Raw genomic sequence first — 112,805 nt, 5'->3', positions numbered from 1 at the left:
AGACCTGCGATGCATCATGTAAGCCGTAGCGTGCCGAAATGGTGGAGATGGACTCGCTCTTCATCAATGGGTTAGCCAGGTCCTCTCGGATGTGTTCGAGGCGCTGGGTGCGGATAAACACACCAACCGTCGTCTTTTGTGCAGCGAAGCGCGCGTGCAGCTGGCGCACGCTGACAAAAAGAGCATCCGCGATAGTTTGCGGGCCCAATTCTGGATCGGAAAGATTTTGCTCGATGTACTGTTGCGCCTGCTCAAACAACAAGTTCTCTGAGTTCATGCCCGGCTGCGAATCCAGCTCTGAAGCAAAGACCGTCACCAGCATGTTCAAAGCCGACTGCAACAGCGCCACCGCGTGCGGGCCTTCAAGCACCTCAATGTTTTCAGCCAACTGCTCAAACAACGGCACCATCACCCGGCCCAGACCGTCGGTGCGTGACACGGTGCGCGCGGTAATGCTCTCCAATTGGAACGGCGTCAGGTGCAAGTAGCTTTGCGGAAAGAGCACCACCAGCGAATGCTGTTCCTGCGAATACTCCAGCTCATAAGGACGCTGCGTGACATACAACGCCAAGTCCCCCGGATTTAGCTGGCACTCGCGACCATCCTGGCGCATCACCGATGAGCCTTGAATTTGCAGGCTCAACTTGCAGTACGGCACGTCCCCCGCCGGAATGTCCTCAGCGCGCCGGGCAACGGAATGCGGACCGGTGCGCATATCAAATAAAGACACATCCCCTGCCGTCGCGGTTTTAAGCTCTACCTGGAAAGACTCCGGGTCTGATGCCTCAATATCGAGCTTCCCGAACGCCGAATTAGACGCAATTTTCCACTCGTTGAGGTCCAAGTGGGAGGCAGGTAATTGCGGCATGTTTCAACTATATCGCCAGAAAGCTGGGCGGGGTTCACATTAAGAAACAACTACTGTGCGCGCAAACACAACAATAAATGCAAGTGATATATATCCTAGAGATAAGCGTATTCTTCACGGTTACCTACACATAAGGAGCACTTCGTGTCCCAGTTCGATACCTATGATTCCCTACTCGCTTCCATCGTTGCTGAATCCGGCGATGAAGTGAAAAACCCAGCCACCGGCGAAGTTGTGGGCGTTGCCCCGGCCGGCACCCCAGAAGATATGGAAGCAGCGATCACCCGCGCACGCGATGCGCAGAAGGAATGGGCAAAGCTCGGCGAGGCAAAGCGCAATGAACTGCTGCTTGCTGCTGCCGATGCCATTGAAGCCGCTGCTGAACCACTCGCCGAACTGCTCTCCCGCGAGCAGGGTAAGCCACTGAACGGACCAAATGCCCGCTTTGAGGTCGGCGCATGTTCGGCATGGCTGCGTGCCACCGCTTCCTTTGAATCCCCTGACCACACCGTTGTTGAAGACGGTGAGACCACCGCGAAGGTCTTCTACCGCCCACTCGGCGTGGTTGGCGCGATTGGCCCATGGAACTGGCCAATGATGATTTCCGTTTGGCAGTTAGCCCCGGCATTGCGCATGGGCAACACCGTTGTCATGAAGCCCTCCGAATACACGCCGCTGTCTGTTCTTGCGTTGGTCAAGGTCATCAACAGTGTCCTACCGGAAGGTGTGCTCAACATCGTCACTGGCGATGGCAAGGTGGGCGCGGCCCTGTCGACGAGCCAGGGCATCGACAAGCTGATGTTCACCGGCTCCACTGAGACCGGCCGCAAGATTGTGGAATCCACCGCAGCTTCCCTGGCTCGCGTGACTCTTGAGCTCGGCGGCAACGACGCTGGCATTGTGCTTGACGATGTCAACGCTAAGGAAATCGCCGAGGGCCTTTTCTGGGGCGCATTCATTAACACTGGTCAGACCTGTGCCGCGATGAAGCGTCTGTACGTTCCAGAGTCCATCTATGACGAGGTCGTGGACGCACTCGTTGAGGTGGCCAAGAATATGCCGATGGGCGTCGGCCTGGAAGAAGAAAACGTGCTGGGGCCGCTGCAGAATAAGCAGCAGTTCGATATCGTCGACAAGCTGGTCAAGGCTGCAAAGGACGGCGGCGCACGTGTGCTTGTTGGCGGTGAGCCTGACTACGACCAGCCGGGATACTTCTTCCCTACTACCCTGGTTGCTGATATCGACAACGACAACCCACTGGTTGCTGAAGAGCAATTTGGCCCAGCCCTGCCGATTATCAAGTACTCGACTATTGATGAAGCCATCGAGATGGCTAACTCCCTCGATGTTGGCCTGGGGTCTTCCGTCTGGTCTTCTGACCGCGAGCGTGCCCTCGAGGTTGCATCGCAGCTCGAAGCCGGTACTACCTGGATCAATGCCCACGGCAACGTGGATCCACGCATCCCATTTGGTGGCACCAAGAACTCCGGCTACGGCGTTGAGTTCGGCGTAGAAGGCCTCAAGGGCCTTGCCTACCCACACGTGGTGAACGGCTAATTTACCCGCTCTAAACGGCGTGCAAGCTGTTCGTGGTGATGCCCAGGTAAACAATGGGCATTCACCACTTTTTCTAGGTTTTCTTTGGCGCCCATCTTTACGGCGAAAGCTTCAGCCATGGTGACTCCGTGGCTAGGAGCTTCTTCAAGAATTATCTCGTCATTCGGGGTGATAGTGCCTGGGGAAATAACTCGAAAATAAGCACCGCAGTCGCCGCGTGCGGTGAACTTTTTCACCCAGCCTTTTTCCTCCAGCCATGCAGCAAAAGTCGCGCACGGGGTGCGGGGGACTGAGACCTCTAAAACCGCGGTTCCAATTCGAACGCGCTGATTGATGACAAGACCACCCAGGTCGATGCCGTGGGTGGTGAGGTTTTCTCCAAAGGAGCCATCGACAAGCTTTCTGCCTAGCTCATCCTGCCAAAAGTCCAGCTCTTCGCGCGAGAACGCATACACGGCTTTGTGTGCGCCGCCGTGGTGCTGGTCATCGCCAATAAAATCTCCGGTCACGCCGGAGCCGTCGCCGTAGTTGGGCCCGGGCGCGAACACAGAGATGGATTCGGCCGGCTGCTTATCGATCCCGGTGCGGCTGTAAGTACCAGCCGCATTGTCGCGGGGGACGGCAATATTGGTGGAGGCAACGCGTGCATTCATGCAGTCCATTAAACCACCAGCCAAAAACTGGTGATTGCGAACTACTTGAACTGACGGATCAAACGGTCAATCGCGGAGGTGTCAATGGAGACAACGCCCACGGATTGGGCGAGTGCTACCAGCGCGCCAATGACAGCAGCCATGATGCCCGCGCCCGCAAGGCCAGAGAAAGCGTTGCTGGAACCAGAAGCAACAGGCTTCTTGTCGTCATCGTCGTTGCCACCGGTGTTGCTGCCGTTGGTCCACCAGGTGTTTTTCGCTAGCTTTGCGATGTCAGTGTTGTCGATGTAGTCACCGCGCACCGGGTCGGTGCCCTTGACCTGGCTCATGATGTCTTCAGAGCCAGCGCCCTTGAAGAAGAAAGGAACTACCTGGTTGGTGTGGTTACCGGAGTACCACTCGTGAGTTGGCAGGGTAGACGAGTCACCGGCCATGACGTTCCACTTGCCGTCTTCTGGCTCATTCATGCCGGAGAGGTAGCCGGTTTCGTGGTCAGCGGTAACAATCAACAGGGTTTCTTCCCAATTGGAGTTGGTCTTGACCCACTCGATAGCAGCGTCAACGGAAGCGTTGAAGTCCTGCATTTCTTCAATCTCACGCGCGGACTGGTTAGCGTGACCAGTCCAGTCAATGGCGCCGCCCTCAATCATGACGGAGAAACCATCGTCGTCCTGGCCCAGGACATTCAGTGCGCCGGGGTGGACGTTCGAGCGACCTGAATGTGATGGACTCGACATCATGATGTGGCTAAGCGCAGGGGAGAAGTATCCAACTTACGCTGCTGGTGGGTTGACCTACTAGACTGTGATGCTATGACGAACCCTAGTGAAACCACTACGCACCGCTATACCCCGGAACTGGCGACTGAGATTGAACAGCGCTGGCAGAAGTACTGGATTGATAACGGCACTTTTGATGCTGCCAACCCAGTAGGGAAGTTAGCCACCGATAAGCCATTGCCGAAGGACAAGCTCTTTGTCCAGGACATGTTCCCTTATCCTTCCGGTGCGGGTCTTCACGTTGGTCACCCACTGGGTTATATCGCAACTGACGTCTTTGCGCGCTATAACCGCATGCTGGGCAAGAACGTTTTGCACACTTTGGGTTATGACGCTTTCGGTCTGCCAGCGGAGCAGTACGCTATTCAAACTGGTACGCACCCACGCACGACCACGATGGCGAATATTGAAAACATGCGTCGTCAGCTGGGCATGCTGGGCTTGGGTCATGACCAGCGCCGTTCGGTAGCTACTACGGATCCGGAATTCTATAAGTGGACGCAGTGGATCTTCCTGCAGATTTACAACGCATGGTTCGATGAGGATCAGAACAAGGCACGCCCGGTTTCTGAACTGATCGCTGAATTAGAAGCAGGCACCCGCACCACCAAGGATGGTGCTGTTTACAACGACTTGTCTAAGGCTGAGCAGGCTAAGGCTGTCGATGAGTTCCGCCTGGTTTACTTGTCTAACTCCACCGTGAACTGGTGCCCGGGTCTGGGTACGGTTTTGGCGAATGAGGAAGTTACTGCTGATGGCCGTTCTGACCGCGGCAATTTCCCAGTCTTCCGCAAGAACTTGAGCCAGTGGATGATGCGCATTACCGCGTACTCCGATCGCCTGTTGGATGATCTGGAGCTGCTGGATTGGTCGGACAAGGTCAAGTCCATGCAGCGCAACTGGATTGGCCGTTCCCGCGGTGCAGAAGTTACTTTCGATGCCCAGGGCCACGACATCCGCGTATTTACCACGCGTCCTGACACCCTGTTTGGTGCTGAGTACATGGTGCTGGCTCCTGAGCACGAGCTGGTGAAGGAACTGGCAAGCACCGAAGATTACGGTGCGGATATCAACACCAAGTGGACCTATGGCAAGAGCAACCCGCAGGATGCTATCGCGGCTTACCTGAAGGACATCGCGTCTAAGACTGAGCTGGAGCGTCAGGAAAACAAGGAAAAGACCGGTGTATTCATCGGCGCTTATGCCACCAACCCGGTCAATGGCAAGCAGATCCCAATCTTCATCGGTGACTACGTGCTGATGGGCTACGGTACCGGCGCGATTATGGCTGTGCCAGCGCACGATACCCGTGACTACGAGTTCGCTACTGAGTTTGAACTGCCGATCACCGAGGTTGTTTCCGGTGGCGACATCACCGAAGAGGCATACACCGGTGAAGGCACCGTGGTGAACTCCGCGAACGATGAGGGCCTGGACATCAATGGTCTGAGCAAGTCCGATGCCATCGCCAAGACCATTGAATGGTTGGAGTCCAAGGACTTAGGCGTTGAGAAGATCCAGTACAAGCTGCGCGACTGGCTCTTTGCGCGTCAGCGTTACTGGGGCGAGCCTTTCCCAATCGTCTACGACGAGGATGGCCAGGCGCACGCGCTGCCTGAGTCGATGCTGCCGATTGAACTGCCAGAGGTCGAGGACTACCAGCCAGTGTCTTTCGATCCTGATGCCGCTGATTCCGAGCCACAGCCACCATTGGCGAAGGCCAAGGAGTGGATTGCGGTTGAACTCGACCTGGGTGAGGGCACTAAGACCTACTACCGTGACGCGAATGTCATGCCGCAGTGGGCAGGTTCTTCCTTCTACCAGCTGCGCTACATTGATCCGGTCAATGATGAGGCAGTAGTAGATATTGAAAATGAGCGTTACTGGACTGGCCCACAGCCAGATGTTCATGGCCCGAATGATCCAGGCGGCGTTGACCTGTACGTCGGCGGTGTGGAGCACGCCGTGCTGCACTTGCTGTACTCCCGTTTCTGGCACAAGGTGCTCTATGACTTGGGCCATGTCACCTCCAAGGAGCCATACCGTCGCCTGTACAACCAGGGCTATATCCAGGCTTATGCCTACACCGATTCCCGCGGCATCTACGTACCAGCAGCCGAGGTAGGGGAGAAGGACGGCAAGTTCTTCTACAACGGCGAAGAGGTCAACCAGGAATACGGCAAGATGGGTAAGTCGCTGAAGAACGCGATTGGCCCGGATGATTTCTGCGAGGAATTCGGCGCGGACACCCTGCGTGTCTACGAGATGTCCATGGGTCCTTTGGACACTTCTCGTCCATGGGCAACCAAGGATGTTGTCGGTGCGCAGCGCTTCTTGCAGCGCCTGTGGCGCTTGGTCGTCGATGAGACCACCGGTGAAATCACGGTTTCGGACGCAGAGCTTAACGATGAAGACAATAAGCAGCTTCACCGCACCATCGCCGGTATCCGTGATGACTACGACCACCTACGCGCGAACACTGCTGTGGCGAAGTTGATTGAGTACACCAACTACCTCACCAAGAACTACGGCAAGAGTGTTCCACGTGCCGCGATTGAACCAGCCATCATCATGACGGCACCGGTTGCACCGCACCTCGCCGAAGAGCTGTGGAACAAGCTCGGCCACGAGGACACCATCACCTTCGTTGACTTCCCAACCTTTGATGAGAAGTGGCTCAAGGACGATGAGATTGAAATCCCAATCCAGGTCATGGGCAAGGTCAAGTCGCGTGTCTCTGTCCCCGCCGACGCCGACCAGGACACCGTTCTTGCAGCCGCGCTTGCCGATGAAAAGATCGTCGCGCTGACCGATGGCAAGAACGTGGTCAAGAAGATCTACGTTCCTGGACGCATGGTTAACCTGGTCGTGAAGTAGGGAAGCAGCTAGGCAGCTTACCTACAAAACAAAAGCCCGAGCATCCTGCAGTTTAGATGCGGTGATGCCCGGGCTTTTGTGTTTAATCCTCGTGAAGGTTGTACTTCAGTGCGTTAGGGTGCTTGGCCAGTGGCGTGATTTTCACGTCCATGTACTTGAACATGGGGAAGCCGCTGAGGAACTAGTGCACCGCGCGCGAAGCCTTAACAGTTACGATGAAAATGTTTCCACCGAGCTTGCAAAAACTGCCGATAGCCTGGGCAGCGCGGGGCGTTGGAAGGAGGCCGCGCAGTTTTATCAATTAGCTTCTGAATTGGCTGCCACTGAAGCCCACCAACGCCAATATGAGCTCAACCAGATGGAAGCCTTAGTTTCTTCGTCCAATATCCGTGCGGTAGCGCATCATGCCCGCACTTTGGATACCCGAGCGCCGAATATGTGGCGCGATTCTTTATTGGGGTACTTGGTTATCCACCAAGGACGGCGTAACGAAGCCATGGCACGGTTTAGCAACGCAGATTTAGAAAAAAGCGCTCCCGATGCCGTACGCGCGCAGCTAGCTGGGTATAAAGCTTTGGCGGAAATTGCTAACTGGAATCTGCAGGGCGTTCTTGAAGCCGCAGAAGAAGCGGTGAAATGGGGCGGACCTGAATCAGAGCCCGCCTTGTCCGCAAGCTATATCGCCAACGTCGCGAAAGTAGCTCTGACCGGAGCAAATGTTGACATGCCGGTGATGCCAGGGGAGTCCAAAGTGCTAGCCCAACGCCGTCATATGGTGGTGGGCTGGGTCAAACTGGCCAACGATGATCCGGTTTCTGCCCGACAAGAACTTCAGCAGCTTCCACGCGAAGAAGGCGCAACCCGTATCGATTTGTGGCAGATTGCGTGGCTTGCGCGCGCGGAGTTTTTACTCGGTGAATGGGATGATGCGCTCGCCACGGTGAAAAAGGGACTGTTCCAATCCGATTACTTCGGGATTGACCTCCTTGATCCGTTATTGCTGTGGACTGGTGCAATCATTTCGCAACTGCGGGGTGATTATTCCATCGCTGCGGATTACCGAAACCGTTTGATCATCAGCAACGATGCCTTTGTCATTCAGAAAGTTCCTGCTGCGATTACACGCGTGGTCACGGGCTTGCGGGAAAACCAGATGGTTGATGCTGTCCGTGCGACAGACCAACTCATTGAGTTAGATAAGAAGCAAACTATTAGCCAGCCCGGATTTTGGCCATGGCGCGACTTAGCAGTTCACGTGCTACTAAAAACCAAGCGCCTGGAAGAAGCAGATGAGCTTCTTGGCATTGCAGAAGAAGATGCTAACCGCGTAAATAATCTGGGTCTCAAAGCGCGCCTGGTCGCTGAGCGTGCCCATCAAGCGTTGGTGTTGGGTGAGGCTGACCGGGGCGTCAAGTTATATGAAGAATGCATCGAAATGATGGCTAATACCCACATGCGCCCCTATCAGGGCAGAACGCTTTTTGCCTTTGGCCAGGCGCTACGCAGGCTGGGTCGACGCCGGGATGCGGATGGCTACCTAGCTCGCGCAGCCGAGGTCTATCAATCCATGGGCGCGCATGCGTATGTAGAAAAGATCAACCGCGAGCGGCGTGCCGGAGGGTTGGGTCCGCGGCAAAATTCGGTGTCTTCGTTAACGACGCAGGAATTAGAAGTCGCCCATCACGCCGCCAGCGGGTTGACCAACAAGGAAATCGCCGCGCAGCTCTTCCTTTCACCCAAGACCGTGGAGTTTCACCTCACGCGTATCTACCGCAAGTTACGCATCCGCACCCGCACCGAACTCCCCGCAGCGCTCGCCCAAGCTCTACGCGAGTAAACCAGAAAAAAGCCTGCAGGCGCGTTTATCCTGCAGACTTTCTCTCACTCATGATGAGGCTCCAGCGCGTAAAGTGCGCGCGCAGGGCATCGGTGACTTCCTGCGGTGCCTCGATGGTGGGCACGTGCGCGCCGGGCTTGATTTCCACGTAAGTGGATTCGCCGCTGACTGCTTCGCCGATACCTTTGAGCACTTCAGGTGGGGTAGAAGGGTCATCGGCGCCAGCCAGAACCAGCACGGAAACAGAAATCTTCGGGAGTTCACCCGCAAAGTCCCAGTCAGCCAAAGCTTCAGAGCAAGACGCGTAGCCTTCGGCCGGGGTGGTGGCGATCATGTTGCGGTAGAACGCGGTCGATGCTGGATTTTCGGCAATCCAGCCTTCGGAGAACCAGCGCCCCACGACGGCATCGGCAAGCGCGGCGGTGGAATCTGCACGCACGGTCCGCGCGCGCTCATGCCAGGATTCAGGAGTGCCAAATTTCGGTGCCGTGCACAAAAAGGCTGCCGAGGTGACCTTCGGATCATTAGCCGCGAGGTACTGCGCAACCGCGCCGCCGAGGGAAAGGCCGACAACACCGTAGGTGTCAACGCCGTGCTTTTCGATGGTTTCTTGCACGTCACTTGCCAGATCCGCAATGGAGGCAGGGCCCTCAATAACAGGGGAGTGGCCGTGGCCGCGGTGGTCGACGGCGATGACGCGGAAGACATCGGAAAGCGCATCGAGCTGCGGCAACCACATATCAACCGTGGAGGCAATCGACCCGATGAACACCAAGGTGCCCTGTGGAGTCTCCGCCTTGCGTGGTCCGTATTCAACAAAGTGCAACTGTGCCATGTGTTTTTAGCCTTCCTTTTCTACAACTGCTGCCATGCCCTGACCGCCACCGATGCACATGGTGGCAAGACCCAACTGGCCACCCTCGCGCTTGAGGCGGTGCGCCAAAGTCACCAGCATGCGGGCGCCGGTCGCGCCAACTGGGTGACCCAGGGAGATACCCGAACCCCAAGTGTTCAGGCGGGAATCATCCCACGCTAAGTCCCATTCCTGCAGCACAGCGAGTGCCTGCGCCGCGAAAGCTTCGTTGAGCTCAATTGCATCCAGGTCATCCAAGCTGACGCCGGTGCGCTCCAGTGCCTTCTTGGTTGCTGGAACTGGGCCAACGCCCATGGTCTCTGGCGCGACACCTGCAACAGCCCAGCCCTTGAGGCTTAACAGCGGGGTAAGTCCTAGCTCAGCGGCCTTGGCGCGGGTAGTAACAATCATCGCTGCGGCGCCATCGTTTTGCGAGGATGCGTTACCCGCGGTCACGGTTGCTTCTTCATCCTGCTTGCCGCGGATAGAGCGCAGCGAAGCAAGCTTTTCTGGGGTGGAACCCTCGCGTGGGCCCTCATCGGCGGTCACGACGGTTGGCTCCTGGCCACGCTTCTTGGCAGGAATGGTGACTGGCACGATTTCTTCCTCGAACCAGTTCTCTGCTTGTGCCTTCAGCGCGCGCTCGTGCGATGCTGCTGCCATCTGGTCCTGTGCTTCGCGCGTGAGCTTGTACTCGCGGCGAACGTTCTCAGCGGTTTCAATCATGCCGCCAGGAATTGGGTGGTTCTTGCCGCCAGCGGTCTCACGTGCCTCAGCCAGGCGGTCACGCAGCTGCATGTCGCCGCCCTTGACACCCCAGCGGATGGAGCCATCAACGGTGTACTCGGTGCGCGACATAGACTCCGCGCCACCAGCGATAATGAGATCAGCCGCGCCCATAGCCACGTGTGCGGCCGCGGTCATGAGTGCCTGCAGGCCCGAACCACAACGGCGATCCAGCTGCATGCCCGGTACTTCCTTGCCCAAGGCCGAGTTCAGCGCAACGATGCGACCAAGTGCTGGTGCTGCACCATTCGGGCTCGCCTGGCCCAAGATAATGTCATCTACGTCCTTGGCGGTGGTCCCGGTGCGCTCCACGATGGCATCGACCACGGTGGTAGCCAGATCTTCTACCGGAACATCCTTGAATACTCCGCCGTAGCGTCCCACTGGAGTGCGCAGTGGGGAGCAAAAGACAATGTCATTATCGTTCTGGTTGGTCATTGAAGACTCCTTCATTTATTAGAGGTATTTAAAGCTAGGGATTAATTGCTGGCCATGACCAGGTCGCGGGAAATCTCGCTTGCGGTAGATAGCAACACCGGAAGGTAATTGCCGGTCAGCTCATTAACGGAACTCACTGCAGATTGCGTGGAGATGTTAATGGCTGCTACCACTTTTCCTTCAGCGTCTGTAATCGGCGCCGCCAGTGAACGCAGGCCAAGTTCCAACTCTTGGTCTACTAGTGCCCAGCCCTTGCTGCGCACGGCAATGATTTCTTCGAATAGTTGCTCCTTGTCCGTCAATGAACGCGGCGTGAGTCCGTGTGACAGCGGCACCGAGTCCAAGAAACTGCGGATTTCTGCATCTGGCATCCCGGCCAGGAGCACGCGGCCCATCGAGGTGGAGTGGGCTGGAAAGCGCGTGCCGATGGTGATGTTGACCGTCATGATCTTGCGCACCGCCACGCGCGAGACATAGTGGATATCCGTGCCATCAAGCACCGACATCGAACAGGATTCGCCCACCTGCGCGGATAGGCTCTCCAGCCGCGGCTGCGCCAGCGCAGGCAAGGTCAGCGCGGATAGGTAGCTGTAGCCCAATTCCAGCACGCGCGGGGTCAAGGTGAACTGGCCGTCATTATTTACGGCGTAGCCTTCTTCCACCAAGGTGTGAAGAAAGCGTCTAGCTGCCGCGCGGGATAGGCCGGTGGCAGCAGCCACTTGAGACAGGGTTTGTGAAGATGCGGTGGCGTCAAAAGACCGGATCACCATCAGTCCACGCGCAAAAGACTGAACAAAGTCACTTGAGGGACTAGTCATAACTCTCCTTCCAGGGTTGCTGAACACACCATAAATGTGCGCATTGCGAACCGTTGTACTAATGATGAACTTGAGTGTAGCATGTGGCACATGGTTGATAAAAGGACTAATTCCGCCACAGAGGCGGTGCAAGACATTTCTTCGGGATCCTCGATCGCCGTCGGTGGCTTTGGGCTGGTAGGCATTCCTACCGTGCTCATCGAAGCCCTACGCGCTTCGGGTCCAAATGACCTCACCATCGTGTCCAATAACTTGGGTGCTGATGGCTTCGGCTTGAGCTTGCTGCTGGAAGATGGCCGCATTACGCACTCCATCGGTTCCTACATTGGGTTCAACAAGGAGTACGCACGCCAGTACCTGGCGGGTGAGCTCACCGTTGAGTTCACTCCGCAGGGCACCTTGGCTGAGCGTATGCGTGCTGGTGGCGCAGGTATTCCAGCGTTTTACACCATCGCCGGTGTGGGCACACAGGTTGCAGAGGGCGGCTTGCCCATGCGCTATAACTCTGACGGTTCCGTTGCCGAGTACTCCCAGCCCAAAGAAACTCGCGAGTTCGATGGCGAAACCTATGTGCTGGAAACCGGCATTCGCACCGACTTCGCGCTGGTCCACGCGCACAAGGGTGACCGCTACGGCAACCTGTCTTTCCGCAAGACCGCGCAGAACTTCAACCCAGATGCAGCAATGAGCGGCAAGGTCACCATCGCCCAGGTGGAGCACTTCGTGGATGTTTTGGATCCAGAAGAAGTTGACCTGTCAGGCATCTTCGTGGACCGCGTTGTTGTGGTCGGCGAGCAGGAAACAGGAATTGAGTACAGGACGGTGCAGAGCTAATGACTTGGACACATGATCAAATGGCGGCGCGCGTTGCTGCTGAACTAGAAGATGGCCAGTACGTCAACCTTGGTATTGGTATCCCAACCAAGGTGCCCGGATTCGTTCCTGCGGATAAGGAAGTTATCCTGCACTCCGAAAACGGCATTCTCGGCGTGGGTGCATACCCCACCGAAGAGCAGATGGATCCGGAACTGATCAACGCCGGCAAGGAGACAATTACTGCCGCGCCGGGCGCGAGCTACTTCAGCTCATCCACTAGCTTTGCGATGATCCGCTCCCGCTCCGTCGACGTTGCCGTCCTCGGCGCGATGGAAATCTCGCAGTACGGCGACTTGGCTAACTGGATGATTCCAGGCAAGATGGTCCGCGGCATGGGCGGCGCAATGGACCTGGTCCACGGTGCTGAAACCATCATCGTGATGACTGACCACGTGACTAAGAAGGGCACCCCGAAGATTCTTAGCGAGTGCGCCCTGCCTTTGACCGGCGCTAAGTGCGTGGGCAAGATTGTCTCCACCCACGCCGTCTTTGACGTCGATGCCGAAGAAGGCCTCACCCTGGTTGAGCTCGCACCTGAGGTCACCCTGGAAGAGCTCAAGGAAATCACCGGCGCACCATTCAAGGTTGCCGAAGGCGTAGCCTAAAAAATCCCTGTTGCAGGCCTAGCCTTCACCACTAAAATCCCGGCGAGACGAACTCGGCCGGGACTTTCAGGATTTATTATTACGAGATTACACGCAGCCGCAAAAATTCCTTAGTAGTTGAATGCCTAAATTCTATTCTTTTGGTTGCCAGTCTGAACTTTCCCAAGGAGTTTGGGTTGGTTCGACTATCTCCGAAGGATGGAACCAGAGGATATCGGCAATCAGAATAATTGAGGTGATAACCGAAGCCCAAAAGGGTATTTTCCAATTATCCCGCTCGTTTGGTTTCTTTCTCCCCACAGAGTACGAGTAGAAAGCGGCTAGGATAGTTACAGGGAACAAATAGGGAAAGCCAAATGCCGCTGCTATGATGCATACGAAAAGTACTGCTACTACACTTTGAATCTTTGACACGGTGCTCCGATGTATTAGCAAGTGCTAGTTGCTCTGTATTCACCCGAAGGGACAATTGTTGCAGTTACGCATTCAGTGCGTCGATTGAGCCTCGTTTGGCTAAAAGATTCTGAGGACCTCGAAGTCCATTGTCCCCCAGTTGTTGCGTAGGCCGTTGGAGTGTTTGCGTTTCCGTCGTATGACCAGGTGGGAGTCTTTGTCTCACCACCTGCTTCTAGAATCCTTACGTCGTCAATTTGAACACCAGGATTTCCGCAAATCTCGACTCTTTGCCACCAAGTGTAGAGAGTATTTCCGAGAATGGCTTTCTGGCCGAATGTCACACCATCTATTCGACAATACTTGTTGGCCATGGTTGCGGCCTGAAGGGTCTCAGTTTCAATAGTCTCAACGTCACTTGGCGTGTTGTATAGTTCAAACGTCTCTCGTTCGGCTTGAGAGAGGCCATTGATTGCAGTTTCTGGGTTAGGGGCACTCATAACTTCATTGCTAATCCGCTCTCCTGCTTTAATGGGGTCTTCTTTGGCAAAGGCAACTGGTGTGTGCGTGCCAATTGTGCCAACGAGCAAAAAGCGAGCACGGTACGTAAAGCTTTTTGCATCGGTGATATTTCCTTTCGGCGAGGGGAGCACTTTGCTCCGCAAGGCAACCTTCGCACAGATAAAATACGCTGGCAATAGATGCTAGGAATGTTATCAAATAGTGACCTAAGTGTTCGATTGGACCGTTTCGTTTAGTGGTCGCGTGCGTGTAGATCAATCAAATGGCGAAAGGGCGTTGAACGATCTCCGCTTTTGCAGTATGTGACGGTTTATGAGATTTTAATGCCGCAATACGTGGAGTAATAGGAGTACTAATTTTGGGATAGCCAGCCCCGCCGTTCCATCCCGGGCCCGGCCCTCTATGTAGATATGCCTAAGGACGAAAAGTACACCATTTAAGGGTCCAACTTTTGGGAAATTCGATAACTGCAATTTAATAAATGCCTGCTTGCCCTAAGTAATTGACTGGCTGGAATTCCCCGGCCCCGGGGGAGCTATTACAGGCTAGGGTAATTCACGCGGCAGGGGATCGTCCCTGTTCAAAGCACTACTTTTGTCACTCGTTGGCGAGTTTCGGTTAGTGTGCAGCCGAAAAACTTCCAGTCAATGCATGGTGAATGTATCGCAGGATGGTGATTGAGAAATCCGAGGTGAGCTTGATAATTATCGAAGGTAGTGTGTTCTTGAGTGAGTTGGCTCCGCTGATTTGTATTGTTGTGCGACCAACATGTGGCGCAAATTAGTCGGGCTTGGTTGTCATCTCCACGAGCTCTGGCCGGGTATTGCGTAATTTCTGCTTTGGGAGGCTCTAGTTATCCCGTCAGAAACCGATTTGGAAAATGGTCGCCAAAGTAATCGGCTGATCCGACTGTTGGTACGTCCGACTAGCGTACGGCCGACCCGCGGTGGAATGTAGGAATTGCCCTAAAGACGAATGCTCTGGCTCGCTGTTTGATTGGTTTATGTGAAAGAACACATTGGCGTTTTTCACTTTCCCTGTGGCCACACTTTTAAAGGAGCAGCGATGACCACATCCTCTACAAAGCCTCAAGCGTCTTCCCAAATATGGGAGTCGCCTGCGCATAAACGAACAGTATATGGCGTGCTCGCCATTGTAGCTATCACCATCCTATTTGACGGCTATGACCTTGTTATTTACGGCGCGGTCTTGCCAAACCTGTTGGCGGATCCTTCGCAGATTGGTCAGCTCAGCCCTGGCGTCGCCGGAACCTTGGGTTCCTGGGCGATGATCGGTGTGACCATCGGTGCACTGTCCGCCGGCGCGATCGGTGACCGACTAGGCCGCCGTCGAGTATTTCTCACCGCCATCGCGTGGTTCTCCATCGGAATGGGTCTGACTGCGCTGACCACCTCCGTCTTTGCCTTCGGTGCACTGCGTTTCTTCACCGGCTTGGGCGTTGGAATCATCGTCGCGACCGGCGGCGCGATCGTCGCTGAGTTCGCACCAGCTGGTCGCCGCAATTTCTTCAACGCCATTGCATACTCCGGTGTCCCCGCCGGTGGCGTGATGGCTTCGCTGTTGGCGCTCGCTTTGGAAGATGCCATCGGCTGGCGTGGGCTATTCCTTATCGGCGCAACCCCGATTCTCTTCCTGCTGCCTGCAGCATGGTTCTTGCTCCCAGAGTCTCCGAAGTGGCTTGTTGCCACCGGTCAGTCCATGCGTGCACAGGAACTATGCACTAAATTTGGCCTGCCAGAATCCCAGTTCCTGACCAAGCCTGTCAGCCGCGACGCTATTGAAAGCGGAACTCCGGCAGTTTCTGCGGAGAACCCAACCGGTAAGTCAGGCTTCGCCGCAATCTTCTCCCGTGTGTACCTCCCCGGCACGCTGCTCATTGGCACGATGAGCTTCGTCGGACTGCTGTCCACCTATGGCCTAAACACCTGGCTGCCCGTGATCATGGAGAACAACGGGGCATCGTCTGCGCACTCGATGTACACCCTGCTGTTCCTCAACGGTGGCGCGGTTGTCGGTGGCCTGCTCGCCTCCAAGGTCGCTGACCGCGTCGGCGCAAAGGCAGTTATCACCGTGACTTTTACCCTCGCGGCTATCTCACTGATGATACTGCCGTTTACCAACAACGTGTTCTTGACGTACATCCCAATCGTCATCGCCGGCGTTGGCGTGCTGGGAACTCAGGTTCTGACTTACGGTCTGACGTCCAACTACTTTGATACCTCGGCACGCGCTGCTGGCGTTGCGTGGTGTGCCGGCTTCGGCCGTCTCGGCGGAATCGTCGGCCCGGTTGCAACCGGTCTCATGATTGGCGCCGGTTTCGGCCCAACCTGGGCATTCGGTATGTTCGCTGGTGTCGCGATCATCGGCGTTATCTGCACCGTGGCTATCCCGAAGTCCCCAGCAGTTGAAAAGACCGTCACCACCGAACCAGCCGCATCCGCCGACTCCCGCGCGCGAGTCACCGAAGGTGTTTCCTAAGCAACATCTCCAACACCAGCGCTGTAAGGTGCACGCAAAAATGAGGCTACGGGTTGAACCCATAGCCTCATTTTTATGTCTGCTTAAGCCTGATGATCGTTGCGTTCTTTGACCTTAGAGAAAACGAACAAGGCAGCTAAGACAGTTAAGAAGATTATTGCCACTGGAACGGCAATAACCCCTAAGAGAAGTGCGAATTCAGCGAGCCCCATAACTTTATTCCCCCAACGGTAGGTGGTTAGTTAATTGCAGCCTACCGCTAGAGATGCCCTGAATAAAGAGAGTTGGAGAAATTGCTCCGGGTTGTGCTTGGTGCACGCTACTTCTTGTCGCGGCTGGCCCAGAAGCCGGCGCCGAAGGAAAGGAAGACGGTGCCGTCGAATACGTTGCCGGTCTTGATGGTGGCGTCGCCGGGAAGCAGTACTGGTAGTTCGCCCGCGGGGTAGTCGATGCTCGCGATGAGGAAGGTCTGCTTAGTCAGCTGGTTGGTGCGCTTTTTAATAGAAGCGATTTCGCCAACGAGCTTGGCATAAGGACTCAAGTCGCGGGGGCTGAGGTTCTTGTGGAACTTCTCTGCGGACGGGCTAAACAACATGTTCGGGGTGGTCTGCCTAGTGCCATCGGCAGCTTTGGATTCAAAGGCTTTGTCGGAGGCGGCCCAGGCGGTGGTGTCATCGAAAAGCTCGTAGTCTGTCGCCCAGGCGCTCAACGCACCTTGGGAAGTGAGAACGCTTTGGCCGCCAGCAGGATTGCCGGCAGGCAGCGCGAAGAACTCATCGCTTGCGGCAATAACGTTGGTGAAAACCTCACCGTTATTCGCGCGGTGAAGTGCGACGTGGGTGATGAAATCACCGGCACGGTAGGCGGTCGCATCAATCGGGGCGTCGGTCAAGAAACCTGGAGTGGTACGCCAGCCTTCCTCATCTTTAAACGCGGCCATGCGCGGGCCGGTCGGGTCCTGATAGACCACAACACCCTCAAAACCAGGAACCACGAGGGCCTTTCCACAGGTCTCCTCCATGAGATCGTACATCAAATCATCAAAGGAGTCGTAGGAAAAACCAAGCGCAGCGTATTCATTGTCCATCATGACTAATAGTCTAAAGCCTTGCTACCCATCCGGCTGAGATGTATTAGCCCTCCATTAACCCCAATATCAGTCTGCAAAATTGGACAGATTTTCAAACTTGTGTGGCCCACACATTGCTCTCGTCTGAATCTTTCGAACCGATTAGACTTGGTATCTACGGGCGAACAAGGTATAACACTTGGACTAAGACGCGTAGCTATGTAACAGCCTGGTGTAACACGAAAAGGATTCACACGGCCTTGACCGATGGTGACGGAGGAGGCCAATGGAGGGAGTGTCGTCATTGGTTAAGAACATAATATCGCTGCTACCCGAATATGGAATGGAGTGGGGTTTGTGGTGCGACAACCCGCCTATTCCAACATACCGAGGCTGGCCACCCACTCCACGCAACTTTATGTTCAGCAAAGGTCTTGAAGAACGCCTTTATGATTGGCTCGAATCATGGCGGAACAACTATGCGGATGGTCCTGAAGAACAGGCAGAAACATGGAAACAAGGATTTGATAAATATGCATGGGCACAGGAAGGTGATGCTCTTTCTAGAGAAATAGAAGCTGAGTGCCATGGTTATAAGGTTCGGAGAGACTATGAGATCTATCTAAAGAGCCCGGACAGGAAGTAGTGAGGTAGTCGTAATCATGTCACAGTAGAACTCGGTTGGTGCTGAGTTTCCTTCAATCCCAGATGTCGCTTTGTTGCGGATGGGCTTTAACAAATGAAGGTATATATAGCCCAAAATGCATTAGTGTTTATTGAGGCTATCAACGGTTAGGGGATGCTATGACAAAAAGGGAGCAGCGTCTATCTCGCCAAGGAAAGTTCGCTTGGCCGATTCCGGAAGTCTTGCTCATACTTATCGGTATAGTTCTTTTGGTTTTCTTTCCTGAGGACCAGTATTTTGACATCAATACTTTTGGCGGCATGATTCTGGCGTCTGCGGTGATTTCCCTTCCTATCGGAATTCCTCTGCTTTTAGCTAAGGTGGGCTTTTCTGGTTCGACTTCGCCTATGTTGTCGCAGGCGTATTGGCGTACAGATACATTCTTGGGCTGCCGGATGGGGCATACATTGGTGAAGGCTTAATTCTGCTGGTGGGCATAGCTTGTGTCATCAGCGGATGCTCACACACGCTGCGGAGGATTTTAGCGTCGCGCTTCGCTAAGAAACCGCGCTCTAAATAGTGCTTCTGTTTCCGCGTCCAGTCATTGAAACGAATACGGGCTAATTGTCGTTGGTCAATCATCAATCAGGTTAGAAATTGGACTTATGCACTGAGTGTCACTTATAAGACTCAGTTGAACAGTTTGAGGTGAAATAATGGGACCGGCTGAAAAGCGACTATATCAACTGAAACGTTTTGCCCTGCCCATTCCCGAGGCGTTAATCGCAGTCATCGGATTGATATCGGTCTTTGTATTTCCAGAGGATCAGTTCTTTGATCTCAATGGTTTGGCTGTGCTGGCGTTCGCGAGTGGGGTAATTGCGATTCCAATTGGTATTCCACTGGTATTTATCAAAGTGCACTTTTTCTGGTTTGATATTGCCTATATTGTGGCGGGATTACTAATGGTTCGATTCGTAGAGACCCTGCCCGATGGTCCCAATATTGGGGCGGGTGCATTAGTGTTTCTCGGCTTCAGCTTTATGATCAGTGGCGGTTCTTCCTCACTGCGTCGGCTTCGAGCAGTGTCCTTTCTAAAAAGGAGAGGTTAATTAACCATTCGTGTTGGAGAACTTCGCGAACTTAAGTGGGGTGTCCGAATAGGTGGAATTCTTGGAAAACTAAGCTAATTTGAGTAGGCCTTGGGGGACACTTCAATGCCCGGTAAGACCTGCCTCCGAGGAAGACGCTAGTTCACCTCATCGAGGATGAATTGTGCGGCGCGCTCAGCAATCATGATGGTTGGTGCGTTGGTGTTGCCGGAGGGAACCAGCGGCATGATGGAGGCATCGGCAACGCGGAGGCCGCTTAGGCCATAAACGCGCAGGTTACGTGGGGAGACCACGGAGAGGGCATCGATGCCCATCTTGCAGGTGCCGACCTGGTGGTGATAGGTAATCACGGTGCGGCGCACGTAGTCTTCCAGGTCATCGTCGGAAATCTCCGCGCCGGGGTAGATTTCTACTGGCCCCATTCGGCCAGGGCTTCTTGGCGGCCGACTTCGCGGGATTCCTTGACGGACGCTACCAGCGCATCCATATCGGATTGCACGCTGAGCACACCCAGGTCGAGTGCAATCGGGTCATCATCTTCTGGTCCAGTTAGGGTTAGCTCGCCGCGGGAAGCCGGACACAGCCCGCCCATGAGTGTAAAGGCGTTGGCGGGGCCTTCCATGTCCTCGTTGTACATCGGGATGGAGAAATACAGCGGTTGGGTATCCGGCACGGACTTGCCTGGGGTGGACTTGGTAAATACGTGCACTTCGGCAGGTAGCACAGCAGAAGCTGGGATTTCATTTTCGGTTGCTTCAAAAATGACCGGGGATAGCACGTGGTCGTGCAGGTTCTTGCCCACGCCAGGCAGATTATGGGTAACGGTCACACCCAGTGCTTCGAGTTCCTCAGCAGGGCCAATGCCGGAGCGCAGGACTATTTCGGGGGAGTTCAGCGTGCCGGCGCACAGGATGGTTTCATGTGCATATAGCTTCTCGATGCCACCCTCACCCCTTATCTCCACGCCCGTGACCGCGTCACCGTCAATGATCACGCGCTGAACCTTGGCGTCGGTGATGATGGTGAGGTTGTCATGATCTGCAACTGGCTTCAGATATGCATGCCAGGTGTTGAAGCGATTGCCATCGCGGACATTGGCTTGAATCCGGCCGATTCCTTCGGGGTTGCCGGAGTTGTAGTCCTCGTTGAGCGGAATGCCGGCTTGCTGGCCGGCCTCCAGCATGGCGTCTTGTAGTGGGTTGGTTTCATAGTCGCTGCGGACATCCAGCAGACCGTCACGGCCGCGGGTTTCCGGATCGCCATCGGGGTAGTTCTCAATGGACTTAAACACCGGAAGAACGTCATCCCAAGACCAGCCATCGCTGCCGAGATATGCCCAGGTGTCGTAGTCTTCTTTCGCACCGCGCACCCAGATAGTGGCGTTGAGCGCATGCGAACCGCCCATGACCTTGCCGCGCGGAATGTGTAGCTCACGGTTGTTGGCGTGTGATTGTGGCAAGGTGCGGTAGTTCCAGTCCTGCTCGCTGTGCCATAGCCTGCCCAGGTCATAAACCTTGGTGATATCCGGGTTGGTGTCATAAGGTCCGGCTTCGATGATGGCGACCTTGCGGCCGGCATCGATAAGCCTGCGCGCAATGACATTTCCTGATGAACCCGCACCGACGATGATGAAATCGTAATTCTGCTCAGCCATGAGCTTCCTCCAAAGATGTGTTGTGTAACAGTCTTGAAGTTCAATGTAAGCCACTTCACGAATTCTGTCCGGTGCTTTAGTGCAATTCAGTTGTCTTTGCGTGCTGTGCTGCTACTTCTGCGCGTAGATGGTGACCGCGGCTATATCTCCAGGGGACAAGATTTTTGGTCGGAGTGGCCAACGTCGTGGCCTTCGTGGACTGCCTCCTTCATCTATGTTTTCGTGATGGGTTGGTGGACGCGTTGATTCTCAGGATTGCCCGATTGATTCCTGCCGTTCGGAACTTGATTGATGAAATGACGGCCAAAAGGTACTAAAGTACCCACCCGTTTTAGGTCATTCTTTACTTGCCTGTTTTCGGCGTGGAAACGGTAGACGCATATGAGATTCGAAGAAATATGGTCCAGAGTTTAAAAAGGATGTGGCGCCAAAGATCTTCCTTTAGCTCAACTACCTTTGCTAATAGAACTAGACCGAGGTTGAGGAGGCGAAGCGAGGGAACAAGTTCCGGCAAAGGCTATACCATTAGCGTCGCTCCATGTCCGTCGAAATCTAGGGTCTCGAGATTCCAATTTTTGAAAGTTTATCCATTCCCGGGAATTTACTCAGTAGCATGATTTTTGGCTGCTTAAAAGCTGTCACACTCCTGAACTACTAGTTTCATAGAAGGGCTCTATGTTGTCGCAAAAGTTTCACGAGTATGTTGCATTATCTACTATCGCAGCTCTCACGCTTTCAGGTTTGAATGCACCTGTGGCGATGGGACAGTCTTCCAATTTCGGCATGTCTTCTTTCCAGGCTCCTAGTGGCGCAAATGCGCACAAGCCACAGGATGCAGAAGAAATTGACGGAAAGCTAGAGACCAGTAACGACGAGCTACGAGGCACCCTTGTCCCCGGTGCTCAAGGCGATAGCGTGGATTTCAATGTCGACGAGGATGATCTTGATGCGACCGTAACCACCCACCTAAGCGAAGATGGTCATCTTACGGTTGAAGTAAGCGGCGTGTCCGAAGGTGAGCATTTCTCTGAGATTTTTGATGTTCAAGAATTCGCTGTAACTGGTCAATCGCCGGATGATTTTGTAGCAACGCTTACGGGACAATCAACTGCGCAATCAGTTCTTATCGATGGTCAATCTGCTACAACTCAAGCTGTGCCGGCTCTTGTCATATTGGGGCTTTTAGCACGGGCTGGTCTTCGCGCAGCCCTTAATTGGTACGGAAAAGCCCAAGTCAAAAAGGCTGCAAAATCTTACTTGCTGAGCCGAAACGCTAATAAGTGGAACCATATTATGAAGCCGAAACATTGCTGGAACCGAGTCGGCGGGCATTCTCGTGAACAGATCGCTGAGTTGATGAGCCGTGCCATGTCAGAAGGGGTCCACAGCAAGCGCAAAGGTGATAAGCAGGCGGTATGGAAGTATAAGAACCAGACGATTGTTGTCACATATGCAAATAACGGTCATATTAGTAATGGTTGGGTGAGTTGTTAATGGAAATTTCTGATTTTGAAGCTGCTATTGAAGCTGCACAAAACAATGATGAAGCCAAGCTAGTGTCTTTGTTTAACCAGTTTTCTGCAGAGGAATGGGCTGACGTTTCGTACGATTGGAAATACGAAAATAGGCAAAAGGTAAGCGATTTTATTCAAGAAGCCGTTAAAATTCTTCCGGCAAGTGTGGAGTTCGAGAGAATTCAATACTTGGTGAGCGAATATGTTTTAGCTCTTGTCTATCTTCCAGGATCAATTGATCTAGCTGCTACAGCTCTAGTGACGTTTTGGAATAGGCACCAAAATGGTAACCCTAATGATTTGATCGAGGATTTAAAGGATTTCGAGGAACATCCTGATGGCGATCGGGTGGCTGAAATCGCCGCTACAGCTAAAGGGATCGACTTTCAGAAGTGAAGTTTCCCTTCGTCTCTACGCTCGACGTAGTTGAGCGTTGGACAGTTGTTCTGGCTGTGGTGATTTCGTTATTTGGTGCGTTTATTGCACCTTACTTCTTGTCGGGATCGTCAAGCACTGCCTCAACTGCATCGTCAGTGCCAAAAGTTGTGTTTATTGATGATGGTCTCTCTCGTCCGGACAATATAGAAATCATCGTGCTGAATCCGGACGGGGAGCCAGGACAACATTTCGACGGCTTATTTCAATCATTTGTTGAAGCTTATTCACAGCAAACCAACATCCTCGTTATTGATGTGGTCGGGAGTTTTGGGCAAGCTAGCCCTGACAGCATCGCTGATGCGGTGAATATTGCGATTGATGAAGGCGCGGACATTATCAACATTAGCTTGGCTTCAGAAAAGGCAAGCATGAAACTCGAAAGTGCGATTCAAGCCGCAGATGAGCGCAACATTGCTGTTATCGCGTCAACTCAAAGTGGACTAGAAAAAGTGGTGTCGTATCCTGCTGCCTTTGAGTCTGTCATTGGCGTTTATCCACTCTCATCGGATGGAACCAGGTACTGGTTCAGCAATTCAGTAGGAGCCGATATCGGTGTTGTTGTACCCGTTGACGGTGGATCTTCACTTGGAGCGGTGCTGACAACAGCACAGTTGCTTAATTGCACGTCGCGATATGATCAGCCAAAGGAGAAACTGGTAGCGATTCTTCTTCAATGCCAGTCCCCGATATTTTCCTTTCATCGAGCTAGTCCATAAACAGCAGTACTGCATAAAATGCAGTACTGCTGTTAAAGGGTTTCGCGGTTACTTCTGCGCGTAGATAGTGTCCACCTTTTCCACCAAGGTCAGCACGTCGTAGGAGGCGACGAGGACGTCGTCTTGGTTGTAGAGGGCGGCGTCCCAGCAGACTTCGCCGTAGTCATCGGTGACGCGTGGGGTGATGCGCTTGGCGGTCAGTTCAATGCGAACGGAATCGTCATAGGTAACTGGCTCGATGAAACGTAGGTTTTCTAGTCCGTAGTTTGCAAGGACCGGACCTGGTGCAGGTTCGACGAAGAGGCCGGCGGCCCAGGACACCAGCAGGTAGCCGTGTGCGACGCGGCGGGGGAAGAAGGGGTTGGCCATGGCGGCTTCTTCATCGGTGTGCGCGTAGAAAGTATCGCCGGTGTCTTTCGCAAAAGCCAGGATTTCTTCGAGGGTGACCTTGCGCAGATCCGAGGCGAACTGATCACCAATCTTCAGCGTGGCCAGGTCCTTACGGAATGGGTGAACACCGGTGCTGTTGATGACATCCTCGCGGGTTACGCGGTTAACGGCCGCGCCGCGGTGCCACTGACCAGTCACAGCAGTCAGGTGGTCCGGGCTGCCCTGAATCGCGGTGCGCTGCATGTAGTGCAAGATACCGCGGATACCGCCGAGCTCTTCGCCGCCACCGGCACGACCCGGGCCACCATGGACCAGGTGTGGCAGTGGGGAACCGTGGCCGGTGGAAGTCTTTGCATCCACGCGGTCCAAGAAATGCACGCGGCCGTGGTAAGCAGCAATCCCGCGACCATACAGTGCAGCCAGTTCATCATCATGAGTAATAACAGAAGCAACCAGCGAACCAGAACCCTTCGCAGCGAGTTGCACTGCATCGGTTGGCTCGTCGTAGCCAATGACGGAAATAACCGGGCCGAAGGCTTCGGTTGAGTGCACGGCTTCCGCCTTGGCGTCGTCGAAACGCAAGATGGTAGGCGCGAAGAATGCGCCCTCGAGCTTGTCGGCGCCGCCGTAGACAACTTCGCCGCCGGCATCGATAAGCTTGTGCACCGCCGATGCCACGTCATCGCGCTGCTCGAGTGAAACCAATGGACCCATCGTGGCATTCTCATCGCGCGGATCTCCTGGCACAACCTTGGCCTCCAGGCGCTGCGACAAGGCTGCGATGAATGGCTCAACCAGGCCCTTTGGCACAATCGCGCGGCGAATCGCCGTACACTTCTGCCCCGCCTTCGAGGTCATCTCATTGAACACGGCCTTGGTATAAGCCTCAAACTCCGGTGCATCCTCGGTGACATCGGTGCCCAAAATCGCAGCGTTGAGCGAGTCCGCCTCAGCGGAGAACTGAATGCCACCCTCCAGCACATTAGTGTGCGAGCGCAGCGCATTCGCCGTCTGTGCGGAGCCGGTAAAGGCCACGTGGTCGCGGAAATCTAAGTGATCCAACAGGTCGCGTGCGGAACCAGAAATCAGCTGCAGCGAACCTTCTGGCAAAATCCCCGACTCCAACATCAGGCGTACGCACGCCTGGGTGACAAAACCGGTTGGGGTTGCCGGCTTCACAATGCTTGGCACACCAGCAATAAAGGACGGCGCGAACTTCTCCAACATGCCCCAGATGGGGAAGTTGAACGCATTAATCTGCACCGCGATGCCCGGAATGGTGGTGTAAATATGGCGGCCAATAAATGAGCCGTCCTTGGAAAAGACCTCCGGCTCACCATCAGTAACCACGTGCGAGTTCGGCATCTCGCGGCGGCCCTTGGAAGAAATGGTGAACATGGTAGAAATGCCGCCGTCAACGTCGACGAAATTGTCCCGCTTATTCGCGCCCGTTTTGTGTGCAAGCTGGTTAAGCTCATCACGGTGGTCCTGCAAAAACATGGCCAGTTCCTTGATCTTCAAAGAACGCTCATGAATGGTCAGCTCTTGCAGGTTCTTGCGGCCAACAGTGCGGGCATAATCAACAGCGGCGGCAATATCCAAACCTTCTGCGGATACTCGCGCCACAATCTCACCCGTGGATGGGTCAGCAACATCGGTGACCTTCGAAGGATTATCCGGCGTTAGCCAGCGGCCAGTGAGAAAGCTTGGAACAATTGCAGCAGAGTTAGTAGAAGTCATGGTTGCCTTTCTAAAAATATTACGAAGAAAAAGAAGAGAGAAGAAGAATGCAAAAGTATGAGCAGTGGACGATTGAGCTGGGAGAGCTTGACGAAAAGATGGGAGTGAAGGTCATTGAGCAATCAGCCACCAAGGTTGTTGCCACCATGCCTATTGAAGGCAACCGGCAATCCCTTGGCCTGCTTCACGGCGGGGCCATGGCAAGCCTGGCTGAAGCAGTGGGAAGCTGGGCCGCTGTTATCCACGCATCCACCATGGGCAAAGTTGCCGTGGGTGTTGATATCAACGCCACCCATCACGCTTCGGGGTATGCCGGGTTGGTCACTGCAACCGCCACCGCTATTCGCTTAGGCCGCACCATGACCAGTCATGAAGTTGTTATTGAAGATGAATCCGGCCGCCGCTTGTGCACGGCGCGTATCACCAACGCTGTTATTGAGAAAAGTTCTTAAGACTTTCTCAATAACAGCGGTTTCTAGTCGTCGGAGTAATCGTAAAAGCCCTTGCCGGACTTCCGGCCCAGTTCACCGCGGGAGACCATATCGCGCATGAGCTGCGGTGGGGCAAAACGCTCGCCCAGGGTGGACTTTAGGTATTCGGCGATACCCAGGCGGACATCGAGGCCGACGATATCGGTTAGCTCCAGCGGGCCGATGGGGAACTTGTAGCCCAGCACCATCGCATTATCGATATCGCGTGCTGATGCCACCCCGTCTTCCACCATCCGGATTGCCTCCAAAGCGATGGCAACGCCCAAACGTGAGGACGCGAAACCAGGCGCGTCATTGACCACCACTGCGGTTTTGCGCAGGTCCTCCACCCAACCCTTGGCGGTCTCCACCAGTGCGTTCGGGGTGGATTTTGCCACCACAACCTCAACCAGCTTGGATGCTGGAACCGGGTTGAAAAAGTGCAGGCCAATAACATCGTTAGCCACGGTGTCTGCCAGTTCAGAGACCGACAGCGAGGAGGTATTGGTGGCGATGACTGCCTCCGGCGCTGCTTGAGCGATATTGCTAAATGCTGTGGTCTTGAGGTCCATGGACTCTGGAACTGCCTCAACCACCAGGTCAAAGCCCGCGAACTCTGAAACATCGGTGGACAGTGTCAGGCGGCTCGCCCAGGACTCAAAAGTGCCTTCTGCGCCGCGGTCGATGGAGCCTTGAATAGCCTTTTCCACTCGCGCCTCTGCCGCAGCGACCGCGTCTTCATTGATGTCTACAACCTTGACATTCGCGCCGGCCGCGAGAAACGCGTGCGCGATACCCGCGCCCATGCGTCCGCCGCCGAGTACTCCAACTTTTTCAGGTACAGCCATAACTTCGCCCTTCTCCTTATATCTTCGCGACTATGTCGCGCTATTTCTTCTTGCGGTCTAAAAATGCCTGCATGCGGTCAAACTTGGCCTCGGACTCAAACAGGACCGCCTGCGCGATGTTGTCCACCGCCGGGTGGACGTCCGCTGGCATATCAAAAAGCTGCTTGGACAAACGCACCGCCAGCGGATCCAGTGCGGCAATCTTTTCAGCCCACGCGCGTGCCCCGGCGTCAAGCTCCTCTGGTGCGAAAAGCTCATTGACCAGGTGTGACTGCAGGGCTTCTTCGCCGTTGAGCACGCGTCCGGCCATCAAGATTTCTTTGGCCAGCGGGTTGCCCACGGCCTCTTTGAGCCGCCACAGTGCGCCGGCACCAGCGATGATGCCGAGGTTCGCCTCAGGTTGGCCGAACTTCGCGCCGGGCGTGGCAATCCGGAAGTCCGCAGCAAGTGCGAGCTCCAAGCCGCCGCCGAGAGCGAAACCATCAATCGCCGCAATGACGGGAGAGGGTAGCTTCGCTATCCGTTGAAACACGCCTGAGTTAATCCCGCGCAGCGCATCCTCGCGGCGGCGCTCACGTAGCTGCGCGATATCCGCACCGGAGGCGAAAATTCCGCGTGGCCCCTTGGAGGTCTCAGCCACGCAGCCAGTAATCACCAGAATCTTTGGTTCGCGTTCTAACAGGGCACACAGCGCGTGAAACTCATCAACCATGGTTTCATCAATCGCATTGCGTACTTCTGGGCGGTTCATGCGCGCGATGACAAAGCCGTCTTCTTCGGTGATCTTCAGCGCCGTGAAATCTGCCGTAACAGTCTGAATATCAGTCATTAGACCCTCTCAATCGCAATCGCGGTGCCCTGGCCAACGCCAATGCACATGGTGGCGATACCACGGGTACCGCCTTCAGTTTCTAAGCGGTTGAGCAGCGTCAACGTGATGCGCGAGCCCGAAGAACCCAGCGGGTGGCCCAGCGCAATCGCGCCACCCCACGCGTTGGTCTTTTCTTCATCCAGGCCGAGCTCGCGGATACACGCCAAAGACTGCGTGGCGAAGGCTTCATTGAGCTCCACCGCGTCAACCTCGCCTAAGTCCCAACCGGTGCGGGTGAGAATCTCACGCGTCGCGAGTACTGGTCCCATGCCCATGATTTCTGGCTGCAGGCCGCGTGCCGCATTCGCCACCACGCGGGCACGTGGCTTAAGGCCAAGCTTTTCAATACCGCGCTGCGAGGCCACAATCACCGCCGAGGCGCCATCGTTGAGCGTGGACGAGTTACCTGCAGTGGTGACCTCACCAAGGGAAGTGACCGGACGCAATTTACTTAAAACTTCTGGGGTGGAACCCGGGCGCGGTCCTTCATCGGTGTCCACAACGGTGACATTGCCCTTGCGGTCTTTGACTTCCACCGGAACAATTTCCGCATCGAACTTGCCTGCTTCAATGGCAGCTAAAGCGCGAGCATGCGAGCGTGCCGCAAAAGCATCGGCGTCTTCGCGGCTGATATTAAACACATTTGCTACTTCTTCGGCGGTCTCCGGCATGGAGTAAGTCATCTTGTCCATGCCCGCGAACTGCTTATTGACAAAACGCCAGCCGATGGAAGTATCAAAAACCTGCCCTGGCTTGGCAAAAGGCGTGGTGGGCTTTTCCATGACCCACGGTGCGCGCGACATGGATTCCACGCCACCGGCGAGAACAACATCGGCTTGACCTGATTCGACCATGGCTGTTGCCAGCGCAATCGCTGACATACCTGATGCGCACAGACGGTTGACGGTGATACCCGGAACCGTATCGGGGTAGCCGGCCAGCAACCATGCCATGCGCGCAATATTGCGGTTTTCTTCACCCGCGCCATTGGCATTGCCGATGATGACTTCATCCACTGCCGCTGGATCGAGTCCTGCTTCCTCGACGGTCTTTTTAATGGTCAGCGCCATCATGTCATCCGGGCGGACAGAAGAAAGCGCACCGCCATACTTGCCCACTGGGGTTCTAAACCCTGAGACCAGATATGCGTGCGAATCAGATTCAGTCATGTGTCATCCTTAAGAAGTTCAAGTTGCGGTGATGCGTTTCGGCCTTGTGTTGGGGGCGGCGCTTTCAGGTTTTAATTGCCTTTGAAGACCGGGGGACGCTTTTCGTTGAAGGCGGAAAAGCCTTCGAGGTAGTCATCGGAAGAGCACAGTGCGCCTTGGGCGATATTCTCATCATGAACCGAGTCCCATAGGCCGGTCTTGGAATCGCGGATATCAGCCACGAGCTTCTTTGAAGCCACAAAAGCTTGGGTTGCGCCGTGGGCTGCGCGTTGGACTTTGTCGCGGGTGAACTCCAGGAGATCATCGGCAGGCACTGCGCGTGAGAACAACCCTGTCGATACTGCCTCGGTGCCAGAGATCATGTCACCGGTGACAATCAAATCCATTGCGCGGTGTGCGCCGAGCCGCTCGACGAACAACGCGTGCCCGCCTGAGTCCAACGTGGCGCCCAGGTTGGCAAAGGGCGAGCCGAACTTGGCGTCCTCGGCGACATAAACAATGTCGGTGGCAATGGCCAGGCCCAGGCCTACGCCGAGGCACACGCCGTGCACCGCAGAGAACGTGGGTGCGGGGAATTCCGACATCTGCTTGAGCACCGGGGTGACCTTGTTGGCGAGGTAATCAGTGGCGTCATCATCGCGCGGATCGAGGCCCTTGATATTGCGGCCAGCACTGAAGCCGCGGCCCTCACCGCGCAGCAAAAGCGCGCGCACGCCGGCCTTCTCTGCCTCCGAGTACGCCTTGGACAACTCAGTGAGGTCTTCCGGCGCCAGAGAGTTCATGGCCTTCGGGTTGTTGAGGACAACCTCAGCGATGGTGTTGTCCTCGTTGAATTTAAGATCAATCATGCACAGCCGCCTTAAGCATCAAAATCTAGGGTGATGGTCGGAGTCTTTGGGCGAGACTGGCAGGTGAGGATGTAGCCCTTTTCAATCTCATCCTTTTCCAGCGCGAAGTTCTCTGCCATGTCGACTTCGCCTTCAACCAGCTTGGCGCGGCAGGTGCCGCACACACCACCGGCGCAGGCGAAAGGAACATCGGGGCGCGCACGCAAGGTGGCGTTGAGCAGGGTTTCATTCGCGGACTCTGGAGATTCCACCTTGCCGGATAAGCCATCGAGGTTGAAGGCGATTTCCACATTCTTGCCGTCCGGGTCAGCTACCACGTGGCGGCCGGTCTGCTGCTGGCTGCCGGTGGGTTTGCCGGTGGTAAACAGCTCATAGCGGATGGTCTGCTCATCGACCTTGCGGCCGTTGAGTTCATCGCGCACCAACTGGACTAGCTCAAAGGGGCCGCATAGGAACCATTCGTCGATGGCTTCGGTGCGAACCACGTTGTCGAGCAACAGCTGAAGCTTCTCAGAGTCAATGCGTCCGGAAAACAGTGGGTTGACGCGCTGTTCGCGGGAGAGCACGTGGTGCACGGCGAAACGGGTTGGGTACTTGTCTTTAAGATCGCCGATTTCTTCAGCGAACATGACTTCACTGCCGCCCTTGTTGGCAAAAATCAGCTCGAAGGTGGAGTCTTCACTTTCCGAAAGCACGGTCTGCGCAATCGCCATGATGGGTGTGATGCCAGAACCCGCGGCGATAGCCACTAGGTGTGGGTTATCAATCTTGGAAATTTCCTCGCGGATGACCTCTGGGTTGTTCAAGCCCGTCAGGTGGGTCTTGGATACGAACGCACCCTGCGGGTTCATCACGTCAATCTGCGTGCCCGCTTCCAAGGTGTCATTAGCCCAAGTGGAGAAGATACCGCCGCGGTCGCGCTTAATAGCAACGCGCAAACGCCCAGGACGTGGGACATCACAGATGGAATAGGAACGACGGTGCTCCTGGCCATCAATCATCGCGCGCAGCGCAACGTATTGGCCGGGAATGTAGTCATAGTCATCCTGAAGTTCTTCGGGGATATCGAAGGAGACTTCCACCGCATTATCGGTAAGCGGACGAACCTTGGAGACCGTCAACGTGTTGAACGTGGCCTTCTTTTTCTTGTTCTTCTGTGAATTCTCTTTCACAGGGTTCAGCGAAGCAGTCATTAGTGCACCTTGAAGTAATCGAAAGGTTCAAAGCAGTCGCGGCAGCTGTACAGCGCCTTGCAGGAAGTCGAACCAAATTGGGCGAGTTTAGAAGTATTTTTAGACCCACAGTGCGGGCACGGAATCGGTGCCGGCGCAGCAAGTGTTAAAGGAATAGGGCCACTTTTCGCAGCCTTGCCGGTAGGAGGTGCAATGCCATATCCGCGCAAGTTCTCCCGGCCCTCTTCGGTCATCCAGTCCGTGGTCCACGCGGGTTGCAGCACTAGGTCAACGGTGACTTGGTCAAAGCCGGCGGCCTTTAAGGCATCGGTGACATCGGCGGTGATGTGGTCCATCGCGGGGCATCCTGAGTAAGTTGGCGTGATGGTGACGATAGCTTCGTCACTGACCAGCTTTGCATCGCGCAGGATGCCTAAGTCAGCAATGGAGATAACTGGGATTTCTGGATCCGGAACCCGCGCTGCAATATCCCACACCGCAGCATCCGCTTCATTGGCGGGACGCAGTGGGTGATCAGAGGGATTTACAGTGGGCTTTTCAAAAGGGTGGGGGGATGTTGCGGCAGACATGGCAGTTACCTCCTTTTACCAGGTTGCGCCAGGATGCTGGCGTGCCAGCGATTGCATCTCGGCCAGAATGTAGCCGCGGTGCTCAGAAAAGCGACCAGTGCGCTGATTTGAACGAGCAGGAGAAACCTTCGGCACTTCTACGTTGGACTTCTCCAACACGTGGGTGATGCGCTCTAAGGTCTCTTCGCGCAGGCTGGATGGCAGAACTGCGATGTCTTGTGCGGCCAACTCTTTGTGTAGTTCCAGGTCCTCGAAAAGTTCTTCCAGGTAAGGCCACATGTAGTAGATGCCAGCGGAGATGCGGCGGTGTGATTCCTCAGTACCAAGACCTAGGCGCAGCATCCACTGGTTGGAGTGGTCAACGTGGTATTCCACTTCCTTGATAGCCTTCGCGGCAATCGCAGCAATGGTCTCATCAGCAGAGTATTGCAGCTTGCTGTACAGCGCGTACTGGTAGTGGGAGAAAAGCAGTTGCCGAGCGATGGTCTGTCCGAAGTCGCCATTTTCCTGCTCCACCAGACGTGCTGAGCGGAACTCTTCTTCCGTACGGAAATACGCCAGGTCATCTTCGGTCTTATCCCACGCGCTGGCCGCGTAGGTGTAGAAAAAGCGCGTGTGACCGATCAAATCGAGTGCGATATTGCCGAGTGCGATATCTTCTTCCATCTCTGGGGCGCGTGAGATCCACCAGCCGAGGCGCTGGGCGAGGATCAGGGCGTCATCGCCAAGCATGGCAGCATACTGCGCGACCTGGTTCTCGGCCTTGATGCCGGAGGTGCGAATATCTTCAGCAGAGATTGCATCACCCAAAGATTGGGTGGTGGCAGAATCTGCAGCAGCGAATCCACTCATAGGTGCGGCACTCCTTCACTCTTGTTGTAGTAAGTAGCGTGGCGGTAAGCCTTGCCCTTTGCGGATTCGAAGAAGCCGCCCTTGGAATCTGGGTCGGTGGAAGAAATCGCTTCGGATGGTACAACCCATACGGAGCTGCCCTCATTGCGGCGGGTGTACAAATCGCGGCCATTGCGCAGGGCCATCGTGGCATCAGGCGCGTGCAAAGAACCAGCGTGAACGTGTGACAGACCGCGGGAGGAACGAACAAAGACCTCCCACATTGGCCATTGGTTTTCAGTCATGGGGTGACTCCTTAAATATCAGGGGATTAGGCCGAGAGTGCGGATTCGGCGCCGTGGTACTTCTTGGCAAATTCTGCAGCAGCCTCACGAACCCAGGCGCCGTCTTCATGTGCCTGGCGGCGACGCTGCATACGCTGCACGCTGCATGGGCCTTCGCCCTTGATGACTTGCTTAAACTCATCCCAGTCCAGCTCGCCAAAGTCGTAGTGGCCGCGTTCTTCATTCCACTTCAGGTCTGGGTCTTCAAAGTGCAAGCCCAAAGCCTCTGCCTGCGGAACAATCATGTCGACGAAGCGCTGACGCAGATCGTCGTTGGAGAAGCGCTTGATATTCCATTCCATGGACTGCTGGGAGTTCGGGGAATCTGTATCTGGTGGGCCGAACATCTGCAGTGCCGGGCCGTAGAAACGGTTTATGGCTTCTTGTGCCATCTGCTTCTGTGCCTCGGTGCCGTGCGCCAATTCGTAGAGGATCTCCCAGCCTTGACGCTGGTGGAAGGACTCTTCCTTACAGATGCGTACCATCGCGCGGCCATAAGGAGCATAAGAAGCGCGGCACAGTGGAACCTGGTTAACAATGGCAGCACCATCAACCAGCCAGCCGATGGCGCCGATATCAGCCCAGGTGCGCGCCGGGTAGTTGAAGATGGAGGAGTACTTCGCAGTGCCATCGAGAAGCTGCTGCACCATCTCATCACGTGAGGTGCCCAGGGTTTCTGCCGCGGAATACAGGTAGAGGCCGTGGCCGGCTTCGTCTTGAACCTTCGCCATCAAAATGGACTTGCGCTTAAGCGATGGTGCGCGGGTAATCCAGTTGGCTTCCGGCTGCATACCGATGATCTCGGAGTGAGCGTGCTGGGAGACCTGGCGCACCAGGGTCTTGCGATATGCCGCGGGCATCCAGTCGGTTGGTTCGATCCGGGAGTCAGCAGCGATCAGTTCTTCAAAAAGCTTCTGGCCGGCGGCGTCATCTTCGCCGACGGAAGTTAGGGAGCGTTCTGCGGTTGTCATGGTGGGCAACCCTCCTTGAGTCATGGGGGATGTGGAGCTACAGAAATTCAAATACTTACTGAATGGTTGGTCAGTATATGGCCACATGTGACCCACGTCAATATTTGAGAAGAAATTGTTATTGGATGCCGAAGCTTCTTCGGGTCCTACTGGGACTCTCGGCTTCGGGCTTGCCAGGAAGTTGGCGGAAGGTGCCGCGGAATTCAGCGATGGTCTTGCCGTCTTTGGTTAGTTGCACGTCCACGATTCCGTTGCGGCCCCAGTGCTGCTTGATTTCAGCAGTGCCGTGGATTTCATCGCCGCTAAATGCCGGCGCCATGTAATGAATGGAGTTGTGTACGGCCACGGCTACTTCGCCAGGGGAGTTGCACGCGCCGGCAAACAGGGAATCAGCGAAGGTGTACAAGAAACCGCCTTGCGCGGTGAGGTGTCCGTTGCACATTTCTGGAGTGATGGTGAAGTGGCCATCGCAACGGCCTATGGACACGTGCGTGATGGTGATGCCCAGGTTCGCGGTGGCCAAGTCATCGGCGAACATGTTGCGAACGTGTGCGAATTGTTCTTCCTCGGCGACGCCGGGGGCCAAAATCTTATGCATGAGTTGCTCCTTGCAGGAAAACTCTGCACGGGCGCATGCGGGAAACGGGCGATTCAAGAGTGTGGTGATGGCGAGTTTACATACATTTTGTGCGCGGTGTGGCGGAATTAATGACTGGCCGTTCAGTAACTAAAACGCGCTGTACAGCACATATGCTTGCCGCAAGATTTACGGCGCTATTAATTTGTTGTTTTCTTTGCTTGAATGGTGCGTGTGAACCCTCCTGTACAAGTCCAATCCTCCACCCACCGCGGCCGCCCAGGCTATTCCCGCGATGATGTCATCGATGCTGCGGTGCGTGAGTTTAACCAGCGCGGCTATGAAGCCACCAGCATGGGCCATGTTGCCAGCGTGCTGGGCATTTCCAAGTCGGCGCTGTATCACCACATTTCTTCCAAGGAGGAGATTTTGGACTCGGCGGTCACCCGCGCGCAGGACTCACTGGATGCGGTGGTTGATGAAGCTATTGCTAGTGATGCCTCCGCTGGGGAGAGGATTCGCTCGCTGATTCACGGCGCCATCGCGGTGCTGTGCAATGACCAAGAGGCGGTGACCTTGCTGCTGCGCCTGCGTGGAAACTCCGAGCTGGAAAAGCGTGCCTTGCAGCGTCGACGCGAATTTACCCGCCGCGTTATTCCGCTCATTGATGCCGCTCAAGCCTCCGGTGAGGTGCGCTCTGATTTGGACACTGGCGTGCTTACGCGCCTGATGTTCGGCACCGTCAACTCCGTTATCGAATGGTATGAGCCAGGCGGACGCTTGTCCCCTGATGAAATTGCACGTCACGCCGTTGTGCTGCTTTTTGGGGGCGCAGCACGCGACTAGTGCGCGACTAGTGTGTGGGGGTCAGTGCAAGAGCCATGCCACTTGCACCGCACCGGCTTGGGATGCGGCTCCGCGCTGCTTAGCGGGCGGGTTATGTATTGGCGGGGCTATAGATCGGGGGATAAGTGTTGGGGACGTTTGCCCAGTGAGCGGCAAGGTTTTGTAAACAAAACTGCGATGTAGCTAAAAAAGATTATTTATTGTGTTGCAGATAACACGGGGACTTAGTACGCTACATCACATGATTTACCTGACCGATTGGTAAGTCAGTAATTGAATTACTTGAATTTCAACCACACACAAGGCGCTGCGCGCGCGGATATCTGGTCAGAGTCTGCGACATCTTCTAAGACCGCGTTGTGGTGAAAATTTCAGATGACATCCAGCTCTCTGCACAGCCAGTGGGAAAGCCTGGTTCAAGGGTGTGGACCCCCAGACATTCCCGGTAAGAAAGGCAATACCTTGACCGCCACTTTTGATATCTTCTCCGACAATCACGGCCCCCAGATGGGCATTGAGTACGCATCCCGCGATGAAATCGTCGCTCTGCAAACCCAGCGCGCCAAAAACGAACTGCGCCACGCGTACTACAACGTCCCGCACTACCGCCGTGCGTTCGATGAGATCGGCGTGCACCCGGATGACTTCAAAGAACTCGCCGATATGGCCAAGTTCCCATTTACTGACAAATCAACCCTGCGCGCCGAGTACCCATTCGGTATGTTTGCCGTGCGTCAGAACCAGATTGCGCGCATCCACGCATCATCGGGCACCACCGGCCGCCCCACCGTTGTGGGCTACACCCACAACGACATCAAAATCTGGTCTGAGCTGGTAGCCCGCTCTTTCCGCGCGGGTGGTCTGCGCCCATCGGATAAGGTTCAGGTCACCTTCGGCTACGGACTGTTCACTGGTGGTCTTGGCGCGCACTACGGTGTAGAAGCCCTAGGTGCAACCGCTATTCCTACTTCTGGCGGTCAAACTGAGCGTCAGATCCAGCTTATGCATGACTTCAAACCAGACGCAATCTTGGGCACCCCGTCTTACATGCTGACCCTGCTGGACCGCATGAAGAAGGAAGGAATGGATCCGCGTGAGACCTCCTTGCGTGTGGGAGTCTTCGGCGCCGAGCCATGGACCCAAGGCATGCGTCAGGAGCTGGAAGAGGGCTTCGGTATCGATGCCACCGACATCTACGGCTTGTCTGAGGTCATGGGCCCAGGTGTCGCACAAGAATGTATCGAAACCAAAGACGGTCTGACTGTGTGGGAGGACCACTTCTACCCAGAAATCGTGGACCCAGAGACCCTGGAACCACTCCCAGACGGTGAGTACGGCGAACTGGTGATCAGCACCCTGACCAAGGAAGCGCTGCCAATCATTCGCTACCGCACCCATGACCTCACCCGCATTCTGCCAGGCAGCGCGCGTTCCATGCGCCGCTTGGACCGCATTTCCGCGCGAAATGACGACATGATCATCCTGCGCGGTGTGAACTGCTTCCCTTCCCAGTTCGAGGAAATCATCACCGAGGACCACCGACTGCGCCCGCGCTACCAGTGCGTGCTTTCCAAGAAGGGCCGCATGGATCACCTCACCCTCCTAGTTGAGCGTGACCCTGAGACCACCGAGCACGACGTCGAATTGGTGCGTGACTGGTTGGGCAAGCAGATCAAGCAACGTATCGGCATCACCGTCGAGGTTGCTATCCAAGACCAGGTTGATTCCGGTGACGGCAAGGCCAAGCGCCTTGTTGACAACCGCAACAAATAGCTAGAACCCCCTTCGCTTTAACATCCCACTGTTCCCCAACGAGGTCCAATGAAGGCTTCGTTGCCGACTCCACGGAGGTTTGTAGGACATGACTGCTTCTACAACACAACGCTCACCACAGCCGCAGCCGATGACATCAGAGCACAAGCGTGTTCTGGCCGGCTCGATGGTTGGTACCACTATTGAGTGGTTCGACTTCTTCATCTACGCCCAGGCGGCAGGCCTGATCTTCGCTGCGCAGTTCTTCGACCCAGTCAGCAATGACAACCCCTCACTCGCGCAGATCATCTCGTGGGCCTCGTTGGGTATTTCCTTCCTCTTCCGCCCGCTCGGCGCAATCCTTGCTGGTCACCTCGGTGACCGCATGGGCCGCAAGCCGGTGCTGGTTATCACCCTGCTGGGCATGGGTATCGCAACCATGCTTATGGGCTTGTTGCCTACCTACCACGCCATCGGCATCGCAGCGCCAATCCTGCTGGTTCTCCTGCGTATCCTGCAGGGTATGTCCGCCGGCGGCGAGTGGGGTGGCGCAGCACTTCTGACCGTTGAGCACGCACCTTTGGGACGCCGTGGTTTCTTCGGCTCCTTCCCACAAATCGGTGTGCCTACCGGCATGGCGCTGGCAACCATCTTCATGCTGATTCTTTCCAGCGTGCTCACCACTGAACAGTTCCTCGCCTGGGGCTGGCGTATTCCGTTCCTGTCTTCGGTCATCCTGATTGTCATTGGCTACTTCATCCGCCGCGCGGTGGAAGAGTCCCCAGCTTTCGAGGAAATGCAGGAGCTGAAGAAGGATTCTTCCGCGCCGTTGACTGTGCTGTTTAAGAACCACTGGCGCACCGTTCTCAAGTGCGCGATGATCTTCGCGGCAAACAACGCTATCGGCTACTTCCTGATTGCGTACTTCATCTCCTACGGCACCAAATACATCGGCTATGAGCGCACCCCAGTGCTCGCGGTATCCCTCATCGGTGCTGGCGCGTGGCTGGTATCCACCATGTACTTCGGCAAGCTCTCCGACAAGTTCGGCCGCAAGCGCACCTTCATCATTGGCTACATCGCGCTTGCTGTGTGGTGTGTACCGATGTGGCTGCTCATCGACACTGGCAACATCGTCATGTTCGCGATTGCTGTTGTCGTCCTAGGCTTCTTGCTCGGCCCAACCTACGGCCCAATGTGTGCACTGTTCGCCGAGATGTTCCCAGTCAAGGTTCGCCTCTCCGGTGTGTCCATTGGCTACGCAATCGGATCCATCATCGGCGGCGCATTCGCACCGATGCTCGCAGAAATCCTTTACTCCACCTACGGAACCTCCATGGCGATTGCGGCATACTCCATTGCCATCACCCTGGTCTCCCTGGCTGGTGCGTTGATGATTCCAAACGGAATCCAAGACAAGAGTTTGCACGCTCACGCATAAGTTTTTCGGTGCCTGCCTGCAATTTCCGCAGCTGCCTTCTTAGCAAAGGGGCCAACCCCGGCTAAGGTTGCGGAGGCAGGCCCGGTCCAATTTCCATAGCCAACCAAGTGGAGCCCTTCCACTAGTGGTTGGCTATTTTTATTAAGCAGGTGCCGGAAAGGTTTCAGCGCGGGTCGAAACCCAGTTGCCCACACTAAATGCTGGGCATCTATCTCATCTAAGCTTTCAAACATTGGCCGGGCCCGCAAGCGTCCTTCATCGCGTGCTTTGAGAACCGGTGGAACCATGACGATATCGCCCTCGAATTGCCGCTGTGGTGCGCTTGTTCCAAGGATCTGGGCGCGGGAACGTTGGAAAAGCACCCGGCCATCAACGTCATCGGGAAGCCAGCGCGGCTCGCGGCGGGTATACCATTGCGTTTCAACCCCGGCGTTGAGTAAATCCGCCGCAATTTGCGCACCGGAATCATGCCCACCAACGACCGCGACTTTCGTTCCCTGGAATTGGCTCGGGCCAGGATACGTCCGTGCATGCCACTGAGTACCGGCAAATGAGCCCGGATAATAAGGGACAAAAGGAGCATTCCATGTCCCTGTGGCCGCGACTACCGCGGGACTTTTCCACATCCGAGTACCCGCATGCACGGTGAATAACTGTCCGTTATGGGTGACATGGTCCACGTGCACAGGGCGAAGAATGTCAAACCCATAGCGTTCCTCATAGTCCCGGAGATACTCCGCCACGTGTGAAGCCGGCGGGAAACCTGGATAGGACGGCATAAACTTCCCCGGCAAATTCGAAGCATCCGCTGGGCTAAATAGCGTCAAGGATGGCCAAGTATTGGGCCACATCCCACCTGCGCGCTCGTGTGCGTCTAACATCACAAACTCGATGCCGGCTTTGTGTAAATAATAGGCCGTGGCCAGGCCAGATTGGCCTGCGCCCACAATGATTGCGTCCATGATTGTCATCCTACGTACAGTCGATTTGGATGCCGTGGCCAACTCGTTAGAATCCTGCCAGTATCTTTTAAGATCCGACTGTTAGGTTGAGTGGACCATGATCTCAACAACCACACGCCCACCACAGGTGATCACGCCCGCGCGTTCTATTTCCGCCGCACTCGTGATCGCCCTTTCTGTCGTGGTTATCGCCGTTGTCACCCTGGGCAAGCCTTTTGTTGAGATTCCAGGGTTGGTCCACGGTGCAGCGCATGCAGTGCGCAGCATTGACATGCAGCTTTTCGATGGCTTCGATAGCCCCAACTACTGGTACGCCCCCTGGACCAATTCCATTGGCAACATCGCGTTGTTTATGTCGTTTGCTGCAGGAATCTACGCGCGCACCAAGAATTTCTTGGCTGCCGTTGTGGCCAGCTTTGCAGCCTCAGTCGGTATTGAAATTACACAGTATGTCTTCGCGCTCGGCTATTCCGATATTGATGACCTGTTCTTTAACACTGTCGGCGGCGTGCTCGGCGCCGGTGCGATGGCGCTCATCCCGCGCCGCGAGCACCCGGGCCTGATGCGCCTGACCGGCATTTTGCTCACGATGCTGCTGGCCGGCATGGCACTGCTGGGCCTGAAATATCATACTTAGATGAGCTTGCGCTCGCGCGCGGCGGTCACGGCAGCGGTGCGATTATCCACTCCGAGCTTTTGATAGATGTGAATCAGATGCGTCTTCACGGTGGCTTCGGAAATAAACGCCCGCTTCGCCAGTTCTTTATTCGAAGCACCGGTAGCTAGGGCCTGCAAGATTTCAATCTCACGTCCCGTCAACGCCTGTTGCGGTCGGCCGACTCGCTCCGCCAACAGTCCCGCGACCTCCGGCGAGAGCGTGCGCCGGCCTTCAACGGTGGCAACCACAGCATCATGAAGTACCTGCTCGGGAGAGTCCTTGAGCAAATAACCCAATGCACCCGCTTCCACAGCGGCGATGATGTCGGCCTCCGTGTCATAGGTGGTCAAAATCAACACCGGGGGACCACCGGCATCGCGCACGCGCCGGGTTGCTGAGATTCCATCCACACCAGGCATCTGAATATCGCAAACCACCACATCCACAGCTGGTGCGGAGGCATCAAAAAGCTGCTCTACCGCCGCGCCGCTCGCGCCCTCAGCGACGACCTCGATATCAGCGAAGGAATCCAATATCGCTCGCAGACCTGCGCGCACCACCGGGTGGTCATCAATGAGCATGACTTTGATAGCCATCTAGTTCTCCTTTTCGCTCGTCAACGGCAGCCGCGCCGCCAGGGCAGTGCCAGAACCTGGATGCGACTCAATGTCCATGGTGCCACCCACACCTTCAATCCGGCGGCGCAAACCCGCCAGCCCAAAGCTGCCCGTCTGCTGCGACTTAAGCTGAGCATCACTCATACCGACGCCGTTGTCCACCACATCAATGGTCACCGCATCCCCGAAGACACCGAGGGTGACCACGGCCATTTCAGCCTGGGCATGTTTGACCACATTCGATAGTCCCTCCTGCGCGCAGCGCAACACCGCAGCGGCAATGGGCTGCGGAATCCCCGGCAGCGCACTCCCCGGTGTGGACTCCTCGCTAGCACCGGCGAACTCTAGGCGAAACTCTGTGGACTCGCCCAATGCTTCACCACGCGCACGCATGCGGTTTACCGTTGCGCGCAATGCCTGGGGCAGGGAGGCCTGCACATCCGGGGAGGCCAAGTCGCGGACAAAGCGGCGAGCCTCAGCCAGGTTTTCTACCGCGACTTCCTCAATCGTGTCCAGCTGCTTGCCCGGCTCCTCGGAATTCTTGCCGGCGCGCGCGAGCAAAATAATTGAGCTCAAACCCTGCGCGACCGTGTCATGAATCTCGCGCGACAGGCGCTCGCGCTCTTCTAGCCGGCCAGCCTGATGCTCACTTGCAGCCAGCTCCTCTTGGGTTGCGCGCAGTTGCTGCGCCACCCGCCGGTGATGCTGCACTTCTGCGTGCAGCGCGCGGTAGGCAAAGAAGATCGCCACCGCGAAGACCGTGCCAATCAGCGGCCCGACCGCTGCTGCCACGCCCCAGGTTTCAGGGTGCAGCCACAGCGGCACAAACGCAGCCACCAGCCACAAACCCAGCGCCGTAATCAGTGCTGGTACCAACGCCGCGATATGCAACGTTAACAACACCAGCGGAAATTCCAGCCACAAAAAGTCCTGCGAATGCGTCAGCAGCAAAAGCCACAGCACAATAATGCCCGCCAGCCATGCATACTTCGCGGCCGCAGGAATCTCCCTGCCCTGTTTCGCACGGTGCCGCTCATTCACGGTGCCGGCCATGTAAAGACCCGCCATCAACACGGAAAACAGCGGGACGGCGGGGTTAAGCGAGGCATCGATAAGCGAGCGCAACACACCAAAGCCCAATAGGAAAGCAAACATGATGTGCAGGCCCACCCGCAAACCATCCAGAACCCGCAATAGGGGATTCAAATCCTCATAACTCACCCCACTAGGCTATGCGCGTGGAGGTTGAGAGGGAATCAACCAGTCGGTTGATTTAAGAACCAACTAGTACCCCGATTACATCCTGGCCTGCGCAAACCACAATGAACCTTATGTTCTTAAGTATTCGGGATATCGCATTCGCCCGCGGCCGGTTCGCGCTCATGACCGGCGTCGTCGGGATGATCACACTCCTCCTCGTCATGCTTTCTGGCCTCACCGGAGGCCTGGGCAAGCAAAACACCTCCGCGTTGGAAGCGCTCAATCCGGCTGGTGTCATCTTCACTTCTGAAGAGCCGTCTTTCACCGAATCGGCTATTACCAATGAAGACCTTCAACGCAACGAGGACACAACCGCGCTGGGCGTGGGGCAAACCCGCATGGAATCCGCCGATACCGCCGCCGGTGTTGGGCTGTTCGGCCTACCGGAGGGCACCACCATCCCCGGCACGGAAGAAACCATCACCGAAGGCCTGGCCGTCGCCGAATCCACGGCAGAAGACCTGGGGCTTGCCATCGGCGATACCGTGCAGCTTGCCGGCCAAGACCAGCAGGTAACAAGCATCGTGCCCGATCTGTACTATTCACACTCCCCAGTCATCTGGACCAGCACGCAGACCTGGGCTGATGTCACGCATGCGCCTGCCGATGTCCGCGGCACCGTCCTTCTCACCTCCGACGCCGATGCGCCGGATGCGGTGTCCTTGAAAGACTCCTTCAACGGACTTGCCTCCTACTCATCCGAACAAGGCTCGCTGCTGACCATGCAAGCCTTCCTCTACGTCATCTCCGCGCTGGTCACCGTCGCATTCTTGTCCGTATGGACCATCCAGCGCACCCGCGACCTGTCCATCTTGCGCGCCCTCGGCGCATCGGGGCGCTACCTGCTCAAAGACGCGCTCGGCCAAGCCGCTGTGGTGCTGACCATCGGAGCGGGCCTCGGCGGGCTCATCGGCTGGAGCCTCGGTGCGCTGGCTGCCGGCGTGCTGCCCTTTGAACTCAGCGTCGCCACCGTCGTGCTCCCAACCGTCGGCATCTGGGTGCTCGGCATGCTCGGAGCGTTGCTCGCCACCCGCCAAGTATCCAACACTGACCCCATGATTGCTCTCGGAGGAAACGCTTAACCATGACTACTGACAACCTTGCACTCAACATTGCAGACGCCACCGTCACCTATGCCGATGGCGAGTCCACCATCACCGCCCTTGACCGCGCGAACCTGCAGGCCCGCCCCGGTGAGCTGACCGCCATTATCGGCGAATCCGGCTCCGGCAAATCCACCCTGCTCTCCGTCGCAGCGGGACTTGTCAGCCCGGATTCGGGCCACGTCGAAGTCGCCGGCATTGACCTCACCGGCGCTGATGATAAGACCCGTTCCACCGCGCGCCGCGAAAACATTGGCATCATCTTCCAGCAAGCCAACCTGATTGCCTCACTCACCGTCCGTGAGCAGCTGCTGATTATGGATCATGTGCGCGGGGTGCGCATGCGCCCACAGCGCGCTGATGAACTGCTCGACCTTGTTGGTCTATCAGGTATGGGTACTCGCCGCATGGCACAGCTATCCGGTGGTCAGCGCCAGCGCGTCAACATCGCCCGTGCTCTCATGGCCGATCCAGCGCTCTTGCTTGCCGATGAACCCACCTCCGCCCTCGACTCCTCCCTCTCCCGGGAGATCATGTCCTTGATTTCACGGTTGACCAAGGAACTTAACACCGCAACGGTGATGGTCACCCACGACCGTTCCCTGCTGGAATACGTCGATAACGCAGTCGAAGTCCGTGATGGCCAGGTATCTGTGGCCCCTCAGGTGATGGCGGGCGGGGGAAATCGCTAAGCTAATGCTCTAGTATGACGCGTCCACCTTTGGCTAATGTGCGCCCGGTTTTAGAAGAACCGTGGCGCTCATTGTCGTGGGTGAACCCTTTAGAATCCCGCTATGAGCGCATGCGCCAATTCCGCCCGCTGCACTTTTCCATGCTGGTGGTCTCCATCATCACCACCGGCATTTTCATCATGGCGGCCAAGCACTATGAACGCCTGGGCACGTTGAAGAAAGCCCGCGTTGTCAGCGGCTGGGTGCTCGGTGTACTCGGTGCGCTGTGGGGGCTTGTTTCTTTGGATCCGAAACAACGCGATGTGCGCGAGACTTTGCCGCTGCACATGTGCGATGTTTTGCGCCCCATCATGTCTCTGGCGCTGATCACCGGCCATCCTTTCGCGCTGCAGCTATCTACCTACTGGGGCATCGTGTTTAACCCGCAGGCGATGCTATCGCCTGACCTGCCTTACTACTTTGAACCGAAATGGCTGCGGTTTTCTACCTACTGGTTCTTCCACATCGTGGCCCTGGCCATCCCCGTGGCGCTGCTGGCCACCGGCATGAAGCTGACCTGGAAAGGATTCGCCGGCACCGTCGCCATGACCCAGGTGTGGGTCGTGGCCACCACCGCGCTCAACCGGCTGTTTGGCAGCAACTACGGGTTTATCGCCGCGCACCCCAACGGCCATTCGCTGCTGAGCATCCTCGGGCCGTGGCCGCACTATCTGCTGCCCGCAGATATCGGCGTCACGTCCCTTTTCGCGCTGTTGACCGCCGGGTTTAAAGACTCCGCGCGTTAAGTTTCGCGATTGCCCGGCTAATAGCCTGCGCAATCTGGTTCGCGGTGGTGGGCGCATAGCCTTCGGGCTGTTTGGCCGCCAGCGCTGCGGCGTGGGCGTGAATAGCCACCGCCGAAAGCAACATTCGCTGCATAGTGCCTTTAGCGGGGCGCTCCTCCGGATGCTCCGGGAGCTCCGGAAGCGCTACGAGCGCACCGATGATTCCTGCTAATACATCCCCGGAGCCGGCTGTTGCGGCAAAAGAATTGCCCGTATTAACACTCACCGGTAGCGCATCGGGCGAGGTAATCGTGGTGATGCGTCCTTTGAGCAAGATGTGGCACCCCCAGGTATCGGAAAGTTCTTGCTGGTCTCCACCCAGGCGGGCGAACTCGCCGGCGTGCGGGGTGAGCACTGTTCCACGCAGCTTGGTGTGCAGGTGCGGGTTATTGGCCACCAGCGTGATGGCATCGGCGTCTAAAAGCACTGGCAGGCCAGTGTCCAAGATGGCCTCAAGCTCTGCGAGCGCGGCGTCATCAGTGCCGCGGCCCGGGCCCACCACCCACGCATCAACGCGCCGGGCGGAGGCGACATCGCGCGCTGGCACTACCTCCGGGAAAGCAGAGGAGTCGCCGATGGACACCACCATCGACGTTGTCGTGCGCAAAGCCCCGGCCGTACACAAGATGCCCGCGCCGGGAAACTTCGTGCTGCCCGCGGCGATACCGGTGACACCGTGGGTGTACTTGTTGTCTGCAATCCCGGGAATCAGATTCGGAATTGGGCCGGTATCAGCCAACCGGCGCAGACCTTCAGGTAATTCGCTTAGCTCGGTTGGCCATAAGGTGATGTCTTGGCTGGGCTCAAAGCTGGTCCAAGACTCCGGCTCGTGTTGCTCAAATTCCTCGCGCAAGCCGATATCGGCGATGAGGACCTCGCCGCATTCCGGGTATCGGGCGTGCGGGGTGCGCGCGTGGCCGAAGGTAATCGTGGCATTGGCAATGACGCTGTCCTCGGTGCCGCACCCGGTCGGTGAATCAATAGCCAGCACGCGATTGCCACGTGCCATGAGGTTGATAACTTCCTCGGAAGCGGCGCGGGTGGAACCTAATCCGGCAACGGCATCGATGACCAAGTCATATTCGCCATCCACCCTCAGTTGTCCACCGGCAGCCTCGAACGTGCGCAGTGCCGCTTCGTGGGCCTTGTCCGCGGTGAGCACCGCATGCACCGTATGTCCGGCCAGCGCCAAGTGGGTGCCGGCGAATAAACCGTCGCCGCCATTGCCACCGGGCCCAGCCACAATCAGCACGCGGGATGAGTCCGGAATCATCGCCGCAGCGACCTGCGCGCAGGCTGCCGCAGCCTTCTTCATCAACTCATCGGGTTCTTGTTCGCATTGCAACAGCACCTTCTCAGCAGCGCGCGCGGTAGCAAGCGAATACACGGGGCTTAAGCTTGACATGTTTTGCACCAATACAATTTGCGGCCTTCCAAAATGCGTGAAGACACCGGCGTGCCACAGACATAACAGTCAAGCCCTGCTCGGCGATAGACGTATACCTCACCGCCGTGGTCATCCTTGCGCGGGTCGCGGCCCATGGCTTCCGGCGTGTGTTCGTCGGCAACGGTATCAATCTTGCCCACTTCTACGCCGTAGTCCATCAACTGCACCAAATCCGACCAGATGCCAGCGAACTCCTCATCGGAAATCTCCGAACCTGCGCGGCCCGGTTCAATGCGCTGGCGGAACAACACCTCGGTGCGGTAAATACTACCCACACCCGCAAACAGCTTCTGATCCATCAATAATGAACCAATCGCCCGTTTGGAGCGCTGCACCTTCGCCCGCAATGGCGCAGGATCCGTACCTTCACGCAGCGGGTCCCAGCCCACCTTCGCCAACACCGCTTCATATTCAGCCTCTGAAATCAGGCGGCACCACTGCGGGCCCCGGAGATTTGCAGCCAGCTGCCCATTCGAAATATGAAGGCGAATCTGGCCACGGCGCGAATCTGGGTCCTCAAACAAAAACTGCCCAATCAGCCCTAAGTGGATGTAGATGATTGACTCGGGCGTGGGGGCATCGAATAGTAAGAAAAGATGCTTTCCCCAGGCCTCTGCTCGCTCCAACTGATGGCCGTCGAGCTGCGAAGCTTGTTCCGAAAAACGGCCCTGCGGCGACGACACCTCCAACTCCACACCGCGAAAATCTTGATTAAACGCGTGGGCTAAACGGTGAATTACATGTCCTTCAGGCATATTCAATAGTTTATAAGTTTTTCCGGTACATTCATTCATTGACCGCGAGCACGAGAAAGGCACACTATATGACGCATGCACAAGGATTCGACCGAGAGAAATACATCTTGTTGCAATCCGAACACATCAACAACAGGCGTGCAGAAATCGGAGGCCGGCTTTACCTAGAAATGGGAGGCAAGCTTTTCGACGACATGCACGCCTCTCGCGTTTTACCGGGCTTTACCCCAGACAATAAAATCGCGATGTTGCAGCGCATCAAAGACGACGTTGAGATTCTGGTGTGCATCAACGCCAAAGACGTCGCGCGACAAAAAGTCCGCGCGGACCTGGGCATCTTGTACGAAGATGATGTCCTGCGCCTGATTGATATCTTCCGCGAGCGCGGCTTCTTGGTCGATAACGTGGTGATCACGCAGTTCGAAGACAGCAACGAACAAGCCGTCGCGCTGGTCGAACGCCTGACTCGCCTGGGCTTGAAGGTGTCCAAGCACCGCACGATTCCGGGCTACCCAACTAATACAGACCTGATTGTCTCCGAAGAGGGCCTGGGCCGCAACGAGTACGCCGAGGTTAGCCGCGACCTGGTGGTTGTCACCGCGCCGGGCCCTGGCTCCGGCAAGTTGGCCACCGCTTTATCGCAGGTCTACCACGAGCTTAGCGATGGCAAGAAAGCTGGATACGCCAAGTTCGAAACCTTCCCCGTATGGAACCTGCCGCTTGAGCACCCTGTCAACCTGGCCTATGAAGCAGCGACGGTGGATCTCAATGACGCGAATGTTATTGACCACTTCCACCTCAAAGCCCACGGCGATTCTGCGGTGAACTACAACCGCGACGTCGAAGCCTTCCCGCTGCTGTCCGCCCTGCTGGAGAAGATGACCGGGCATGTGCCGTATCAGTCGCCGACGGATATGGGCGTGAACATGGTCGGCTATTGCATCACTGATGATGAAGTCTGCCGCAAGGCCAGCGAGCAGGAAATCATCCGCCGTTTCTTCAAGACTCTTGTTGATGAAGCCCGTGCTGGCCTCGACAACGTCTGGTCTGAGCGTGCCGCCGTGGTCATGGCCAAGGCCGGTATCAAAGAAACCGACCGCCGAGTGGTGGCACCAGCGCGGATGCGCGCCGAAGAAACCGGTGACGCCGCTTCCGCTATTGAGCTTGCCGATGGCACAATCATCCGCGGGCGCACCTCCGAGCTGTTGGGCTGCTCCGCCGCGATGCTGCTTAACGCACTGAAGTACCTCGCCGGTATCGATGATGAAACGCTGCTGCTCTCACCAGAATCCATCGAGCCAATCCAAACGCTCAAGACCAAGCACCTGGGCTCGCGTAACCCACGCCTGCACACCGATGAAGTGCTCATTGCATTGTCTGTCTCCGCCGCTAAGGACGAGAACGCGCGCCGGGCACTTGATGTGATTAAGCAACTGCGCGGCTGCGACGTGCACACCACCACCATCTTGGGCTCCGTCGACGAGGGCATTTTCCGCAACCTCGGCGTGCTCGTGACCTCCGACCCGGTCTTCGCCCGCAAAAAGGCGCTCTACCAGAAAAGGTAGGAGTCTGAACCTGCGATTCCACAAAGCGTGGACGCAGGTTTAGACTAATGCGCGTGAGCATCGGCAAAATTCTTCTCTACTACAGCTTTACCCCTCTCAAAGACCCAGAAGCCATCATGTTGTGGCAACGCGACCTCTGCGAATCCCTGGGCTTGAAGGGGCGAATCCTGATCTCCGAACACGGTATTAACGGCACCGTCGGCGGTGACATGGAGGCGTGCAAGAAATACGTGCGCAAAACCAAGGAATACCCTGGTTTTAGAAAGATGTCCTTCAAATGGTCCGACGGGGATGCGGAAGACTTCCCGCGTCTGTCGGTCAAAATCCGCGACGAAATCGTCGCCTTCGGCGCACCGGGTGAGCTCAAGGTCGATGACAATGGTGTCATCGGTGGCGGCGTGCACCTCAAGCCGGAGGAAGTCAACGAGCTCGTGGAAAAGCATGGCGATGACGTCGTGTTCTTTGATGGGCGTAATGCGATGGAAGCCGAAATCGGCAAGTTTAAAAATGCCGTGGTGCCCGATGTGAAAACTACGCACGACTTCATCAAAGAAATTGAATCCGGCGAGTACGACTGGATGAAAGACCGCCCGATCGTGTCTTACTGCACCGGCGGCATCCGCTGCGAGATTCTATCCGTGCTGATGAAAAACCGTGGCTTCAAAGACGTCTACCAAATCGACGGCGGCATTGTGCGCTACGGCGAGAAATTTGGCAATGACGGCCTGTGGGAAGGCTCCATGTACGTCTTTGACAAGCGCATGCACCACGAATTCGGCGCCGGCGTCAATGACCCGGGATTTATCCAGCTAGGTCACTGCGTGCAGTGCGGAACCGGCACTAATACGTTTGTTAACTGCGTCAATGAAGACACCTGCCGCCAGCAAGTGTTGCTCTGTGATGACTGCGCCGCACACACCAGCACCGCCAACTGCGGGCGCGAGGATTGCCAGCAGGTCGCAGCTGAGCTTGCAGCCGCCGAGCAGGCTTAGGCGCTGAGCACGTTGGAGAGCTCGAGCAGGGTTTGTAGCATCCAGAACATGCAGTGCGGAACCATGACCCAAAACGCGCCCATCCATGGGCGCCAGCGAAGGTAGCTGCGGAGTTTTCGCACGAGGATTATTCCTGCGCCGAGCATGCCCACTATCGGCGTGATCGAGGTGGCGATGATCCAGATAACGCGCTGGGTGGTGGAACAGAACCACACCGCTTCGCCGGCGGTGCACTCCGGGCCGCCAATCAGCCGGAAAATCAGCACCGAGCCGAGCGCGATGGCGAAAGAAATCAGGACAATCGTGATAGTAAACCGAATAGCCTGACGCGTGGATTCCTGGTTGAGCCGAGCGATTTCTGCCGGGTCTGGTTCATCGGCGAGTTCATCGAAAGAGTGCGCTTCGGGACGCGGAACATTGGTGAAATCTGCATCCGTGGACAGATCGTTTTCAGGGTGATCTGGACCAGTGAAATCAAACCGACGTGCGCTCATATCTTTGACCCTACTAGCTCGCTTTGCGCGAAGGCCACACGATGATCGGAACCGAGAGATGCGGCAGCAACTCGGTAGCACGTGAGCCGATAAAAACCCGCTCAATCGGGCCCATCGGGGCCGAACCCAAGCATATGAGATCGCCCTTCTTCCACTTCATGGAATCCACGGCAGCGCGCCAACCTTGACCGGAGCCAATCTCAGAGGTGATCTCAAGCTCGGGGAACTGCGCTACAACCTGCTCACGCGCGACATCAAGCAGACCCAAAGAATGCTCGCGCCACTGCGAGGTCAGCTCGAGGGCAACATCGAGATTGTCATTCATAGGTGCTGTGACCAGGCCGTTGGAAGAAAAGACCACGATGCGCAAGGGAACATTCCACCGGGATGCAAGGGAGGCGGCATCGAAAAGCGCTGGCACATCATCAATGCCTTGTTCTTCTGTCAGCGCAAAATTAAGACGCGTGACACCGTGCTTAGACAGCTTCGCTGCGCGCGGGCTTAGCCCCACCGGCGTGGGTGAGTAGTGCAGCAAGCTATCGGCGGTCGAGCCAGCCAGAAAGCGGCCTTTGGCCGCGCCCTGGTTGGAGCCGAGCAATACCAAATCGGCGTCGAAATCCTCGGCTGCCTGGGTGAGCAGGTGCGGCTTAGATGGGCCATCCATGAGCACGGAATAATTCTTATTCCAGTACTCGCGGGGAATGCCTGCAGCCTGCAGCGTGTTTTTTACCGCCTGCTTGCAGGCCTTGGCCTCTTGTTCAAACCACTCGTTATATTTGCCGCCGAGCTTTTGCAGCGACACTTCATGCCAGGGCTGCACGAACGCGGAGAGCACGCGCACTTCGATGTCCGTGGTGCGCGCTAGCCAAGCCGCATACTGGATCGGCTCAGTCCCTCCGGAGGCAGGCGTCCAGGAAATGAGGATGCGAAAAGCGCGGTTTTCTGATTTTTGTGGCATAAAGAAACAACGTCAGGATAAGAGGAAGTTTTTGTGCACCTTTATCCTAGTAAGGACAACGCTATTTCTGTGAATCCTGGGTCGGGCGGTAAATTTCCGCGAGCTTATTGATTAGGTCGGAAACCTCGCACGCAGTCTGGAGGCCATCAGCATCCAACCAGCGCAAAATCTCTGCGAGTGCCTGGGCGCGTTCCTGGCTAACCTCATCGAGCTCGGCAAGGCCCTTCTTGGTCAGCTGCACCATGACGCCGCGGCGATCCTTTTCATCGCGGGTGCGTTCAATAAAGCCACGCTGCTCCAGCTGGTACAGCGCATTGGATGCGGTGGGCATGCGAATAAGCTCAGCGGCAGCAACCTGGCTAACACGGGCTGCGCCGCGCGCCTTGAGCTGATTCATAATGGACACTTGCGAGGTGGTCAACGAGCCACCCTCGGTGGTGCGCTGGAAAATAACAACTAATTTATTAAGCGCTGGCTGAATCTGTGCAGCGACGTCGAGTGCGTCTTCCAGCGTGGACGGGGAGTTATTAGGTTCGGTCATAAAACTAGAATAACGGTAGCTTTTGCAATTTGGTAGTTAATGAAGCGAAAAGTTTGGTTTTGAACCATAAAATATTTTAAGCAAAATCTAACCCACGCATTTCGGGCATTCGCCTCGTGGGAACATGCCCGAAATACGTGGGTTTAGGGGGTAACCTGCGTGCTCTTAAAGCGTTGGCCTTTAAGCGTCGTCACCGACGATGAAAGCTTCGAGGGCAGCGCGTGCTTCATCATCGGGCATCTGCTGCGGTGGGGACTTCATCAAGTAGGCAGACGCCGGCAGGATTGGGCCGCCGATGCCGCGGTCGAGAGCAATCTTGGCCGCGCGCACAGCATCAATGATGATGCCCGCGGAGTTCGGGGAGTCCCATACCTCTAGCTTGTACTCCAGGTTCAGTGGAACCTCGCCGAAGGCGGAGCCTTCCAAGCGGACATAAGCCCACTTGCGGTCATCGAGCCACTCAACATAATCAGACGGGCCGATGTGCACGTTGCGGTCGGCCTTCTTGCCCGCGAGCGGGGAGTCCTGCAGGTTAGAGGTAACAGCCTGGGTCTTGGAAATCTTCTTGGATTCCAGACGGTTTCGATCAAGCATGTTCTTGAAGTCCATGTTGCCGCCGACGTTGAGCTGCATGGTGCGCTCCAAGCGCACGCCACGGTCTTCAAAAAGCTTCGCCATCACGCGGTGAGTAATGGTGGCACCAACCTGGGACTTAATGTCATCACCGACAATAGGAATGCCCGCATCCGTGAACTTCTTCGCCCACTCGGGGTCGGAGGCAATAAAGACAGGCAGGGCGTTGACGAAAGCACAGCCGGCATCGATAGCTGCCTGCGCGTAGTATTTATCGGCTTCTTCCGAACCCACTGGCAAGTAGGAGACAACAACGTCAGCACCGGAGTCCTTGAGTGTCTGAACGACATCGACAGGCTCAGTGTCAGATTCTTCAATAGACTCCAAGTAGTGACTGCCCAAACCATCCAAGGTCACGCCGCGCTGCACCGTGACACCAATGTGGTCGAGCTCAGTGATGGTGATTGTGCAGTTGCGGGAAGCGCGGGTGGCATCAGAAAGATCCTGGCCTACCTTGGCCGCATCCACGTCGAAGGCAGCAACAAACTCAATATCGCCAACATGGTAGTCACCGAACTTGGCGTGCATGAGGCCGGGAATTTTCTCCTCGACTGATGCGTTGCGGTAATACTCCACGCCTTGGATGAGAGAAGTTGCACAGTTGCCAACACCAACGATGGCAACCTTTACTTTAGAGGCCATTAGGCACTGCTCCTTGAAAAAGATTTTTGGTTAAGCCTTGAACTCCCAACCCTAGGGATCTGGCGCTCTCAAGTGCTACTTTGCCGCGAGGTGGATCGATAAAGAAGACGATATTAAGGTGGTTATGGTGAGTGGTTTAACACCTTCGGTGGCGTATAAACACAAAGTTTCACACGAGTGGGAACGAGCGGCAGCCTTGCGTGAGGTGCGCGCGGGCCGGCTGAGTGAGGCCGATGTGTGCGATGCGGACTTTTTATTGCGCGCGGCCGCAACCCACCACGGGGTTGCATCGGCACGCGAATGCCCTTTGTGTGGTGCGAAGTTGCGCAACACCAAGTGGGTTTATGGCGAGGTTTTGGGCCGTCGCGTAGGTAGTGCACGCAGCGAGAAAGAAATCGCAGAGTTCGTTGCGGAAGGCCTAGAGTTTACTGTCCACACCGTTGAGGTCTGCCTTGCTTGCCGGTGGAACCATCTTTTAACGTCCGAAGTTGCCTACGGAAAGTGTTAACGTGCATGTATCGCAGTAGAGTTAGACCCGAAGATTAAGACATAGAAGTAAGGCGCGTTTAGGTGAGCGATAAAAATCAAGCGACCCCGTCCACAGGCGGTAGGCGGAGGCGAAAGAAAGCCACACGCCGCTGGCCGTGGATTGTGCTGATCGTAGTGGCCGTGTGCATCGCCATTCCGGGCGGAATGTTCGCGTATGCGTACTCTCAGTATGAGGTGCCGGAGCCGGAAGAGCTGGCTAATAACCAGATTTCTTCGATCTATGCTTCCGATAATTCCACGCAGATTGCGCGCATTGTGCCGCCGGAAGGCAACCGCACCCAGGTCAGCTTGGAGGCGATTCCGGACCACGTTGAAAACGCAGTGCTTGCTGCCGAGGACCGTGAGTTCTGGACCAACTCGGGCTTTTCTTTCACCGGCTTTGCCCGCGCTGTCATCGGCCAGCTCACTGGCAATGATTCTGCCGGTGGCGGCTCAACCGTTACCCAGCAGTATGTGAAAAACACGTTGGTGGGCAACGAGGTGTCTTATATCCGTAAGGCTCGCGAGCTGGTCTATTCCATAAAGATGACCAATGAGTGGCCGAAGGAAGACATTCTCAATGCCTACTTAAATACGGTCTACTTCGGGCGTAATGCTTATGGCATTCAGGCGGCGTCGGTGGCCTACTTCGATAAGAATGTCGAAGACCTCACCGTCGAAGAGGGTGCGATGCTCGCCGGCATTATTCAGGCCCCAAGCAACTGGGACCCAGCAGTCAACGCGCAGCAGTCCGAGGAACGCTGGAATTACGTGCTCGACGGCATGGTGGAAATTGAGGCTTTGCCTGCTGAGCAGCGCGCTGGCATGCAGTTCCCACACACTGAGGAACCATCGAGCGTTTCTGCGTACACCCAGGCCACCGGCGCAAATGCACATATTAAGAACCAGGTCATTGCGGAGCTCGAAGAAGTTGGCATCACTGAGGACCAGGTCAACACCCGTGGTCTTCGGATTACCACCACGATTGACCCGACGGTGCAAAATGCCAGCGTTGATGCTGTTGATTCCAACCTTGCCCCACTGCAAGAAGATGCCCGGGCGGCGGCGGTGACCATCGATCCATCGACAGGCGCTGTGCGGGGCTACTTCGGCGGCGATGAAGCCGAGGGCTGGGACTATGCCAATGGCCCAACTGAGACCGGCTCCACCTTTAAGATCATGGCGCTGGCAGCGGCCTTGCAACAGGGTATTCCGCTGAGCCAAAACTACTCTTCCGGCCCATACCAAGTTGGCGATGTCACCGTTGGCAACGTCAACAACAACTCCTGTGGCGTGTGTTCTATTGAAGAGGCATTGAAGAACTCCTACAACACTTCCTTTATGCGCCTGCAGGCCGATTTGGAAAACACCACTCAGGACACCGCGGACATGGCGTACTCCTTGGGTGTTGCCGAATCCCTGCCTGGCGTGGAGCGCACCCTGACCGAAAACGGCGCGCAGCCATATGAGGGCATCGTGCTGGGCCAATACCAGACCCGCCCGCTGGATATGGCTGTGGCGATGGCAACCTTGACCAACCGTGGTGTGTGGCACGACCCTTACTTCGTGCAGCGCGTGGAAACCAACTCTGGTGAGGTTCTCTATGAGCACCCCACCAGCGTAGGTGAGCGCCGCGTGTCTGAGCAGGTTGCGGACAACGTGATTCAGGCGATGAAGCCGATTGCGGCGTGGTCGAATGGTGCACTGGCTGGCGGGCGTGAATCCGCGTCCAAGACCGGTACCCACCAGTTGGGTGACACCGGCTTGAACAAGGACACCTGGATGATTGGTTCCACCCCGCAGCTGGCATCAGCCGTGTGGGTTGGTACCGCGGATAATGCTTCAGCAATCAACAACGCGTGGGGCGGCGTGATGTACGGTGCCGGCGCACCGACGCAGATCTGGAAGCAGATCCTGGACACATCGCTTGCCGATGCCGAGTGGGAGTCCTTCCCGCAAGCCACCCCAGTGCGCTACGGCTCCAACGACCTGTCTAACGCAACCGCGTGGGATCCGACCTGGAACTCCACGCCAAGCACGGGCGGAACGGCATCAACAGACGAAGATTCCGGCTCTGAAGGCGAAGGCGACGACGCAGAAGACGGCGATGGCAACGGCAACGGTGACAGCGAAGGTGGCGGCGAGACCGGCACTGGCGAATCTGACGCTGGCGGCGGCGACGGCGGCGGTGATACCGGCGGTGGCGAAGAACCTGCCGCACCGCAGGTCCCAAGCGTTGATGATGTCATCGGCGACTTGCAGGACATGTTTGGCTAAAGCGCCCTCTTTTCTACTAAGACGAAAATGCCTCCTTTCTCTGAAAGGGGCATTTTTGCGTTGGTGGGCAATAATGGAGGCCATGAGTGTTGTCACCGTGGTCGGAATTGTGTCAATCGGAATCGGGTTCATCTGCGTACTTAGCGCTTACTACACCTTCCAGCGCGGCAAAGATCGCCGGGTGCCGCTGGCGCTGGGGCTTTTGGCGCTGCTGTGCTTAACCATCATTCCGGTAATCTGCGCGGTGTTTTATGCCGCGACGTCTCACGGGTACTAGAAACCACAGAGTTACGTGCCTGACAGGCTTGCGTGCACGTCAGACTTACATCCATGTCAGACTTACATGGATGTGATTTGGTGGCGCAATTGTGCTGGTGTAGGGGATTTCTGATCCGGACGCCCATACGGTACGCTGGGGTGGTTGCTTGACGCAACGTACCCTCCTGCCACGTCCGCAAAGGTGATGTGGCCGAAACTACTAGACCATAGGAGGTGATGAGGTCCGTGCGTCACTACGAAGTCATGATCATTTTGGATCCGAGCCAAGATGAACGCACTGTAACCCCGTCCCTAGACAAGTTCCTCGAAACCGTCCGCTCTGAGGGCGGCAAGGTTGAGAACGTTGATGTGTGGGGCAAGCGTCGCTTGCTGTACCCAATCAACAAGAAGGAAGAGGGCGTTTACGCTGTCGTAAATCTTGAGTGCGAGTCTGCGACCGTACTGGAGTTCGACCGTCGCCTGAGCCTGAACGACACTGTTCTGCGTACCAAGGTTCTGCGCACCGACAGCAAATAACGGATACTGGGGCTTAAACTCATTCATCCGATTCTCAAGGAGTAGGCAAATACCATGGCACAGGGCGATACCAATATCACGGTCGTTGGCAACATTGTTGCTGACCCAGAACTGCGTTTTACCCCGTCGGGTGCACCAGTCGCGAACTTTCGCGTAGCGTCCACCCCGCGTCGCTTCAATTCCCAAACTAATCAGTGGGAAGACGGCGAGGCTATGTTTTTGACGTGCAACGTCTGGCGCCAGGCAGCCGAGAATGTCGCAGAGTCCCTCACAAAGGGCATGCGCATTATCGTCACTGGTCGTTTGAAGTCGCGTTCTTTCCAAACCCGCGAGGGTGAGAATCGTACCGTCTTTGAAATCGACGTTGATGAGGTAGGGCCATCGCTACGCTACGCTTCTGCACAAGTTGCTCGTAATCCACGTGAGGGTGGACAAGGCGGCAACTTTGGTGGAAACCAGGGTGGCGGACAAGCCGGCGGCAACCAAGGCGGCTTTGGTGGAAACCAAGGCGGCGGAAGCCAGAGCAGCAACCAGGGTGGATTTGGTGGAAACCAATCACCCGGTGGTCAGTCTCAGCCAGCTAATGACCCTTGGAACTCCGCTCCACCAGCTGGTGGATTCGGCGGAGATGACGAGCCCCCGTTCTAAATTTACTGTCAGCGATTAATCAACATTCAACTTAAAACATATAAGTGAAAGGCAGGGATCATGAAGCTGATCCTCACCGCTGCCGTTGATAACCTCGGCGCTCCAGGCGAAGTCGTTGAGGTTAAGAACGGTTACGGACGTAACTACCTGCTTCCACGCGGTTTGGCAATTGTTGCTACCCGCGGCGCTGAGAAGCAGATTGAAGGCATCAAGCGTGCACAGGAAGCTCGCGCAATCCGCGATCTGGACCATGCACGTGAGGTCCGCACTCATCTCGAGCAGCTGGAGAAGGTCGTTGTCGAGGTTAAGACCTCCGACAAGGGCAAGCTCTTCGGTTCTGTTACCGCTGAAGACATTGTTGCCGCAGTCAAGAAGGCTGGCGGCCCTAGCTTGGACAAGCGAATCATCGAATTGCCAAAGGGCCTAGTCAAGAAGACTGGCAACTACCAGGTCGAGGTCAAGCTGCACGCTGACGTTCTCGGCAAGATTAATTTCTCGGTCGTCGCTGCCTAATTTAATTGGCGCGTTCGACGGTCATAATTTCTAGAATTTTATAGACCCAACGACAACAGCATTGCGCGCAGGTCTTGGTGGTCACTCCTATGTGAGGTGGGAGTTCCATCAAGGCCTGCGCGCGTTTTTGGTTGTGGATAACTTCGGATTTCTGGGGATAACTCGACCGAGTTGTGGAGTGTTTTACCCCCGTTCATATCAGATTCACGCATTTCGCCGCTTTGGAAAACCTACTGGTAGCACGGTTTTCGCATGCTTTGTGATGCATAATTAGACGCCTGAAACTTAACCTGACCTGCGCAAATGTATTTCGCTGGTAGGTGGGTCTAAGAAGTGATCTGAAGCTATTCCCAGCCCTATTAGGCCGCAATGTGCTGTTTACCTGGCAATTACACAGGTGCCTGTGGATAACTGTGTGCAATTGTCCCCAGGGGGCGGGGCTGATTGTGAGCGTCTAGGGCAAGTCGGTTGGATGTATTAGCCTTAAAGGGCGTTTGAATTTAAGAAAAGGGGTATTTCGATGACATCGAGTATGGGAGCAAGCTTCGATGACGATAGCTACCTGCCACCGGAAGAGCCAGCACCAGAGTTTGGGCCTGAGCCGCCGGAGTCTTTCGATGCCCCGGGAGGCAATTACCAGCGCAACAACTACGGCGGCGGCCGACGCAAATATGGCAAGCGTGATGAGCTAGAAAATCCGCAGCGCTATGGCGAGTTCCGGCAACCGCCGTCCGATAAAGACGCCGAGCAAGGCGTGCTGGGCGCGATGTTGCTCTCGCCGTCCTCTGTCATTGAGGTTATCGATGAAGTGGATCCGGAAGATTTCTACTATCCGGCGCACCAGCTGATCTACAGTGCCATGCTGGATTTGTACTCCGATGGCACCGATATTGATCCGGTGATTGTCTCTAGTCGTCTGGACCGTCAGCAGAACTTGGAGCGCATCGGTGGCGCAGTATATCTGCACACATTGTTGGCGACGGTGCCAACGGCGGCAAATGCGCGCTACTACGCGGAAATCGTGGCGGAGAAGGCGCTGCTGCGCAAGCTGGTGGACGCCGGCACACGCGTGGTCCAGCTGGGCTTTAACGGCGATGAGGACGCCGAGATTGAAACGGTGCTGGACTTGGCCCAGCAGGAAGTCTTCAAGGTTGCACAGAAGAAGACCACCGAGGACTACAAGGTCATTGGTGACCTGATTATGCCGACTATTGATGAGCTGACCTCCCTGCAAACCAACGGCGGTCTAGAATCCGGTGTCCCAACTGGATTCATCGATCTAGACAATCTGACAAACGGTTTGCACGCGGGCCAGATGATTATTATTGCGGCACGTCCTGGTGTGGGTAAGTCGACGCTGGCGCTGGACTTCATGCGCTCATGCTCATTGCACCACAACAAGCCTTCGGCGGTGTTCTCATTGGAAATGAGTGCTTCGGAGATTGTGATGCGTTTGCTCTCGGCGGAGTCTGAGGTGAAGTTGTCAGATATGCGCTCCGGCAAGGTCTCCGGTGAGGACTGGGAGCGGTTGACGGATACTCTCAACCGGATTCAGGATGCGCCGTTGTACATTGATGACTCACCAAACCTGACCATGATGGAGATTCGGACCAAGGCGCGTCGTTTGAAGCAGCAAAGTGGCTTGGACTTGGTGGTGCTGGACTACCTGCAGCTGATGAGCTCGGGTAAGAAAGTGGAATCACGCCAGCAGGAGGTTTCGGAATTCTCGCGTCAGCTGAAGCTGTTGGCGAAGGAGCTTGAGGTTCCGGTCATTGCTATTTCACAGCTGAACCGTGGTCCGGAAGCGCGTACGGATAAAAAGCCGCAGTTGGCTGACCTTCGTGAGTCGGGCTCGCTGGAGCAGGACGCCGATATGGTTATGCTGCTGTACCGTCCTGACTCGCAAGACCGCGATAATGAGCGTGCCGGTGAGGCCGACATTATCTTGGCTAAGCACCGTGGTGGTCCGATTGATACTGTGCAGGTTGCACACCAGCTGCACTACTCGAAGTTCGTCAACATGGCGCACGGATAGAGTGGAATATGTCACAGCCCGCCGCGTGAATTCCTTCCTCAAAGAAGGCTCACGCGGCGGGCTGATTTATTTGTGCTGGTAGACGAGGTGCTCGGTGGTGTTGTGAGGCTTGCCAATCTTAGGCCGCACACAGTTAGTTGTGCCTAGCCATCGGTGAAATCGCAGGTCAAAGGTGTCATGCTGAATCTCACAAGACAATAAGTAGACCTGTGAGGAGGGACGATGAGTATTTCAATTGACCGCACCAACAGCACGACAATTTTGGCTAACCTGCCGCGCGATATCGCACAAATTGAGCGGCAGACAGCGCAGCGCGCGGGCTTTCCGCAGCTAGTCAGCGAGTGCTTTGCCTTTGTTTTCGGGCAGCGTAAACGCAGCAATGGCGGCAATCGCGAAAGCGGCAGCAAAGAGCACGAATAGCCATGGTGCGCCCGCAGCGGCGAGGATAGGCGGAACAATCAGCGGGGAGATGATGGAGGCAATGCGCCCGAATCCCGCCGCAGCGCCGGTACCGCGCCCGCGAATATGGGTGGGGTAGAGCTCCGGGCCAATCGCGTACAGCGCGCCCCATGCGCCGAGGTTGAAGAAGGACAAGAAGCAACCGGCCACGATGATGGTAACTTCTGTGTCCGCCATGCCGAAAGCGCCGGCGGAGAAGGCAGAGCCAACAAGGAAGGCGGCCAGGGTGATGCGCCGGCCCCAGACTTCAATGAGCCAAGCAGCCGCGGCATAACCCGGAAGCTGCGCGAGGGTAATAATCAGCGTGAAGGTAAATGAGCGCACGAGGGTAAAGCCATCAGTCACCAGCAGCGATGGAATCCAGATGAAGGCGCCGTAGTAGGACAGGTTGATGCAGAACCAGATGACCCACAGCGCAGCGGTGCGCGCGCGAAGGGTGGGGGACCAAATGGAGGTATCGGTGGGATCGGCGTCGACTTCAGCCGGCGCGGGGGCATCATTAAGTACTGCGCCATCGGCGATGGCAGAAGCCTCAAAGGTGCTGACGACCTCTTCGGCTTCGTCGTGGCGGTCTTTGGCTTCCAAGTAGCGTAGGGATTCGGGCAACGCCATACGCACATAGAGCGCGTAGAGAGCAGGAACCATGCCGATGGCCAGCGCCCAGCGCCATCCGCTATCCGATGCCCCGACTACGAACGTTCCGATGACCGCGGCAGCAATCCAGCCCGCAGCCCAAAAAGCTTCGAGCAGCACAACCATGCGGCCGCGCACATTGCGTGGGGCGAACTCGGAGATCAGGGTGGATGCAACCGGCAGTTCTGCACCCAGCCCAAGGCCGACAATGAAGCGCAACGCGATGAGCACGCCAAGACCGGTGGCAAGGGCAGAAGCACCCGTGGCAATGCCGTAGACCAGCAAGGTCAGCGTGAAGATGTGGCGGCGGCCAAACTTATCGGCCAAAAGCCCGCCCAAAGTCGCGCCGAGTGCCATACCGACGAATCCGGCGGTGGCAATCCAGGAGGTCTGCGTGGACTCAAGGTTCCAGTGCACGGCGAGTGCCGCCATGATGAAGGAGATGAGTCCGACGTCCATCGCATCAAGTGCCCAGCCGATACCGGAACCCCACAGCAGCTTTTTGTGCTTGGGCGTTACCGGCAGCCGGTCTAGGCGCTCATTGCGCGATAGTTGTGATGTTGTTGTCCGGGTCATGGACGATGATGATAAACAAAGCCCTAGGTTTCGGCCTAATGGGCTAAAACCTATTCTGCCTGAAACGCTCGCAGTCGCAGCGAGTTACCCACAACGAATACGGAACTAAAAGCCATGGCCAGGCCCGCAAATAGGGGATTGAGGAAGCCGGCTGCAGCAACGGGAATTAAAATCACGTTGTAGGCAAATGCCCAGAATAAATTCCCTTTGATGGTGCTAAACGTCTTGCGCGACAGGCGAATAGCGGAAGCTGCGGAGCGCAGATCCGAGTTCATCAGGGTGATATCGGAAGCTTCAATGGCAACATCGGTGCCAGCGCCCATCGCGAGGCCCAAGTCTGCTTGGGCAAGAGCGGCAGCGTCATTGACGCCGTCGCCGACCATCGCAACAGTCTTGCCCGCTTCTTGTAGTTCGATGACCTTGGAGACCTTCTCATCGGGCATCACACCAGCAAAGACATTCGCTGGGTCGATACCAACCTCACGTGCCACAGCACGCGCGGCGCCCTCATTGTCGCCGGTGAGCAGATAAGGAGTTAATCCCAGCTCTTGCAACTGCGCAATCGCGGCGGCGGAGGTGTCCTTGATGGTATCGCGTACGGTAATTACACCCGCGATGTCATCATCAATGCGCACCACAATCGGGGTGCCACCAGATTCTTCAGCGCTCGTGAAGGCATCCGTCAAAGTGCCCAAGTTAGCATCGCCTGCGCTGCTAACTGCCTTGCGGCTTACGTCCATGCGGCCAGCGCGACGACGGCCGACGGCGACGCGGTGTCCGTCCACGGTGCCGGTGACGCCAATTCCGGCTTGGGACTGGAAAGCTGTAGCGGCGGGATGCTCGCCGGCGTGGTTCACGATGGCTTTGGCAATCGGGTGCTCCGAGCCTGCCTCGACGGCGGCGGCATAGGAGATCACGGTGGATTCGTCGAGGCTCTCGGCAGTAACGACCTCGGACACGCTCATCACACCGGTGGTTACAGTGCCGGTCTTATCCAGAACAATGGTGTCGACCTTCTTGGTGGACTCCAAGATTTCCGGACCCTTAATCAGCAGGCCCAGCTGTGCGCCGCGGCCGGTGCCAACCAAAATTGCGGTTGGTGTGGCAAGCCCCATCGCGCACGGGCAGGCGATGATCAGCACGGCGACAGCCGCGACAAAGGCCGGGGCGACACCTTGGGACAACATCAAGTGTGCAACCAGCGTTGCAAGCGCGATGACGATGACGGCAGGGACAAAAACCTGCGCGATACGGTCGACCAGGCGTTGCACGGGAGCTTTTGATGCCTGGGCTTCTGTCACCAACTTCGCCATCTGCGCAAGCGTTGTATCCGAACCAACACGGGTAGCACGCACCACCAGCTTGCCGGAAGTATTGATAGAAGCACCGGTTACCCGCGAGCCCTCCTGGACCTCCACGGGAACAGATTCGCCGGTGAGCATGGACTCATCAATGGCGGAGAAGCCTTCGATGACCTCGCCGTCAGTAGCAATCTTTTCACCAGGGCGAACCACGAACACATCCCCGATAGCAAGCTCGGAAATGGGGATGCGGGTCTCTTTGCCATTGACGAGCAATGATGCGTCTTTCGCGCCCATGTTGAGCAAAGTGCGCAACGCCTCCGAAGACTGACCTTTAGCCTTGACTTCAAAATAGCGGCCCAGCAACAAGAAGGTGATGACCATGCCGACGGACTCGAGGTAAATATGGTCCATCTCAGCGTTGTTGGAGACCAACTCCATATGCATGCGCATGCCGGGCATGCCCGCGTGGCCGAAAATCATGACGTACAACGACCAGAAATACGCCGCCGAGGTGCCCATGGTGATCAGCGTGTCCATGGTGAATGAACCGTGGTTGATATTGGTCCAGGTTGCCTTGTGGAAAGGCGCGCCACCGTTAATAAAGACGATGGTCGCCAAAATGGCACTGACCCACTGCCAGTAATCAAACTGCAGCGCAGGAATCATGGACATCGCCATAATCGGCAGTGACAATACGCTTGACATAATGGTCAAGCGTTTAAGATTCGCGGCTTCTTCTTCCCGGGCGATGTCTGCAGGGGTCTGCGCAGAGGAACCGGCAGGCGCGTTAGGATCTGTATCGGCAGCCGGCGGGTTGGCATCGTAGGCGTCGTAGCCTGCGCCCTGAATGACCTTGATTAGATCAACCGGTCCGGTCAACGTGGAATCATATTCAACCGAGGCCGACTCAGTGGCGTAGTTGACCGTGGCGGTCACGCCCTCGACCTTGTTGAGCTTGCGCTCCACGCGCGAAGAACACGACGTACAGGTCATGCCCGTAACGCCAAGGTCAATGTGTGTGGTGGACATATTTGCTACACCAGCTTGTAACCTGCCTCCGCAACGGCTGCGGAGACCTGCTCATCATTAAAATCTGTACCCTCAACGCTGACCTGGCCGGTGGTGTGGTCGGCCGAAACGCTAGTCACGCCCGTGATCTCGCCGATTTCTTCCTTCACTGACATTTCGCAGTGGCCGCAGGTCATGCCTTCAACGGTGTAGTTCTTGGTTGCCATGATGTTGTCTCCTTTTAAGTGCTGTAGATTTCCGTTCCACCCCTCACCTTATACCCCCCTAGGGTATCGTGCAAGGGGTGCGGCGCGGGAGTACTTCGTCTTTCGGTACCGTTGAACCAATATAGGAAGCACGAAATTTTTAAACCCTGAGGAGAAAATTATGGCGACCGTAGAAGTCACCAAGGAAAACTTTGAAGAAACCACCATTGGTGACGGCATCACCATTGTTGACGCATGGGCTGAGTGGTGTGGTCCTTGCAAGCGCTTCGCACCAGTCTTTGACAAGGCTTCTGATGAGCACGAGGACATCACCTTTGCCAAGCTTGATACTGAAAACAACCAGGAACTAGCTGGCGCTTTGCAGATTCAGGCAATTCCTACCCTGATGGTGTTCCGCGATGGCATCCAGGTGTTTAACCAGGCTGGCGCACTGCCTCCTGCAGCTTTCGAAGACCTGATTAAGCAGGTTCGTGACCTGGACATGGATGCTGTGCGTGAGCAGGTTGCTCAGCAGAACAATGAGGGCTAACTAGAACCTTTGATTGCCCTGTGCACTCGACGCTTTCTTGTGAGTATCGCTACACTCGCTAGAAAGCGTCTTTCTAATTATTAAACGAATCTGCAAGGAGTGAAGCGGGCTATGGCTAACCCATTTTCTAAGGGCTGGAAGCATCTGATGGCTTCCTTCGACCAAAAAATCGACGAGAATGCCGATCCGAAGGTACAGATTAAGCAGGCTGTGGAGGGCGCGAAGAAGCGCCACCAGGAAATTACTGAGTCTGCATCCGAGATTATCGGCAATCAGCGCCAGCTAGAACTGCGCATGAACCGCCTGTTGAAGTCACAGGATGACCTGCAGGTTCAGGTGCGTCGCGCACTCGAGTTGGCAGACAAGGCAGAGTCCGAGGGCGATAGCGGCAAGGCGCAGGAATACAACAATGCAGCCGAGGTTGTCGCTGCTCAGCTGGTGTCCACCGATCAGGAAATTGAGCAGGTCAAGACCCAGCACGAGGCAGCCACCCAGGCTGCTCAGCAGGCCCAGGAACAGCAGAAGCAGTCTGAGGCTCGTTTGCGTGAGCAGCTGGCTGAGGTTGACCAGCTCATGGCGCAGGCAGACCAGGCAAGCATGCAAGAGATGAACGCGGAAACGCTCAGCTCCATGGATAGCCTGACTCCGGACGGCAACTCCCCGACCTTGGATTCGGTGCGCGCAAAGATTGAGAAGCGCTACTCCAACGCGCTTGGTGCGCAGGAGCTGTACCAGGCCACCGGCGGCAGCCGCATCCAGGAAGCATTGGAATCCACCGAGGACATGCAAGCCAAGTCCCGCCTCGATGAAATCCGAGCTTCCATGGCCAAGGATAAGCAGCTCACCGCCGGCGACGGCGCGGCTAAGTCCGAAGAAAAGCCACAGAATGAAGTTGTTGAGCCAGAGGTTGCCAGTGACTCGCAGGACAAGAAGCCTTCTGGCGATGTCCACGACGCCGAAATCGAGCAGGTCCTCGAAGAGGCAAAGAAGGCTGTCGATGACAAGCCGGCCGATGACACCAAGTAGCATCCGCGCCCTTTAGACGCACTAAAGAGCACAGAAAACACACAAAGCAGCGAGGCCAGGACATTTAAATCCTGGCCTCGCTGCTTTTAATCTGTCTGGCTGCTAACAACCAAGCATTAATTGGCGGTCATAAGCCGTCAATTAACCATTGCGGGTGATGTTAATGAGCACACCACGGATGCCGGAGTGGAAACCGTCGCGGAGATTTACACGCTGCGTCTCAGTCAGCGTGTATTCGTGCAGAGTCTCGCACGCAAACTGCAGCAACGGACGGTCGATCTCAGGTGGGAGCCCACCGCCGGAAAGCACGTGCGCTTGGTCGCGCTGGTCGGCGGATGCTGCATTTTCAAACCACCAGCTCGCGTACTGTTGGCCCACGTCAAATGGGGTCTGGAATCCGGAGGAAGACCACACCTCTTCCGGAAGTGGGACATAACGCGAGCGCAGCTTGCGGCGCGGCGCCATCATTGACGGCTTCGGTGCCGCCGATGGCTTCGGGATGCCTGATGAATCCGAGTCACTGCTGTCATCAGCGGCATCAGCGTCATCCGTATCTTCAACGCTTGCTTCACCTAATTCAAACGGCTCAACCTGCTCAACCTGGTCTGCCAGTTCTACCTGGTCAGCGTGCTCAACCTGCTCGGTTGGCTCGGCTGGTGTTTCCGGAACCTGCGGATCCGGATTCGGTGTGGCCGAAGGAACGGATTCTGGGCTCGGAGTTGGTGTTCGCCCAGGCGTTGGCGTTGGGCTCGGTGTCGTGGACACCGCTGGCTCACCGTCGCCGATGTTCTCATCCGCCTCAGGTATATGAGGGGTGGACGAAAAAGCGGCCTCTACTTCCGAAGGTTCCCCACATTCGTCACGATCAGGGAGTTCATCAGTTGAGGTCGCTTCTTCTTCATCTGCCACATCTGGGATAACCGGTGAGATAGGGCCTTCCAGCACCTGGATTTCCATGGCGTCATGGAAGTCTTCGCGCGGATCCAAAATGGTGGTGGTGTCACATGCGTGGCGCAGGGCAGAGGACATGGAATCCCAGCCGAAACCATAAAGGTGCACGCGCACGCCATTGTTGGCGGCCTCGTTCACACCTGGAATCATGTCTGCGTCACCGGAGACCAGAACAAAGTCTGTGAAGTGCTGGTTCATGGCATTAACAACCATGTCAGCAACAAGACGGGTGTCTACTGCTTTTTGGGTACGGCGCTCGCCCCATTCAATGAGCTGGCCCGTGCGAAGCTGCACGCCATCACAGGTGCGCAGTGCGCGCTGGTAGCGGTGTGGGCCGGTATCTGGAATGCCGTCATACCAGTTCTGGCGGTGGACAGGGTGGCCAATTTGGTTCTCAATCATTGAGCGCAAAGTGGCTACTACCTCGGGTAAGTCAATTTCTAACTGGGCGCGTGCTCCGATTTCCCATGAGTTGTAAAAGCTGGCCAATAAGTAAGAAGTGTCAACAAAGACAACTGTGCGTTCAAGCATGGCTCCTAAATTCCGTTCATTTGATTCTAATTTTGTTTGTATTCTTCTAGTTTGCCTCATCTGTAACACTACGTCGATATCCTGACTTGAATCTGCTGGTTATTTCCATTTGTCCTGAGAAAGCGCGTGGTTTGGCACCTGAATTTATGTCGGAAGATAGGCAAACCCTTGCGCACTCTAAGCCTTGGTTGTACGGTTAGTTACATCAGTAACCAACCGACGTGGTTGGCTCTGTTCAATTTTTCAGACAGGCACAGAAACTATGGCTATGGATAACTCAACTCAGCCGCTCTTTAGGCAGATCGCCTCATTGGTTGAGGACTCGATTGTGGACGGAGTTCTTACTGAGGGCGCCCAGGCACCTTCGACGAATGAGCTCGCTGATTTCCACTCCATCAATCCGGCAACTGCCCGCAAGGGGCTTAATCTCCTGGTTGATGTTGGGGTGCTGGATAAACGCCGCGGGATTGGCATGTTTGTCGCCGAAGGGGCAATAGAAGTTATTCGCCAGCGACGCCGCAGCGAGTTTGCGGCCGACTACGTTGCCCCACTTATTGATGAGGCGGTGCGGCTGAACTACTCGCGTGCAGCACTTCTTGATCTCATCGAAAGAGTCGCTGAAAGCAGAGGCCTCTACAAATGACCGCCACTTCCAACCGGTTAGGAATGACCATGAACGCAATTGTTGAATCCAAAAGTTACGTGCTGGGCCAGGGTCTTACCCACGGGGTAGTCGGACCCAATGGCATTGGCAAGACCACACTCTTGCGCAAAATTGCAGGCCAGCATCCATCGAATGGCCTCAAGGTATTCGGTGAGGCACCGTTTGATAATCGTTCGGTTATGGACCGCACCATCTTGATGGGTATTGATAACCCCCTGGTAGATGGTTGGAACATCGCTAAGCTGATGCGCCTTGGTAAAGCGCGGTGGGGTACCTGGAATGCTGAGCGTGCCGATGAGCTCCAGGACCGCTTTGAGTTACCGTCCAAGAACTACTCGGCGTTGTCACGTGGCCAAAAGTCCGCGATGGGCATCATCATGGCAGTAGCTTCAGGTTGTGAGCTCATGCTTCTCGATGAACCCTATCTCGGCCTCGATGTTGAAAAACGCCAGGTCTTCTACGACGTACTGCGAGAAGAGCACGGTCGCACCATCGTCATTTCCACACACCACCTCAATGAGCTATCCGGGCATTTGGACACTGTGCTCATGCTCAACGGCATGAAGCATGGCTCAGTAGAAGAGCTCATCGACGGCATCCTGGAGCTGACCGGCCATCCCGAAAACGTGGACCGCCTGCTTAATCGCCTTCAGATTAAGCCATTAACCCGCGAATCGACTGCCCTCGGTGACCGTGTCATCGTCGACGCGATTGCGCTCGGCCCCGACAACGTCTTCGACGCCGCCGGTGAAGTCGATGTACGCGCCAGCGAAGTCAACCTCGAACGAGCAGTACTCGCCCTGGGTGAGGAGGGAATCGCATGAACGCCCGCCTAATGTGGGAGCTCGTCGAAAAGCCCAAATGGGCACTCCGACTGTTTCTCTTTGTGATGTTGTCAGTGGCCGTAAGCTCCGGGTCGAATATGTACTATTTCCTATTTGCAGTAATTGGCCTGCTCACACTGACGGGGCCAGAAGGGGATGCGTTTTGGCTCCTGGGATTGAGTAAGCGCGAATACAACTTCCAACGTCGTATCGAAATTGGCATCGGAGGCGTGCTGTTCGTACTAATAGCCGTACTGATTGCAGGGTTGCCTTGGCCTTTTGTTGCTGGATACTTGGTGATCGCCGCCGTACTAATCGTCAAGACGTTTGATATTCCGCAACGTCAAAGCGTTAGGAAGGCGGGGCTTGTTTCGCAATCGAGCGGCAGAACCGAAGACGGACGTTTCCCACCGACAATCGAGGGTCAACTACTCATTCGGCCTCAGGTACGGGCTTGGGGATTCATAGCGATTCTAAGCGCGGTTACTGCTCTGATTTACTGGGCGGTGCACGCCATCTGGGGAAACGAATGGGCAGATACCCTTTCGATCGCGGCAGTGATTGGCTCCGTCATGCTGTTCATGACCTTCGAGGACACTCTCACTACGTCATTACGTGAATATGTGGTCTTCGGGGGCACTAGAGAATCTTGGGCACATCACACAATTGTCATTAATGCGGTTATTCCAGGACTGCTCATAGTTGTAAGCCTCGTCGTTCCAGGTTGGGGGATAGTCGGTTCCCTTGGTGCGGTCTATCTTCTATTGATCCTTGCACTTGTCTCACTTGGATTAACTACATCGCCAAGCTGGAAGGTGACAGTTCCGGTCGCAGTCGGCGCGATAGCACTTGAGGTCTACATGATCGTCGGCATTGCGCGGGAGATCTACTTGGTTCCCCAAATGGCAGCGATTGCGGGATACATAGTGGGAGGACTCTTACTTCCAACAATGGCAAAGAGAGCCAGGCTGGAGTCTGGCGGCTTGGCCAAATGGTTCGGAATGGCATCAACGACGAGTTAGGTTCATTTTCAGACAACTTAAAACATTCATTTATGTGGTTTGTGCTGGGGATTTGTGCTGTGTTGGGGTGGCGTGTAACTTTATGTGAGTCAGCGAGACCGACAACGCCCCGCACAGAGCTTGAAGTTCTGGTGAGAATGGCGGTAGGAAAACAGCCGTTGACAATCAAAATAGATTTTTGACTTTCCATTCATTTATCTTGTGACACATCTTGGATGTGGGCTGCAAGTGGTGGTGTGGTTGTTGTCTGAGAACTCAATAGTGTGCCAATGTACTAGATATATTATTTTTGTCTGTGTTGTGTGGATGAGGATTATGTTGGGCTAGATACTCTTTTGGGTGTTTGGTTGTTGGTGTGTACCGGATGTCACTTGTCGTTAATTGGGTGTCATTGAAAATAGTTAAATATTTTAACGGTGCATATTGAATATCGATGTAATTGTTGTCTGTAGTGATACAGGATAAACACTTTTTACCTTACTCAATTGGTTTGTTCTGGTTGGGTTTGTTGATTTCTTTATGTAGTAATTTTTGGTCAGCTTCACACATTTGGTTTAAGCGCTTTGTGTGTGTTGTTTGTCTTTTTTTGCTTGGTTTAGGCTTTCTCGCCTAGATGCTATACGCATTTTTTGTGGAGAGTTTGATCCTGGCTCAGGATGAACGCTGGCGGCGTGCTTAACACATGCAAGTCGAACGGAAAGGCCTCAGCTTGCTGGGGTACTCGAGTGGCGAACGGGTGAGTAACACGTGGGTGATCTGCCCTGCACTTTGGGATAAGCTCGGGAAACTGGGTCTAATACCGAATATGACCACTTCTTGGATGTTGTGGTGGAAAGCTTTTGCGGTGTGGGATGAGCCTGCGGCCTATCAGCTTGTTGGTGGGGTAATGGCCTACCAAGGCGGCGACGGGTATCCGGCCTGAGAGGGTGTACGGACACATTGGGACTGAGATACGGCCCAGACTCCTACGGGAGGCAGCAGTGGGGAATATTGCACAATGGGCGCAAGCCTGATGCAGCGACGCCGCGTGGGGGATGAAGGCCTTCGGGTTGTAAACTCCTTTCGCTATCGACGAAGCCACTTGTGGTGACGGTAGGTAGATAAGAAGCACCGGCTAACTACGTGCCAGCAGCCGCGGTAATACGTAGGGTGCAAGCGTTGTCCGGAATTACTGGGCGTAAAGAGCTCGTAGGTGGTTTGTCGCGTCGTCTGTGAAATCCCGGGGCTTAACTTCGGGCGTGCAGGCGATACGGGCATAACTTGAGTGCTGTAGGGGAGACTGGAATTCCTGGTGTAGCGGTGAAATGCGCAGATATCAGGAGGAACACCGATGGCGAAGGCAGGTCTCTGGGCAGTAACTGACGCTGAGGAGCGAAAGCATGGGTAGCGAACAGGATTAGATACCCTGGTAGTCCATGCCGTAAACGGTGGGCGCTAGGTGTAGGGGGCTTCCACGTCTTCTGTGCCGTAGCTAACGCATTAAGCGCCCCGCCTGGGGAGTACGGCCGCAAGGCTAAAACTCAAAGGAATTGACGGGGGCCCGCACAAGCGGCGGAGCATGTGGATTAATTCGATGCAACGCGAAGAACCTTACCTGGGCTTGACATGTACCGGATTGGGCTAGAGATAGTCTTTCCCTTGTGGTCGGTATACAGGTGGTGCATGGTTGTCGTCAGCTCGTGTCGTGAGATGTTGGGTTAAGTCCCGCAACGAGCGCAACCCTTGTCTTATGTTGCCAGCACGTTATGGTGGGAACTCATGAGAGACTGCCGGGGTTAACTCGGAGGAAGGTGGGGATGACGTCAAATCATCATGCCCCTTATGTCCAGGGCTTCACACATGCTACAATGGTCGATACAATGGGCAGCGACATCGTGAGGTGAAGCGAATCCCTGAAAGTCGGCCTTAGTTCGGATTGGGGTCTGCAACTCGACCCCATGAAGTCGGAGTCGCTAGTAATCGCAGATCAGCAACGCTGCGGTGAATACGTTCCCGGGCCTTGTACACACCGCCCGTCACGTCATGAAAGTTGGTAACACCCGAAGCCAGTGGCCTAAACTTGTTAGGGAGCTGTCGAAGGTGGGATCGGCGATTGGGACGAAGTCGTAACAAGGTAGCCGTACCGGAAGGTGCGGCTGGATCACCTCCTTTCTAAGGAGCTTATTTTTTAACCCGCATCTTGAGTAGTTTCTTGAGGTTTGTTGGGTTGGTGGTTGATGACCCGAGTGTGGTCATGCCACTTGTTGAATCGGAGTGGAAACACACCGCCGGTCGAAGAGACCGGTAACAGAATCTTTTTAAATACATACACGGACAATCTTTTTCTAGATTATTGCGTTGGCACACTGTTGGGTGTCTGGGACAACAATCCATTTTTTGTGGGTTGGTCCTGGTGCTCACACCAGATTTGAGACACACACGAGTGGTTAACACTGTGGTTGTTGATGGTGGTGTGGGGTGTTGTGTGAGAACTGTATAGTGGACGCGAGCATCCACCACATGAGCTTGTGGGGTTTATCCTTGTTGGTTTGTGTGGTGTGTGTAATTTCTTATTTTTTCTGTGAGAACGGCACATCAATGCTGATGCTTTCGAGTGTTGGTTGTTGGTGTGTGTTTAGTATTTTTTTAGTTACGGTTGTTCACCCCCATTTCTGGTGGTCATCTTTTGGTGGTTGTTGGTTGTGGGGTGTGTGTTCGTTATTTAAGGGCGCATGGTGGATGCCTTGGTATGCTGGGCCGATGAAGGACGTGTAAGGCTGCGTTAAGCCTCGGGGAGTTGTCAATTGAGCGTTGATCCGAGGATGTCCGAATGGGGAAACCCACCTATCGTTATGGGTAGGTACCCACTGGTGAATTCATAGCTGGTGTGGGGGTTATACGTGGGGAAGTGAAACATCTTAGTACCTGCAGGAGGAGAAAATAATAATGATTCTGCTAGTAGCGGCGAGCGAACGTGGATGAGGCTAAACCGTGTGTATGTGATACCTGGTAGGGGTTGTGCATGCGGTGTTGTGGGGCCATGATTTTTTGTATCTACCAGTACAAAGCGCGCAGTGTGTTGTTAGGTGAAGTGGGTTGGAATGCCCGGCCGTAGAAGGTGAGAGCCCTGTAGGTGAAGATAGTATGCTGTGTGTGTTGTGGTGCCCGAGTAGCAGCGGGCTCGTGGAATCTGCTGTGAATCTGCCGGGACCACCCGGTAAGCCTAAATACTCAGTGTGACCGATAGTGTATGAGTACCGTGAGGGAATGGTGAAAAGTACCCCGGGAGGGGAGTGAAATAGTTCCTGAAACCATGTGTCTACAATCCGTCAGAGCCTCTTTTGTTGGGTGATGGCGTGCCTTTTGAAGAATGAGCCTGCGAGTCAGCGGCATGTCGCGAGGTTAACCCGTGTGGGGTAGCCGTAGGGAAACCGAATCCTAACTAGGGTGTTTCAGTGGCATGTTCTGGACCCGAAGCGGGGTGATCTACCCATGGCCAGTGTGAAGCGATGGTAAGACGTCGTGGAGGCGCGAACCCACGTAGGTTGAAAACTGCGGGGATGAGTTGTGGGTAGGGGTGAAAGGCCAATCAAACTCCGTGATAGCTGGTTCTCCCCGAAATGCATTTAGGTGCAGCGTCGTAGTAGCTTGGTGGAGGTAGAGCTACTGGTTGGTTGAGCGGGACTATCATCTTAGCAACATCAGCCAAACTCCGAATGCCATCAATGTGTTCTACGGCAGTGAGACTGTGGGGGATAAGCTTCATAGTCGAGAGGGAAACAGCCCAGATCGCCGGTTAAGGCCCCTAAGGGTGTGCTAAGTGGAAAAGGATGTAAGATCGCGAAGACAGCCAGGAGGTTGGCTTAGAAGCAGCCATCCTTGAAAGAGTGCGTAATAGCTCACTGGTCGAGTGGTTTTGCGCCGACAATGTAGTGGGGCTCAAGCACACCGCCGAAGCCGCGGCAAATATTTTTGATATTTGGGTAGGGGAGCGTCGTGCATGGGTTGAAGCGTTACCGTGAGGAGGCGTGGACTGTGTGCGAGTGAGAATGCAGGCATGAGTAACGAATTGAACAGTGAGAATCTGTTCCGCCGGATGACTAAGGGTTCCTGGGTCAAGTTCGTCTTCCCAGGGTGAGTCGGGACCTAAGGCGAGGCCGACAGGCGTAGTCGATGGACAACCAGTTGATATTCTGGTACCCGTATATGCGCGCCCGTGGTAAAGCATTGATACTAACCACCCACAAGCATGTGCCTTTTATCCTTCGGGATTGTTGGTGTGTGTGCGTGCGTGGGGCCTGAAATGTGGTCCAAGCGATGGGGTGACACAGGGAGGTAGCCATGCCACTTATTGGATTGTTGGTGTAAGCGTGCAAGCCGAGTGATAGGTAAATCCGTCACTCATAATGGTTTAGGCGTGATGCGTAGCCTTTATTGGTGAAGTTGGTGATCCTGTACTGTCGAGAAAAGCCTCTAGCGATGTGTGTATATGGCCCGTACCCTAAACCGACACAGGTAGTCAGGTTGAAAATACTAAGGCGTTCGGGTGAACTGTGGTTAAGGAATTCGGCAAAATGCCCCCGTAACTTCGGAAGAAGGGGGACCTACCAAAGTGAGCATACTTGCTATGTGAGCTTGGGTGGGTCGCAGAGAATAGAGGGAAGCGACTGTTTATCAAAAACACAGGTCCATGCGAAGACGTTAAGTTGAGGTATATGGACTGACGCCTGCCCGGTGCTGGAAGGTTAAGAGGACCGGTTAGAGACTTTCGGGTTTCGAAGCTGAGAATTTAAGCCCCAGTAAACGGCGGTGGTAACTATAACCATCCTAAGGTAGCGAAATTCCTTGTCGGGTAAGTTCCGACCTGCACGAATGGCGTAACGACTTCTCTGCTGTCTCAACCACAGGCCCGGTGAAATTGCACTACGAGTAAAGATGCTCGTTACGCGCGGCAGGACGAAAAGACCCCGGGACCTTCACTATAGCTTGGTATTGGTGTTCGGTTCGGTTTGTGTAGGATAGGTGGGAGACTGTGAATCATTCACGCTAGTGGGTGTGGAGTCGTTGTTGAAATACCACTCTGATCGGATTGGATACCTGAACCTTGGCCCATGATCTGGGTTGGGGACAGTGCCTGGTGGGTAGTTTAACTGGGGCGGTTGCCTCCTAAAATGTAACGGAGGCGCCCAAAGGTTCCCTCAGCCTGGTTGGCAATCAGGTGGTGAGTGTAAGTGCACAAGGGAGCTTGACTGTGAGACTGACAGGTCGAGCAGGGACGAAAGTCGGGACTAGTGATCCGGCACCTACTTGTGGAAGTGGTGTCGCTCAACGGATAAAAGGTACCCCGGGGATAACAGGCTGATCTTCCCCAAGAGTCCATATCGACGGGATGGTTTGGCACCTCGATGTCGGCTCGTCGCATCCTGGGGCTGGAGTAGGTCCCAAGGGTTGGGCTGTTCGCCCATTAAAGCGGCACGCGAGCTGGGTTCAGAACGTCGTGAGACAGTTCGGTCTCTATCCGCCGCGCGCGTTGAAACTTGAAGAAGGCTGTCCCTAGTACGAGAGGACCGGGACGGACGTACCTCTGGTGTGCCAGTTGTTCCGCCAGGAGCATTGCTGGTTGGCTACGTACGGAAGGGATAACCGCTGAAAGCATCTAAGCGGGAAGCCTGTTTTAAGATGAGGTTTCTGTTGAGGTTCCCTACAGACTATAGGGTTGATAGGCCAGACCTGTACGCATTGTAAAATGTTAAGGCTACTGGTACTAATACACCAACAAACAAACACACCAAACACATAAGTCACGCTGTGACTGGTTTGGTATCGCAATCGTAACGAGAAAATACTCAAAAAAATAAGAACACGACAGATAATTATTATCTGAGCCGTGCAACGCGTCCACTATGCAGTATCTGACACAACACCCATAGCATCAGAACACTGATTGTTCCGATGATTTGTCGGTGGCCATAGCGGCAGGGAAACGCCCGGATATCCATTCCGAACCCGGAAGCTAAGCCTGCCCGCGCTGATGGTACTGCACCCGGGAGGGTGTGGGAGAGTAAGTTACCGCCGACATAAAACAAAAAACAATTGAATATAGAAGGAAGGCTAGGAAGAACATAATGTTCTTCCTAGCCTTCCTTCTTGTGCGTTTTGGCTCTTTTGGGTTGGTGGGAAAGCCCCCATATAGAGGACACTGGTTCTGTTAAAAGGTCAATGTGGTGTGGAACTCGCGGGGTTTGCCGCTGAGGGGGTCAATGAATTCCAGCTGCGCGGCGGTGAGGTGCATTGGGATATTCATGTCCTCGGCGTCAACAGGATAAATGATGGGATAGACAGGGTCTCCTAGAATAGGGACGCCTGCAGCCCACATGTGCAGTCTTAGCTGATGTGTCTTACCTGTCTTGGGGGCGAGGGTATAACGCGCGAGCTGTTGTTGCTTTCCGTGGATGTCATCCATGGCCTGTTGCTCATCCGACGTCAGCGGATTGACTGCCACCAGGCTGGTGATGGCGTTGATATCGCCTTGTTCAATCCTTCCTTGAATTTCACCGGGCGTCTTCTCCATGCGTGATTCCCAGAGCACTGGTGTGTGGAAGTCCTTGTAGTCGGCGATGGCGCTGTAGGTCTTTTGTACTTCGCGGCGGGCGAAGAGCGTTTGATAGGCGCCGCGGACTTCACGGTGCTTAGTAAACAACAAAAGTCCTGATGTCAGGCGGTCCAGTCGGTGCGCTGGCGCGAGGTCATCGATTCCGGTCGAGCGACGTAGCTTCACAGTTGCTGTTTCCACGATGTGGCGTGCACGCGGCATCGTGGCCATAAAGGACGGCTTATCAGCCACGAGAATGTCCGCATCCTCATAGACAATGGGAATGTCATAGGGGACGGGTGTCTCTGGTGCCGGAGTGCGGTAGAAGAAAACGTCCTGCTCCGCTGAGAGTTCAGTGGAGGGGTAGATCGGGGTGGCATCGAAAACCACTACCTCGCGTTTATTGAAACGCTCCTGCAAGGCCACCGCATCATCGTCAGGGTGACGGTGCCGTTGAGTTTGGATGACTTCCATGAGGAAATCGAACGCCCTAATGGGCGCAACCTCTGCCGGTACCCGCACTCGGGTGGGATTGAGTCCATCTTTAATGGGCAGGGGGCTGTAGCCCTTACGCTGATGCGATAGTCTATTTCCCATGGATTTTAATGCACTCCTTGAACCAGCAATTCAATTTTCTTCTGAGGGCATCGGCGCCCAGCTCGCGAAAGCAGGCGAATTCCTCTACATGCTGCTCTACCCATCCAACGCGGAGGGTGCAGTAATTGACAACGGCAAAGGTGCCGCTGAGGCGATCCAGGTAGCAACCAAATAGCCATTACCACTGCAGTTTACGTATTTTGCCCTCTAAATAGGGTATAACAACCTGTTCGAATGGTAATAAGCAGCTATACTTAACTGTAGGTAATGAAATCATTTCATCCCGTAGAATTTCACCTGACCAGTGCGGAATCGCCGTTTACTGGCTGAAACTGAGGAAGGGAACATCATGGCAAAAGAAGACATCGTTGTTGTAGCAGTAGACGGGTCGGAAGCCTCAAAGAACGCCGTCCTGTGGGCAGCGAATACCGCAACCAAGCGTGGAATCCCATTGCGGATTGCATCCAGCTACACCATGCCGCAGTTCCTCTACGCGGAGGGAATGGTTCCACCAAAAGAACTCTACGAAGACCTCCAGAATGAGACCGCAGGTCGCATTGAGGAAGCTCGCGTTATTGCACACGAGGCTTTCCCAGACCTGAAGATTGGTCACACCATTGCTGAGGGTTCCCCAATTGACATGCTGTTGGAGATGTCGCACGACGTCACCATGATTGTCATGGGCTCCCGCGGTATGGGTGGACTGTCCGGCATGGTCATGGGTTCTGTCTCCGCCAACGTTGTATCCCACGCGCACTGCCCAGTGGTTGTTGTTCGTGACAACAACGAGGTGACCGAGAACAACAAGTACGGCCCAGTCGTGGTTGGTGTGGACGGTTCTGAGGTCTCCCAGAAGGCAACCTCCTACGCATTCCGTGAAGCACAGGCTCGCGGTACTGAGCTGGTGGCTATCCACACTTGGATGGACATGCAGGCGCAGACCTCATTGGCCGGTCTTGCGGCAGCGCAGGCTGAATGGTCTGAGATTGAGCGTGAACAGGGCGAGTTGCTCTCTGAGCGTCTGGAATCCTTTGAAAATGAGTACCCAGAGGTCAAGGTGACCCGTATCATCGCTCGTGACCGTCCAGTACGTGCACTGACTGATGCGGCGGCTGGTGCACAACTGCTGGTTGTCGGCTCTCACGGCCGTGGTGGCTTCCGCGGCATGCTGCTTGGCTCGACCTCGCGTGCACTGCTGCAGTCCTCTCCTTGCCCGCTGATGGTGGTTCGCCCGGAGTCTTACATCGGTGATGAAGAGGCAGCCGAAGGCTAGAAGTATCAGATAGATTCAAGGCTCCAACCGCTGAGAAAGGTGGTTGGAGCCTTTAGAAGTTTTATTACAGTTTACAAACATTCTACCTCCCCACGTTTACCACCCGGAGTTTAAGTGGCACTATGGAACACAGAGCCTTTTGACTTCGAAACATGAAGGCATTAGGCCAGACCCGATTTATTAAGAACCACAGGATAGATTTGAGCTGAAACTGTAGTCTCACACAAAAATGATGTGGCTGTTTCAGCCCGCGAGGAGGAATAACTCATGGGTATTATCGGCTGGATTATCATTGGCGCAATCGCCGGCTTCTTGGCAGAAAAGATCATGAAGCGTGACCACGGTCTTCTAACAAACATCATCGTCGGTATCGTCGGCGGTATTCTCGGCGGCTGGCTGCTCTCGCGCGTAGGCCTGGGTAGCGGCGGCTGGATCTGGACGCTGTTCACCGCTGTCCTTGGCGCTTGTCTGCTTCTGTGGATTGTGGGCGCTATTCGCTCCAAGTCCGCGAACTAAGAAGAACTAGGAATAAGTAGAGTTAGACGCTTGTCCGGGTGAATAATTACCCACCCGGTTAGTAGCGAACAAACCGGTTTGTCTATATTGTGTAGATGAACCGGTTTAGTTGTGTCTGCAGCCAGGCTACCGAAGAAAGGATGTCACAGTGACCCAGAAGAAGTCGCGCCGTAATCGCCCGAGTCCACGTCATCGACTGTTGGCATCCGCGACGAATCTTTTTACCACTGAAGGCATTCGCGTTATTGGTATTGACCGTATTCTGCGCGAAGCTGACGTGGCGAAGGCGTCGCTGTATTCCCTGTTTGGCTCTAAAGACGCGTTGGTTATTGCTTATGTGGAAACTTTGGATGAGCAATACCGTGAAGCGTGGGCGCAGCGTACCGCTGAGGTTAGTGACCCGCAGGGCAAGATTTTGGCCTTCTTTGACATGGCTATTGATGAAGAGCCCGGCAAGGAATTCCGCGGCTCGCACTTCTTAAACGCTGCTGGTGAATATCCACGTCCGGAGTCGGATGCGGAGCGCGGGATTGTTGCGGCCTGTTTGGAGCATCGTCGGTGGATGCATGCCACCATGACGGAACTGCTCAATGAGATTAACGGCTACCCATCAGATAGCCAGGCGGATCAGCTGCTCATCTTCCTCGACGGCGGCATGTCTGGTGCCCGCTTAATGCGCGCGATTGGCCCGCTGCACACCGCGCGTGGCCTGGCAGTACAGATGTTGTCTGAACCGCCAGCAGACTACTCCATCTAGTCTTCGGTCCCCTCTGCCGAGTCTTCTTTAGGCTCTTGCTTCTTTTCCTCCGGCTTAGTGCCTGAGTTTCTTTTTGCCTGCAGCTCGGCCCTGCGCTTGGCGACACGGATCTTGGACGCCTCGCGGCGGATCTCCGCTTCCTGCTTCTTATCAGCCTTGGCGTTTGCCTGAAGCTCTTTCTTCTCACTGGAACTGAGCTTGCGGTAATCCTTGAAATCCGCGATGGACTTGCGGCGCATTTCGTGGACTTCTTCGCTCAGTGGATACTTCTTGGCCAGCACAATTTGGCAGATAATGGTCAACGTCAGGGTGTAGAGGTTGGTGCAGAACCAGTAGAAGATAACCGCCAGTGGGATTGGTCCGTGGAAGGCGATGTAGCTCAGCAGCAGCGGAATGAGCACGATGAACACCAGCGAGAAGATGAAGATACGGCGTGAGAGCTTGGTGTTGAAGTTCGTGGTCCAGAACATGCGCGTGGTGGAGATGCACATGTTGATGACGGTGAATGAGATGGCCAGAATCAGCCAAGGAAGAGCCTTCTCCCGCACGAGGGCAGGGTCCACGGCCAGGTCGGTGGCCCAGGATTCAGGCATGGAGATAAACGCCGGGATGGGCACGCCGTTGAGGGTGGTTTCACGGAAGGATTGGACTTCTTCGGCGGAGATGAAACCAATGCGGCCTTCAAATGTCGGCCGCGCCATGCGCAGTACTACTTGGTAGAGGCCGATGAAGACCGGGAGCATGATCAGCGGCGGGAGACAGCCCACGGCGGGGTTGAAGTTGTGCTCTTTGTGCAGGGCATCGACAGCATCTTTGTTGGCCTGGTAGTCCTCGGGGGTAGTAGCAGGTGGCATTGCTGCCTTGGCCGGCCGCAGCAGCGCGGCGATGCGCCCGCTGCGCACGGAGTACCACGTCAGTGGCGCAATGAGTGAGCGGACGGTGAGAACTAGCAGCACAATGGACATTAGCCACGCAGTTTGTTCTTCAAAGAAATTGTGCGTGAGCAGGTGCCACAGCTTCATAATTCCCGAAACTGGGTACACAAAGATATCGAACATTTCTGCCTTTCTGCGTGGGCTTCTAAGCACACTATAATTACTGGCATGAAGAAGTCCCGCATCAGCATTGCCCAAGTCTTGGGTGAGCTGTTTTTAACAGCCGGTGTTGTGCTGTTGCTTTTTGCGTTTTATGAAGCGTTTTGGACGAATGTGGAATCTGGGAAGCTGCAGGATCAGGCGCAGCAGGAGCTGGATGAGCAGTGGAAGAATCCACGGCAGAATCTGACGCCGGAGTTGGGTGAGGCTTTTGCCCGGATGTACATTCCGGCGTTTGGTCCGGATTTTGAGTTCGCGATTATTGAGGGCACGGATGAAAATGATCTGCTGCGCGGCCCGGGCCATTATGAGGACACGCAGATGCCAGGTGAGGTGGGCAATTTCGGGGTCGCCGGGCACCGGGTGGGCAAGGGCGCGCCTTTTAATGATTTGGGGGCGTTGGAAACCTGTGATGCCATCGTGGTGGAGACTGCCACGAATTGGGTAACCTACCGCGTGTTGCCGATTGATGGGCATCCGGCGGATTGTTTGAGCACGGAACAGCAGGCAAAACTGGCCGGGGAGTATTCCGGGGTGCAGGGTCGGCACATTACGGTCCCAGGTGATGTTGGGGTGCTCGCCGCAGTGCCTTCGCTTGCCGATGCCCCCGCGACCGAAGGAATCATCACCCTGACCACGTGCCACCCGCAGTTCTCGAATGCGGAGCGCATGATTGTGCACGCGATGGAGGTAGAAAACCTCCCGAAATCTAACAGCGATGGTTCCGGCCAGCGCCCGTCAGCACTGGAAGAAACGGCTTAGGAACAGGATATGTATAAAGCACTGTGGAATCTGTTGCCCGGGCCAACGCCGGTGAAGTTGCTGTTGGCGCTCGCGATTGCGGTGGGCGTGTTCTTCCTTCTCATGGAAGTTGTCTTCCCGCAGGTCTCGCTGCTGATGCCTTATAACGACGTCGCCGTATAGCCCCGGCGCCATACAACGCCGCAGGTGTGACCGCGTAGCGGAACACCTGCGACCTAGAGCCCGAGGTTGGCAATCACCTGATGCGCGAGCGTTTCAGCCTTCACAGATTGTTCTTGGTTGCTCCACACCACGACCGCGGTGGAGTCTTTGCCCACGGCATACACACTGCCCGCTCCGGTGGGGCTGTCTGTGACAGGTCCGCGTCCACCGGACCAGTCGCCGGCGTCGGTGGAGAATTCGGCGGGCGAGGTGGAATCGATAGGCGCTGCGAAATCCACGACCTGCATGGCCTCGTCGAAACTGCCCATGTTGCGCACCATCACTACCGCCTGAGGCTCATCCGGGTAGGAGTAGAACACACACGCTGGGGTGTCAAAGCTATGGTCAACGCCCTGATCTGTCATGCGCTGGCCATTGGTATCTGCCACGAACTGGGTATCCAGATAAGGGCATGCCTCATTTGTGCCGCGCTCCACATGGGGGACGGTATCCACGGGGACGGCGCTTGCGACTACGGATTCTGAAGCTGAGCCGTCGGCGGACGTGGACGTGGTGGAGACATCGGCAAGCTCCTCTTGCTCTGGCTGCGGCGTGCAAGCTGTGAGAATTCCCGCGGCAACTACCAGGGATATTGCGCGGGGAAGTAGGCTCAAAGACATGAGCAATAGTCTAGATCAGCGCGAGCTAGAATCCTTAGAATCTTCCGAGGGCGCCGATGTCATGCGCAATGGCATCCACATCCTCACCGCGACTATTTTGGTGGTCGCGATTTTGATGTCGGTGCGCATGAGCCTCACCGCTGCGGCTTTTAACCTCGTGTTTCTGTCGGTGTTTGCCGCCCTGTATTTTGTGGGCAGTTTCTACATGGACCGCATGAGTTACGTGCTGAAACTGGTGTGGCTTACGGCGCTGACGGTGGTGTGGATTGTTGACATTCTGGTCGCGCCCGCCGGTATCTACCTGCTCTTTGTGTTGTTCTTTTTCTACCTGCGCGTGCTGGGAATGGTGTGGGGCGTTATCGCCGTTATCTTCGGCACAGCGGTCTCCGTGGGAATTCAGTTCCCACAGGGACTGACCTTTGGTGGCGTCATGGGTCCGGTGGTCTCCGCACTGGTGACGGTGGCGATTTTCTACGCTTTTGACCGTCTGCACGCCATCAATATGGAGCGCGCGGCGCTGATTCGGGAGCTGATGGAAACCCGCCAGCAGCTAGCAGAGACTGAACGTGCTGCGGGTGTTGCGGGGGAACGTCAGCGTATTGCCCATGAAATCCATGACACGCTCGCGCAAGGGCTGTCTTCTATTCAGATGCTGTTGCACGCGGCGAATCGGGACCTGGATCCCAATGGTGGCGCCGGCAATGTGGACAAAGCGCGGGAACGCATTGACTTGGCGCGGCACACGGCGGCGGATAATTTGCAGGAGGCGCGCGCGATGATTGCGGCGTTGCAACCTGTCGCGCTGTCACAGACCTCGCTGGTGGGCGCCCTGGAGCGCATGTCAGAAGGTTTCGCCGCCGCCGGCGAGCTAGATATTGAGGTGGAGTCTGACGGCACGGTGCATCAGCTGCCGATGAAACTTGAAGCCGTCTTGCTACGTATCGCCCAAGGGGCCGTGGGCAATGTGGCAAAGCACGCGAATGCCACACGAGCGCGAATCACCGTGACCTATGAAGACAAAGGTGTCCGCGTGGACGTAGTGGATAACGGCGATGGTTTCGATCTCGCGGCCGTGCAATCCCGCCCGGCGGGTTTGGGGCATATCGGCTTGGCGGCAATGAAGCGCCGTGCGGAAGAAGTCGGTGGGGAAGTAGTTATTGAATCGACCCCAGGACACGGAACCGCAGTCAGCGTTAGTGTACCCTTAACAACTAGTGCACATTAAACTTTTGGTGGACTACACGTAGCAAAAAGGAGTGATGAAGTGATTCGCGTCTTGCTAGCTGATGACCACGAAATCGTTCGTCTTGGACTTCGCGCGATTTTGGAAGAAGCCCAGGATATTGAGGTGGTCGGCGAGGTTGCCACAGCAGAAGCTGCTATTTCTACAGCCCAAGCAGGCGGAATTGACGTCATCTTGATGGACCTGCGCTTTGGTGCCGGTATTGAGGGAACTCGTGTCATGGGTGGCGCTGAAGCCACGAAACGGATCCGTCAGGCGATGGATAATCCGCCGAAGGTTCTTGTGGTGACCAACTATGACACCGACGCCGATATTCTCGGCGCCATCGAAGCTGGTGCTGTGGGCTACCTGCTCAAGGACGCCCCGCCGTTAGAGCTAACCAACGCGGTGCGTTCCGCAGCCGAAGGTGATTCCGCATTGTCCTCCATGGTCGCCGACCGTTTGATGACGCGCGTGCGCACCCCGCGCTCTTCCCTCACCCCGCGTGAGCTGGAAGTGCTGCAGCTGGTAGCGGGCGGTTCCTCCAACCGCGAAATCGGCCAGGAGCTCATGCTATCCGAGGCGACCGTAAAGTCACACCTGGTCCACATTTATGACAAGCTCGGCGTGCGTTCTCGCACCTCAGCCGTCGCTGCCGCCCGTGAACAGGGTGTTTTGTAGCGGTTAACGCTCCAAAACACGCATTGCGGCACACCCTGATAAAACGGCAAACACGCAAAGCACACCCTGATAAAACGGCAAACACGCAAAGCACACCCCGGTAGAACGAAAACCCCGGTAGAACGACAGGTGCGCGGATGTTGCTAAAAGAAATGACCTTGGAGAGTGATTCTCACAAGGTCATTTTTCGTTTTCGCTAAATCTAGCTTCGTGTTCTCCGGCTAAATTTGGTCTAACGCAAATTTAGCCTTTGGTGATGCGGTCCTGGATTTCCTGGGTGACCAGATCGATGTCGCGGTTGATGGAACCGTGGGCGCGGCGGCGCTGCTGCGGGGTCATCAGCTCGGCGTTGTCTACTGCGGCGTCGAGGTCATCGAGGCGTTCTTTGATGTCGCGCTTGAAACCGGCAGGCAGCGAAGAGTTCTCATCGACGGTGTTGCGGATGCCCTGGGTGCGAGCCTTGATGGATGCGCCGTGGCCCGAGAAGGACGCGAGCTGGTCGGTGGTGACACCGGCCTTCTTAGCGCGGCGCTCTTCCAGCTGCTGACGGCCGGTGACAATCGCGCGGTAGACCAAAGGCAGAAGCAATGGTGCTGCGGTGCGCGCGGCACCGGCGTAGCGCTTGACGTTGTCGGTGTTAAAGCGGCCGGCACGCAACTTCTCCAGTTCGTTCTTCGCCACCTTGAGCTCGTGCTTGCGGCGCTGCTTCAAGCCCTTCTCTTCTGACTTGATCAGCTGTTTCTCCTGCTTCGACAGCAGCTTCTGCTGACGCTTGCGTGCCTTATCGGCGGACTTGACCTCGGCTTTTGCCTTGGTTTTTGCAGCCTTGAACTCAGCCTTTGCGGCGCGGCGTGACTTGCGGAATTTCTTCAAAATGCTCATCGATTAGATCCGTTCATTTCTTTTGTTCATCAAGTGCAGTAAATACTGTATTCAACATTACCTTGATGACTGCGTTATGCTCATCAGAGTGGAAAATCAGGTGCGTGCGTCAGATCTTGTGGGCTGCCGGTATAGGCTCGTCCAGCGCCACACCCACCCTGAAGTGCCACGCACCGAAGCAGCTCAGGCGCGCGCTGACCGTTATGACGCCGCCCGCAGCGCGGTATGGGAGAACTTTCCTCGTAAATCCGACTCGCGCAGGATACCTTTCCGCCGCATTGATCTTGGCCCTATCCCGGCGGAAGACCCGTGGCTGCGCTCTTTAGAAACCCTCGAAGCCCTCGCTACCGGTGCCACGCATATCACTGGCGCAGTGTTCGCGAATGAGAAATGGCTGGTGGGGGTGGATATGTTGGTGCGGGAGGGGGCATCGGCAAGCAATGGCTCCTATACACCGGTGATGGTGTCCACCCACCGCGTGGCGCGCAAACATGACAAGGCGAAGACTCTCGGCGTGCCCACCCACCGCCTGGGGCTGAGTGAGCCGCTGGAGCTGGGCTATAAGCCGCGGCACCACGTGCTGGACGGCTACCACTTGGCGATGGCTGCGCGGGCGCTGGACGATCTCGGCCTGAATTCTGGACGCGGCGTGCTAATTGGCCAGGATAGAAACCTCGCGTTTTATACCGATACCGCAACCTACCAGCCGGCTTTGGACGCGGCGCTGGACGCCGTGGAACTGGAGAACCTGCCCACCCAGCCGCGGCGGGTGAAAGAGTGCGCGAGCTGCCGCTTTTGGCCTTTGTGCAAACCTGAGCTGGAAGCCATGGATGAAATTAGCCTGTTTCTGCCCGGTGACCGCGCGCGGCCTTATCGCGAACGCGGCATTGAGACAGTTCAAGGGCTTATCGATGCCTCCTTGGGCACCCCTTCGCAGTTGGCCGCCGCGTGGCGCGATGGGACGGTGCTGCTCGCACACGGCGATATCACAGTGCCGCGCGCTGACGTGGAAATTGATGTGGACATGGAAGCCTACATGGACCAAGGCGCTTACCTGTGGGGCGCGTGGATGGACGGCACCTACTACGACTTTGTCACCTGGGAAATGCTGGGCTCCAAGGCAGAGGCGCGAAACTTCGCCGAATTCTGGACCTGGCTGATGGAACAACGCGATAACGCCCATGCGGCGGGCAAGACTTTTGCTGCCTACTGCTACTCCGCGCACGGAGAAAATCACTGGATGCGCATGTCCGCGCAGCGTTTCCACGCGCACACCCCTGGCGTGCCGTCGGTGGAAGAAGTTGATGCGTTTATTAACTCCGGAGAATGGGTGGACATGTTCGCCCACGTCAAAGCCAACTTTGTGGGACCCTTCGGGCTGAGCTTGAAAACTGTTGCGCCACAAGCAGGCTTTCATTGGGAACAAGGCGATTTCGATGGTGAGGAGTCTGTCAACGCGCGCCGGGTTGCCATCGGCACGGATGCGGCGGCGCTGACAGCGCGGGAGATGCTGTTAACTTATAACGCCGATGACGTGCAGGCCACCTTGGCCGTGCGCGAGTGGATGAGTGATAACGCACCGAATACACCGCGGCTAAGCGCCTAGATGCCTAGGTATTTAGGCAGCTAGGCGCTTGGGAATTTAGGCGGCGACGGCAGCTGCTTCGGCGGCTTGGCGGGTGGTGGTCTTGTGCAGCCACAGCCCGATAACCAGCACGGCGACCGTGAAGCATGAGATGTAGCCGATGAACCCGGCCCAGTTGGTGGCCTCAAAGACCAGCCCGGAGATAGCACCGATGATGGAGGAGCCAGCGTAGTAGCAAAACAGGTACATGCTGGATGCTTCGGCGCGGTCTTTGTGGGCTGCTTGCCCAACCCAGCCGGATGCCGTGGAGTGCGCGGCGAAGAAGCCAGCGGTGAAGATAAACATGCCCGCGAGCAGTACCGGCAGGGGGCCAAGCGTCATGATGACACCGAGTGCGTAGAGCACAATAGAACCGATGAAGGTTCTGCCGTGACCGTAGCGGTTGATAATGGTACCAACACGCGCCGAAGACCAGGTGCCGGCGAGATACATCAAAAACACCAGGCCAGCCAGGGTGACCGGGAGGCCGAAGCGGTCGATGAGGCGGAACGTGATGAAGTTATACATGGACACGAACGCGCCCATGCCCAACAAAGCGAAGACAAACAGCAAGCCGGTCTGCGGATTTCGCCAGTGATTGACCATCGCGCGAATCTCGGATTTAAAGCGCAGCTGCTTAGGCTGGAAGTTGCGCTGCTTAGGCAGCAGAATAATAAACAGCACCGCGAAGAAGCTGGAGACCACCGCTGCACCCAGCAGCGCGCCGCGCCAGCCGGTAAATTCCAAAAGACCGGTAGGGATAAGACGCCCGGTCAACCCGCCGAGGGTGTTGCCGGCGATATACAAGCCCATCGCGCGCGGGAGCACATCTTCATCGAGCTCCTCGGACAGCCAGGCCATGGCCACGGCCGGTGCGCCAGCAAGCACCGCGCCTTGCAGTGCGCGAATAGCGATAATTGCCAGGACATTGTCACCCACCAGCGGCACCATGAACGCCAAGATAGTAGCCAACACAGCGGAGATAACCAGAAGTCGACCGCGGCCGAAACGTTCCGACAAGATAGACAGCGGCACCACGCACAAAGCCAACGCGCCGGTCGCGGCAGACACGGTCAACGCGGCCTCAGTCGGGGTGAATCCGAGCTCGTCCACGAAAGTCGGCAACATTGCCTGCGTGGAGTAAAGGCCGGAGAAGATAGCCAAGCCCACAAACAGCATGGCCACCATGGCGCGGGTATTTCTTTGCATGTACCCATAGTCCCCCACCGCGTTGTATGAGTAAAATGCATTTTAGTGCCTATTTTGATGAGCATCACGCATAAGGCGTCGAGCAGGGAGAATCCCATGAATTTTCATGACATCGAAGGTTTCTTAGCCGTGGTGCGCGCCGTGGAGGAGGGCGCCAGTCTTTCTGAAGCCGCCGATGAGCTCTATGTTTCGCAGTCCGCGTTGACCAGGCGGCTGCAGGGGCTGGAGAAGGAGCTCGGCACCACGTTGTTTGAACGCCAGGGCCGCAGGTTGGTGCTCAACACCCGCGGCCGTGCGTTTTTGCCGCATGCGAAGAAGATGATTGAGGCGCGCACCCAAGGAATTGAGCATGTCACGCGCCTGATGGATCCGGAGCGCGGCCAGGTGCGCCTGGATTTCATGCATTCTTTGGGCACGTGGATGGTGCCGGATTTGCTGCGTGCTTACCGTCAGGAGCATCCGCATGTGCAGTTCGTGCTGCATCAGGGTGCGGCGCAGCATCTGGTGGACCGGGTGCGCGATGGCTTGAGCGATATCGGGCTGGTTGGTCCCAAGCCTTATGAATTGCAGGTGCCGGGGCATGTTGGGCTGAGTTGGCATCAGCTGGAGTTGCAGCGGCTGGCCATAGCGGTGCCGGAGGGGCATTGGGCATCGGATAGAACAAGCATTGCTATGCATGAGCTTGCCGATGAACCCTTTATCGGCATGCTGCCCGGCTACGGCACGCGCATGCTGTTGGATTCTTTGGCTGCCGAGGCCGGTTTCGTACCCCGCTTTGTCTTTGAGTCGATGGAGCTGACCACGGTATCTGGCCTGGTCACCGCTGGTTTGGGTTGTGCGCTTTTGCCGTTGGATGATCCGTATTTGAATGCCACGAATCTGATTCCTTTGGAGCCGGTGCGCTACCGTGAGCTGGGCTTAGTGTGGCGCGATGGCGATGACGCCCCGCCGGTCACACAGTTTCGAGAGTTTGTGAAAGCTAGCCAAGCTCCGGGATAAAGAGGTCTTCAATGGCGCAATCGAATTGCGCGGCAAGCTGGAACGCCAGCGGCAGCGATGGGTCGTAGCGGCCTTTTTCAATACTGATGATGGTCTGGCGGGAGACGCCGAGGGCATCGGCAAGCTTTTGCTGCGAGAGACCGTGCTGCTCACGCAGGGTTTTCAAGTTATTGTCCATAGTCTTAGCGGGTCCGGCTTATGAATCGCGGCGCTTGTTAAGGAGGTAGCTGCCTGCAAACGCGGCCAGGATAAACACGTAGCTGGCAATGGCGAAAGCGCCCAGCGAGAGCTTCACATCTGTAAAGACACTGGCCACGCCCAGCGCGCCGATGGCGAACAAGATGATGTGGAAGGTGGTCTGCGCTGCATTGTCATACCAGGTGGACTCAATGGACTCCTCCGGGTTGGGGGTCGCGCCCACGATGGTGTCACGGTCCACCATGAATGCCCACGTTCCTGCCGATGCCACAGGGAACAAACACAGCGTGAAGACGCCGAGGTACAACGCCGTGGATTCTTCCGGCCGGACAATAGCCCAGAAAATCGATGCCGCCGCAAAAGCGACCGCCAAACCCGTCACGATGGAACCGGCAATGAGTGCCGCCGGTGAACCACCAAACTTTGAGCGCCCGAAACGAGAGCGCGGCTTCGGCTGCTCCACATTATTTGCTGCGCTGTGTGCTGCTGTGGTGTTCATGAGAATTACTCCTCGTGGAAGTGGTGTGCGTGTGAACTAACCTCAGCATATGTAAAGCACCCTTTACGTGTCAAGTCTGCTTTACAGGTTTGGTTGCGCAAATACGCGTTTGGTTTAGGTGTGCAGAATTCCTGCCAGCGCTAATAGCTCAGAATCTTCCAAAGTCAGCGAGCCCAAATGAACCGCCGCTGGTTGGAAGCGGCCCGGTACTGGCCACGGCAAAGAAATAGCGCAGGTGCCCGCGATATTAAACAGCGATGTCCACGGCACCCACTTGGCTTGGGCTGCGAAGTTCTCTGCCGGCGGCAGGGATGAGAATGCCCCAATCTTTGGCGGATCGGATGCGATGGTGGGGTTGAGGATAACGTCCGCGCCCCAGTGCTCAGCGAGCTTGCCTTTGAGCGCACGTGCATATGATTCAGACTCTGCGACCTGCTCTTGCGTGACAGCCAAGCCCTTCTCACGCAGCCACGCGGCGATGTAGTCATAGTGCTTTAGCTCCGCCAGGCGGTAGGAAAACAGATTGGTGAAGTGCCCGAAAGTAGTCTCGGCTTCTGGCCAGCCGCCGACTTCGATGACGTCGTGGCCGGCATCGGAAAGCTGTTGCGCCGCCTCTGCCACTGCGGTGAGATACTCCTGCTGCACCTGCGTGTCTGCGATAATCGGGGTGGTTAGCACGCCGATGCGCAACTTGCGCTCCAGCCGCGGCTCGATCTGGTGCAGCAATGCCTGGTCTGCGACCGATGTGGTGAGATAACCATGCACGGCGAGCGTGTCTGCGGACGGCTTATAACCCACAATCCCGCAGGCCGCCGCCGGAATGCGGATCGAACCGCCACCATCTGAACCGTGTGCCGCGCGCACGAGCCCACGGGCCACCATCGCCGCCGCGCCACCGGAAGAACCACCCGGCGTGTGGCCTGGCCAAATGGGATTGTCTACCGCCGGCAAGTCACGTGGCTCGGCATCTACGGTGAGCCCGAGCTCCGAAGACACCGATTTGCCCGGAATCCGTGCGCCGCGTGCCTGATACGCAGCAATGAAAGGATCGGTCTCCGTCGCCATGCGCGTGCGCGCCTTAGAACCAAACGTGGTGGGCATGCCTTCTACGTCATAGAGATCTTTGGCCGGGATAATCCACCCCGAAAGATCGCCTTCCGCCACGGGTTCGCATTCTAAATCAATATGAGAAAAGCCGTGCTGCTCGGCAGTTAGGCCTTCCAGCGCATTTGCGAGGTCTGAGATTGATTCCGTCATGCGCCCCATCATAGAGCCAGCACAGGGCGAGCTGATCGGATCAGAGTGTGGCAGTTATGTCATTCAACTACTTTATGGGCAGGTGGGCGAGCTACTTGTACTTCTATGGCCCTAGGGCTTATGTCCAATTCTGTTCTTGTTATCGAGCCGTCTACTTCAATATCAACGACAACTGAGCTGATTAGGCCGCTGTTCTCAGTGAGGTGTACTTCGACGTAATCACTTGATTCTAACGCCGTTAAATCCCCGCTGAGCTCGAAACTTCCTCCCTCAGCGAGCTGCGAACGTGCCACGAAGGCTATTGCCCGGTTGCTGGAAATGCGTCGAAAGCTCTTGGCCTCTTTTGCCCAAAGCAGCGGTGCAATTGGTGTGCTGGCCAGCCCTGCCTTTTCGAGCAGCAGGAAGGCTCCATCATCGGTTCCGACATATAAATCGTTCTTAACCAGGTAGGAGATGGGGTATTGCGCGCTCACTCCATCCGAGGCTTGCGTTCCCGTAATGATGGCGGAGCCATTCCGAATGCTAATTTCAGCTTTGAAGTGAGCAACGAGTGAACCCTGTGTACCGGCACTAGTTACCCGGGATATGACATCTAAGAAGTTGGTTTCAAAAGTATTAGCTAGGACCTGTCGATAGTGCTGTTTCATAGCGCCCATCATAGAAGCCAAAACCCCTGCCGGCGCTCCCGAATGAGGAATTGCCGGCAGGGGCGTGGTTGCTCTCGCGCACTAAAGTCTGCGCTAAGAACTAATAACTACTTGGATGCAGCTGCGAAAAGCTCTGCTACGTCATCCCAGTTGAAGACGCTCCAGACTGCCTTTACGTAGTCAGCCTTAACGTTCTTGTACTGCAGGTAGAAAGCGTGCTCCCACATATCGAGCAAAAGCAGTGGGGTGAAGTCTACGGAGACGTTGCCCTGCTGATCGGTCAGCTGCTGAATGATCAGGCGACCTGCGATGTGGTCATAACCCAGTACTGCCCAGCCGGAGCCCTGCAGGCCAAGTGCTGCAGCGGAGAAGTGAGCCTTGAACTTGTCGAAGGAACCGAAGTCGCGGTTGATAGCCTCTGCCAGCTCACCGGTTGGCTCGCCGCCACCGTTTGGAGAAAGGTTCTTCCAGAATACGGAGTGGTTGGTGTGGCCACCCAAGTTGAACGCGAGGTTCTTGGACAGTGCGCGAACCTTGTCTGGGTTTGCGTCGCCTTCGCGCTCTGCTTCGAGTGCTTCAAGAGCAGCGTTTGCGCCAGCTACGTAGGTTGCGTGGTGCTTGGAGTGGTGGAGCTCCATGATCTCAGCGGAGATGTGTGGCTCCAGTGCGTCGTATGCATAGTCGAGTTCTGGTAGTTCGTAAACAGCCATGAGTGTGTTCCTTTCGTTGGGTACGCATCCCATGATAAGCCGATTCATTCTTTTGGCAACGGTAGTGTGACTGAATGCTGTTAACTAGCTGGTAGTGGAATTTTTTGGCGGTGGTGTAGGTTGAGTAAAAACAGAAAGGAGACGATTTCGATGTCGTTCTTATTTGCTCCGACTCCTCAACTTGTTTCTAAAGAAGATGCCTTGCCAGGCCGCTCAGAACCTATTTTGAACCCCCGTCCGCACGCGGTCTTGGGCACTCCAATTACCGGTCCGTGGAAGGAAGGCCAACGCTCACTATTGGTGGCGTTGGGCTGTTTCTGGGGACATGAAAAAATGTATTGGGAAACCGAAGGCGTGGAATCCACCTCCGTGGGCTACGCCGGCGGCACCACCCCGAACCCAACCTATTTTGAGGTCTGCCGTGGCCAAACCAATCACGCTGAGGTTGTAGAAATTACCTACGATCCAGAAAAGATCAGCCTCAAGGAACTAGTGGTCATGGCGCTCGAAGCGCATGACCCAACCCAGGGATTTAGGCAAGGCAATGACGTGGGCACCCAATACCGCTCCGCGTTCTACCCACGCACCCAGGAAGAGCTGGAGCTTATCCAGGAACTGGTGGATAGCTACGACAAGAAGCTGGCTGAAAACGGCTTCGGCGCCATGACCACTGAGGTCAAGCTGCCCAGTGACACTGATTCTGGTGAGTACTACCTGGCTGAAGATGAGCACCAGCAGTACCTGTACAAGGTGCCTAATGGCTACTGCCCGCACCACTCCACCGGAGTGAAGTGCGACTAGCTTAGCTTGGGTGGTCACGCACCCACTTCTCCGCGCGCTGCGCTAGCCGCGGAGTGAGGGGAACGCGTGATTGGGAACCTAAAACCGAATCCCAGTACCAGAACGTTTCTTCATAGTAATTGTGCCCGTGGCCACCAGGAACGTTCAAAGAGTTAATTTGGTCGAGGCCTATTTGCCAGAAGCTAATGATCGGCGCCCAGCCCAACGCGTGGAACGTATCCGCGTACAAGGTGGAGGGCGTTGACTCATGCATCCAACCGGGGCGTTTATAAATCAGCGAGCTTGACCACCACACAATTGGGTCCGATGCATGCTGAGCGATGAGAACCCGCGGGCGCTGCCATGAATTGGCGTAGCTGCGCCCGAAGGGATCGTGGCGGGTGTGCGCAGGTGCCGCAGCAAAACGAACGTGACGCCCACCGTCAATCACAGGTACGCGCTCCAAAGACCCAGGATCTGGTGAAAGCTTGGACATAAACTTTGTCATGCTAGGTGGCCCGGTAAAGACCGCGCCATCGCATATAGCGAGGAGCTCTTCCAGAGAGTCGTAATTATCCAAATGCGCGAAAGCCCCCAAAGATTCACCGGCTAAGTACAGCTTGGGGCGGTTATCTTCCGGCATGGAATCCAAACGGTGCCTAATCGCGCGGGTCATCAGCTGCGCTGCTTCAAGCGGGGCCTGTTTATCCACAACATAGGAAATTGCCGATGGCAGAATCGAATACTGCATGGTCACCGTCGCGCAGTTGCCCTTGGTGAGAAACTCCGGTGCCGCAGCAGACCACTCATTGATCCAGCCGGAACCAGCGGGCATCTGAATAATGATGGTGTCCCGGTGGAAGGCACCGGTTCGATCCATCTCACTCATGATGCGCCGCGCCTGCCCACGCAAAGACCGCCCGGAGGTCAGCCCGGCGTAAATACGGATTGGTTCACGCGCGCGGGCAAATTCCATGATTTCGGCAATGTCATGCGCCCTTGGTCCGGATGACAAAAAGCGGCGGCCTTGTGCACCCACTGCGGTCCACGGCTCATAAGACCACGGACTGCCGGAGCGTTCCGGCTCCCAGGGCATCATGGAGTTGGGGAAGACCGACTGGTTGAGGCGCTGTGCGCGCACTGATGCGGAACGAATGAATCGGCGCAGCACCACGCGGTCAGATAGTGCGAATGCAACATAAATCAACGCTGCGACCGCCAGCGGCCAGGCCACCAGCATGGGAACCGCGCGGCCAATCTGCCGCGACAACCGGGAAACGGTGAATTGGACGGCTTCACCAATGAGCAAAAGCACGCCATATCCTAACGTGCCCGCGGAGACACCAATGGCGGCTTGCAGCGGACCACGGTCATAGGACTTGCTCACCAGGTTTGCTTGAATGCCCTGGTTGCGTACGGAATTAGCCATCGCCGCCAAGGTGATGGTTCCCATCACCCAGTGCGCGTTGCGCTTTAACCGCGGGGTGAGGTGGTCTTGTGGGCGTTTACCCGCAGCACGCAGTGCGTTCTTGAGACCAAACGCTGCGGAGGCCGCGAAAAAGTGGCCGACCGCCTGGCCGATGGAAACGTTGAGTGCCGTCACCCACCACGGACGCGGGAGCAGAGATGGCCAGATGGCAGCCCAAGTGGCGACTTCAGCGCCCAAAACACCCGCAGCCATGCTGTGTGGCAACCGGTTGCGGCGCGCCATTCGGAGCGCCGGGGTGATATCGCTGAGCAATTCCAGGCCGATGATGGAAAGACGCAAGCTTTCCGATGCCAACTTGAGCGACTTCGATGCCGCCCCATAAGCCAACCGGCGCACCGGAGTGGGCAGAATCTTGGCGGGCGGAGCCGTGTCAGGGGCCGCAGGCTGTTTTGCAGTCGATTTCTTTGAAGCGAATTTCTTAAACAGTGAACGCGCAAGCTGGGCAATCTGTGGCGTGCGCGCGTTCTGATTCATGTCGCTAATTATCCCAGAACATGGTGCTTTCTGCATGTGAAGTTTCCAACGCTGGGCAGGCGAGCCAAATGCCGGATTTACAGGCATAATGAGAGTTATGAGCCCTCAAGTTGGAAACAAAGTTGTCCTCATCGGCGCGGGTGATGTTGGTGTCGCCTACGCATATGCATTGGTAAACCAGGGAACCGTTGACCATCTCGCCATCATCGATATTGATGAAAAGAAGCTTAAAGGAAACGTCATGGACCTAAACCATGGCGTGGTGTGGGCGCCTTCGCGCACCCGCGTTACCGAAGGCACGTATGAAGACTGCAAGGATGCAGCCATCGTGGTTATCTGCGCAGGCGCTGCACAAAAGCCAGGCGAGACTCGCTTGGACTTGGTGGATAAAAACGTCACCATTATGAACACCATCGTCGGCTCTGCCATGGAGGCAGGCTTCGATGGTCTTTTTGTTGTCGCCACCAACCCAGTTGACCTGCTGACTTATGCCGTGTGGAAAGCGTCCGGCCTGCCCACCTCACGGGTTATTGGCTCGGGCACAGTATTGGACTCCGCGCGCTATCGCTACATGCTCGGTGAGATGGCTGATATCGCGCCAACCTCGGTGCACGCCTACATCATTGGTGAGCACGGCGATTCTGAGTTGCCGGTAGTGTCCTCGGCAAATATTGGCGGTGTTCCGCTCGCTCGCCAGGCGGAAAAGGAACCCGGGTTCAATGAGCGCATTGAAGAAATCTTTGAACAGACCCGCGACGCGGCCTATCACATCATCGATGCCAAAGGCTCCACGAGCTACGGCATCGGAATGGCACTCGCGCGCATCACCCGCGCGATTATTCAGAACCAAGACGTTGCTCTGCCAGTCTCGGCCTACATTGATGGCCACTACGGCTATAACGATATTTACTTTGGGACTCCAGCGATTATCAACCGCAATGGCGTCGCCCGAGTACTCGAGCTAGACCTCGACGATCATGAGAAAGAACGTCTTGATGCTTCGGTGAACACCTTGCTGGACATCAAGAACCAGATTTTCGCTTAAGCGCTAATCAGCGCTAACTACCAGGAGCAAAGACTTACTGCTGGTCCGTCGACTGGCCCGCTGGCTGAGCAACCGGCGTTTGCTCCTGGTAGGTCTGCGTATTTACGTTTTCTCTCTGCGTTTCGAGCTTCTTGTTGATGCTCCTTAGCGTTAGCGCCATCCACACCAAGATGATGGGGATAGCCACGGTGATGACCAGATTGAGAATGGAAAAGATAACGCTAGCAATCATTATTCTGCGCCTTTCGTAGTTGCGTTCGGCCACACTCAAAGTAGGGGCGCGCAGAGAGCCGCGTCAAGGACATCAATGTCTCGAACCTGAGCTATGGGCGTGATGCAATGCACGCGCGAGTCTTTCACCAGCAGTGACGAAATCTTGACCCGCGCAGATTGGCAGCTGCCGGCCAGTCGATTGCAATGAAATATTAGGGGAGACTGCTCGACATAGCCTCGTTGGCGGTTGCTAACGAAGAATGGTCTCACATAAAAATTCATTCCAAGGGCGCAAAGCCCAATCGCTTAGAAATCTGCAGCATGCGCCGACATTTATGTGACGGCGGTAATACTTCATCGAGCGGATCGCGGGATGGATTTTTCCTTTTCAAAAGTGCGAGTGGTACATTTGGCCGGAGTTATAGCCCGTGGGGCAAAAACTGCGAAGTCGGGTGACCCAGCCCGGCGAAATGTGTAAGGAAAGAAGCCATTATGGCAACCAAACAGAACACCGTCACCGTTGATCGAATAAGCGCCGAAAGTACCTTTGGCATCGACTGGGCTGAAGAAGTGCGGGAGTTGGCGCACCAGCGCAATGCGGTGATTCTTGCGCACAACTACCAGCTGCCCGAGATCCAGGACGTGGCCCACCATGTTGGAGACTCCTTGGGGCTTTCGCGCATCGCAGCAGCTACCGATGCAGATGAAGTGATCTTCTGCGGTGTGCATTTTATGGCTGAGACCGCCAAGATTCTCTCGCCCGACAAGCGGGTGTTTATTCCGGATGCCAACGCTGGATGCTCATTGGCGGACACGATTAACGCCGATCAACTGCGCGAGTGGAAGGCGGAGCACCCAGGCGCGATTGTGGTCAGTTACGTCAACACCACGGCTGAAGTAAAGGCATTAACCGACGTCTGCTGCACCTCCTCGAATGCGGCAGATGTGGTTCGTTCTATCGACCCGAACCGAGAGATTCTGTTCTTGCCGGATCAGTTCCTCGGCGCGCACGTGCGCCGCGTGACTGGCCGCGACAATATCCATGTCTGGCTCGGCGAATGCCACGTTCATGCTGATATTTCACCGCGCGACTTGGTCGATACTGTGCGAGCCAATGAGGGCGCCGAACTTTTTGTTCACCCGGAATGTGGCTGCACCACCACTGCGCTGTGGATGGCTGAGTCCGGAGAGATTCCAGGAGAGACCACGCAAATTTTATCGACTGGTGGGATGCTCGAGGCCGCGAAGAAAACGACAAGTGAGCGCGTCCTTGTTGCCACGGAGATTGGCATGTTGCACCAGCTGCGCAAGGCCAATCCCGCCACGGAGTTCATGCCGGTCAATCCGCAGGCTGCATGCCCCTATATGCAGATGATCACGCCCGAAAAGTTGCTGGATTGCTTGCGCTATGGCCGCGATGAGGTATTCGTCGATGAGGAAATCGCGGCGGTAGCACGCAGCGCCGTCGAGCGCATGATTCCAATAGGTAATCCCGGCGGAGGCGAGTAGGCGCCCATGACAATGGAACTTGCAACCCCAAGTGATGCCTTTGTTGAAACCACCGACGTGCTCATCATCGGCTCGGGAGCTGCCGGTTTATCCGCAGCCCTTGGGATTGTGGAGACTAATCCCGACCGCTGCGTAACCATAATTACCCGGGCCAAGCCCGCTGATAGCTCGACCGCGTGGGCGCAGGGCGGTCTGGCGGCGGTTACTTCCCCAGAAGACTCATTCGCCTCGCACATTGAGGACACAATGGCCGCCGGGGCATTCCATGGCGCACGCGATCGGATCAGCGAGCTCGTCCACCAGGCCGGCGAGGCGATTAAGCGACTGGTTTCGCACGGTGCACGCTTTGACGATGACCTTCACCTCGAAGGTGGTCACCGTTTCCGCCGGATTGTTCACGCCGGCGATAGCTCAGGGTGGGAAGTCGAATCCACGCTGCTGCGCGCCGCTGCAGCACGGGGAATCCGCATTATCCCGCACACCCGTGCCGTTGATTTATTGACTACCGCGGATGGGACCGTTTGCGGTGCGCGCGTGCTTCACAATGGACAGGTTGGACGCTGGCTTGCCGATGAAGTCGTGCTAGCCGCCGGCGGCTCCGGCGCCCTGTGGACGCTGACATCCAATCCGGATGTGGCTACCGCCGATGGCTTGGCCATGGCGTTGCGCGCTGGTGCTGCGACTCGCGATATTGAATTTATGCAGTTTCATCCAACGGTCCTGGCTGTCCCGCGAAGCGGTGGAAAAGATGTTCTCATCTCCGAAGCCGTCCGCGGCGAGGGAGGGATTCTCATCGACGAACGCGGTGAGCGTTTCATGCGCAGCCGTCACCCGCAGGCAGACTTAGCTCCCCGTGACGTAGTGTCCGCCGAGATTATCGCGCGCATGCGTGCCACCGGTTCAGAGCACGTTTATCTTGATGCCCGCTCGATTGCTGACTTCCCACAGCGCTTCCCAACAATTCACGCCATGCTCATCGAACGCGGCGTGGACGCCACCGTCGATCTGATTCCAGTTAGACCCGGTGCTCACTATCACTGCGGTGGCATAGCCGCCGATCTTGATGGGAGAACAAGTCTGTCAGGTCTCAGCGCTATTGGTGAAGTTGCTGGCACCGGCGTCCAGGGGGCGAATCGGCTCGCCTCAAACTCTTTGACCGAGGCACTGGTGGCGGGGCATCGATGTGGTATCCGCCTGGCGGAATCGCGAAGGACTGCTTCTACCCACCACCCTGTCGCGCGCACTGCGGTCGCACCTGTCGGCGATGCTGCTGCCATCCGCTCAGTCATGGACGACTACGTCGGGGTAGTCCGCAACGATACTGACCTGACCACGGCTATCAACATCTTGACCTCACTTCCCAAAGCCAGTGCATTCAACGCTGCAACCCTGGATGCGACAAACATGGCCTGGGCAGGACTAGCCATCGCGCGTGCTGCACAGCAGCGAAGCGAATCATTGGGCTGTCACCGCCGCAGCGATGACGTAGCCGCAACCACCACGAACTACCACTATGCAGGAGCTTGATATGACGATTTCATCAGCCGACGGTCTTGATTGGGAAGAGGCCCGCTCTCATGTCAGTGCTGCTCTTGATGAGGACCTCGCGTGGGGCCCAGACGCGACCACCATCGCTACCATTGGAGCCGACGCCACAGGTACGGCGGCCATTGTTTCCCGGGAGCACGGCTGTCTTGCCGGTCTTCCGCTTGCTGTTTTGGCACTCCAAATCACGGCGGAACGGGACGGCGTGGAATTGGATATTGAAGTGCGGCTCAACGATGGCGCTACCGTTGCCCCAGGCCAGACTCTTTTGCGTGCGACCGGGCCGGTGCGCACTTTGTTGACTGCTGAGCGCATTGCCCTCAATTACGTGTCTCAGCTGTCCGGCGTGGCGACCGCTACCCATCAATGGGCGCAGATTCTGCAAGACACCGGCATCACCGTGCGCGATACCCGAAAGACCATTCCTGGTATGCGCGTGCTCCAGAAATATGCTGTGCGCTGTGGTGGGGGAGCAAACCATCGCATGGGACTCGGCGATACCGCGCTTATCAAAGACAACCACATTGCAGCCACAGGTTCGCTAGCCGCAGCATTTACCGCTGTGCGCAGCAAGTTCCCGGAGCTTCCCGTCGAGGTCGAGTGCGACACTCTTGAACAGGTCGCCGAGGCAGTAGAAATCGGCGCTGAGCTCATTCTCCTGGACAATATGGCACCCGACGTTGTCAAAGACGCTGTCGGAATCACTCGCCCTGCAGGTGTGCGCACCGAAGCCAGTGGAGGCATCACACTTTATAATGTCGCAGGCTATAGAGACACTGGCGTTGATTACATCGCCGTCGGGGCGCTGACCCACTCCAGCCGTGTCCTTGATCTTGGCTTCGATCTTGCCTAACCCGGTATCAGCAAAGAAGCCAGTGCCCAAAAGCGCGCAGTAGTATTAGGAGAAACTATGTGGATAAATATCGAACAGATCGATCTCAGCCGATTAGCGGCTGCGCTTTCAGCATCCCTAAATAAATGGATCGCCCCCGAAAACAGCATCAATCATGCTGGGGTGAACGAAAAGCCGACCGTTACTCCATTGTTCATAATACAAGTACCGTCACACCTCGAGATTGCTCTCGCGTTTAGCGTCGAATCCCATAACCAGGTTGCGGTCGCAGGATATGCCGCAGGCTATCCTCGCTACCGGTGGTCGCCAGATATTTATGAAACTATTGCCGATTCAATTTCTTTTGACACACTAGCCGGGGACTATCCGATCTTTAAAGTAGATTTCTCCACTCTTGGCAGAATCACATGGATGAGTGAAGGAGAATACTCGGAAATGAGGGCAAATGCCGTCGATGAATTTCTCAACTACTACAACGACTTGAACACACAGAGCAGACAGAAGATTTGGCTAAACCGAGATTTTGTTTCATTAAACGTGGAGGCTCTGGGCCTGCGGTATGGAGAGTAACCATTCTCTTTAATACCGCAGGTCTTAAAAGGACCAGAGGTATTGCATGCTTTTGTCTTGGAACCCTTGAGGACTGCCGTTATGTTCGAAACGAAGCATTGTCCACACACTATCGATGCCACCTTGCACATGGCGGGCGTAGAGAACTGCTATGGAAAACTCTGTGTCGATGACAACCTCGTGCCAGAGTTGGTGGGCGTGCAATTCTTCTTCAGAGTATGAAATAACTCGGATGTAGCGCGAATCAGCAAGGGAAAATGCGTGCGGATACTGCACACTCTCGGCGCTAAAATTCGAGCTAGAGAAGGAACTGCCCCAAAAATATGGAAAATGTTCAAAATCAAGAAGGATCTGGGGTGAGGCTGATCCGGGAATATGCCTGGGTTCGGCAAGCAGCCCACCGTCACGCATCAGAGGGCCAAAGTTCAGAAGCTTTGACCCATTGTGGACAGTTGAAAATGCTGAATGGGCTGGGTGGGCGTCCACGTGGAAAACGTCGAAAGTTTGAAAAGCTCCTTGCTCATCCCAGGTGCCATCTGAATAAAAAATGCAGTCGAAAGTAGCTTCTGCTGACGTATTCTTTGTCATGAGCTTAGCGAGAATGCCAGAAGAGACTGGGTCGATGTCTTCTTTGATAGATGTGACACCCTGACATTTACAGAAGTCATCCCATAGAAAACTGTCAAACATTTGTGATTTGTCATCCTTATGTGTGGTCATCGACTGGATCTGGGAATTCGCAGAGGTCTGAGTAGTAGCGGTATTGGGGGCAATGGTACCTGCCTATTGCAAATCTGAGTCCGTTGAGCTCAGCATTGTAATTCCAATCTGGGATTTTTAGACTGATGCCGGTGACTTCTACGAAATATGTTCCCGGTCTAGTAGGAATATCGTAATTCACGACCTTCGACCTATTTGCGCCAGGATCTGAAACTGTATTGACCATCCGCTGCATCGTAGGATCAATTTGGAATTTCTTGTCTTCTTGAAGTCTGCTATCTACGGTAAACGTAAAGCCTGGAAGATCTAGGGAATTGACTTGCAGTGTAACTGCCCCGATTTGTCGTTGTGGGAGTGTGTTTGCGATGGTCCAAGCCAATTCTTTAGACCATTTCACTTTTAATGGCTTGGTCGGTGTTGGAGGTTCGGTCTGCCCGAAACAGAGGTGAACCGACTTGCTTACCTTGTAAGCTCCACTTCTGAGGGGGCCACTGATGCTCGAGGGCTCGCGAAGATCGCATTCAACTCCGATATTCGCTGGGGTTCTATTTGTTGAACGGAGCTGGGGGAAACTAGTCGTGGCAACTACGTCGTCGACTGTAGGCATCCCGAAAAAGTTAGTATCACTCGTAGTTAGAGAAATGCCCCTGTTTGAGCAGATAAAGTCAAAGTCATCCACCACTGAATTTTCGAGCGCGATTCGGGAAATAGCATCAATGCAAGAAAATGGCTGCCAAAAGAAGTTTGGATCAGCGAAAATGGTTCCGCCTTCGAAGTCCTGCGTTAATTCCTCTTGTTCGTTTGTAGTGGCATCCCCAATAGGGTATCCGTAGCCGCTTCTCTCAAAGTTTTGTAAGGCCCATTTGGCCAATATTCCACCAGTTACGGCATGCGCTCCGTGTTGTGGCGTCCAGTAGATCATGCCGCCTTCGAATACGTTGTATCGTCCGATACCATCAGAAGCAGTTAGCTCATCGCTGATGGGAAAGCCAAGCTCACTGTTTTGTGCTCCAAGTGACTGCCATTTGTCATAAATGGCGCCTTGGATACTGGCCTGCGAAGCAGGGAGCGTGTTATGGGTATAAACGTGGCCTCCTTGGAAAGACTGCTTAAACCACTGATCACCTAACGCCATATCGCTAGTCGTTGGATAACCTAGGAAACCTCCCTCCCAGCCATGGCGCTGCCAAACGACAGAAACTGGAATACTTACGCTATGCGCACCAGTGTCAGGGTGCCAGTAGATGAATCCGTTGACGAATTCGGATCGCCGTCCAATACCGTCGGGGTTGATGAGCTGGTATGACTTTGGCAAGCTTAAAAAGCTTTGTGGACCACCCATGGAGTCGTATTTAGCTCTGATTGAGCCACAGACTTCAAACCATGATGGCCAATACACTGAGCATCTCGGGGACGCCTGAAGAGAAATCTCGCGATCTGATTCCAAAGCTGACTCGGCCAACTCTGCCCGATCTGCATCTGCATCACTGAAATCCTCAGGGACAGTTTCGATATCGGAACGCATCTGACCGTCAACAATTTCGTCTTGAGGATCTGGCGTAGGCTGCCACCCTTCCACACCCCGGGGATCGAGTTCTTCGTCCGAGACTTGGTTGACTTCGTAGTTTTCCGCGCCTGGAGGTGTTGCAAGTCCCCAGGCTGCAAAAGGCTCCTCACCGGCCTCAGAATTGTTTGTCGTGGTAACGGCAGGATGGCTTGGTGCCTGTTCCTCTGGATTGAGCTGCACTTCTGAAATGCTTGGATGCGGATCAAGAGGCTGCGCTGCAGCAGGTATGCCAATCGTCACTGCTGACACTATTGCGACAGCAATGGTTGCTGCGCTGAATGTTCGTTTCATAATAAAAGACTCCCCGTTCGCTGTTAAGAGGCTGACCAATCCCCTACAGGGATGTTAACACCGCATTGGAAGCCTTGGCTGGGAAATGCGCGAGTTGGTTTCAAATCGAGCAGACCGGCGCATGCATGGATGTTGAACTAGAGTTGGACGAGCACGAGAAAAAGCGCCCGGCGGTGTTTGGGCGCCAACCGCGAGGGACGTGGACGTTGAAGATTGTTGCGCATAGGGGCTATTCGGGAAAGTATCCGGAGCTAAGCCCGCTGGCTTTTGAAAAGGCCTTGGAGCTGCCTATTCATGGCATCGAATGCGATGTGCGGATGTCGCGGGATGGCAAGGTCGTGGTCAATCATGATGCAACGTTGGATAGGACTTCAGATCGCATCGGTAAGCTCTCTGCGCTGGATTGGGCGGAGATAAAGCTCGCCGACATCGGTACTGAAAAGCATCCGCAGCAGTATCCGCTGCTGCTAGATGAGCTTTTAGAGATGTGGGAGCCAAGCGGCCAGCATCTTTATATTGAGACCAAGCACCCGGGTGCGGCGGGGGACATTTTGGAGGAGCAGGTGGTGCTTCGTCTGCGTTATGCAGGGCTTATCGATGACCCCCGCATTCACATCATCTCCTTTTCCCACCGGGCAATCCGCCGCATGAAATCCCTGGCGCCGCACATGGACCGGATTTATCTGCGTCGTGATTGGGAACGCCATTTCAACCGTCCTGACGTCTTGCTCTCTGAGCCAACGGGCCTGGGCATGTCTTTGCTGCGCGGCAAACTACAACCATCTGCCATCGGCGCGTATGGCCTGCCGACGTACATGTGGACCATCGACAAACCTGAAGACATGAAATGGGCCTGGGCCAACGGTGTCGACATTCTTGCCACCAACCAACCCGAAGTCGCGCTGCACGCCATTCAAATGTGAGCAGGTTAAAACGTCACTGTATCGTGTAGGGCATGGCCAAGAAGAAAAAGAACAAAGAAGAACTACCTGAGGGTATGTCTCGCCGCCAAGCTAAGCTTGCTGCCCGTGCGGCAGAGCGTGCGGCTTTGGAAAAAGATCCCCGACCATACGGTGATTTAGCTGCTGAAACCCAGTTTATTGCGATGCAGGAATTCGTTCCTTCAGCTACCGCGAAGCTCAGCGTCAAGGGCATTGACCGTGACGTTTATGTGTGTACGATTTTGCCGGGTGCATCGGCAGCTATGGTGCGCGACGTGGAAGCTGGCGGCGCCGCATATGTTGCGCTGCAGGTTCGCACCCACACCCACAACCCCGGCCGCGACCTGGCGTATGCCCTGAACTGGGTAAAGAACGCCGAAGACGGCGCAACCTTGGATTCGACTGCTGCCGATGGCGCGCAGCCAGACCTGAAGGACATCCTGGACAAGTCCGCGGTTCTGGAGATTACTGACCACCGGGACTTTGCATGGTGGATTCCAGAAGGCACCCAGATCACCCCTGAGATCGCGCAGACCCTGAACCAGGCTAATGAGACCGTCATTGAATCCCACCAGGTTGGCGCGGATATCGATGGCACTTTGTTCTGGGCTAACTCCGGCGGTGACAAGGCGCACATCCGTTGGGTATTCCCAATCGAGAACGAGACCGGCGTCCTAAACGCGATTGCCCGCGTTGCTGCTCGTGGCGAGATGAACCTAGGCGAGGGCACCAAGTTCGCTGGCGTCTTCCGCACCCACGGTTTGATTGCACCAGTCTTTGACCTGCAGCCAGAGGTTGCTTATGACTCTTATGAGTCTGAGCTTGCTCGCGTGGAGAAGGCGTTGAAGGCTGAGATCGATAACGACGCTCAGCTCAACCCTGAAGAGCGCAAGCAGCTGGAGAACCTGAAGTCCCGCCAGGTCACCCTGCGCTAAAACTGCGCTTTTAATAGCTCGAAGCCTGCTTCGCCACCCCATAGAGGGGTGCGGAAGCAGGCTTTTTCGGCTCTCAAGGGTGCTGCCTGTGGATAACTTAGGCCTTTGCGTGACGTGTCAACGTAGTTATTCACAGATTTTGAGGCTTGCTCTGGTGTGGGGTTGCGCTTTGGGTTTAGCGTCGAAGTTATGAAAAATTACAAAGCATTCATACAACACGCCACCCAGGCGGTGGGTGTTTTAAGAGATATGGCGCAGCTCTCCGTTTATGACATGGCCGCCGATGGGCTGGCACTCAAGACAGCAAGAAAGCACTCTAAAATAGCCGACGTCTTCTTCGGCTCCACCGACTCACCACGCCTTCAGCACGAGTCCGTAGCACTCGCCGAAGAGCGCGGGTTGAGTATGGAGCGCCTACAGATGATTGATAGTCACGCTCAGAAGTTAAAGAAAAAGCGCGGTGCCGCGTGGAAACTCCGTGCTGAGTTGATTGCGCATGAGGGCACTTATGAAGAAGTCAATGCTCTGGGCAACCAGCGCGTCGACGAACTCGTTGGTGACAAACCAAAAGAACCCGGTATGCGTATTAGCCGCCCGAAAAATGGCATGGTCACGATGAGTATTACCGATACTCAGCGCCGGATCATCGACTTTGAGAAGACCCTTGATGCCATATCCACCACGGACCAACCCCGCTCGAAAGCATTGTTAGAAGCGTTTTGGAAACACATCGATGGCGGCGGTGGTGTTCTTAAACCCGAATACCGCACTGTTATTGCTATTGGTTTAGATCAGTCCGCGACGATTCTCCGTGGTGAAGGCGACGAGTCCATCATCGGAGCCTCCGACGGCACGACCATGACCGGTGCGGAGATCGTTAACCTTGCAATGTCCGGAGCGCTCGGCGATAAAATTTATGCCGGACTGTTCCACCCCACCGCCGGGCCGGTAAATCTGTATGAAGCGCGCTTCGCTTCAGGCAAGCAGCGAATCTTGGCCATGGCAGAAAACCTGGTGTGCCCGTGGCCCGATTGCAAGGTTCCGGCCGATAGATGCCAGGTACACCACCTAGATGCGCATAAGAATGGTGGGCAGACGAACCCGTCAAATCTGTCCACGCTGTGTGCTTATCACAACGGTGTCAACGACGACGGCGCCCGGGCAAGGCGCCGCGAGAAAAGTCGAGGTCGGATGATGCGCCACCGCGGACAGGTCAAGCTTGTTACCCCAGGCGGAAAACTCCTGGGCAACACGCATGACCTCAGCACGATGGGAGCAATGGACCTGATCTAATAACCCCAGGTCACGGCTTGGTTGCTGTTCAAGCGGGATGGGTTACCATGCCGCTCAATTCAGCGATCCCAAAACCGGTTCCGAACCCCGGACGCCCCAACAAATCTCAGTAAACCCCAGAAAATCCCGGTAAACCACAGTAAACCGCAGGAGCGAAGGCTCCGAGGATTTACTGCATGGAGCTGAATAGCTCTTGGGCGCCGGCTTCGTCCCAGAGGACGACGTTGCCTACGGCGGTGTCCATGAACCCGCCGACTGGGATGGTTTGGGTTTCCACGCCGGAGGACATCGCCAGGGCTACGCGGGCGAGGTGCCAGACGTGGTCATCTTCGTTGACCATGAATGATTGCGCGGTGTGGTTGACCAAGGATACTGCGCGGAATGGGTTGGCCAGCGTGGATGGTGAGGTGATTTTGTCCAGCAGGGCGGCGAAGAATTCGCGTTGGCGTTCCACACGGTCCAGGTCACCCATGGCGGTGGCGCGGGTGCGGACGTAGCCAAGCGCATCGGCGCCTTCTAGATCTTGGCATCCGGCAGCTAGGTCAATGCCGGCGAGTGGGTCCATGATGGGCTCATCCACGCAAATGTTGACACCGCCGACAGCGTCGACGACGTTGGCGAGACCACCCATGCCGATCTCGGCGTAGTGGTCAATGCCCAGGCCAGTAGCTTGTTCCACGGTTTGGGCAAGCAACTGCGGGCCGCCGTAGGTAAAGGCGGCGTTGATTTTGTCCTCGCCGAAGCCGGGGACGTTGACGTAGCTATCGCGCGGAATGGATACCAATTGGGCGGTGCCGGAGTTCGGGATGTGCAGCACCATGATGGTGTCGGTGCGCCCGACACCGACGTCGCCGCCGGTGCCCAGTGCGGCTTGGTCTTCTTCGCTTAGCCCTTGGCGGGAGTCGGAGCCGACCAGCAACCAGTTGGTGCCAGAGCCGCTCGATGAGCTGCCAACTGGCAGGGCATCCGTGCGCGAGAGGCGTGAATCAGTCCAGAACACGAACACGACCAGCGCAATGACTAAGGCGATGACAATCCAGCCAGTGCATCCGAAGAATCGTTTGACGGGATTGCCGCGTTTGCGGCGGGCACCGCCGCGGCGTCCGCCATTCCGATGTGGGCTATTCGGCTGGGGTCCGGGTTCGCCGACATATCCGGCGCCCTGGAACTGGCGTTGCACGGGTGCTGGGATTTGGGCATTGTAGCTTTCCGATGGCATCTGCTGGCGCGGGTGGCCCTGCGCAGCACCGGTGCCATATGCCCCGGCCGCGCCGGCGACACCGGCAGCACCCGCTGCGCCAGCGGCACCTGCAGCGCGGCGTGGGTTGTTGCCGCGCGGGCCGATGTCGAAACGAGTCTGGTCAGGCTGCGCGCGGAAAGTACCGGCGGATGGTTCTTGGCGGCCATCGGTGCGCGGGGTGCGGCGCGGTGGGCGCTGCGCTGGGCGTTGGCCGGATTCGCGGCGCATGACCGGGCGGCCGTAGCGGTCGCGCAACGGCTTGCCATCGGCGCCTAACACATAGCGTGATGGGTCATTGGCTGGCTGATTAGCCGAAGGTCCATTGCCCGAACGGCTGGCGCCGGCACGGCGGGATTCGCGGTGAGGGTCGCGGCCGGAAAAAGTCATGGCTTAAGACTACAAGCCGCACCCCGCAATCTAGAACCGATCAGCACGCAAAAGCAGCATTACAGACCAAACAGGGAGAGATCTCCGAGCAAAGAGTATCCGACGAATGCGACGGCATCGATGAGAAAATGCGCGATAACTAGCGGCCATACCCGCCCGGTGCGGTGGTAGAAGTAGCAAAAGACAACACCCATGATGATGTTGCCGAACCCAGCTGATACGCCCTGGTACAGGTGGTAGGAGCCGCGCAGCAGCGATGATGCCCCGATAACCGCAGGAAGTGACCAGCCCAGGTGCTTGAGGCGATTCATCAACCACATGACCACCACTATTTCTTCACCGAAGGCATTGGCACCAGACCACAAAAGCAACGCGGGGGCTTCCACCCACGCATTATCAAAAGCAGTGGGGATAACTTCCTTTGACAAGCCCAAGTGCACGGCGGAGACATACAAGACCAGGCCCGGAATGCCAATGAGTGCGGCCAACGCGGCACCCCAGCCAACATCGCTGAGCTTCGGCAGCTGCAAGCGGATTCCAGAGCCAGCGAGCAAGAACAAAGCGAGTGAACCATAAGCGAACAGCACCCCGGCGGAGCATAGCTGCAGCGCGATATCCAGCCACGCCAAGTCCGACTGCGGTGCATTGAGCGTCACGCTTTGTTCATTCAACGGCGCCGGATCCAACAACGAATCCACCAGGCGCAAAATTGCGCGCACACCAGAGATGCCAAAAGTAATGGCCAAAACTATGAGAATCTCCGCGCGGATGCGCTGCGGGGACTGCGAAACGCTCATGAGGACATGAAACCTTAGACGTGAAGGACAGACGCGAGGTGAAGAAGCTGTGCATCATTTAACGTCACTGAGCCTACTTGAACACCCACGGGTGTTTGCGCAGCCTGGGGTGTTCGCGCCTGCGGAGTGCTCACACCGGGGGATATGGACCACGGCACTGAAATCGCGGGTAGCTGCGCAACATTAAACAGCGAACCCCACGGCGACCACCGCGTTTGCTCCATAAAGTTCTCTTCGTGGTCCAGCGCCAAGAAGGTGCCAATCTGCGGCGGGGTATAGGCCAGCATCGGGGTGATAATCGCATCGACTTGCCAGCAGTCTGCCAAAAGGCGGGGGAGGCCGTTGGTGTGGCGGAGGGCATCGGCAAGCATGCGCTCTGAAACCTTTAACCCCTGCTGCCGCACCCACTCGAAATAGCCCTCACCGGCATCCATGCCCGCCAGGCGGGAGGTGAAAATGTGGCGGAAAGACTCAAAGGTCACATCGGCGGTGGGATAAGGCGCAATCTCCTGCACCGGATAGCCCGCGGCAGAAAGCTGGGACGTCGCCTCATCCACCGCGCGCAAATGCCGCGGGTCGACGCGAGTGTGCGCGAAAAGCGGCTGCTTGAGCACACCAACGCGCGCAGGCGCGGGACGCGGGGTGATGTCGTGGAGGAAGGCGGCATCAGCAACCGTGCGGGTGATAAAGCCCGAAACGCCCAGATCCGTGCCGGACTGCTTGAAGCCCACCACGCCACACGCCGCGGCCGGAACACGCAGCGAACCGCCACCATCGGAACCATGCGCCGCCCGCAACAAACCCCGCGCCACCTGCACCGCGGCGCCACCGGAAGACCCGCCAGGCGTGGCGCCGGGATGCAAGGGATTTTCCGGATGCGGCATATCCACCGGCTCCGTATCTACGCGCAGGCCAAGCTCCGGGGTGGAAGATTTACCCACAATCAGCGCGCCCTGGTCTTCCAAGGCGGCGATGGTGGCATCGGTAGTCTCTGCGTTATACGCGCGGTGCTTGGCGCCCAGTGAGGTGGGCATGCCGGCGACATCATTCAGGTCTTTCGCGGATAATATCCACCCCGACAACCGGCCGGTAGCCTTCGGGCGGCGGGAGGTATCAATGTAGGTAAAGCCGTGTTCTTGCGGCGTGAGCGACGATAAATCGCGTGCCAATTGCTTAAGGCTAAACCTGGAATCCATACATAGCAACGTTAGTGGTTTAGATTAGAAGGCATGACTTCAACCGTGGCTTATCTGGGACCAGCAGGAACGTTTACTGAAGCAGCTCTGGTTGCTTTTGGGGAGATGGGCGCTGTGAATGATATTGAGAAGCTGCCGGTCAACTCGCCGTCGGAGGCGTTCAAGGCGGTGCGTGAGGGGCGCGCGGAGTTTGCGTGCGTGGCTATTGAGAATTCTGTGGATGGCGCGGTGACTAACACTTTTGATGCTTTTACGGAGGGGGAGCCATTGCAGGTCTACCGCGAGGTGGACTTGGAGGTGGCTTTCGCCATCATGGTGAAAAAGGGCTTAAAGCTTGCCGATGTCTCCACGATCGCCACCCATCCCGTTGCCTACCAGCAAGTCCGTGGCTGGCTGGCGGAGAATATTCCGGATGTGAAGTTCCAGCCGGCGTCATCGAATGGCGCGGCAGCGGAGGCGGTTGCGCACGGGGAAGTGGATGCCGCGGCGGCACCGGAGCGTGCGGCGGAGATCTTTGGGCTGGATGTGTTGGCTAGTTCTGTTGCTGACGTCAAGGGGGCGACCACGCGCTTTGTACTGGTGGGAAAGCCAGGAAAGCCGACCCCGCGCACCGGCAATGACCGCACCTCTGTGGTGTTTACGGTGCCGCACGAGCCGGGTTCTTTGGCGAGTATTCTGCAGGAATTCGCCTACCGCCACGTGGATATGCTGCGCATTGAATCGCGCCCAACGCGCAAGAAATTCGGTACCTATAACTTCTTCATTGACTTGGCTGGGCATATTGAAGACGAGCCGCTGTCGGAGGCGCTGCGCGCATTGTGGCTGCGCACGGAGAACCTGCGTTTTATTGGGTCGTGGCCATCGGCTGACCAGTCGGGGCCGAAGTTGGACACCACGGAGTTTGATAAGGCGACCGCTTGGGTAGCAAAGGTGCGTGAGGGTCACTAGGTTTGATGTCATGACTGGACGAATCATCTTGCTGCGCCACGGCCAAACCTTTTCCAATGTTGAACGCTTGCTGGATACTCGTCCACCCGGTGCTGAACTGACTGAACGCGGCCGCGAACAGGCCACAGATGTGGGCATTGAATTAGCTCACCTGGTTGCCGCTGGCGACGGTGAGAAGGGGCGTCTGCGCGGAATCATTAGCTCGGTGGCGCTGCGCGCCCAGCAGACCTCGATGTTGGCAGCGCGGTCTTTTGAGCGAACCGCTGACTTGCCGGAGTTTACCGTGGATGTTGATGTGCGCACCGGAATTCATGAGGTCTTCACCGGCGAATATGAGATGAGCAATTCTGAAGATGCTCACCGTGGGTATTCCACCGCGCTGCGCGGCTGGCTGGCCGGCGACGCTGAGGCCTGCTGCCCGGGTGGTGAAACCTACCGGGATGTGCTGGCGCGCTACCAGTCGGTTCTGGAAAATGTCGCGGCAAGACTGGGCGATGACGATGATGTCGTGGTGGTCTCCCACGGCGCCGCCATCCGGCTAGTGGCAACGCACGCGTCCAACAATATTGACGGGGACTTCGCGTTCACCGGTTACCTGCAAAACTGCCGCTTTGTGGTGCTCGAACCGCGCGGTGAAGAATTCGGCCAATGGACCGTCACCCGCTGGGCTGACACCGAGGTGGACTAGTTTCCTCGGCTATCGCCTCGGGAACTAGTCCACGAGGTAAGCGTTACCCCATCGTTTCTACGGTGGGGCTTTTCATGCCCGGGGGTAGGGTATTTACCCCCTTATCGATTTTCTGGCCAGTGGTTTTGCTGGAATTCTCGGCGTTCTCTTCTTTATTGTTCAACAAACACCTATGATGATGCGCATCACATTTCCGAGTGCGACCCCCCATCACGAAAGCGAGTTTCCGTGAGTGCTGAAACAGTAACCCCAGCCAAGAATCCTCCACGAGGATTAGGTGCAATGGCAGGTGCCATGTTCCTCATGGCTACCTCCGCTATTGGTCCGGGCTTTTTGACCCAGACTTCAGTCTTTACCGTCCAGATGGGCGCGGCTCTCGCATTCGCGATTTTGCTGAGCATCATCGTGGATATCGCAATCCAGCTCAACGTCTGGCGCGTTCTGTGTGTCTCCGGCATGCGCGCCAACGAGCTTGGTAACACCGTTCTGCCGGGCTTGGGATGGTTCCTCGCCATTCTGGTTTTCATTGGCGGAGTGGTCTTTAACATCGGCAATATCGCGGGTTCGGGTCTCGGCCTGAACGCGATGCTTGGTATCGATGCACGTATCGGCGGTGTTATCTCCGCTGCCATCGCAATCTTTATCTTCTTGTCCAAGAAGGCCGGTATCGCACTGGACCGTATCGTCGCGGTGCTTGGCGCCATCATGATTCTGCTGATGCTCTACGTGGCAATTGTGTCCCAGCCACCAGTGGGCGAAGCATTGAAGAACACCGTGATGCCGGAAGAGATTGACTTCTTTGTCATCACCACCTTGATCGGTGGCACCGTCGGCGGCTACATCACCTTCGCTGGCGCCCACCGCCTGATTGACTCTGGCCTGTCCGGCCCAGAGCACGTCAAGGACATCACCACGACCTCTGTCATGGGCATTATCATCACCGGCATCATGCGCGTGCTGCTGTTCCTGGCGGTACTGGGTGTTGTTTCCACTGGCGTGGCACTGTCTGAAGACAACACCGCGGCGGATGCATTCTTCCACGCTGCTGGCGAGTTCGGGCTCCGCGCATTCGGCGTAGTTCTCTTCGCCGCTGGTCTGTCTTCTGTCATCGGTGCTTCTTACACCTCCATCACCTTTGTGACCACGCAGAAGGTTGCCCCGCGTACCCGCAACTTCCTCACCGTCGGCTTCGTCATTGGCTGTACTATCTTGTTCTTCATCTTGAACTCCGCGCCACAGAAGCTGCTCATCTTCGCAGGTGCATTCAACGGCATCATCTTGCCAATCGCATTCGCCATGGTGATGTGGGTGGCCTTCCGTCGCCCTGACCTGCTCCAAGGTGTTAAGCACCCGAAGTGGCTGCTGGTTGCTGGTGCCCTGGCTCTTATCCTGGAGATTTACATTGGCGTTAAGGCCTTCTCCGGTATCGTGAACATGTGGGCATAGACATGAAACCTTTTGAAATGACTGCAGCTGACGTGCGCAAACTCGCCCGGGCTGAGAACTTGACCACGACCTCGGGCTACGCCGCAGGCTATATGCAAGCCAACCTGCTGGCGGTGCCGAAAGAGTATGCGTTTGATTTTCTGCTCTTCGCGCAGCGCAACCCCAAGTCCTGTCCCATCGTCGGCGTGCTGGAAGCTGGTGAGTATGAATCCGCACTATTGCCCGACAGTGACATTCGCACGGATATCCCGGCCTACCGCATCTTCAAAGACGGCGAGCTGGTGGACTCAGTCACGGATGCCACGCCGTACTGGGGCGAGGACATGGTCGCGTTCTTGATTGGTTGCTCGTTTACTTTTGAGACCGCGCTGGTTGAAAACGGCATCAAGCTCGAGCACATTGAGCAAGACCGCAACGTGGCGATGTATCGCACGAGCACGCCAACCACCCCGGCCGGTGTGTTCTCCGGGCCGCAGGTAGTCTCCATGCGTCCTATCCCCGCTGACCGCGTGGCGGA

105 protein-coding genes, 3 rRNA genes and 2 pseudogenes (2 of these 110 running past the window's edge) are annotated in these 112,805 nt (G+C 56.0%); 60 read left to right on the top strand and 50 right to left on the bottom strand.

Annotated features, from left to right (window positions below):
- Positions 1-868, bottom strand: the 5' portion of a protein-coding gene (locus CCASEI_RS13835) for an AraC-like ligand-binding domain-containing protein (RefSeq protein WP_025388328.1). 68 nt of this gene lie to the left of the window's left edge; the window shows 868 of its 936 coding nt (coding positions 1-868); it begins with the start codon at positions 866-868; its stop codon lies off the left edge, out of view.
- A gap of 144 nt (positions 869-1,012) precedes the next feature.
- Here CCASEI_RS13835 and CCASEI_RS13830 point away from each other — a divergent pair, with 144 nt between their 5' ends.
- Complete coding sequence (locus tag CCASEI_RS13830) at positions 1,013-2,425, top strand: aldehyde dehydrogenase family protein (RefSeq protein ID WP_025388327.1); 1,413 nt, start codon at positions 1,013-1,015, stop codon at positions 2,423-2,425.
- On the opposite strand, the gene CCASEI_RS13825 is transcribed toward CCASEI_RS13830, so the two are convergent.
- On the bottom strand, positions 2,422-3,078 hold the full coding sequence (locus tag CCASEI_RS13825; RefSeq protein ID WP_025388326.1) for an MOSC domain-containing protein: 657 nt from the start codon (positions 3,076-3,078) through the stop codon (positions 2,422-2,424). The two genes, CCASEI_RS13830 and CCASEI_RS13825, sit on opposite strands and share 4 nt — an antisense overlap.
- A gap of 41 nt (positions 3,079-3,119) precedes the next feature.
- The gene (locus CCASEI_RS13820; protein ID WP_225868410.1) at positions 3,120-3,815 is read right to left on the bottom strand and encodes an alkaline phosphatase; all 696 of its coding nucleotides are present in this window, start codon (positions 3,813-3,815) and stop codon (positions 3,120-3,122) included.
- Positions 3,816-3,890: 75 nt separating this feature from the next.
- Between CCASEI_RS13820 and leuS the strand changes: the two genes are divergently transcribed.
- Positions 3,891-6,734, top strand: coding sequence for a leucine--tRNA ligase (gene leuS, locus CCASEI_RS13815; protein WP_025388324.1), 2,844 nt, complete (start codon positions 3,891-3,893; stop codon positions 6,732-6,734).
- Positions 6,735-6,816: 82 nt separating this feature from the next.
- Here leuS and CCASEI_RS15130 read toward each other — a convergent pair.
- Positions 6,817-6,912: pseudogene (locus tag CCASEI_RS15130) on the bottom strand (muconolactone Delta-isomerase family protein); the annotation flags it as partial.
- A gap of 180 nt (positions 6,913-7,092) precedes the next feature.
- Between CCASEI_RS15130 and CCASEI_RS15665 the strand changes: the two are divergent.
- Complete coding sequence (locus CCASEI_RS15665; RefSeq protein ID WP_318532815.1) at positions 7,093-8,571, top strand: helix-turn-helix transcriptional regulator; 1,479 nt, start codon at positions 7,093-7,095, stop codon at positions 8,569-8,571.
- Between the two features lie 25 nt (positions 8,572-8,596).
- Here the strand turns inward: CCASEI_RS15665 and pcaD are convergent, their stop codons facing one another.
- The 3 genes from pcaD to CCASEI_RS13795 are packed head-to-tail and all read right to left on the bottom strand — an operon-like array spanning position 8,597 to position 11,466.
- Positions 8,597-9,406, bottom strand: coding sequence for a 3-oxoadipate enol-lactonase (pcaD, locus tag CCASEI_RS13805; RefSeq protein ID WP_025388322.1), 810 nt, complete (start codon positions 9,404-9,406; stop codon positions 8,597-8,599).
- Positions 9,407-9,412: 6 nt separating this feature from the next.
- Positions 9,413-10,648, bottom strand: a complete 1,236-nt coding sequence (locus CCASEI_RS13800) for an acetyl-CoA C-acetyltransferase (protein ID WP_025388321.1) — start codon at positions 10,646-10,648, stop codon at positions 9,413-9,415.
- Between the two features lie 41 nt (positions 10,649-10,689).
- Positions 10,690-11,466: an IclR family transcriptional regulator domain-containing protein gene (locus CCASEI_RS13795; RefSeq protein ID WP_025388320.1), complete on the bottom strand. Its 777-nt coding sequence runs from the start codon at positions 11,464-11,466 to the stop codon at positions 10,690-10,692.
- Positions 11,467-11,556: 90 nt separating this feature from the next.
- Here CCASEI_RS13795 and CCASEI_RS13790 point away from each other — a divergent pair, with 90 nt between their 5' ends.
- From CCASEI_RS13790 to CCASEI_RS13780, 3 genes are all read left to right on the top strand, one after another.
- Positions 11,557-12,300 carry a CoA transferase subunit A gene (locus CCASEI_RS13790; RefSeq protein ID WP_025388319.1) on the top strand — a complete coding sequence of 248 codons (744 nt, stop codon included), beginning with the start codon at positions 11,557-11,559 and terminating at the stop codon, positions 12,298-12,300.
- Complete coding sequence (locus CCASEI_RS13785; protein ID WP_025388318.1) at positions 12,300-12,947, top strand: 3-oxoacid CoA-transferase subunit B; 648 nt, start codon at positions 12,300-12,302, stop codon at positions 12,945-12,947. The genes CCASEI_RS13790 and CCASEI_RS13785 overlap by 1 nt, the downstream gene beginning before the upstream one ends.
- A 1,980-nt stretch (positions 12,948-14,927) precedes the next feature.
- Positions 14,928-16,361 (top strand): MFS transporter, encoded by a 1,434-nt coding sequence (locus CCASEI_RS13780; protein WP_025388317.1) that lies wholly within the window; start codon positions 14,928-14,930, stop codon positions 16,359-16,361.
- A gap of 319 nt (positions 16,362-16,680) precedes the next feature.
- Here CCASEI_RS13780 and CCASEI_RS13775 read toward each other — a convergent pair whose 3' ends face one another.
- Complete coding sequence (locus CCASEI_RS13775) at positions 16,681-17,451, bottom strand: hypothetical protein (RefSeq protein WP_025388316.1); 771 nt, start codon at positions 17,449-17,451, stop codon at positions 16,681-16,683.
- Between the two features lie 283 nt (positions 17,452-17,734).
- Here CCASEI_RS13775 and CCASEI_RS13770 point away from each other — a divergent pair, with 283 nt between their 5' ends.
- The 3 genes from CCASEI_RS13770 to CCASEI_RS13760 all read left to right on the top strand — a co-directional run bounded on the left by CCASEI_RS13770 (position 17,735) and on the right by CCASEI_RS13760 (position 19,167).
- Entirely contained in the window at positions 17,735-18,076 is a 342-nt protein-coding gene (locus CCASEI_RS13770) for a hypothetical protein (RefSeq protein ID WP_143341325.1), read from the top strand.
- A gap of 158 nt (positions 18,077-18,234) precedes the next feature.
- On the top strand, positions 18,235-18,537 hold the full coding sequence (locus CCASEI_RS13765) for a hypothetical protein (protein ID WP_025388314.1): 303 nt from the start codon (positions 18,235-18,237) through the stop codon (positions 18,535-18,537).
- Between the two features lie 234 nt (positions 18,538-18,771).
- Positions 18,772-19,167, top strand: coding sequence for a hypothetical protein (locus CCASEI_RS13760; protein ID WP_006822207.1), 396 nt, complete (start codon positions 18,772-18,774; stop codon positions 19,165-19,167).
- Between the two features lie 137 nt (positions 19,168-19,304).
- Here CCASEI_RS13760 and CCASEI_RS13755 read toward each other — a convergent pair.
- Positions 19,305-20,821 (bottom strand): annotated as a pseudogene (locus tag CCASEI_RS13755) (GMC family oxidoreductase).
- Positions 20,822-21,496: 675 nt separating this feature from the next.
- Here CCASEI_RS13755 and CCASEI_RS13750 point away from each other — a divergent pair.
- From CCASEI_RS13750 to CCASEI_RS13740, 3 genes are read left to right on the top strand one after another with little or no spacing between them, the layout of a single operon-like run.
- Positions 21,497-22,315 (top strand): SAR2788 family putative toxin, encoded by an 819-nt coding sequence (locus CCASEI_RS13750; protein WP_006822205.1) that lies wholly within the window; start codon positions 21,497-21,499, stop codon positions 22,313-22,315.
- Positions 22,315-22,731, top strand: a complete 417-nt coding sequence (locus tag CCASEI_RS13745) for a hypothetical protein (protein ID WP_025388313.1) — start codon at positions 22,315-22,317, stop codon at positions 22,729-22,731. The genes CCASEI_RS13750 and CCASEI_RS13745 overlap by 1 nt, the downstream gene beginning before the upstream one ends.
- A complete protein-coding gene (locus CCASEI_RS13740) occupies positions 22,728-23,489 on the top strand; it encodes a S8 family serine peptidase (protein ID WP_025388312.1) in 762 nt (253 codons plus the stop codon). Before CCASEI_RS13745 ends, CCASEI_RS13740 begins: the two co-directional genes overlap by 4 nt.
- A 48-nt stretch (positions 23,490-23,537) precedes the next feature.
- Here the strand turns inward: CCASEI_RS13740 and paaZ are convergent, their stop codons facing one another.
- Positions 23,538-25,619 carry a phenylacetic acid degradation bifunctional protein PaaZ gene (paaZ, locus tag CCASEI_RS13735; RefSeq protein WP_025388311.1) on the bottom strand — a complete coding sequence of 694 codons (2,082 nt, stop codon included), beginning with the start codon at positions 25,617-25,619 and terminating at the stop codon, positions 23,538-23,540.
- A 47-nt stretch (positions 25,620-25,666) separates the two neighbouring features.
- Here paaZ and CCASEI_RS13730 point away from each other — a divergent pair, with 47 nt between their 5' ends.
- Positions 25,667-26,071: a PaaI family thioesterase gene (locus CCASEI_RS13730; protein WP_006822202.1), complete on the top strand. Its 405-nt coding sequence runs from the start codon at positions 25,667-25,669 to the stop codon at positions 26,069-26,071.
- Positions 26,072-26,094: 23 nt separating this feature from the next.
- On the opposite strand, the gene CCASEI_RS13725 is transcribed toward CCASEI_RS13730, so the two are convergent.
- From CCASEI_RS13725 to paaI, 10 genes are all read right to left on the bottom strand, one after another.
- On the bottom strand, positions 26,095-26,937 hold the full coding sequence (locus CCASEI_RS13725) for a 3-hydroxyacyl-CoA dehydrogenase family protein (protein ID WP_025388310.1): 843 nt from the start codon (positions 26,935-26,937) through the stop codon (positions 26,095-26,097).
- Positions 26,938-26,977: 40 nt separating this feature from the next.
- A complete protein-coding gene (locus tag CCASEI_RS13720) occupies positions 26,978-27,766 on the bottom strand; it encodes an enoyl-CoA hydratase/isomerase family protein (protein WP_006822200.1) in 789 nt (262 codons plus the stop codon).
- Complete coding sequence (locus CCASEI_RS13715) at positions 27,766-28,977, bottom strand: thiolase family protein (protein ID WP_025388309.1); 1,212 nt, start codon at positions 28,975-28,977, stop codon at positions 27,766-27,768. Before CCASEI_RS13715 ends, CCASEI_RS13720 begins: the two co-directional genes overlap by 1 nt.
- Positions 28,978-29,048: 71 nt before the next feature.
- Positions 29,049-29,825 carry an enoyl-CoA hydratase/isomerase family protein gene (locus CCASEI_RS13710; RefSeq protein ID WP_025388308.1) on the bottom strand — a complete coding sequence of 259 codons (777 nt, stop codon included), beginning with the start codon at positions 29,823-29,825 and terminating at the stop codon, positions 29,049-29,051.
- An 11-nt stretch (positions 29,826-29,836) separates the two neighbouring features.
- Positions 29,837-31,018: a 1,2-phenylacetyl-CoA epoxidase subunit PaaE gene (paaE, locus tag CCASEI_RS13705; protein ID WP_025388307.1), complete on the bottom strand. Its 1,182-nt coding sequence runs from the start codon at positions 31,016-31,018 to the stop codon at positions 29,837-29,839.
- The gene (gene paaD / locus CCASEI_RS13700; protein ID WP_025388306.1) at positions 31,018-31,587 is read right to left on the bottom strand and encodes a 1,2-phenylacetyl-CoA epoxidase subunit PaaD; all 570 of its coding nucleotides are present in this window, start codon (positions 31,585-31,587) and stop codon (positions 31,018-31,020) included. Before paaD ends, paaE begins: the two co-directional genes overlap by 1 nt.
- A gap of 15 nt (positions 31,588-31,602) precedes the next feature.
- A complete protein-coding gene (gene paaC, locus CCASEI_RS13695; RefSeq protein WP_025388305.1) occupies positions 31,603-32,439 on the bottom strand; it encodes a 1,2-phenylacetyl-CoA epoxidase subunit PaaC in 837 nt (278 codons plus the stop codon).
- Positions 32,436-32,723, bottom strand: coding sequence for a 1,2-phenylacetyl-CoA epoxidase subunit PaaB (paaB, locus tag CCASEI_RS13690; protein ID WP_006822194.1), 288 nt, complete (start codon positions 32,721-32,723; stop codon positions 32,436-32,438). Before paaB ends, paaC begins: the two co-directional genes overlap by 4 nt.
- Before the next feature lie 26 nt (positions 32,724-32,749).
- Positions 32,750-33,733 (bottom strand): 1,2-phenylacetyl-CoA epoxidase subunit PaaA, encoded by a 984-nt coding sequence (paaA, locus tag CCASEI_RS13685; protein ID WP_025388304.1) that lies wholly within the window; start codon positions 33,731-33,733, stop codon positions 32,750-32,752.
- 118 nt (positions 33,734-33,851) lie between these two features.
- A complete protein-coding gene (paaI, locus tag CCASEI_RS13680; RefSeq protein WP_025388303.1) occupies positions 33,852-34,331 on the bottom strand; it encodes a hydroxyphenylacetyl-CoA thioesterase PaaI in 480 nt (159 codons plus the stop codon).
- A gap of 204 nt (positions 34,332-34,535) precedes the next feature.
- Between paaI and CCASEI_RS13675 the strand changes: the two genes are divergently transcribed.
- The 3 genes from CCASEI_RS13675 to CCASEI_RS13665 all read left to right on the top strand — a co-directional run bounded on the left by CCASEI_RS13675 (position 34,536) and on the right by CCASEI_RS13665 (position 38,349).
- Complete coding sequence (locus CCASEI_RS13675; protein ID WP_025388302.1) at positions 34,536-35,156, top strand: TetR/AcrR family transcriptional regulator; 621 nt, start codon at positions 34,536-34,538, stop codon at positions 35,154-35,156.
- Between the two features lie 507 nt (positions 35,157-35,663).
- Entirely contained in the window at positions 35,664-36,929 is a 1,266-nt protein-coding gene (locus tag CCASEI_RS13670; protein ID WP_404825307.1) for an AMP-binding protein, read from the top strand.
- An 88-nt stretch (positions 36,930-37,017) separates the two neighbouring features.
- A complete protein-coding gene (locus CCASEI_RS13665) occupies positions 37,018-38,349 on the top strand; it encodes an MFS transporter (protein ID WP_006822189.1) in 1,332 nt (443 codons plus the stop codon).
- On the opposite strand, the gene CCASEI_RS13660 is transcribed toward CCASEI_RS13665, so the two are convergent.
- The gene (locus tag CCASEI_RS13660) at positions 38,340-39,353 is read right to left on the bottom strand and encodes an NAD(P)-binding domain-containing protein (protein ID WP_225868409.1); all 1,014 of its coding nucleotides are present in this window, start codon (positions 39,351-39,353) and stop codon (positions 38,340-38,342) included. The genes CCASEI_RS13665 and CCASEI_RS13660 overlap by 10 nt on opposite strands.
- A 55-nt stretch (positions 39,354-39,408) precedes the next feature.
- Here CCASEI_RS13660 and CCASEI_RS13655 point away from each other — a divergent pair, with 55 nt between their 5' ends.
- Positions 39,409-39,948 carry a VanZ family protein gene (locus CCASEI_RS13655; RefSeq protein ID WP_006822187.1) on the top strand — a complete coding sequence of 180 codons (540 nt, stop codon included), beginning with the start codon at positions 39,409-39,411 and terminating at the stop codon, positions 39,946-39,948.
- Here the strand turns inward: CCASEI_RS13655 and CCASEI_RS13650 are convergent.
- Both CCASEI_RS13650 and CCASEI_RS13645 read right to left on the bottom strand, forming a co-directional pair.
- Entirely contained in the window at positions 39,945-40,565 is a 621-nt protein-coding gene (locus tag CCASEI_RS13650; RefSeq protein WP_006822186.1) for a response regulator, read from the bottom strand. The genes CCASEI_RS13655 and CCASEI_RS13650 overlap by 4 nt on opposite strands.
- The gene (locus CCASEI_RS13645; RefSeq protein WP_155894856.1) at positions 40,566-41,741 is read right to left on the bottom strand and encodes a sensor histidine kinase; all 1,176 of its coding nucleotides are present in this window, start codon (positions 41,739-41,741) and stop codon (positions 40,566-40,568) included.
- A 176-nt stretch (positions 41,742-41,917) separates the two neighbouring features.
- Here CCASEI_RS13645 and CCASEI_RS13640 point away from each other — a divergent pair, with 176 nt between their 5' ends.
- Genes CCASEI_RS13640 through CCASEI_RS13630 form a run of 3 tightly spaced genes read left to right on the top strand, consistent with a single transcriptional unit; the run spans position 41,918 to position 44,426 of the window.
- Entirely contained in the window at positions 41,918-42,928 is a 1,011-nt protein-coding gene (locus tag CCASEI_RS13640) for an ABC transporter permease (RefSeq protein WP_025388299.1), read from the top strand.
- A gap of 2 nt (positions 42,929-42,930) precedes the next feature.
- Entirely contained in the window at positions 42,931-43,641 is a 711-nt protein-coding gene (locus CCASEI_RS13635) for an ABC transporter ATP-binding protein (protein ID WP_006822183.1), read from the top strand.
- Between the two features lie 14 nt (positions 43,642-43,655).
- Complete coding sequence (locus CCASEI_RS13630) at positions 43,656-44,426, top strand: YwaF family protein (protein WP_025388298.1); 771 nt, start codon at positions 43,656-43,658, stop codon at positions 44,424-44,426.
- Here CCASEI_RS13630 and CCASEI_RS13625 read toward each other — a convergent pair.
- Together CCASEI_RS13625 and CCASEI_RS13620 are read right to left on the bottom strand one after the other, a co-directional pair.
- Entirely contained in the window at positions 44,407-45,870 is a 1,464-nt protein-coding gene (locus tag CCASEI_RS13625; RefSeq protein WP_038574801.1) for a bifunctional ADP-dependent NAD(P)H-hydrate dehydratase/NAD(P)H-hydrate epimerase, read from the bottom strand. The two genes, CCASEI_RS13630 and CCASEI_RS13625, sit on opposite strands and share 20 nt — an antisense overlap.
- Positions 45,858-46,667 (bottom strand): Fpg/Nei family DNA glycosylase, encoded by an 810-nt coding sequence (locus tag CCASEI_RS13620; RefSeq protein ID WP_025388296.1) that lies wholly within the window; start codon positions 46,665-46,667, stop codon positions 45,858-45,860. The genes CCASEI_RS13625 and CCASEI_RS13620 overlap by 13 nt, the downstream gene beginning before the upstream one ends.
- A 68-nt stretch (positions 46,668-46,735) precedes the next feature.
- On the opposite strand from CCASEI_RS13620, the gene CCASEI_RS13615 reads away from it, so the two are divergent.
- Both CCASEI_RS13615 and trhO read left to right on the top strand, forming a co-directional pair.
- A complete protein-coding gene (locus CCASEI_RS13615; RefSeq protein ID WP_025388295.1) occupies positions 46,736-48,232 on the top strand; it encodes a DUF1846 domain-containing protein in 1,497 nt (498 codons plus the stop codon).
- A gap of 53 nt (positions 48,233-48,285) precedes the next feature.
- On the top strand, positions 48,286-49,224 hold the full coding sequence (gene trhO, locus CCASEI_RS13610; protein ID WP_025388294.1) for an oxygen-dependent tRNA uridine(34) hydroxylase TrhO: 939 nt from the start codon (positions 48,286-48,288) through the stop codon (positions 49,222-49,224).
- On the opposite strand, the gene CCASEI_RS13605 is transcribed toward trhO, so the two are convergent.
- From CCASEI_RS13605 to CCASEI_RS13590, 4 genes are all read right to left on the bottom strand, one after another.
- The gene (locus tag CCASEI_RS13605; RefSeq protein ID WP_006822177.1) at positions 49,221-49,718 is read right to left on the bottom strand and encodes a hypothetical protein; all 498 of its coding nucleotides are present in this window, start codon (positions 49,716-49,718) and stop codon (positions 49,221-49,223) included. The genes trhO and CCASEI_RS13605 overlap by 4 nt on opposite strands.
- A gap of 13 nt (positions 49,719-49,731) precedes the next feature.
- Positions 49,732-50,676 carry a universal stress protein gene (locus CCASEI_RS13600; RefSeq protein WP_006822176.1) on the bottom strand — a complete coding sequence of 315 codons (945 nt, stop codon included), beginning with the start codon at positions 50,674-50,676 and terminating at the stop codon, positions 49,732-49,734.
- Between the two features lie 61 nt (positions 50,677-50,737).
- Positions 50,738-51,217 carry a MarR family winged helix-turn-helix transcriptional regulator gene (locus tag CCASEI_RS13595; RefSeq protein ID WP_006822175.1) on the bottom strand — a complete coding sequence of 160 codons (480 nt, stop codon included), beginning with the start codon at positions 51,215-51,217 and terminating at the stop codon, positions 50,738-50,740.
- Between the two features lie 180 nt (positions 51,218-51,397).
- Positions 51,398-52,492 (bottom strand): inositol-3-phosphate synthase, encoded by a 1,095-nt coding sequence (locus CCASEI_RS13590; protein ID WP_006822174.1) that lies wholly within the window; start codon positions 52,490-52,492, stop codon positions 51,398-51,400.
- Positions 52,493-52,616: 124 nt separating this feature from the next.
- Here CCASEI_RS13590 and CCASEI_RS13585 point away from each other — a divergent pair, with 124 nt between their 5' ends.
- The 7 genes from CCASEI_RS13585 to dnaB all read left to right on the top strand — a co-directional run bounded on the left by CCASEI_RS13585 (position 52,617) and on the right by dnaB (position 59,288).
- Entirely contained in the window at positions 52,617-53,000 is a 384-nt protein-coding gene (locus CCASEI_RS13585) for a DUF5318 family protein (protein WP_174401649.1), read from the top strand.
- 62 nt (positions 53,001-53,062) lie between these two features.
- A complete protein-coding gene (locus CCASEI_RS13580; RefSeq protein WP_025388292.1) occupies positions 53,063-55,297 on the top strand; it encodes a transglycosylase domain-containing protein in 2,235 nt (744 codons plus the stop codon).
- Positions 55,298-55,379: 82 nt separating this feature from the next.
- Positions 55,380-55,574, top strand: coding sequence for a hypothetical protein (locus tag CCASEI_RS13575; RefSeq protein WP_006822171.1), 195 nt, complete (start codon positions 55,380-55,382; stop codon positions 55,572-55,574).
- A 227-nt stretch (positions 55,575-55,801) separates the two neighbouring features.
- Positions 55,802-56,092, top strand: coding sequence for a 30S ribosomal protein S6 (gene rpsF / locus CCASEI_RS13570; RefSeq protein WP_006822170.1), 291 nt, complete (start codon positions 55,802-55,804; stop codon positions 56,090-56,092).
- A 54-nt stretch (positions 56,093-56,146) separates the two neighbouring features.
- Positions 56,147-56,740 carry a single-stranded DNA-binding protein gene (locus CCASEI_RS13565; protein ID WP_025388291.1) on the top strand — a complete coding sequence of 198 codons (594 nt, stop codon included), beginning with the start codon at positions 56,147-56,149 and terminating at the stop codon, positions 56,738-56,740.
- A gap of 60 nt (positions 56,741-56,800) precedes the next feature.
- On the top strand, positions 56,801-57,253 hold the full coding sequence (rplI, locus tag CCASEI_RS13560) for a 50S ribosomal protein L9 (protein ID WP_025388290.1): 453 nt from the start codon (positions 56,801-56,803) through the stop codon (positions 57,251-57,253).
- 520 nt (positions 57,254-57,773) lie between these two features.
- Positions 57,774-59,288: a replicative DNA helicase gene (dnaB, locus tag CCASEI_RS13555; RefSeq protein WP_006822167.1), complete on the top strand. Its 1,515-nt coding sequence runs from the start codon at positions 57,774-57,776 to the stop codon at positions 59,286-59,288.
- 330 nt (positions 59,289-59,618) lie between these two features.
- On the opposite strand, the gene CCASEI_RS13550 is transcribed toward dnaB, so the two are convergent.
- From CCASEI_RS13550 to CCASEI_RS13540, 3 genes are read right to left on the bottom strand one after another with little or no spacing between them, the layout of a single operon-like run.
- Positions 59,619-60,956: an MFS transporter gene (locus CCASEI_RS13550; RefSeq protein WP_025388289.1), complete on the bottom strand. Its 1,338-nt coding sequence runs from the start codon at positions 60,954-60,956 to the stop codon at positions 59,619-59,621.
- Positions 60,957-61,006: 50 nt separating this feature from the next.
- Positions 61,007-63,289 (bottom strand): heavy metal translocating P-type ATPase, encoded by a 2,283-nt coding sequence (locus CCASEI_RS13545; RefSeq protein WP_025388288.1) that lies wholly within the window; start codon positions 63,287-63,289, stop codon positions 61,007-61,009.
- Between the two features lie 5 nt (positions 63,290-63,294).
- Positions 63,295-63,495: a heavy-metal-associated domain-containing protein gene (locus CCASEI_RS13540; RefSeq protein ID WP_025388287.1), complete on the bottom strand. Its 201-nt coding sequence runs from the start codon at positions 63,493-63,495 to the stop codon at positions 63,295-63,297.
- Positions 63,496-63,655: 160 nt separating this feature from the next.
- Between CCASEI_RS13540 and trxA the strand changes: the two genes are divergently transcribed.
- On the top strand, positions 63,656-64,024 hold the full coding sequence (gene trxA / locus CCASEI_RS13535) for a thioredoxin (protein ID WP_006822162.1): 369 nt from the start codon (positions 63,656-63,658) through the stop codon (positions 64,022-64,024).
- A 111-nt stretch (positions 64,025-64,135) separates the two neighbouring features.
- The gene (locus CCASEI_RS13530) at positions 64,136-65,050 is read left to right on the top strand and encodes a PspA/IM30 family protein (protein ID WP_025388286.1); all 915 of its coding nucleotides are present in this window, start codon (positions 64,136-64,138) and stop codon (positions 65,048-65,050) included.
- Positions 65,051-65,191: 141 nt separating this feature from the next.
- Here the strand turns inward: CCASEI_RS13530 and CCASEI_RS13525 are convergent, their stop codons facing one another.
- The gene (locus tag CCASEI_RS13525; protein ID WP_006822160.1) at positions 65,192-66,532 is read right to left on the bottom strand and encodes an NYN domain-containing protein; all 1,341 of its coding nucleotides are present in this window, start codon (positions 66,530-66,532) and stop codon (positions 65,192-65,194) included.
- Between the two features lie 268 nt (positions 66,533-66,800).
- On the opposite strand from CCASEI_RS13525, the gene CCASEI_RS13520 reads away from it, so the two are divergent.
- From CCASEI_RS13520 to rrf, 6 genes are all read left to right on the top strand, one after another.
- On the top strand, positions 66,801-67,175 hold the full coding sequence (locus CCASEI_RS13520) for a GntR family transcriptional regulator (protein ID WP_025388285.1): 375 nt from the start codon (positions 66,801-66,803) through the stop codon (positions 67,173-67,175).
- A 29-nt stretch (positions 67,176-67,204) separates the two neighbouring features.
- Entirely contained in the window at positions 67,205-68,020 is an 816-nt protein-coding gene (locus tag CCASEI_RS13515) for an ATP-binding cassette domain-containing protein (RefSeq protein ID WP_051461274.1), read from the top strand.
- Positions 68,017-69,042 (top strand): hypothetical protein, encoded by a 1,026-nt coding sequence (locus tag CCASEI_RS13510; RefSeq protein WP_025388283.1) that lies wholly within the window; start codon positions 68,017-68,019, stop codon positions 69,040-69,042. The genes CCASEI_RS13515 and CCASEI_RS13510 overlap by 4 nt, the downstream gene beginning before the upstream one ends.
- 628 nt (positions 69,043-69,670) lie before the next feature.
- Positions 69,671-71,193, top strand: a 16S ribosomal RNA gene (locus CCASEI_RS13505).
- A gap of 539 nt (positions 71,194-71,732) precedes the next feature.
- A 23S ribosomal RNA gene (locus CCASEI_RS13500) occupies positions 71,733-74,810 on the top strand.
- 170 nt (positions 74,811-74,980) lie between these two features.
- Positions 74,981-75,099 (top strand): 5S ribosomal RNA (rrf, locus tag CCASEI_RS13495).
- The 16S, 23S and 5S rRNA genes sit together here, the layout of an rRNA operon.
- A gap of 130 nt (positions 75,100-75,229) precedes the next feature.
- Here the strand turns inward: rrf and CCASEI_RS13490 are convergent.
- Positions 75,230-76,210 (bottom strand): pseudouridine synthase, encoded by a 981-nt coding sequence (locus CCASEI_RS13490; RefSeq protein WP_025388282.1) that lies wholly within the window; start codon positions 76,208-76,210, stop codon positions 75,230-75,232.
- On the opposite strand from CCASEI_RS13490, the gene CCASEI_RS15260 reads away from it, so the two are divergent.
- The 4 genes from CCASEI_RS15260 (at position 76,209) to CCASEI_RS13475 (ending at position 78,756) form a co-directional block, all read left to right on the top strand.
- Positions 76,209-76,385 carry a hypothetical protein gene (locus tag CCASEI_RS15260; protein WP_169731184.1) on the top strand — a complete coding sequence of 59 codons (177 nt, stop codon included), beginning with the start codon at positions 76,209-76,211 and terminating at the stop codon, positions 76,383-76,385. The two genes, CCASEI_RS13490 and CCASEI_RS15260, sit on opposite strands and share 2 nt — an antisense overlap.
- A 174-nt stretch (positions 76,386-76,559) precedes the next feature.
- On the top strand, positions 76,560-77,483 hold the full coding sequence (locus tag CCASEI_RS13485) for a universal stress protein (RefSeq protein ID WP_025388281.1): 924 nt from the start codon (positions 76,560-76,562) through the stop codon (positions 77,481-77,483).
- A gap of 267 nt (positions 77,484-77,750) precedes the next feature.
- Positions 77,751-77,999 (top strand): GlsB/YeaQ/YmgE family stress response membrane protein, encoded by a 249-nt coding sequence (locus CCASEI_RS13480; RefSeq protein WP_025388280.1) that lies wholly within the window; start codon positions 77,751-77,753, stop codon positions 77,997-77,999.
- A 148-nt stretch (positions 78,000-78,147) separates the two neighbouring features.
- Positions 78,148-78,756: a TetR/AcrR family transcriptional regulator gene (locus CCASEI_RS13475; RefSeq protein ID WP_025388279.1), complete on the top strand. Its 609-nt coding sequence runs from the start codon at positions 78,148-78,150 to the stop codon at positions 78,754-78,756.
- On the opposite strand, the gene yidC is transcribed toward CCASEI_RS13475, so the two are convergent.
- Complete coding sequence (gene yidC, locus CCASEI_RS13470; RefSeq protein WP_006822485.1) at positions 78,753-79,814, bottom strand: membrane protein insertase YidC; 1,062 nt, start codon at positions 79,812-79,814, stop codon at positions 78,753-78,755. The genes CCASEI_RS13475 and yidC overlap by 4 nt on opposite strands.
- A gap of 45 nt (positions 79,815-79,859) precedes the next feature.
- On the opposite strand from yidC, the gene CCASEI_RS13465 reads away from it, so the two are divergent.
- Both CCASEI_RS13465 and CCASEI_RS15255 read left to right on the top strand, forming a co-directional pair.
- On the top strand, positions 79,860-80,612 hold the full coding sequence (locus CCASEI_RS13465) for a class E sortase (protein WP_006822486.1): 753 nt from the start codon (positions 79,860-79,862) through the stop codon (positions 80,610-80,612).
- Between the two features lie 9 nt (positions 80,613-80,621).
- A complete protein-coding gene (locus CCASEI_RS15255) occupies positions 80,622-80,774 on the top strand; it encodes a hypothetical protein (RefSeq protein ID WP_006822487.1) in 153 nt (50 codons plus the stop codon).
- A gap of 53 nt (positions 80,775-80,827) precedes the next feature.
- Here CCASEI_RS15255 and CCASEI_RS13455 read toward each other — a convergent pair whose 3' ends face one another.
- Complete coding sequence (locus tag CCASEI_RS13455) at positions 80,828-81,433, bottom strand: DUF2020 domain-containing protein (protein WP_025388278.1); 606 nt, start codon at positions 81,431-81,433, stop codon at positions 80,828-80,830.
- On the opposite strand from CCASEI_RS13455, the gene CCASEI_RS13450 reads away from it, so the two are divergent.
- Both CCASEI_RS13450 and CCASEI_RS13445 read left to right on the top strand, forming a co-directional pair.
- Positions 81,432-82,658 carry a sensor histidine kinase gene (locus CCASEI_RS13450; RefSeq protein ID WP_025388277.1) on the top strand — a complete coding sequence of 409 codons (1,227 nt, stop codon included), beginning with the start codon at positions 81,432-81,434 and terminating at the stop codon, positions 82,656-82,658. The two genes, CCASEI_RS13455 and CCASEI_RS13450, sit on opposite strands and share 2 nt — an antisense overlap.
- A 39-nt stretch (positions 82,659-82,697) precedes the next feature.
- Positions 82,698-83,336 carry a response regulator gene (locus CCASEI_RS13445; protein ID WP_025388276.1) on the top strand — a complete coding sequence of 213 codons (639 nt, stop codon included), beginning with the start codon at positions 82,698-82,700 and terminating at the stop codon, positions 83,334-83,336.
- Positions 83,337-83,579: 243 nt separating this feature from the next.
- Here the strand turns inward: CCASEI_RS13445 and CCASEI_RS13440 are convergent, their stop codons facing one another.
- Entirely contained in the window at positions 83,580-84,218 is a 639-nt protein-coding gene (locus tag CCASEI_RS13440) for a DUF6474 family protein (protein WP_006822491.1), read from the bottom strand.
- A gap of 76 nt (positions 84,219-84,294) precedes the next feature.
- Here CCASEI_RS13440 and CCASEI_RS13435 point away from each other — a divergent pair, with 76 nt between their 5' ends.
- Positions 84,295-85,824 (top strand): TM0106 family RecB-like putative nuclease, encoded by a 1,530-nt coding sequence (locus tag CCASEI_RS13435; protein ID WP_006822492.1) that lies wholly within the window; start codon positions 84,295-84,297, stop codon positions 85,822-85,824.
- 36 nt (positions 85,825-85,860) lie between these two features.
- Here the strand turns inward: CCASEI_RS13435 and CCASEI_RS13430 are convergent, their stop codons facing one another.
- Positions 85,861-87,051 carry an MFS transporter gene (locus CCASEI_RS13430; protein WP_025388274.1) on the bottom strand — a complete coding sequence of 397 codons (1,191 nt, stop codon included), beginning with the start codon at positions 87,049-87,051 and terminating at the stop codon, positions 85,861-85,863.
- A 96-nt stretch (positions 87,052-87,147) separates the two neighbouring features.
- Between CCASEI_RS13430 and CCASEI_RS13425 the strand changes: the two genes are divergently transcribed.
- Positions 87,148-88,050 (top strand): LysR family transcriptional regulator, encoded by a 903-nt coding sequence (locus CCASEI_RS13425; RefSeq protein ID WP_006822494.1) that lies wholly within the window; start codon positions 87,148-87,150, stop codon positions 88,048-88,050.
- On the opposite strand, the gene CCASEI_RS13420 is transcribed toward CCASEI_RS13425, so the two are convergent.
- The 5 genes from CCASEI_RS13420 to CCASEI_RS13400 all read right to left on the bottom strand — a co-directional run bounded on the left by CCASEI_RS13420 (position 88,031) and on the right by CCASEI_RS13400 (position 91,361).
- Entirely contained in the window at positions 88,031-88,228 is a 198-nt protein-coding gene (locus tag CCASEI_RS13420) for a helix-turn-helix transcriptional regulator (RefSeq protein ID WP_006822495.1), read from the bottom strand. The two genes, CCASEI_RS13425 and CCASEI_RS13420, sit on opposite strands and share 20 nt — an antisense overlap.
- An 18-nt stretch (positions 88,229-88,246) precedes the next feature.
- Positions 88,247-88,747: a hypothetical protein gene (locus CCASEI_RS13415; protein ID WP_025388273.1), complete on the bottom strand. Its 501-nt coding sequence runs from the start codon at positions 88,745-88,747 to the stop codon at positions 88,247-88,249.
- A gap of 114 nt (positions 88,748-88,861) precedes the next feature.
- The gene (locus CCASEI_RS13410; RefSeq protein ID WP_025388272.1) at positions 88,862-90,004 is read right to left on the bottom strand and encodes an amidase; all 1,143 of its coding nucleotides are present in this window, start codon (positions 90,002-90,004) and stop codon (positions 88,862-88,864) included.
- Positions 90,005-90,063: 59 nt separating this feature from the next.
- On the bottom strand, positions 90,064-90,651 hold the full coding sequence (locus CCASEI_RS13405) for a hypothetical protein (protein WP_006822498.1): 588 nt from the start codon (positions 90,649-90,651) through the stop codon (positions 90,064-90,066).
- A 107-nt stretch (positions 90,652-90,758) separates the two neighbouring features.
- Positions 90,759-91,361 (bottom strand): superoxide dismutase, encoded by a 603-nt coding sequence (locus CCASEI_RS13400; protein WP_006822499.1) that lies wholly within the window; start codon positions 91,359-91,361, stop codon positions 90,759-90,761.
- A gap of 150 nt (positions 91,362-91,511) precedes the next feature.
- Here CCASEI_RS13400 and msrA point away from each other — a divergent pair, with 150 nt between their 5' ends.
- Positions 91,512-92,162, top strand: coding sequence for a peptide-methionine (S)-S-oxide reductase MsrA (gene msrA, locus CCASEI_RS13395; protein ID WP_025388270.1), 651 nt, complete (start codon positions 91,512-91,514; stop codon positions 92,160-92,162).
- Position 92,163: 1 nt separating this feature from the next.
- Here the strand turns inward: msrA and CCASEI_RS13390 are convergent, their stop codons facing one another.
- A complete protein-coding gene (locus CCASEI_RS13390; RefSeq protein ID WP_025388269.1) occupies positions 92,164-94,104 on the bottom strand; it encodes an alpha/beta-hydrolase family protein in 1,941 nt (646 codons plus the stop codon).
- Positions 94,105-94,201: 97 nt separating this feature from the next.
- Here CCASEI_RS13390 and CCASEI_RS13385 point away from each other — a divergent pair, with 97 nt between their 5' ends.
- A complete protein-coding gene (locus CCASEI_RS13385; protein ID WP_025388268.1) occupies positions 94,202-95,149 on the top strand; it encodes an L-lactate dehydrogenase in 948 nt (315 codons plus the stop codon).
- 34 nt (positions 95,150-95,183) lie between these two features.
- Here CCASEI_RS13385 and CCASEI_RS13380 read toward each other — a convergent pair whose 3' ends face one another.
- The gene (locus tag CCASEI_RS13380; protein ID WP_006822503.1) at positions 95,184-95,381 is read right to left on the bottom strand and encodes a hypothetical protein; all 198 of its coding nucleotides are present in this window, start codon (positions 95,379-95,381) and stop codon (positions 95,184-95,186) included.
- Positions 95,382-95,854: 473 nt separating this feature from the next.
- Here CCASEI_RS13380 and nadA point away from each other — a divergent pair, with 473 nt between their 5' ends.
- From nadA to CCASEI_RS13360, 4 genes are read left to right on the top strand one after another with little or no spacing between them, the layout of a single operon-like run.
- Entirely contained in the window at positions 95,855-96,871 is a 1,017-nt protein-coding gene (gene nadA / locus CCASEI_RS13375) for a quinolinate synthase NadA (protein WP_006822504.1), read from the top strand.
- 12 nt (positions 96,872-96,883) lie between these two features.
- The gene (locus tag CCASEI_RS13370) at positions 96,884-98,398 is read left to right on the top strand and encodes an L-aspartate oxidase (protein WP_225868408.1); all 1,515 of its coding nucleotides are present in this window, start codon (positions 96,884-96,886) and stop codon (positions 98,396-98,398) included.
- A 1-nt stretch (position 98,399) separates the two neighbouring features.
- Positions 98,400-99,269, top strand: coding sequence for a carboxylating nicotinate-nucleotide diphosphorylase (gene nadC, locus CCASEI_RS13365; RefSeq protein WP_006822506.1), 870 nt, complete (start codon positions 98,400-98,402; stop codon positions 99,267-99,269).
- Between the two features lie 57 nt (positions 99,270-99,326).
- Positions 99,327-99,839: a hypothetical protein gene (locus CCASEI_RS13360; RefSeq protein WP_006822507.1), complete on the top strand. Its 513-nt coding sequence runs from the start codon at positions 99,327-99,329 to the stop codon at positions 99,837-99,839.
- A gap of 24 nt (positions 99,840-99,863) precedes the next feature.
- Here the strand turns inward: CCASEI_RS13360 and CCASEI_RS13355 are convergent, their stop codons facing one another.
- Entirely contained in the window at positions 99,864-100,529 is a 666-nt protein-coding gene (locus CCASEI_RS13355; protein ID WP_025388267.1) for a hypothetical protein, read from the bottom strand.
- A gap of 16 nt (positions 100,530-100,545) precedes the next feature.
- Entirely contained in the window at positions 100,546-102,417 is a 1,872-nt protein-coding gene (locus tag CCASEI_RS14550; RefSeq protein ID WP_006822509.1) for an LGFP repeat-containing protein, read from the bottom strand.
- A gap of 206 nt (positions 102,418-102,623) precedes the next feature.
- On the opposite strand from CCASEI_RS14550, the gene CCASEI_RS13345 reads away from it, so the two are divergent.
- The 3 genes from CCASEI_RS13345 to CCASEI_RS13335 all read left to right on the top strand — a co-directional run bounded on the left by CCASEI_RS13345 (position 102,624) and on the right by CCASEI_RS13335 (position 105,586).
- A complete protein-coding gene (locus tag CCASEI_RS13345; RefSeq protein ID WP_025388265.1) occupies positions 102,624-103,340 on the top strand; it encodes a glycerophosphodiester phosphodiesterase family protein in 717 nt (238 codons plus the stop codon).
- Positions 103,341-103,372: 32 nt separating this feature from the next.
- The gene (locus CCASEI_RS13340) at positions 103,373-104,293 is read left to right on the top strand and encodes a DUF5926 family protein (RefSeq protein WP_025388264.1); all 921 of its coding nucleotides are present in this window, start codon (positions 103,373-103,375) and stop codon (positions 104,291-104,293) included.
- 189 nt (positions 104,294-104,482) lie between these two features.
- Entirely contained in the window at positions 104,483-105,586 is a 1,104-nt protein-coding gene (locus CCASEI_RS13335; RefSeq protein ID WP_025388263.1) for an HNH endonuclease signature motif containing protein, read from the top strand.
- A 169-nt stretch (positions 105,587-105,755) separates the two neighbouring features.
- Here the strand turns inward: CCASEI_RS13335 and CCASEI_RS13330 are convergent, their stop codons facing one another.
- Genes CCASEI_RS13330 through CCASEI_RS13320 form a run of 3 tightly spaced genes read right to left on the bottom strand, consistent with a single transcriptional unit; the run spans position 105,756 to position 109,206 of the window.
- A complete protein-coding gene (locus CCASEI_RS13330; protein ID WP_025388262.1) occupies positions 105,756-107,213 on the bottom strand; it encodes an LCP family protein in 1,458 nt (485 codons plus the stop codon).
- Positions 107,214-107,272: 59 nt separating this feature from the next.
- Positions 107,273-108,010: a CPBP family intramembrane glutamic endopeptidase gene (locus CCASEI_RS13325; RefSeq protein WP_025388261.1), complete on the bottom strand. Its 738-nt coding sequence runs from the start codon at positions 108,008-108,010 to the stop codon at positions 107,273-107,275.
- A gap of 14 nt (positions 108,011-108,024) precedes the next feature.
- Positions 108,025-109,206 (bottom strand): amidase, encoded by a 1,182-nt coding sequence (locus CCASEI_RS13320; protein ID WP_025388260.1) that lies wholly within the window; start codon positions 109,204-109,206, stop codon positions 108,025-108,027.
- Between the two features lie 33 nt (positions 109,207-109,239).
- Here CCASEI_RS13320 and pheA point away from each other — a divergent pair, with 33 nt between their 5' ends.
- The 4 genes from pheA to CCASEI_RS13295 all read left to right on the top strand — a co-directional run.
- Positions 109,240-110,154 (top strand): prephenate dehydratase, encoded by a 915-nt coding sequence (gene pheA, locus CCASEI_RS13315; protein WP_025388259.1) that lies wholly within the window; start codon positions 109,240-109,242, stop codon positions 110,152-110,154.
- A gap of 10 nt (positions 110,155-110,164) precedes the next feature.
- Positions 110,165-110,842 carry a histidine phosphatase family protein gene (locus CCASEI_RS13310; protein ID WP_025388258.1) on the top strand — a complete coding sequence of 226 codons (678 nt, stop codon included), beginning with the start codon at positions 110,165-110,167 and terminating at the stop codon, positions 110,840-110,842.
- Between the two features lie 282 nt (positions 110,843-111,124).
- Positions 111,125-112,288 carry an NRAMP family divalent metal transporter gene (locus tag CCASEI_RS13300; protein WP_025388256.1) on the top strand — a complete coding sequence of 388 codons (1,164 nt, stop codon included), beginning with the start codon at positions 111,125-111,127 and terminating at the stop codon, positions 112,286-112,288.
- A 2-nt stretch (positions 112,289-112,290) separates the two neighbouring features.
- On the top strand, positions 112,291-112,805 hold the 5' portion of the coding sequence (locus CCASEI_RS13295) for a putative hydro-lyase (RefSeq protein WP_006822518.1). Its footprint extends 268 nt past the window's final position; 515 of the gene's 783 nt are visible here — the first part of the coding sequence; it begins with the start codon at positions 112,291-112,293; its stop codon lies off the right edge, out of view.

The organism is Corynebacterium casei LMG S-19264 (assembly GCF_000550785.1).
GTDB lineage: Bacteria > Actinomycetota > Actinomycetes > Mycobacteriales > Mycobacteriaceae > Corynebacterium > Corynebacterium casei.
This window is presented reverse-complemented; position numbering and strand designations above follow the sequence as displayed.

Bases quoted from the DNA above. Each gene is read 5' to 3' on its own strand.
- CCASEI_RS13355 (WP_025388267.1), bottom strand. From the start codon at position 100,529: ATGTTTGACAGTTTTCTATGGGATGACTTCTGTAAATGTCAGGGTGTC.
- CCASEI_RS13745 (WP_025388313.1), top strand. From the start codon at position 22,315: ATGGAAATTTCTGATTTTGAAGCTGCTATTGAAGCTGCACAAAACAAT.
- CCASEI_RS13565 (WP_025388291.1), top strand. From the start codon at position 56,147: ATGGCACAGGGCGATACCAATATCACGGTCGTTGGCAACATTGTTGCT.
- CCASEI_RS13665 (WP_006822189.1), top strand. From the start codon at position 37,018: ATGACTGCTTCTACAACACAACGCTCACCACAGCCGCAGCCGATGACA.
- CCASEI_RS13390 (WP_025388269.1), bottom strand. From the start codon at position 94,104: ATGAATCAGAACGCGCGCACGCCACAGATTGCCCAGCTTGCGCGTTCA.
- CCASEI_RS13715 (WP_025388309.1), bottom strand. From the start codon at position 28,977: ATGACTGAATCTGATTCGCACGCATATCTGGTCTCAGGGTTTAGAACC.
- CCASEI_RS13575 (WP_006822171.1), top strand. From the start codon at position 55,380: ATGAGTGTTGTCACCGTGGTCGGAATTGTGTCAATCGGAATCGGGTTC.
- CCASEI_RS13530 (WP_025388286.1), top strand. From the start codon at position 64,136: ATGGCTAACCCATTTTCTAAGGGCTGGAAGCATCTGATGGCTTCCTTC.
- CCASEI_RS14550 (WP_006822509.1), bottom strand. From the start codon at position 102,417: ATGAAACGAACATTCAGCGCAGCAACCATTGCTGTCGCAATAGTGTCA.
- CCASEI_RS13425 (WP_006822494.1), top strand. From the start codon at position 87,148: ATGAATTTTCATGACATCGAAGGTTTCTTAGCCGTGGTGCGCGCCGTG.
- paaI (WP_025388303.1), bottom strand. From the start codon at position 34,331: ATGCATAAGATTTTGGCCCCCGGCGTCGCCGAGGAAGAACAATTCGCA.
- CCASEI_RS13405 (WP_006822498.1), bottom strand. From the start codon at position 90,651: ATGAAACAGCACTATCGACAGGTCCTAGCTAATACTTTTGAAACCAAC.
- CCASEI_RS13435 (WP_006822492.1), top strand. From the start codon at position 84,295: ATGCTCATCAGAGTGGAAAATCAGGTGCGTGCGTCAGATCTTGTGGGC.
- CCASEI_RS13520 (WP_025388285.1), top strand. From the start codon at position 66,801: ATGGATAACTCAACTCAGCCGCTCTTTAGGCAGATCGCCTCATTGGTT.
- CCASEI_RS13320 (WP_025388260.1), bottom strand. From the start codon at position 109,206: ATGGATTCCAGGTTTAGCCTTAAGCAATTGGCACGCGATTTATCGTCG.
- CCASEI_RS13410 (WP_025388272.1), bottom strand. From the start codon at position 90,004: ATGACGGAATCAATCTCAGACCTCGCAAATGCGCTGGAAGGCCTAACT.
- CCASEI_RS13760 (WP_006822207.1), top strand. From the start codon at position 18,772: ATGGGACCGGCTGAAAAGCGACTATATCAACTGAAACGTTTTGCCCTG.
- CCASEI_RS13380 (WP_006822503.1), bottom strand. From the start codon at position 95,381: ATGATTGCTAGCGTTATCTTTTCCATTCTCAATCTGGTCATCACCGTG.
- paaB (WP_006822194.1), bottom strand. From the start codon at position 32,723: ATGACTGAAAACCAATGGCCAATGTGGGAGGTCTTTGTTCGTTCCTCC.
- CCASEI_RS13590 (WP_006822174.1), bottom strand. From the start codon at position 52,492: ATGGCCTCTAAAGTAAAGGTTGCCATCGTTGGTGTTGGCAACTGTGCA.
- CCASEI_RS13585 (WP_174401649.1), top strand. From the start codon at position 52,617: ATGGTGAGTGGTTTAACACCTTCGGTGGCGTATAAACACAAAGTTTCA.
- CCASEI_RS13545 (WP_025388288.1), bottom strand. From the start codon at position 63,289: ATGTCCACCACACACATTGACCTTGGCGTTACGGGCATGACCTGTACG.
- CCASEI_RS13635 (WP_006822183.1), top strand. From the start codon at position 42,931: ATGACTACTGACAACCTTGCACTCAACATTGCAGACGCCACCGTCACC.
- CCASEI_RS13450 (WP_025388277.1), top strand. From the start codon at position 81,432: ATGAGCAATAGTCTAGATCAGCGCGAGCTAGAATCCTTAGAATCTTCC.
- CCASEI_RS13300 (WP_025388256.1), top strand. From the start codon at position 111,125: ATGGCAGGTGCCATGTTCCTCATGGCTACCTCCGCTATTGGTCCGGGC.
- CCASEI_RS13620 (WP_025388296.1), bottom strand. From the start codon at position 46,667: ATGCCTGAAGGACATGTAATTCACCGTTTAGCCCACGCGTTTAATCAA.
- CCASEI_RS13430 (WP_025388274.1), bottom strand. From the start codon at position 87,051: ATGCAAAGAAATACCCGCGCCATGGTGGCCATGCTGTTTGTGGGCTTG.
- CCASEI_RS13400 (WP_006822499.1), bottom strand. From the start codon at position 91,361: ATGGCTGTTTACGAACTACCAGAACTCGACTATGCATACGACGCACTG.
- CCASEI_RS13825 (WP_025388326.1), bottom strand. From the start codon at position 3,078: ATGAATGCACGCGTTGCCTCCACCAATATTGCCGTCCCCCGCGACAAT.
- nadA (WP_006822504.1), top strand. From the start codon at position 95,855: ATGGCAACCAAACAGAACACCGTCACCGTTGATCGAATAAGCGCCGAA.
- CCASEI_RS13440 (WP_006822491.1), bottom strand. From the start codon at position 84,218: ATGAGCATTTTGAAGAAATTCCGCAAGTCACGCCGCGCCGCAAAGGCT.
- paaE (WP_025388307.1), bottom strand. From the start codon at position 31,018: ATGACTGCTTCGCTGAACCCTGTGAAAGAGAATTCACAGAAGAACAAG.
- CCASEI_RS13340 (WP_025388264.1), top strand. From the start codon at position 103,373: ATGGCCAAGAAGAAAAAGAACAAAGAAGAACTACCTGAGGGTATGTCT.
- CCASEI_RS13595 (WP_006822175.1), bottom strand. From the start codon at position 51,217: ATGACCGAACCTAATAACTCCCCGTCCACGCTGGAAGACGCACTCGAC.
- CCASEI_RS13795 (WP_025388320.1), bottom strand. From the start codon at position 11,466: ATGACTAGTCCCTCAAGTGACTTTGTTCAGTCTTTTGCGCGTGGACTG.
- CCASEI_RS13675 (WP_025388302.1), top strand. From the start codon at position 34,536: ATGGTGCGTGTGAACCCTCCTGTACAAGTCCAATCCTCCACCCACCGC.
- CCASEI_RS13480 (WP_025388280.1), top strand. From the start codon at position 77,751: ATGGGTATTATCGGCTGGATTATCATTGGCGCAATCGCCGGCTTCTTG.
- dnaB (WP_006822167.1), top strand. From the start codon at position 57,774: ATGACATCGAGTATGGGAGCAAGCTTCGATGACGATAGCTACCTGCCA.
- CCASEI_RS13630 (WP_025388298.1), top strand. From the start codon at position 43,656: ATGACGCGTCCACCTTTGGCTAATGTGCGCCCGGTTTTAGAAGAACCG.
- leuS (WP_025388324.1), top strand. From the start codon at position 3,891: ATGACGAACCCTAGTGAAACCACTACGCACCGCTATACCCCGGAACTG.
- yidC (WP_006822485.1), bottom strand. From the start codon at position 79,814: ATGTTCGATATCTTTGTGTACCCAGTTTCGGGAATTATGAAGCTGTGG.
- CCASEI_RS15260 (WP_169731184.1), top strand. From the start codon at position 76,209: ATGGATTTTAATGCACTCCTTGAACCAGCAATTCAATTTTCTTCTGAG.
- CCASEI_RS13420 (WP_006822495.1), bottom strand. From the start codon at position 88,228: ATGGACAATAACTTGAAAACCCTGCGTGAGCAGCACGGTCTCTCGCAG.
- CCASEI_RS13650 (WP_006822186.1), bottom strand. From the start codon at position 40,565: ATGGCTATCAAAGTCATGCTCATTGATGACCACCCGGTGGTGCGCGCA.
- CCASEI_RS13455 (WP_025388278.1), bottom strand. From the start codon at position 81,433: ATGTCTTTGAGCCTACTTCCCCGCGCAATATCCCTGGTAGTTGCCGCG.
- CCASEI_RS13615 (WP_025388295.1), top strand. From the start codon at position 46,736: ATGACGCATGCACAAGGATTCGACCGAGAGAAATACATCTTGTTGCAA.
- CCASEI_RS15255 (WP_006822487.1), top strand. From the start codon at position 80,622: ATGTATAAAGCACTGTGGAATCTGTTGCCCGGGCCAACGCCGGTGAAG.
- CCASEI_RS13540 (WP_025388287.1), bottom strand. From the start codon at position 63,495: ATGGCAACCAAGAACTACACCGTTGAAGGCATGACCTGCGGCCACTGC.
- CCASEI_RS13490 (WP_025388282.1), bottom strand. From the start codon at position 76,210: ATGGGAAATAGACTATCGCATCAGCGTAAGGGCTACAGCCCCCTGCCC.
- CCASEI_RS13625 (WP_038574801.1), bottom strand. From the start codon at position 45,870: ATGTCAAGCTTAAGCCCCGTGTATTCGCTTGCTACCGCGCGCGCTGCT.
- CCASEI_RS13605 (WP_006822177.1), bottom strand. From the start codon at position 49,718: ATGAGCGCACGTCGGTTTGATTTCACTGGTCCAGATCACCCTGAAAAC.
- CCASEI_RS13785 (WP_025388318.1), top strand. From the start codon at position 12,300: ATGACTTGGACACATGATCAAATGGCGGCGCGCGTTGCTGCTGAACTA.
- rplI (WP_025388290.1), top strand. From the start codon at position 56,801: ATGAAGCTGATCCTCACCGCTGCCGTTGATAACCTCGGCGCTCCAGGC.
- paaZ (WP_025388311.1), bottom strand. From the start codon at position 25,619: ATGACTTCTACTAACTCTGCTGCAATTGTTCCAAGCTTTCTCACTGGC.
- CCASEI_RS13800 (WP_025388321.1), bottom strand. From the start codon at position 10,648: ATGACCAACCAGAACGATAATGACATTGTCTTTTGCTCCCCACTGCGC.
- CCASEI_RS13310 (WP_025388258.1), top strand. From the start codon at position 110,165: ATGACTGGACGAATCATCTTGCTGCGCCACGGCCAAACCTTTTCCAAT.
- CCASEI_RS13515 (WP_051461274.1), top strand. From the start codon at position 67,205: ATGAACGCAATTGTTGAATCCAAAAGTTACGTGCTGGGCCAGGGTCTT.
- CCASEI_RS13655 (WP_006822187.1), top strand. From the start codon at position 39,409: ATGATCTCAACAACCACACGCCCACCACAGGTGATCACGCCCGCGCGT.
- CCASEI_RS13465 (WP_006822486.1), top strand. From the start codon at position 79,860: ATGAAGAAGTCCCGCATCAGCATTGCCCAAGTCTTGGGTGAGCTGTTT.
- CCASEI_RS13325 (WP_025388261.1), bottom strand. From the start codon at position 108,010: ATGAGCGTTTCGCAGTCCCCGCAGCGCATCCGCGCGGAGATTCTCATA.
- CCASEI_RS13790 (WP_025388319.1), top strand. From the start codon at position 11,557: ATGGTTGATAAAAGGACTAATTCCGCCACAGAGGCGGTGCAAGACATT.
- CCASEI_RS13485 (WP_025388281.1), top strand. From the start codon at position 76,560: ATGGCAAAAGAAGACATCGTTGTTGTAGCAGTAGACGGGTCGGAAGCC.
- pcaD (WP_025388322.1), bottom strand. From the start codon at position 9,406: ATGGCACAGTTGCACTTTGTTGAATACGGACCACGCAAGGCGGAGACT.
- CCASEI_RS13730 (WP_006822202.1), top strand. From the start codon at position 25,667: ATGCAAAAGTATGAGCAGTGGACGATTGAGCTGGGAGAGCTTGACGAA.
- paaA (WP_025388304.1), bottom strand. From the start codon at position 33,733: ATGACAACCGCAGAACGCTCCCTAACTTCCGTCGGCGAAGATGACGCC.
- trxA (WP_006822162.1), top strand. From the start codon at position 63,656: ATGGCGACCGTAGAAGTCACCAAGGAAAACTTTGAAGAAACCACCATT.
- CCASEI_RS13765 (WP_025388314.1), top strand. From the start codon at position 18,235: ATGACAAAAAGGGAGCAGCGTCTATCTCGCCAAGGAAAGTTCGCTTGG.
- CCASEI_RS13725 (WP_025388310.1), bottom strand. From the start codon at position 26,937: ATGGCTGTACCTGAAAAAGTTGGAGTACTCGGCGGCGGACGCATGGGC.
- CCASEI_RS15665 (WP_318532815.1), top strand. From the start codon at position 7,093: ATGGAAGCCTTAGTTTCTTCGTCCAATATCCGTGCGGTAGCGCATCAT.
- CCASEI_RS13385 (WP_025388268.1), top strand. From the start codon at position 94,202: ATGAGCCCTCAAGTTGGAAACAAAGTTGTCCTCATCGGCGCGGGTGAT.
- CCASEI_RS13710 (WP_025388308.1), bottom strand. From the start codon at position 29,825: ATGATTGATCTTAAATTCAACGAGGACAACACCATCGCTGAGGTTGTC.
- CCASEI_RS13640 (WP_025388299.1), top strand. From the start codon at position 41,918: ATGTTCTTAAGTATTCGGGATATCGCATTCGCCCGCGGCCGGTTCGCG.
- CCASEI_RS13415 (WP_025388273.1), bottom strand. From the start codon at position 88,747: ATGAACACCACAGCAGCACACAGCGCAGCAAATAATGTGGAGCAGCCG.
- CCASEI_RS13780 (WP_025388317.1), top strand. From the start codon at position 14,928: ATGACCACATCCTCTACAAAGCCTCAAGCGTCTTCCCAAATATGGGAG.
- paaD (WP_025388306.1), bottom strand. From the start codon at position 31,587: ATGTCTGCCGCAACATCCCCCCACCCTTTTGAAAAGCCCACTGTAAAT.
- CCASEI_RS13330 (WP_025388262.1), bottom strand. From the start codon at position 107,213: ATGACTTTTTCCGGCCGCGACCCTCACCGCGAATCCCGCCGTGCCGGC.
- CCASEI_RS13550 (WP_025388289.1), bottom strand. From the start codon at position 60,956: ATGACCCGGACAACAACATCACAACTATCGCGCAATGAGCGCCTAGAC.
- pheA (WP_025388259.1), top strand. From the start codon at position 109,240: ATGACTTCAACCGTGGCTTATCTGGGACCAGCAGGAACGTTTACTGAA.
- CCASEI_RS13600 (WP_006822176.1), bottom strand. From the start codon at position 50,676: ATGCCACAAAAATCAGAAAACCGCGCTTTTCGCATCCTCATTTCCTGG.
- CCASEI_RS13525 (WP_006822160.1), bottom strand. From the start codon at position 66,532: ATGCTTGAACGCACAGTTGTCTTTGTTGACACTTCTTACTTATTGGCC.
- CCASEI_RS13510 (WP_025388283.1), top strand. From the start codon at position 68,017: ATGAACGCCCGCCTAATGTGGGAGCTCGTCGAAAAGCCCAAATGGGCA.
- paaC (WP_025388305.1), bottom strand. From the start codon at position 32,439: ATGAGTGGATTCGCTGCTGCAGATTCTGCCACCACCCAATCTTTGGGT.
- CCASEI_RS13775 (WP_025388316.1), bottom strand. From the start codon at position 17,451: ATGATGGACAATGAATACGCTGCGCTTGGTTTTTCCTACGACTCCTTT.
- CCASEI_RS13370 (WP_225868408.1), top strand. From the start codon at position 96,884: ATGGAACTTGCAACCCCAAGTGATGCCTTTGTTGAAACCACCGACGTG.
- CCASEI_RS13720 (WP_006822200.1), bottom strand. From the start codon at position 27,766: ATGACTGATATTCAGACTGTTACGGCAGATTTCACGGCGCTGAAGATC.
- CCASEI_RS13670 (WP_404825307.1), top strand. From the start codon at position 35,664: ATGGGCATTGAGTACGCATCCCGCGATGAAATCGTCGCTCTGCAAACC.
- msrA (WP_025388270.1), top strand. From the start codon at position 91,512: ATGTCGTTCTTATTTGCTCCGACTCCTCAACTTGTTTCTAAAGAAGAT.
- CCASEI_RS13360 (WP_006822507.1), top strand. From the start codon at position 99,327: ATGTGGATAAATATCGAACAGATCGATCTCAGCCGATTAGCGGCTGCG.
- CCASEI_RS13750 (WP_006822205.1), top strand. From the start codon at position 21,497: ATGTTGTCGCAAAAGTTTCACGAGTATGTTGCATTATCTACTATCGCA.
- nadC (WP_006822506.1), top strand. From the start codon at position 98,400: ATGACGATTTCATCAGCCGACGGTCTTGATTGGGAAGAGGCCCGCTCT.
- CCASEI_RS13335 (WP_025388263.1), top strand. From the start codon at position 104,483: ATGAAAAATTACAAAGCATTCATACAACACGCCACCCAGGCGGTGGGT.
- CCASEI_RS13645 (WP_155894856.1), bottom strand. From the start codon at position 41,741: ATGTTTGCTTTCCTATTGGGCTTTGGTGTGTTGCGCTCGCTTATCGAT.
- CCASEI_RS13820 (WP_225868410.1), bottom strand. From the start codon at position 3,815: ATGTCGAGTCCATCACATTCAGGTCGCTCGAACGTCCACCCCGGCGCA.